Annotated in this window: 101 protein-coding genes and 2 tRNA genes (2 of these 103 cut by a window edge); 40 read left to right on the forward strand and 63 right to left on the reverse strand. The window is 49.2% G+C overall.

What is annotated here, in order from left to right; translation table 11 throughout:
* The 20 genes from nuoN to KU392_RS02015 form a co-directional block, all read right to left on the reverse strand.
* Positions 1–388, reverse strand: the beginning of a protein-coding gene (gene nuoN, locus KU392_RS01920) for an NADH-quinone oxidoreductase subunit NuoN (RefSeq protein ID WP_169294053.1). The gene continues 1097 nt to the left of window position 1, outside the view; the window shows 388 of its 1485 coding nt (coding positions 1–388); it begins with the start codon at positions 386–388; its stop codon lies beyond the left edge, outside the window.
* A gap of 9 nt (positions 389–397) precedes the next feature.
* Positions 398–1879, reverse strand: a complete 1482-nt coding sequence (locus tag KU392_RS01925; protein WP_169294052.1) for an NADH-quinone oxidoreductase subunit M — start codon at positions 1877–1879, stop codon at positions 398–400.
* A 10-nt stretch (positions 1880–1889) separates the two neighbouring features.
* Positions 1890–3899: an NADH-quinone oxidoreductase subunit L gene (gene nuoL, locus KU392_RS01930; RefSeq protein ID WP_169294051.1), complete on the reverse strand. Its 2010-nt coding sequence runs from the start codon at positions 3897–3899 to the stop codon at positions 1890–1892.
* 13 nt (positions 3900–3912) lie between these two features.
* Positions 3913–4239, reverse strand: a complete 327-nt coding sequence (gene nuoK / locus KU392_RS01935; RefSeq protein WP_169294050.1) for an NADH-quinone oxidoreductase subunit NuoK — start codon at positions 4237–4239, stop codon at positions 3913–3915.
* On the reverse strand, positions 4236–4862 hold the full coding sequence (locus KU392_RS01940) for an NADH-quinone oxidoreductase subunit J (RefSeq protein WP_169294049.1): 627 nt from the start codon (positions 4860–4862) through the stop codon (positions 4236–4238). The genes nuoK and KU392_RS01940 overlap by 4 nt, the downstream gene beginning before the upstream one ends.
* An 18-nt stretch (positions 4863–4880) precedes the next feature.
* Positions 4881–5369: an NADH-quinone oxidoreductase subunit NuoI gene (gene nuoI, locus KU392_RS01945; RefSeq protein WP_169294048.1), complete on the reverse strand. Its 489-nt coding sequence runs from the start codon at positions 5367–5369 to the stop codon at positions 4881–4883.
* Positions 5370–5383: 14 nt separating this feature from the next.
* Positions 5384–6478 carry an NADH-quinone oxidoreductase subunit NuoH gene (gene nuoH, locus KU392_RS01950; protein WP_169294047.1) on the reverse strand — a complete coding sequence of 365 codons (1095 nt, stop codon included), beginning with the start codon at positions 6476–6478 and terminating at the stop codon, positions 5384–5386.
* On the reverse strand, positions 6478–8787 hold the full coding sequence (gene nuoG, locus KU392_RS01955) for an NADH-quinone oxidoreductase subunit NuoG (protein ID WP_217734396.1): 2310 nt from the start codon (positions 8785–8787) through the stop codon (positions 6478–6480). The genes nuoH and nuoG overlap by 1 nt, the downstream gene beginning before the upstream one ends.
* A 9-nt stretch (positions 8788–8796) precedes the next feature.
* On the reverse strand, positions 8797–10155 hold the full coding sequence (nuoF, locus tag KU392_RS01960; RefSeq protein ID WP_169294045.1) for an NADH-quinone oxidoreductase subunit NuoF: 1359 nt from the start codon (positions 10153–10155) through the stop codon (positions 8797–8799).
* Positions 10152–10643: an NADH-quinone oxidoreductase subunit NuoE gene (nuoE, locus tag KU392_RS01965; RefSeq protein ID WP_169294044.1), complete on the reverse strand. Its 492-nt coding sequence runs from the start codon at positions 10641–10643 to the stop codon at positions 10152–10154. Before nuoE ends, nuoF begins: the two co-directional genes overlap by 4 nt.
* A gap of 26 nt (positions 10644–10669) precedes the next feature.
* Positions 10670–11926: an NADH-quinone oxidoreductase subunit D gene (locus KU392_RS01970; RefSeq protein WP_169294043.1), complete on the reverse strand. Its 1257-nt coding sequence runs from the start codon at positions 11924–11926 to the stop codon at positions 10670–10672.
* A 1-nt stretch (position 11927) separates the two neighbouring features.
* A complete protein-coding gene (locus KU392_RS01975; protein ID WP_217734397.1) occupies positions 11928–12536 on the reverse strand; it encodes an NADH-quinone oxidoreductase subunit C in 609 nt (202 codons plus the stop codon).
* 32 nt (positions 12537–12568) lie between these two features.
* The gene (locus KU392_RS01980; protein ID WP_169294041.1) at positions 12569–13054 is read right to left on the reverse strand and encodes a NuoB/complex I 20 kDa subunit family protein; all 486 of its coding nucleotides are present in this window, start codon (positions 13052–13054) and stop codon (positions 12569–12571) included.
* Between the two features lie 21 nt (positions 13055–13075).
* Positions 13076–13435 carry an NADH-quinone oxidoreductase subunit A gene (locus KU392_RS01985; RefSeq protein ID WP_169294040.1) on the reverse strand — a complete coding sequence of 120 codons (360 nt, stop codon included), beginning with the start codon at positions 13433–13435 and terminating at the stop codon, positions 13076–13078.
* 187 nt (positions 13436–13622) lie between these two features.
* Positions 13623–14003, reverse strand: coding sequence for a porin (locus tag KU392_RS01990; RefSeq protein ID WP_217734398.1), 381 nt, complete (start codon positions 14001–14003; stop codon positions 13623–13625).
* A 382-nt stretch (positions 14004–14385) separates the two neighbouring features.
* A complete protein-coding gene (locus KU392_RS01995; protein ID WP_217734399.1) occupies positions 14386–15591 on the reverse strand; it encodes a porin in 1206 nt (401 codons plus the stop codon).
* Positions 15592–16077: 486 nt separating this feature from the next.
* A complete protein-coding gene (locus KU392_RS02000; RefSeq protein ID WP_217734400.1) occupies positions 16078–16962 on the reverse strand; it encodes a formylglycine-generating enzyme family protein in 885 nt (294 codons plus the stop codon).
* Between the two features lie 186 nt (positions 16963–17148).
* On the reverse strand, positions 17149–18642 hold the full coding sequence (gene nirK, locus KU392_RS02005) for a copper-containing nitrite reductase (protein ID WP_217734401.1): 1494 nt from the start codon (positions 18640–18642) through the stop codon (positions 17149–17151).
* 583 nt (positions 18643–19225) lie between these two features.
* A complete protein-coding gene (locus KU392_RS02010; protein WP_343212392.1) occupies positions 19226–20581 on the reverse strand; it encodes an esterase-like activity of phytase family protein in 1356 nt (451 codons plus the stop codon).
* A gap of 317 nt (positions 20582–20898) precedes the next feature.
* A tRNA-Arg gene (locus KU392_RS02015) sits at positions 20899–20975 on the reverse strand.
* 102 nt (positions 20976–21077) lie between these two features.
* Between KU392_RS02015 and KU392_RS02020 the strand changes: the two genes are divergently transcribed.
* The 4 genes from KU392_RS02020 to KU392_RS02035 all read left to right on the forward strand — a co-directional run bounded on the left by KU392_RS02020 (position 21078) and on the right by KU392_RS02035 (position 24372).
* A complete protein-coding gene (locus tag KU392_RS02020) occupies positions 21078–21701 on the forward strand; it encodes an L-threonylcarbamoyladenylate synthase (protein WP_217734402.1) in 624 nt (207 codons plus the stop codon).
* A 153-nt stretch (positions 21702–21854) separates the two neighbouring features.
* The gene (gene dapA, locus KU392_RS02025; protein ID WP_169294035.1) at positions 21855–22757 is read left to right on the forward strand and encodes a 4-hydroxy-tetrahydrodipicolinate synthase; all 903 of its coding nucleotides are present in this window, start codon (positions 21855–21857) and stop codon (positions 22755–22757) included.
* Positions 22758–22776: 19 nt separating this feature from the next.
* Complete coding sequence (gene bamC, locus KU392_RS02030; protein ID WP_217734403.1) at positions 22777–23913, forward strand: outer membrane protein assembly factor BamC; 1137 nt, start codon at positions 22777–22779, stop codon at positions 23911–23913.
* Between the two features lie 84 nt (positions 23914–23997).
* Positions 23998–24372, forward strand: coding sequence for a tautomerase family protein (locus KU392_RS02035; protein WP_169294033.1), 375 nt, complete (start codon positions 23998–24000; stop codon positions 24370–24372).
* Between the two features lie 172 nt (positions 24373–24544).
* On the opposite strand, the gene KU392_RS02040 is transcribed toward KU392_RS02035, so the two are convergent.
* Positions 24545–24853, reverse strand: coding sequence for a hypothetical protein (locus KU392_RS02040; RefSeq protein WP_217734404.1), 309 nt, complete (start codon positions 24851–24853; stop codon positions 24545–24547).
* The gene (locus tag KU392_RS02045) at positions 24844–25746 is read right to left on the reverse strand and encodes a LysR family transcriptional regulator (protein WP_217734405.1); all 903 of its coding nucleotides are present in this window, start codon (positions 25744–25746) and stop codon (positions 24844–24846) included. The genes KU392_RS02040 and KU392_RS02045 overlap by 10 nt, the downstream gene beginning before the upstream one ends.
* A gap of 190 nt (positions 25747–25936) precedes the next feature.
* On the opposite strand from KU392_RS02045, the gene KU392_RS02050 reads away from it, so the two are divergent.
* From KU392_RS02050 to gdhA, 3 genes are all read left to right on the forward strand, one after another.
* Positions 25937–29494 carry an indolepyruvate ferredoxin oxidoreductase family protein gene (locus KU392_RS02050; protein ID WP_217734406.1) on the forward strand — a complete coding sequence of 1186 codons (3558 nt, stop codon included), beginning with the start codon at positions 25937–25939 and terminating at the stop codon, positions 29492–29494.
* Positions 29495–29648: 154 nt separating this feature from the next.
* The gene (locus tag KU392_RS02055) at positions 29649–30059 is read left to right on the forward strand and encodes a GlcG/HbpS family heme-binding protein (protein WP_217734407.1); all 411 of its coding nucleotides are present in this window, start codon (positions 29649–29651) and stop codon (positions 30057–30059) included.
* Between the two features lie 204 nt (positions 30060–30263).
* A complete protein-coding gene (gene gdhA / locus KU392_RS02060) occupies positions 30264–31616 on the forward strand; it encodes an NADP-specific glutamate dehydrogenase (protein ID WP_217734408.1) in 1353 nt (450 codons plus the stop codon).
* A 372-nt stretch (positions 31617–31988) separates the two neighbouring features.
* Here gdhA and pnp read toward each other — a convergent pair whose 3' ends face one another.
* A complete protein-coding gene (gene pnp / locus KU392_RS02065; RefSeq protein ID WP_169294029.1) occupies positions 31989–34142 on the reverse strand; it encodes a polyribonucleotide nucleotidyltransferase in 2154 nt (717 codons plus the stop codon).
* 155 nt (positions 34143–34297) lie between these two features.
* A complete protein-coding gene (gene rpsO, locus KU392_RS02070) occupies positions 34298–34567 on the reverse strand; it encodes a 30S ribosomal protein S15 (RefSeq protein WP_169294028.1) in 270 nt (89 codons plus the stop codon).
* A 202-nt stretch (positions 34568–34769) separates the two neighbouring features.
* On the opposite strand from rpsO, the gene KU392_RS02075 reads away from it, so the two are divergent.
* Positions 34770–35288 (forward strand): hypothetical protein, encoded by a 519-nt coding sequence (locus KU392_RS02075; RefSeq protein WP_169294027.1) that lies wholly within the window; start codon positions 34770–34772, stop codon positions 35286–35288.
* On the opposite strand, the gene pssA is transcribed toward KU392_RS02075, so the two are convergent.
* From pssA to KU392_RS02105, 6 genes are all read right to left on the reverse strand, one after another.
* The gene (gene pssA, locus KU392_RS02080; protein ID WP_169294026.1) at positions 35285–36049 is read right to left on the reverse strand and encodes a CDP-diacylglycerol--serine O-phosphatidyltransferase; all 765 of its coding nucleotides are present in this window, start codon (positions 36047–36049) and stop codon (positions 35285–35287) included. The two genes, KU392_RS02075 and pssA, sit on opposite strands and share 4 nt — an antisense overlap.
* A gap of 9 nt (positions 36050–36058) precedes the next feature.
* A complete protein-coding gene (locus KU392_RS02085; protein WP_217734409.1) occupies positions 36059–36712 on the reverse strand; it encodes a phosphatidylserine decarboxylase in 654 nt (217 codons plus the stop codon).
* 175 nt (positions 36713–36887) lie between these two features.
* Positions 36888–38090, reverse strand: a complete 1203-nt coding sequence (pcaF, locus tag KU392_RS02090) for a 3-oxoadipyl-CoA thiolase (RefSeq protein ID WP_169294024.1) — start codon at positions 38088–38090, stop codon at positions 36888–36890.
* Positions 38091–38130: 40 nt separating this feature from the next.
* On the reverse strand, positions 38131–38766 hold the full coding sequence (locus KU392_RS02095) for a 3-oxoacid CoA-transferase subunit B (RefSeq protein WP_169294023.1): 636 nt from the start codon (positions 38764–38766) through the stop codon (positions 38131–38133).
* Positions 38767–38779: 13 nt separating this feature from the next.
* Positions 38780–39460, reverse strand: coding sequence for a 3-oxoacid CoA-transferase subunit A (locus tag KU392_RS02100; RefSeq protein ID WP_169294022.1), 681 nt, complete (start codon positions 39458–39460; stop codon positions 38780–38782).
* A 168-nt stretch (positions 39461–39628) separates the two neighbouring features.
* Positions 39629–41719 (reverse strand): 3-hydroxyacyl-CoA dehydrogenase NAD-binding domain-containing protein, encoded by a 2091-nt coding sequence (locus KU392_RS02105; RefSeq protein ID WP_217734410.1) that lies wholly within the window; start codon positions 41717–41719, stop codon positions 39629–39631.
* Between the two features lie 245 nt (positions 41720–41964).
* Between KU392_RS02105 and KU392_RS02110 the strand changes: the two genes are divergently transcribed.
* The 3 genes from KU392_RS02110 (at position 41965) to KU392_RS02120 (ending at position 44822) form a co-directional block, all read left to right on the forward strand.
* Positions 41965–43158 carry an acyl-CoA dehydrogenase family protein gene (locus KU392_RS02110; RefSeq protein WP_169294020.1) on the forward strand — a complete coding sequence of 398 codons (1194 nt, stop codon included), beginning with the start codon at positions 41965–41967 and terminating at the stop codon, positions 43156–43158.
* A gap of 63 nt (positions 43159–43221) precedes the next feature.
* Positions 43222–44370 carry an acyl-CoA dehydrogenase family protein gene (locus KU392_RS02115; protein ID WP_217734411.1) on the forward strand — a complete coding sequence of 383 codons (1149 nt, stop codon included), beginning with the start codon at positions 43222–43224 and terminating at the stop codon, positions 44368–44370.
* Positions 44371–44393: 23 nt separating this feature from the next.
* Positions 44394–44822 (forward strand): PaaI family thioesterase, encoded by a 429-nt coding sequence (locus KU392_RS02120; RefSeq protein WP_217734412.1) that lies wholly within the window; start codon positions 44394–44396, stop codon positions 44820–44822.
* Between the two features lie 706 nt (positions 44823–45528).
* On the opposite strand, the gene KU392_RS02125 is transcribed toward KU392_RS02120, so the two are convergent.
* A complete protein-coding gene (locus KU392_RS02125) occupies positions 45529–46356 on the reverse strand; it encodes an IclR family transcriptional regulator (protein ID WP_169294017.1) in 828 nt (275 codons plus the stop codon).
* Between the two features lie 384 nt (positions 46357–46740).
* Between KU392_RS02125 and KU392_RS02130 the strand changes: the two genes are divergently transcribed.
* Genes KU392_RS02130 through KU392_RS02140 form a run of 3 tightly spaced genes read left to right on the forward strand, consistent with a single transcriptional unit; the run spans position 46741 to position 49668 of the window.
* On the forward strand, positions 46741–47706 hold the full coding sequence (locus KU392_RS02130; protein ID WP_169294016.1) for an NAD(P)H-dependent flavin oxidoreductase: 966 nt from the start codon (positions 46741–46743) through the stop codon (positions 47704–47706).
* Between the two features lie 55 nt (positions 47707–47761).
* A complete protein-coding gene (locus tag KU392_RS02135; protein ID WP_217734413.1) occupies positions 47762–48517 on the forward strand; it encodes an enoyl-CoA hydratase/isomerase family protein in 756 nt (251 codons plus the stop codon).
* The gene (locus tag KU392_RS02140; RefSeq protein WP_169294014.1) at positions 48514–49668 is read left to right on the forward strand and encodes an acyl-CoA dehydrogenase family protein; all 1155 of its coding nucleotides are present in this window, start codon (positions 48514–48516) and stop codon (positions 49666–49668) included. The genes KU392_RS02135 and KU392_RS02140 overlap by 4 nt, the downstream gene beginning before the upstream one ends.
* Before the next feature lie 420 nt (positions 49669–50088).
* On the opposite strand, the gene KU392_RS02145 is transcribed toward KU392_RS02140, so the two are convergent.
* Positions 50089–51045 carry a LysR substrate-binding domain-containing protein gene (locus tag KU392_RS02145; protein ID WP_217734414.1) on the reverse strand — a complete coding sequence of 319 codons (957 nt, stop codon included), beginning with the start codon at positions 51043–51045 and terminating at the stop codon, positions 50089–50091.
* Between the two features lie 266 nt (positions 51046–51311).
* Between KU392_RS02145 and KU392_RS02150 the strand changes: the two genes are divergently transcribed.
* Complete coding sequence (locus KU392_RS02150; RefSeq protein WP_169294012.1) at positions 51312–52016, forward strand: pirin family protein; 705 nt, start codon at positions 51312–51314, stop codon at positions 52014–52016.
* Positions 52017–52112: 96 nt separating this feature from the next.
* Positions 52113–52706 carry a nitroreductase family protein gene (locus tag KU392_RS02155; protein WP_217734415.1) on the forward strand — a complete coding sequence of 198 codons (594 nt, stop codon included), beginning with the start codon at positions 52113–52115 and terminating at the stop codon, positions 52704–52706.
* Between the two features lie 120 nt (positions 52707–52826).
* Here the strand turns inward: KU392_RS02155 and KU392_RS02160 are convergent, their stop codons facing one another.
* Together KU392_RS02160 and KU392_RS02165 are read right to left on the reverse strand one after the other, a co-directional pair.
* Positions 52827–53795 carry a tripartite tricarboxylate transporter substrate binding protein gene (locus KU392_RS02160; protein ID WP_246587184.1) on the reverse strand — a complete coding sequence of 323 codons (969 nt, stop codon included), beginning with the start codon at positions 53793–53795 and terminating at the stop codon, positions 52827–52829.
* Between the two features lie 451 nt (positions 53796–54246).
* Complete coding sequence (locus KU392_RS02165) at positions 54247–55221, reverse strand: tripartite tricarboxylate transporter substrate binding protein (protein ID WP_217734416.1); 975 nt, start codon at positions 55219–55221, stop codon at positions 54247–54249.
* Positions 55222–55443: 222 nt separating this feature from the next.
* Here KU392_RS02165 and KU392_RS02170 point away from each other — a divergent pair, with 222 nt between their 5' ends.
* Positions 55444–56403 carry a Bug family tripartite tricarboxylate transporter substrate binding protein gene (locus KU392_RS02170; RefSeq protein ID WP_217734417.1) on the forward strand — a complete coding sequence of 320 codons (960 nt, stop codon included), beginning with the start codon at positions 55444–55446 and terminating at the stop codon, positions 56401–56403.
* A gap of 149 nt (positions 56404–56552) precedes the next feature.
* On the opposite strand, the gene KU392_RS02175 is transcribed toward KU392_RS02170, so the two are convergent.
* The gene (locus KU392_RS02175; protein WP_217734418.1) at positions 56553–57695 is read right to left on the reverse strand and encodes a methionine aminotransferase; all 1143 of its coding nucleotides are present in this window, start codon (positions 57693–57695) and stop codon (positions 56553–56555) included.
* 29 nt (positions 57696–57724) lie between these two features.
* The gene (locus tag KU392_RS02180) at positions 57725–58504 is read right to left on the reverse strand and encodes an ABC transporter substrate-binding protein (protein WP_217734419.1); all 780 of its coding nucleotides are present in this window, start codon (positions 58502–58504) and stop codon (positions 57725–57727) included.
* A 362-nt stretch (positions 58505–58866) separates the two neighbouring features.
* Between KU392_RS02180 and KU392_RS02185 the strand changes: the two genes are divergently transcribed.
* Positions 58867–60285 carry a dihydrolipoyl dehydrogenase gene (locus KU392_RS02185; RefSeq protein WP_217734420.1) on the forward strand — a complete coding sequence of 473 codons (1419 nt, stop codon included), beginning with the start codon at positions 58867–58869 and terminating at the stop codon, positions 60283–60285.
* A 17-nt stretch (positions 60286–60302) separates the two neighbouring features.
* Positions 60303–61292, forward strand: coding sequence for an SLAC1 anion channel family protein (locus tag KU392_RS02190; protein WP_169294005.1), 990 nt, complete (start codon positions 60303–60305; stop codon positions 61290–61292).
* A 370-nt stretch (positions 61293–61662) separates the two neighbouring features.
* On the opposite strand, the gene ilvC is transcribed toward KU392_RS02190, so the two are convergent.
* The 3 genes from ilvC to KU392_RS02205 all read right to left on the reverse strand — a co-directional run bounded on the left by ilvC (position 61663) and on the right by KU392_RS02205 (position 64983).
* The gene (gene ilvC / locus KU392_RS02195) at positions 61663–62679 is read right to left on the reverse strand and encodes a ketol-acid reductoisomerase (RefSeq protein WP_217734421.1); all 1017 of its coding nucleotides are present in this window, start codon (positions 62677–62679) and stop codon (positions 61663–61665) included.
* Between the two features lie 81 nt (positions 62680–62760).
* Positions 62761–63252 (reverse strand): acetolactate synthase small subunit, encoded by a 492-nt coding sequence (ilvN, locus tag KU392_RS02200; protein WP_169294003.1) that lies wholly within the window; start codon positions 63250–63252, stop codon positions 62761–62763.
* Between the two features lie 9 nt (positions 63253–63261).
* The gene (locus KU392_RS02205) at positions 63262–64983 is read right to left on the reverse strand and encodes an acetolactate synthase 3 catalytic subunit (RefSeq protein WP_169294002.1); all 1722 of its coding nucleotides are present in this window, start codon (positions 64981–64983) and stop codon (positions 63262–63264) included.
* A gap of 504 nt (positions 64984–65487) precedes the next feature.
* Here KU392_RS02205 and KU392_RS02210 point away from each other — a divergent pair.
* Positions 65488–67812: an FUSC family protein gene (locus KU392_RS02210; RefSeq protein ID WP_217734422.1), complete on the forward strand. Its 2325-nt coding sequence runs from the start codon at positions 65488–65490 to the stop codon at positions 67810–67812.
* Between the two features lie 36 nt (positions 67813–67848).
* Here KU392_RS02210 and KU392_RS02215 read toward each other — a convergent pair whose 3' ends face one another.
* From KU392_RS02215 to KU392_RS02240, 6 genes are all read right to left on the reverse strand, one after another.
* Complete coding sequence (locus KU392_RS02215; RefSeq protein WP_169294000.1) at positions 67849–69084, reverse strand: MFS transporter; 1236 nt, start codon at positions 69082–69084, stop codon at positions 67849–67851.
* The gene (gene yaaA / locus KU392_RS02220; RefSeq protein ID WP_169293999.1) at positions 69081–69851 is read right to left on the reverse strand and encodes a peroxide stress protein YaaA; all 771 of its coding nucleotides are present in this window, start codon (positions 69849–69851) and stop codon (positions 69081–69083) included. The genes KU392_RS02215 and yaaA overlap by 4 nt, the downstream gene beginning before the upstream one ends.
* A 390-nt stretch (positions 69852–70241) precedes the next feature.
* The gene (serS, locus tag KU392_RS02225; protein WP_217734423.1) at positions 70242–71588 is read right to left on the reverse strand and encodes a serine--tRNA ligase; all 1347 of its coding nucleotides are present in this window, start codon (positions 71586–71588) and stop codon (positions 70242–70244) included.
* A 325-nt stretch (positions 71589–71913) separates the two neighbouring features.
* The gene (locus KU392_RS02230) at positions 71914–73245 is read right to left on the reverse strand and encodes a replication-associated recombination protein A (protein ID WP_169293997.1); all 1332 of its coding nucleotides are present in this window, start codon (positions 73243–73245) and stop codon (positions 71914–71916) included.
* A gap of 113 nt (positions 73246–73358) precedes the next feature.
* Complete coding sequence (gene lolA, locus KU392_RS02235; protein ID WP_169293996.1) at positions 73359–74078, reverse strand: outer membrane lipoprotein periplasmic chaperone LolA; 720 nt, start codon at positions 74076–74078, stop codon at positions 73359–73361.
* 256 nt (positions 74079–74334) lie between these two features.
* Complete coding sequence (locus tag KU392_RS02240; protein WP_217734424.1) at positions 74335–76713, reverse strand: DNA translocase FtsK; 2379 nt, start codon at positions 76711–76713, stop codon at positions 74335–74337.
* A gap of 44 nt (positions 76714–76757) precedes the next feature.
* Here KU392_RS02240 and trxB point away from each other — a divergent pair, with 44 nt between their 5' ends.
* Together trxB and KU392_RS02250 are read left to right on the forward strand one after the other, a co-directional pair.
* Positions 76758–77720: a thioredoxin-disulfide reductase gene (trxB, locus tag KU392_RS02245; RefSeq protein ID WP_217734425.1), complete on the forward strand. Its 963-nt coding sequence runs from the start codon at positions 76758–76760 to the stop codon at positions 77718–77720.
* Positions 77707–78411 carry a Smr/MutS family protein gene (locus KU392_RS02250; protein ID WP_217734426.1) on the forward strand — a complete coding sequence of 235 codons (705 nt, stop codon included), beginning with the start codon at positions 77707–77709 and terminating at the stop codon, positions 78409–78411. Before trxB ends, KU392_RS02250 begins: the two co-directional genes overlap by 14 nt.
* A gap of 489 nt (positions 78412–78900) precedes the next feature.
* Here KU392_RS02250 and trhO read toward each other — a convergent pair whose 3' ends face one another.
* Positions 78901–79926, reverse strand: a complete 1026-nt coding sequence (gene trhO, locus KU392_RS02255) for an oxygen-dependent tRNA uridine(34) hydroxylase TrhO (protein WP_217734427.1) — start codon at positions 79924–79926, stop codon at positions 78901–78903.
* Between the two features lie 490 nt (positions 79927–80416).
* Here trhO and KU392_RS02260 point away from each other — a divergent pair, with 490 nt between their 5' ends.
* Positions 80417–81694 (forward strand): bifunctional O-acetylhomoserine aminocarboxypropyltransferase/cysteine synthase, encoded by a 1278-nt coding sequence (locus tag KU392_RS02260; protein WP_217734428.1) that lies wholly within the window; start codon positions 80417–80419, stop codon positions 81692–81694.
* A gap of 285 nt (positions 81695–81979) precedes the next feature.
* Here KU392_RS02260 and KU392_RS02265 read toward each other — a convergent pair whose 3' ends face one another.
* On the reverse strand, positions 81980–82510 hold the full coding sequence (locus tag KU392_RS02265; RefSeq protein WP_217734429.1) for an REP-associated tyrosine transposase: 531 nt from the start codon (positions 82508–82510) through the stop codon (positions 81980–81982).
* Positions 82511–82781: 271 nt separating this feature from the next.
* On the reverse strand, positions 82782–83360 hold the full coding sequence (locus KU392_RS02270; protein ID WP_217734430.1) for a DJ-1/PfpI family protein: 579 nt from the start codon (positions 83358–83360) through the stop codon (positions 82782–82784).
* A 265-nt stretch (positions 83361–83625) separates the two neighbouring features.
* Between KU392_RS02270 and KU392_RS02275 the strand changes: the two genes are divergently transcribed.
* On the forward strand, positions 83626–84027 hold the full coding sequence (locus KU392_RS02275) for a lysozyme inhibitor LprI family protein (RefSeq protein ID WP_217734431.1): 402 nt from the start codon (positions 83626–83628) through the stop codon (positions 84025–84027).
* An 84-nt stretch (positions 84028–84111) separates the two neighbouring features.
* On the opposite strand, the gene KU392_RS02280 is transcribed toward KU392_RS02275, so the two are convergent.
* A complete protein-coding gene (locus tag KU392_RS02280) occupies positions 84112–84261 on the reverse strand; it encodes a hypothetical protein (protein WP_169293989.1) in 150 nt (49 codons plus the stop codon).
* A 295-nt stretch (positions 84262–84556) separates the two neighbouring features.
* On the opposite strand from KU392_RS02280, the gene KU392_RS02285 reads away from it, so the two are divergent.
* Positions 84557–84835, forward strand: a complete 279-nt coding sequence (locus KU392_RS02285; protein ID WP_217734432.1) for a type II toxin-antitoxin system RelE/ParE family toxin — start codon at positions 84557–84559, stop codon at positions 84833–84835.
* A 12-nt stretch (positions 84836–84847) separates the two neighbouring features.
* Positions 84848–85135, forward strand: a complete 288-nt coding sequence (locus KU392_RS02290; RefSeq protein WP_169293988.1) for a HigA family addiction module antitoxin — start codon at positions 84848–84850, stop codon at positions 85133–85135.
* A gap of 45 nt (positions 85136–85180) precedes the next feature.
* Here KU392_RS02290 and KU392_RS02295 read toward each other — a convergent pair whose 3' ends face one another.
* The 12 genes from KU392_RS02295 to KU392_RS02350 all read right to left on the reverse strand — a co-directional run bounded on the left by KU392_RS02295 (position 85181) and on the right by KU392_RS02350 (position 98299).
* Positions 85181–85390, reverse strand: coding sequence for a Fic family protein (locus KU392_RS02295; protein ID WP_343212393.1), 210 nt, complete (start codon positions 85388–85390; stop codon positions 85181–85183).
* 467 nt (positions 85391–85857) lie between these two features.
* On the reverse strand, positions 85858–87051 hold the full coding sequence (locus tag KU392_RS02300) for a CaiB/BaiF CoA transferase family protein (RefSeq protein ID WP_217734434.1): 1194 nt from the start codon (positions 87049–87051) through the stop codon (positions 85858–85860).
* Positions 87052–87077: 26 nt separating this feature from the next.
* A complete protein-coding gene (locus KU392_RS02305) occupies positions 87078–88004 on the reverse strand; it encodes a hydroxymethylglutaryl-CoA lyase (protein ID WP_217734435.1) in 927 nt (308 codons plus the stop codon).
* Positions 88005–88034: 30 nt separating this feature from the next.
* A complete protein-coding gene (locus tag KU392_RS02310; protein WP_217734436.1) occupies positions 88035–89234 on the reverse strand; it encodes an FAD-dependent monooxygenase in 1200 nt (399 codons plus the stop codon).
* A gap of 27 nt (positions 89235–89261) precedes the next feature.
* Entirely contained in the window at positions 89262–90233 is a 972-nt protein-coding gene (locus tag KU392_RS02315) for a Bug family tripartite tricarboxylate transporter substrate binding protein (protein WP_189385790.1), read from the reverse strand.
* 20 nt (positions 90234–90253) lie between these two features.
* Positions 90254–91198: a cupin domain-containing protein gene (locus tag KU392_RS02320; protein ID WP_246587187.1), complete on the reverse strand. Its 945-nt coding sequence runs from the start codon at positions 91196–91198 to the stop codon at positions 90254–90256.
* A gap of 2 nt (positions 91199–91200) precedes the next feature.
* A complete protein-coding gene (locus KU392_RS02325; protein ID WP_217734437.1) occupies positions 91201–92091 on the reverse strand; it encodes a fumarylacetoacetate hydrolase family protein in 891 nt (296 codons plus the stop codon).
* A gap of 282 nt (positions 92092–92373) precedes the next feature.
* Positions 92374–93096, reverse strand: coding sequence for an IclR family transcriptional regulator (locus KU392_RS02330; RefSeq protein ID WP_217734438.1), 723 nt, complete (start codon positions 93094–93096; stop codon positions 92374–92376).
* A 134-nt stretch (positions 93097–93230) separates the two neighbouring features.
* Complete coding sequence (locus tag KU392_RS02335; protein WP_200237296.1) at positions 93231–93644, reverse strand: MarR family winged helix-turn-helix transcriptional regulator; 414 nt, start codon at positions 93642–93644, stop codon at positions 93231–93233.
* The gene (locus KU392_RS02340) at positions 93634–95472 is read right to left on the reverse strand and encodes an acyl-CoA dehydrogenase family protein (protein ID WP_217734439.1); all 1839 of its coding nucleotides are present in this window, start codon (positions 95470–95472) and stop codon (positions 93634–93636) included. Before KU392_RS02340 ends, KU392_RS02335 begins: the two co-directional genes overlap by 11 nt.
* A gap of 15 nt (positions 95473–95487) precedes the next feature.
* Positions 95488–97119 carry a 3-hydroxyacyl-CoA dehydrogenase NAD-binding domain-containing protein gene (locus KU392_RS02345; protein WP_217734440.1) on the reverse strand — a complete coding sequence of 544 codons (1632 nt, stop codon included), beginning with the start codon at positions 97117–97119 and terminating at the stop codon, positions 95488–95490.
* Positions 97120–97129: 10 nt separating this feature from the next.
* On the reverse strand, positions 97130–98299 hold the full coding sequence (locus tag KU392_RS02350) for a thiolase domain-containing protein (RefSeq protein WP_217734441.1): 1170 nt from the start codon (positions 98297–98299) through the stop codon (positions 97130–97132).
* Between the two features lie 162 nt (positions 98300–98461).
* On the opposite strand from KU392_RS02350, the gene KU392_RS02355 reads away from it, so the two are divergent.
* From KU392_RS02355 to KU392_RS02365, 3 genes are read left to right on the forward strand one after another with little or no spacing between them, the layout of a single operon-like run.
* On the forward strand, positions 98462–100303 hold the full coding sequence (locus tag KU392_RS02355; protein WP_217734442.1) for an AMP-binding protein: 1842 nt from the start codon (positions 98462–98464) through the stop codon (positions 100301–100303).
* Between the two features lie 23 nt (positions 100304–100326).
* Positions 100327–101103, forward strand: a complete 777-nt coding sequence (locus KU392_RS02360) for a crotonase/enoyl-CoA hydratase family protein (RefSeq protein ID WP_217734443.1) — start codon at positions 100327–100329, stop codon at positions 101101–101103.
* Between the two features lie 38 nt (positions 101104–101141).
* Positions 101142–102113 carry a tripartite tricarboxylate transporter substrate-binding protein gene (locus KU392_RS02365; protein WP_217734444.1) on the forward strand — a complete coding sequence of 324 codons (972 nt, stop codon included), beginning with the start codon at positions 101142–101144 and terminating at the stop codon, positions 102111–102113.
* 186 nt (positions 102114–102299) lie between these two features.
* On the opposite strand, the gene KU392_RS02370 is transcribed toward KU392_RS02365, so the two are convergent.
* Positions 102300–102374: transfer RNA gene (locus KU392_RS02370), tRNA-Arg, on the reverse strand.
* A gap of 175 nt (positions 102375–102549) precedes the next feature.
* On the opposite strand from KU392_RS02370, the gene KU392_RS02375 reads away from it, so the two are divergent.
* Positions 102550–103137, forward strand: a complete 588-nt coding sequence (locus KU392_RS02375) for a transcription termination/antitermination NusG family protein (RefSeq protein WP_217734445.1) — start codon at positions 102550–102552, stop codon at positions 103135–103137.
* A 232-nt stretch (positions 103138–103369) separates the two neighbouring features.
* Here the strand turns inward: KU392_RS02375 and KU392_RS02380 are convergent, their stop codons facing one another.
* Positions 103370–103528 carry a hypothetical protein gene (locus KU392_RS02380; RefSeq protein WP_217734446.1) on the reverse strand — a complete coding sequence of 53 codons (159 nt, stop codon included), beginning with the start codon at positions 103526–103528 and terminating at the stop codon, positions 103370–103372.
* A 79-nt stretch (positions 103529–103607) separates the two neighbouring features.
* Here KU392_RS02380 and KU392_RS02385 point away from each other — a divergent pair, with 79 nt between their 5' ends.
* The 10 genes from KU392_RS02385 to KU392_RS02430 form a co-directional block, all read left to right on the forward strand.
* The gene (locus KU392_RS02385; protein WP_246587189.1) at positions 103608–104723 is read left to right on the forward strand and encodes a polysaccharide biosynthesis/export family protein; all 1116 of its coding nucleotides are present in this window, start codon (positions 103608–103610) and stop codon (positions 104721–104723) included.
* Positions 104724–104734: 11 nt separating this feature from the next.
* A complete protein-coding gene (locus KU392_RS02390) occupies positions 104735–105178 on the forward strand; it encodes a low molecular weight protein-tyrosine-phosphatase (protein WP_217734447.1) in 444 nt (147 codons plus the stop codon).
* A gap of 56 nt (positions 105179–105234) precedes the next feature.
* Positions 105235–107463: a polysaccharide biosynthesis tyrosine autokinase gene (locus KU392_RS02395; RefSeq protein ID WP_217734448.1), complete on the forward strand. Its 2229-nt coding sequence runs from the start codon at positions 105235–105237 to the stop codon at positions 107461–107463.
* A gap of 219 nt (positions 107464–107682) precedes the next feature.
* A complete protein-coding gene (locus KU392_RS02400) occupies positions 107683–109173 on the forward strand; it encodes a lipopolysaccharide biosynthesis protein (protein ID WP_217734449.1) in 1491 nt (496 codons plus the stop codon).
* A 73-nt stretch (positions 109174–109246) separates the two neighbouring features.
* Positions 109247–110341 carry a glycosyltransferase gene (locus KU392_RS02405; protein WP_217734450.1) on the forward strand — a complete coding sequence of 365 codons (1095 nt, stop codon included), beginning with the start codon at positions 109247–109249 and terminating at the stop codon, positions 110339–110341.
* Between the two features lie 15 nt (positions 110342–110356).
* On the forward strand, positions 110357–111478 hold the full coding sequence (locus tag KU392_RS02410; RefSeq protein WP_217734451.1) for a glycosyltransferase family 4 protein: 1122 nt from the start codon (positions 110357–110359) through the stop codon (positions 111476–111478).
* Positions 111478–112428, forward strand: coding sequence for a glycosyltransferase family 2 protein (locus KU392_RS02415; protein ID WP_217734452.1), 951 nt, complete (start codon positions 111478–111480; stop codon positions 112426–112428). The genes KU392_RS02410 and KU392_RS02415 overlap by 1 nt, the downstream gene beginning before the upstream one ends.
* Positions 112425–113537 carry an EpsG family protein gene (locus KU392_RS02420; protein ID WP_217734453.1) on the forward strand — a complete coding sequence of 371 codons (1113 nt, stop codon included), beginning with the start codon at positions 112425–112427 and terminating at the stop codon, positions 113535–113537. The genes KU392_RS02415 and KU392_RS02420 overlap by 4 nt, the downstream gene beginning before the upstream one ends.
* Positions 113534–114400 (forward strand): glycosyltransferase family A protein, encoded by an 867-nt coding sequence (locus KU392_RS02425; RefSeq protein WP_217734454.1) that lies wholly within the window; start codon positions 113534–113536, stop codon positions 114398–114400. Before KU392_RS02420 ends, KU392_RS02425 begins: the two co-directional genes overlap by 4 nt.
* Before the next feature lie 630 nt (positions 114401–115030).
* Positions 115031–115343, forward strand: the start of a protein-coding gene (locus KU392_RS02430) for a glycosyltransferase family 2 protein (protein ID WP_217734455.1). Its footprint extends 515 nt past the window's final position; only the first 313 of its 828 coding nucleotides appear in the window; it begins with the start codon at positions 115031–115033; the stop codon falls past the right edge of the window.

The following is a 115343-nucleotide window of genomic DNA, read 5'->3' on the forward strand; positions in this document are numbered from 1 at the left end:
TGCTGGATGCTGAAATCATGACCATCTGACCGACCAGGGCAAACAGGGTCAAGGAATAAAGCTCTCCTCCCTTGACCATGTCACGATCAATCACGTATTGACGGCTGTAAATCAGTGTCACCATGACTGCCAGGTATGACGCCACTTTCAGAAGGTGCGCAAGAGGATCGGTAACGTAGTGACCATAGAAAGTTTGGCCAGCGACACCGGCATTCCACTGGTACAGTGACACCAAAGTGACAATGACCAGTGCGCCTAGCGAGAGAACGTAGGTAAGTGACCTGTTTTTGGAAGGAATGAACACATCCACCAGCAGGATCAGCGTTGCCAGGACACTTAATGTAATCTCCGGCAAGGCGAGTGCAAAATTAAATTGATTTTCCATCATTGTCCAGACTTACAGTTTAGAAATTGCAACATGCTCCAACAATTGTTGGAGAGAAACGTGCATCACATCGGTGAAGGGTTTCGGATGAATACCCATGTACAGCACAAAAACAGCCAGCAAGCCCAGAATCAGGAATTCGCGGCAATTGATGTCTTTCAATTCACGGACATGGTCATGTTTGATTTCGCCATAAGCCACACGTTTGACCATCCAGAGGGAATACGATGCACCCCATAATAAAGCGGTTGCAGTCAGCAAACCAATCCAGAAGTTGAATTCGACGGCACCCAGGATAACCAGGAATTCGCCGATAAAACCGCTGGTGGCTGGCAGGCCGGCATTCGCCATGGAAAACAGCACAAAGAAGGTCACGAATTTGGGCATTACATTGACCACGCCACCGTAATCGGAAATCTGGCGACTGTGTACGCGGTCATACAGCACCCCGATACACATGAACATGGCACCAGAAACGAAACCGTGGGAAATCATCTGAACCACAGCACCTTCAAGACCGGTCACGTTGAACATGAAAAAGCCCAGTGTGACAAAACCCATGTGAGCAACCGATGAGTAAGCCACCAGTTTTTTCATGTCATCCTGAACAATCGCCACCAGACCAATATAGATAACCGCAATCAGGGACAGGGCTATCATGATGCCGGCCAGGCTTTGTGAGGCATCAGGGGCAATCGGCAAGGAAAAGCGCAGGAAGCCGTAGGCACCCAGCTTCAGCATGATGGCCGCCAGTACGATAGAACCACCGGTAGGTGCTTCAACGTGGGCATCGGGCAACCAGGTATGAACCGGCCACATGGGTACCTTCACGGCAAAAGCGGCAAACAAAGCGATAAAGATCAATACCTGTGGTGTATAACCCAGTTTGGCAGCCTGCCAGGCGGCGATATCAAAGGTACCGGTAACGGTATACAGATAGATAAACGCAACCAAAGTAAGCAGTGAACCCAGCAAGGTATACAGGAAAAACTTGAAGGCGGCATAAACGCGGTTGGGGCCACCCCAGACACCGATAATGATATACATCGGTATCAGGGTTGCCTCAAAGAACACGTAGAACAGCAAACCGTCAAGCGCCACAAACACGCCCACCATAAGACCTGACAAAATCAGGAAGGCAGCCATGTATTGGGCAACACGATTGGTAATGACTTCCCAGCCGGCCAGCACCACAATGATAGTGATGAAAGCGGTTAACAGCACAAACCAGATGGAAATGCCGTCAACCCCCAAATGGTAGGAAGCGTTGAATGCCGCAATCCAGGAAATATTCTCAACGAACTGCATATTGGCCGTTGATGAATCGAACCCGAAATAAATGGGCAGGGTAACCAGAAAACTGACGATAGCGCCAACCAGAGCCATCTTGCGAGTATAGTCGGCCCGGTCATCTCGACCGAAGATCAACACCAGTATACCCGCAATAATTGGCACGAATATCGACAAGGAAAGCCAAGGAATAGTAGTAGTCATTTCGCCCATCTTAGTTTACCAGCACAAAGAAAGTAATTAATGCAATCACGCCAGCAATCATCGCAAACGCGTAGTGATAGATATAGCCGGACTGCAAGTAGCGGCTGACGGCGGCAATCCAGCCTACCAGCCTTGTACTTCCACCAATAATTGCGCCATCAATAATACCTTTATCACCCACTTTCCAGAAAACGCCACCCAGGCCACGAACGGCACGGGCAATCACGTTTTCATTGAACCAGTCAGCATAATATTTGTTTTCCAGAATACGGTTGATACCGGAAAATGCCTGATACACCTTGGCTGGAAGCTTGGGATTAACGATATAGCAATACCAGGCAGTCACCAGACCGGCAATCATCAGCCAGAACGGAGCTGTTTGGAAAGCATGCAGGCCATAGGCAAGCCAACCGTGGAAATGACTGGCCAATTCCGCCATGGCGGGATGGTCAGGGGAAATCACGATGGCATCACCAAAGAAGCCTTTGAACAGCATTGGATCAATAGCCCAGGCACCGACAAAGATGGATGGGACCGCCAACAGGATCAGCGGCAAGGTAACCACCCATGGCGATTCGTGTGGAACGCCACCGTGATGACCATGATCATCATGTTTCTTGCCATGTGCAGGCTTGGTATTGAAACGCTCTTTTCCATGGAAAACCAGGAAATAAAGACGGAATGAATACAGTGAAGTGACAAACACACCGATGAGCGTAGACCAGTAAGCAAAATTGGCGCCCCAGACATTGGCCAGACCAGCCGCTTCAATCACGTTCTCTTTAGAGTAGAAACCGGAGAAAAACGGGGTACCGACCAGTGACAGCGTACCAATCAGGAAAGTAATCCAGGTGATGGGCATGTATTTACGCAGCCCACCCATGTTACGGATATCCTGGTCATGGTGCATGCCGATAATGACAGAACCAGCGCCAAGGAATAACAGGGCCTTGAAAAAGGCGTGTGTCATCAAGTGGAAAATAGCCACGGGATAGGCTGACGCACCCAATGCCACGGTCATGTAACCCAGCTGTGACAGGGTCGAGTAAGCCACCACACGCTTGATATCGGTTTGGATGATACCCAGGATACCCAGGAACAGCGCACCGATACTGCCGATCACGATAATGAATGACAAGGCGGTTGAAGACAGCTCGAACAAGGGAGAAAACCGGGCAACCATAAAGATACCGGCCGTCACCATGGTCGCCGCGTGAATCAGGGCGGAAATGGGGGTAGGACCTTCCATGGAGTCGGGCAGCCAGGAATGCAAAGGCACCTGGGCGGATTTACCCATTGCACCAATGAACAGGCAGATGCAGGCAACCGTGAGCAGTTTCCAGTCGGTACCCGGGAAAATCAGGGCATCCAGGGAGTCTGCCTGAGCGAAAATTTCCGAATAACGCATGGAACCGGTATAGGCAAACAACAGGCCGATACCCAATACAAAACCGAAGTCACCCACACGGTTCATGATGAACGCTTTCATGTTGGCGAAAATGGCGGTGTCACGGGTAAACCAGAAACCGATCAGCAGGTAAGAAACCAGGCCCACTGCTTCCCAGCCAAAGAACAGCTGCAGCATATTGTTGGACATGACCAGCATCAGCATTGAGAAAGTAAACAATGAGATGTAGGAAAAGAAGCGCTGGTAACCCGGATCATCAACCATATAGCCAATGGTATAAATATGCACCATAAGCGAAACGGAAGTGACCACCACCATCATCAGGGCGGTTAACGGGTCAATCAGGAAGCCGACTTCAAACACCTTGGTGCCAACCAGGGTCCAGGTATAAATGGCCTGGTCATAATAAGCACCGTTAACGGCTACTTCATACAAGGTATAAAGCGAGCCAAGGAAAGAAATGGCAACAAGCAGGATCGTCAGGCTGTGCGCACCCTTGCGACTGACCGAACGTCCGAAAAATCCTGTGCCAAAAAGACCGGTAATCACGGCACCTGCGAGCGGCGCCAGCGCGATCAGCAATAAAAAGGCACTAGAGAATGTTGGTGTCATGCTGTAATTCCCCTTACCCTTTCAAACGACCGACGTCGTCAACATTAATGGAATTGATTCTGCGGAACAACAGGACCAGGATAGCCAGGCCGATTGCGGCCTCGGCGGCGGCAACGGTCAGGATAAAGAACACGAAGATCTGTCCTGACGTTTCGGGCAAGCCATTGGCACCCGGATTCCACATGGAAAATGCCACGAAATTGATATTCACCGACAACAGCATAAGCTCGATGGACATCAAAAGACTAATAAGATTACGGCGATTCAGAAAAACACCAAATACGCCCAGGGCAAACATGATTGCCCCCAAAATCAGATAATGTGCCAAAGTTAGCGTCATTCTGAATCCCCTTCTTTTACTGGCGCAGCTTCTTCTTTTTCAGATTTCATGCTGACAAGTCTTACGCGGTCTGCGGCATTGACATGCAGCTGATCACTGGCAACAACGTATTTTCTATTGCGACGTTCACGCAGGGTAAGTGCAATGGCTGAAATCATGCCAACCAACAGCACCAGTCCACCCACCTGAATCGGGAATGAATACTCGCTGTACATCGCCACACCCAGCTCAAGCGTGTTGTTATAGGAATCGGGCAAGGCAACCGGATCACCCGAACCGTAGTACACCGTACCCAGCACAAAGGCAATTTCCAGAACCATAATGCCACCGACCACCAGACCCAAAGGCAGGTAAGTACGGAAACCGGCACGCAAGGCCTCGGGCACCACGTCAATCATCATGACCACAAACAGGAACATGACCATCACGGCACCCACGTAAATCACAATCAGCACCAGGCCCAGGAATTCTGCGCCGATCAGAATCCACAGCAAAGCTGCTGTCACAAAAGACAGAATCAGATGCAAAACAGCCGTAACGGGACTGCGCGAAGTAATCACCCGCGCACCGGCCACCACCAGGATCGCGGCCAATATATAGAACAAAACAGTAGTAAAAGTCATAGTTTGCTCACCTGCCGATTATCTGTAGGGCGCATCGGTTGCACGACGTGCAGCGATCTCGGATTCATATTTATCACCTACTGCAAGCAACATATCTTTGGTGAAATACAGATCGCCCCGTTTCTCACCGTGGTATTCGTGGATATGGGTTTCCACGATGGAATCCACCGGACAGCTTTCTTCACAAAAACCGCAGAAGATACATTTGGTTAAGTCAATATCGTAGCGCGTGGTGCGACGTGTTCCATCGTCACGCTCTTCGGATTCGATAGTAATGGCCATCGCAGGACACACGGCCTCGCACAGTTTACAGGCAATACAGCGCTCTTCACCGTTGGGATAACGGCGCAACGCATGCAAACCCCGAAAACGTGGAGACATGGGCGTTTTCTCGTGAGGATAACGCAGTGTAATCTTGCGCTTGAAGAAATACCTGCCGGTCAGGGCCATTCCCTTTAACATCTCGGTCAGCATGAAACTGCCGAAGAAATCTTTAATAGCACTCATAATTTTCTTCTAGCCTATTTCCAAATATTGAACGGTGTCTGCATCCAGATGGCAACAATCAGGAACCATACACCCGTTAATGGAAGGAAGATCTTCCAGCCCAGACGCATGATCTGGTCATAACGATAGCGGGGAAACGAAGCCCGGAACCAAATAAAGAAAGACACGACAAAGAATGTTTTAAGACCCAGCCACAACCAGCCTGGCACCCAGGTAAACGGAGCGAAATCCAGCGGAGATGACCAGCCGCCCAGGAACATGATGGAAGCCATGGCTGACAACAGAATCATGTTGGCATACTCAGCCAGGAAGAACATGGCAAAACCCATACCAGAGTATTCCACCATGTGACCGGCCACAATTTCAGACTCACCCTCGACCACGTCAAAGGGATGACGGCAGGTTTCGGCAACCGTTGAAATCACATACACCACAAACAGGGGCAACAGGGGCAACCAGTTCCATGACAGGAAAGTCAGGCCACGATCGGCAAACCAGCCACTTAATTGACCCTGCACGATACCATTCATGTTTAAAGTACCTGATACCAGCAGCACGGTAACCAGCACGACACCCATACCCAGTTCATAGGAAATCATTTGTGCCGAAGCACGCATGGCACCCAAAAACGGATATTTGGAGTTGGATGACCAGCCCGCGATAATAACGCCATAAACACCCAGTGAGGTAATGGCCATGACATACAGCAAGCCGGCATTGATGTTGGCCAGTACGGTTTCAGGGCCAAAAGGAATAACGGCCCATGCTGCCAGTGCCGGCAGCAAAGTCATGACAGGTGCCAGAATATAAAGCACCTTGTTGGATTTTTCAGGAACAATGACTTCTTTGGTAAGAAGCTTGAACACGTCCGCAAAAGGCTGCAACAATCCGCCGGGACCCACGCGGTTGGGACCACGACGAACGTGCATGTAACCAATCATGCGGCGTTCCCACAAAGTCAGGAAAGCCACACAGATAATGATTGGCAGGGCAATAATCAGGATTTTGATGATTGACCACAACACCAGCCACGGTGTTGCACCGATCAGACCGGCGCCCCAGGCATCAAATGCGGCAACGCCATCAGTGAACCAAGACCAGATATCCATTAGACGCGCTCCACAGTAAGTTGAGCAAAGGCACTACCCAATGCTGCTGTTTGTTCGAATGCGTGGGAAATACGCACAGTATTATTGACCAGCGTGTCGTCTTGCTGAACTTCAAGCGTCACTTCGCCACTGGCAGATTTCACTTTTACCTGATTGCCTGCCACCAGTGCCAAAGAGCCCATGGTTTGCGCATTCATGCGGGCCTTGGGAGCGGCACTTGCCGGAGACTGCTGCAAGGATTCGGCACGACGAACAATCGCATCGGTACGATAGATAGGCACATCAGCCACACGCTCAAGACCGACCGGCGCCACGGCAGACGCCTTGGGCGCTGCAATGACCTTGTTATCCAGGCGTGCTGTATAGCCATTTTGCAGTACTGCATCACGGATGGTTTCGGAGGTTTCGTCTTCGAAGTCGGACAACTTGAGAAGATTACCCAATACACGCAGCACTTTCCAGCCTGGGCGGCTTTGGCCTTTTCCGGCAACTACGCCCTTGAAGCTTTGCGCCCGGCCTTCAGCATTGACAAACGTACCGGAAGTTTCGGTGAACGGTGCCACCGGCAACATGATACGTGCCCAATCCTGGGCGGCCGATTTGTAAGGTGTTAATGCAATGGAGAAAGCATTGGCCAGCATTTCCTGGGCCTTGGGACCATTGTCACAGTCAAGCTTGGGTTCGGCATGCAACACAATAAATGCCTTCAGCTGGTTTTGCAGCATCTTGGGCAGATTCATACCGTTTTCTTTGGCGACGGCACCTGCCAGATAACCACCCACCGTATTGGCACCGGCAGTTAAAAAGCCCAGTTTTGCGTTAATACCGTTGGCAACCACTTGTGCATGAGCGGCAATATTGGAAGCGTCGGGTGCTGAAACCGCCGTATTACCCAGCAGTACCGCACTATTGCTGCCACTTGCCAGAATCGCGGCAATTTTCTGGACAGGATCATTTTCATCGGCCCGTGTACCCTCTTTTTGGGCGGCCAATGCATTACCCAGTTTTACCAGGGTAGCAGCAAGCTGACTGGGCGCCACGGTAAGACGGGCGGCCAGCGGGAACAGCGGATTATCGCCAAAGCTGTCGATAAACACGATCTGTGCACCCTTCTTGGCAGCCTGACGCAGACGCTGTGCAAACAAAGGATGATCTTTGCGCAGGGATGATCCCACCACCAGCACCCGATCAAGATTGTTGAGTTCGGCAATGGGCATGCCCAACCATGGCACACCGTTTAATGAGGTTTCAAAACTGGCGTCATTCTGGCGCAGGCGAAAATCAATGTGTTCGGAACCCAGACCACGCACCAGACGTCCCAGCAAAGCCAGTTCCTCAACGGTTGCATACTCGGTTGCCAAAGCACCAATCTGACCAATACCCTGGGTTTCGTTGATACGGCCCAGTGCTTGTGCAGCCGCTGTTAACGCGTCATTCCAGGAAGCTTCACGCCATACGTTATCATCACCCTTGATCATGGGGGTTTGCAGACGGTCTTCGCTGCCCAGGCCTTCATAAGACCAGCGGTCTTTGTCGGTAATCCAGCATTCGTTGACGTCTTCATTTTCGAAAGGAACCACGCGCTTGACGTTGTCACCCTTGACCTGAACCACCAGGTTGCTGCCCACGCTATCGTGTGGACTGACAGAACGGCGACGGGCCAGTTCCCAGGTACGGGCCGTATAACGGAAAGGCCTGGAGGTAAGTGCACCGACCGGACAAACGTCAATCATGTTGCCGGACAGCTCGGACTCAATGGATTTGCCTACAAAGGTGGTGATTTCAGAATGCTCACCACGGCCAACCATGCCGAGCTCCATAATGCCGCCCACTTCCTGGCCGAAACGGACACAACGCGTGCAATGAATGCAGCGGCTCATTTCCTCGGCGGAAATCAGGGGACCGACGTCTTTATGAAAAACCACACGTTTTTCTTCCTGATAGCGGGATTCGGACTGGCCATAACCCACGGACAAGTCCTGCAGCTGGCACTCTCCGCCCTGATCGCAGATGGGGCAATCAAGGGGGTGGTTGATCAGCAGGAATTCCATGACCGCCTTTTGTGCGGCAATCGCCTTGGCCGAACAGGTATGGACAACCATGCCCTGGGTAACCGGTGTGGCACATGCCGGCAACGCTTTGGGTGCTTTTTCCACTTCAACCAGGCACATGCGGCAGCTGGCTGCAATTGACAGTTTTTTGTGATAACAGAAATGCGGCACGTAGACCCCCAGTTCCTGGGCCGCATGCATAACCATGCTGCCTTCAGGTACTGATACGGGTTTGCCGTCTATGGTAAGTTCAACCATTGCTTTGACCTACAGATAGTGAGGAACCACACATTGCTTATGCTCGATGTGGTGCGCGAACTCATCGCGATAATGCTTTAAGAAACCGCGTACGGGCATTGCTGCCGCGTCGCCCAATGCACAAATTGTGCGTCCCATGATATTGCCGGCAACCGTATCAAGCATATCCAAATCTTCAGGACGACCCTGACCGTGTTCAATACGGTTGACAATACGATACAGCCAGCCGGTACCCTCACGGCATGGTGTGCACTGGCCACAGCTTTCTTCATAGTAGAAGTAAGACAGGCGCAGCAATGATTTGACCATGCAACGGGATTCATCCATGACGGTAACCGCACCCGAACCCAGCATTGAGCCGGCCTTGGCAATGGAGTCATAATCCATGGTGCAATCCATCATGATGTCGGCAGGCAGTACGGGAGCACTGGAACCGCCCGGAATAACCGCTTTCAGCTTGCGTCCGTTGCGCATGCCACCCGCCAGTTCAAGCAGGGTCGCAAACGGGGTACCCAAGGGAATTTCGTAAGTGCCGGGACGCTCTACGTCGCCAGTGATGGAAAACAGTTTGGTACCACCATTATTGGGCTTGCCCACTTCAAGGTATTGCTGCCCACCGTTACGGATAATCCAGGGCACGGCGGCAAACGTTTCAGTATTGTTAATGGTGGTGGGCTTGCCATACAGACCAAAGCTGGCGGGAAATGGCGGTTTAAAGCGCGGCTGCCCTTTCTTGCCTTCCAGGGATTCCAGCAAGGCGGTTTCTTCACCGCAGATATAGGCACCATAGCCATGATGGGCATGCAATTGGAAGCTGAAGCTGGAACCCAGGATGTTATCACCCAGGAAACCGGCCTTGCGGGCCTCTTCAAGCGCCTCTTCAAAGCGTTTGTAAATTTCAAAAATCTCGCCGTGGATGTAATTGTATCCAACGGAAATACCCATGGCATAAGCACCAATGGCCATGCCTTCAATCACCGCATGCGGATTGAAACGCAGAATGTCACGATCTTTAAAGGTGCCCGGCTCGCCTTCGTCCGAGTTGCAGACCAGATATTTCTGGCCCGGGAACGTACGGGGCATGAAGCTCCATTTCAGACCGGTCGGAAAGCCTGCACCACCACGACCACGCAAGCCGGATGCCTTGATCTCGGCAATCACGTCTTCCTGGGACATACCGGTCGTGAGGATTTTGCGCAAGGCTTCATAACCGCCCCGTTTCACATAATCTTCAAGATGCCAGTTCTCACCATTGATACCATCAAGGATTTGCGGTTTGATATGACGTCCGTGCAGAGCCATGCTGTTTGACAGGTCATTGCCCGGATTGGCAATCAAACCGTGGGAGTATTTATCCAGAAAACTCATGCCTTTGCCTCCTTGATCAGATCGGCCAGCATTTCATCAATTTTTTCCTGTGACATGCGCACACACATATGGTGGTTATTGACCAGCAGAACGGGTGAATCACCGCAGGCGCCCATACATTCACCCTCTTTCAGGGTAATGGCGCCATCGGGGGTGGTTTCATTAAAACCGATGCCCAGCTTTTCCTTGATGTATTCAGCGGTTTTAACGCCATCACGCAGGGCACAGGGCAAATTGGTACATACCGTTACCTTGAATTTGCCAACGGGTTTCATCTCGAACATATTGTAAAAGGTGGCAACCTCTTGGACTGCAATGGGTTCCACCCCGATATAGCGGGCTACTTCGGCGACCAGATCGCTAGACAGCCAACCATGCTCTTCCTGCGCAATGCGAAGGGAGGACATGATGGCAGACGAACGCTGATCGGCGGGATACTTTGCCAGCTCTTTATCAATCTTTGTATAAGCCTGTTCAGAAAGCAACATTTTTACTATCCAGTTATTCGCCAGTATTAGCGATCAATTTCACCGAACACGATATCTTGTGTACCGATAATGGTTACGGCATCAGCCAGCATGTGACCACGAGACATTTCATCAAGAGATTGCAGGTGGACAAAACCGGGAGCACGGATTTTAAGGCGATAAGGTTTGTTGGCGCCATCGGACACCATATAAATACCAAACTCGCCTTTAGGGTGCTCTACTGCAGAGTAAACCTCGCCAGCCGGCACCTGGAAGCCCTCAGAGAACAGCTTGAAATGGTGAATCAGCTCTTCCATGTTGGTCTTCATGCTTTCGCGCTTGGGCGGGGCAATTTTATGGTTTTCGGTAATGACCGGGCCCGGGTTGTTACGCAGCCAGTGCACGCACTGGGCAATAATGCGGTTACTTTCACGCATTTCAGCCACACGTACCAGATAACGGTCGTAACAGTCGCCATTGACACCAACCGGGATATCAAAATCCAGGCGGTCGTAAACTTCGTAGGGTTGTTTTTTACGCAAATCCCACTCGACCCCGGAACCACGCAGCATGGGACCTGTAAAGCCCAGGGCCTTGGCGCGTTCAGGCTCAACCACACCGATACCCACCAGACGCTGTTTCCAGATACGGTTATCGGTAAGCAGTGTTTCGTATTCGTCGACACAGCCCGGAAAGCGTTTGGTAAATGCCTCGATGAAGTCAAGCAGCGAACCTTCGCGGTCTTCGTTCATTTGATTGATTTCACGCTTGCTGCGGTATTTGGTGTCCATGGTGTTTTTGGGCATGGTATCGGGCAGGTCACGATACACGCCACCGGGACGGTAATAAGCCGCGTGCATGCGGGCACCGGACACGGCTTCGTAGCAGTCCATGAGGTCTTCACGCTCACGGAATGCATACAGCATGACCGCCATGGCACCCACGTCAAGCGCATGCGTACCCACACTCATGAGGTGGTTCAGGATACGGGTGATTTCGTCGAACATGACGCGGATATACTGTGCACGCAGAGGTACTTCAAGACCCAACAGTTTTTCGATGGCCATGACATAAGCGTGTTCGTTACACATCATGGAAACGTAATCAAGGCGATCCATGTATGGCAGGGCTTGCAAATAGGTTTTATGTTCGGCCAGTTTTTCGGTGGCGCGGTGCAGCAGGCCAATATGCGGATCAGCCCGCTGGATGACTTCGCCGTTCAGTTCAAGAATCAGGCGGAGCACACCGTGAGCGGCCGGGTGCTGGGGGCCGAAGTTAAGGGTATAGTTTTTAATTTCTGACATTTTAACGTCCTGCTCCGTAACCTTCTTCACGAATGACCCTTGGTGTTATCTCACGGGGATCTATGGTAACCGGTTGATAAATGACACGTTTGGCTTCTTCGTCATAGCGCATTTCAACATGGCCCGACAAAGGGAAGTCTTTACGGAACGGGTGACCGATGAAACCGTAGTCGGTAAGAATACGACGCAGATCGGGGTGGCCTTCAAAGACGATACCGAAGAGGTCGAAAGCTTCACGCTCGAACCAGCCCAGGCTGGGCCAGACGTTTACCAAAGAAGCCAGCACAGGGAATTCGTTATTGGGTACCCAGGCACGAATGCGCAGGCGCCAGTTATTGCTTAAGGACAGCAGCTGAACGGCTACCGCAAAACGAGCAGGGAATGCTTCAGCGGCGTTAACGGCCGGTGCACCCCAGGTTGAGTAGTCGACACCGGCAAGGTCTATGGCGGTTTCAAAACCCAGCTCAGGCGTATCACGCAGGCGCGCACAGGTTTCTTGCCACTTATTGGCCGGGATTTCCAGGGTAAGCTCACCATGGGCTTCGATCAGGTTGAGCTGATCGCCCAGATGGGCAAGCACATTTTGTTTTAAAGTTTGTAAACGAGACATAGGATTTTCGTGAACCTTAGCTTGCCAACATCTTACGCTTCACGCGCAATGGTGTTGGTATGGCGGATTTTATTCTGCAATTGCAACATACCGTAGATGAGGGCCTCGGCTGTTGGCGGACAGCCCGGCACGTAGATATCAACCGGCACAATACGATCGCAGCCCCGAACGACCGAGTAGGAATAGTGGTAATAACCACCACCATTGGCACAGGAGCCCATGGAAACAACCCAGCGGGGCTCGGCCATTTGATCATAAACTTTACGCAGAGGGGCCGCCATTTTATTGCAAAGGGTACCGGCCACGATCATGACGTCGGATTGACGGGGACTGGGGCGAAAAATGATACCGAACTGGTCAAGGTCATACCGTGCAGCACCAGCGTGCATCATTTCAACCGCACAGCAGGCCAGCCCGAAAGTGGCTGGCCACATGGAACCGGTTTTGGCCCAATTGATGACGGCATCTGCACTGGTAACCAGAAAGCCCTGTTTATTTAATACATTTTGATCAGACATAGTTTTTACACACCACTTGGATTAATCCCAGTCAAGTGCACCCTTTTTCCATTCATAAACAAAACCGGCAGTGAGGACTGCCAGGAACACAATGACGGTCCAGAAACCAACCAGGCCGACATGCCCGTTGGCAATAGCCCATGGGAAAAGATAGGCGATTTCAAGATCGAACAGAATAAACAGGATGGCGACAAGATAGTAACGCACGTCAAATTTCATGCGGGCATCTTCGAAGGCCTCAAATCCGCACTCGTAGGGTGAGTTTTTTTCAGGGTCTGGCCGGTTGGGGCCCAGAAAACGCCCCGCTAGCAACAGAAATGAACCCAAACCACCCGCAACGAGAATAAACAGCAACACTGGAAAATATTCAGCTAAATTCATGTTACGCAGCCACCTAAATTGAAAACTTGATTAAATTTCTTAAACCTTCTGATTGTAGCATTTCATGGGCAGGATGAAACCCAAAGTATTAGGGAAAACGACATATTTCCTGTTTTTTCGTGTTTATAAAGAATATTTGCAAAACTACTTGACAGGGCAAGTAGTTTTTATTACTTGTCATTTTTAGCTACCCACCAATACCAATAACGCGGGTACCCCTGTCACGGCCACGGCGGCCGGTAGCAATATCAACATCTTCTTCCAGCTCAAAAAAGATGCGGTTGCCACCACCTATTTCATGGGATCCGCGCAGACCTATTTTACTGTCATTTTTCAGACCACTGGCAATGCCGCTGTTTTGGGAACGGATAGAGAACGGGGTGGATTGGCCGGTGTCGGGATGAGTGAAGTGGCCTTGGGTTTTGCTGAAGTGATAGCGGTAACCGCCATCAAGGGTGCCGTAAAGCTGGAGACCTGTGGCGTGAGCTGAGACGGGAAAGATGAAGAGAGTGAGCAGGTAGCCAGCCTGGCGCAGGGTATGCTTTAGAGTGGGTATGGTAGAAGCCATGGTGAAAATTCCTGTTTCATGCAATGGGGAATACCTGCAGGCAGGTGAACATAAGCGTTTACATTGTTCTGCTTGTCTTGCTTTACTTTAATTTTAGCACGGTGCGGTCAGTGCAGCCTCCTTTGCTCCGATGCCCCTGCGGGCCGAAGTCGCCGCAGGAGACTACACTGGCCACACCTTTTGCCTGTTTTTAGAAGGTACGGATAGGCCTGTTTTTTGTAGCAAGCTCCATTTTTGAAACCAACACGACATACTAGAAAAATCAAAAGCCAATTTAGAACTTAAGCAAGAAGCCTTAAAAACCAAGCGCCCATAAAAAAACCACCTGCATAAACAGGTGGTTTTTTAGCTTTTCAATTACACGGCTAAGCCATGCGATTGATTAGAAGCGGTGTTGCAAGCCCAGAACAACTTCTGTTGATTTCAGTTTAGCTTGGCCATCGAAAAGTGTTTCGTTGACTTTCAGCTTAGACTGACCATAAGAAGCAACTGCGTAAACGCTGGTGCGCTTGGACAGGCTGTGCAGGTAACCCAAGTTGAAGATGTGGCTGGTGATTTTGCCATCAAACTCTTCTTTGTTTTTGATGTTGTTACCTGTGTAAGAGAAATATACTTTACCAGCTTCGGTTACAGGAGCTGATAAGCCCAGCAACCATGATTTTTGACGATAGCCATCACCAACCAAGTCACTACCAAAACTTGCGAATTGAGGATCTGCAGGCAGAGCAATATCGCCAGCCAAACCAATTCCACCGATCGCGCCATCATTTTGCTGACCATACATCAAGTGCAGCTTAACAATGTCGAAATCGTAGGCAAAGCCCAAGTTCCATACTTTAACTTTAGTATCTACGTTAGCAAGTGGTGTTCGTGAATCTGTTTCTTTGTTACGCAGGTAGTCGAAAGAAGCTCCTACTTGGATAGGGCCGTTATTGTAACCAAGACCAAAAGTGAAACCGTTAGATTTATCTTCTGTTTCATAGTCAGTACCGTAAGTATCGTTACGATATGTTTTTTTATTGTTATCACCAGTCCAACCCAGACCCAACTGGAAGCCTGAGAAGTTAGGAGTTACATATTTAACAACATTGTCATAACGGGCAGAAACACTACCACCAAAGGCCGAACCAACAGCAGCCTGACCCCAGCCGGTACCGAATGGATCGATAGGAGCAACGAAGTCGTCAGCCGCGTTGTACTGGCGACCTAAAGTCAATGTACCCCAGCTTTCACCTGTCAAACCAACAATAGCTTTACGACCGAACAGGCGATCCCTGTTACCATCTCTTTGAGCTTGTGTACCGTTACCCAGATCGAAACCGCTTTCCAGTTGGAAAATGGCGCTGGTGCCATTACCCAGATCTTCTGTACCTTTCAGACCCCAACGGTTACCGTTTTTAACACCGTTTTTGAATTCGAAACCACGGTTTTTGAATGAACCGCTACCGAAATCGCCACTCCATGTGGTTTTTTGAGTATTGTAACCAACACCACCGTCGACCAGGCCGTACAGTGTTACTGATGTTTCTGCGTGAGCTGCGCTAGCAAAGCCAGCAACTAGAGCTGCAGTTAGCAAAGTCTTTTTCATTTGTTAAATCTCCGTAGATTTTGAGTGATCAGAGCAGCGATCAAGACATTATGTTCTACCGCTCTATAAAACTCCGCGAAGGGAAGTTGTAGTTATTGCACCAAATTTTTGACTTTCTGGCTACCAACTTCTTCATAAAAACCCTTTTTTGTGGCTTTTATGTTGGTACCGAGCAACAAACCTGATACAACAGACCGATTATCAAGCAAGCCATTTTCCCTTCGAAACTGTTAAGCTCACCCAACCAAACACTTTAAGACATACGTCTAAAACCGCATGAATCTTTACTGTACTGCCGATTGGACAGCACCGCAATTGTTAATACACAATATCTCTTCTACAGCCCTGCCTCACTACGTAGTACGCATTTTTCATGTTGTTAAAATATAACATATATGTTGTTTTAATACAAAACCGCCCGACAATGCGAGCGGCGAATGCAACAGGCAGGCTTGTAAACGGCTGAATACCGTAGCGGATTCGGCCCTACGGGTTTGCGGCCCCGTCCATGGCACACCTGAAGCCTAATGTGTCCAGCGTGAATGGCGCTTTCAGGCTGGACCTGAAACCATAGCGCATGAAGGCGGCGTAGTCGCTGGGGTCTGCCACCCCTTCGGCGCCTGCGCCACAAAACGCCCCAAGGTCAAGGGTAACGGTACGGCCATCCACCTCTACATTTTCAACGTTTGAGGTTTGCAGTTTGCTGGATACGGTAGCGTTGAAGTCCTGGGTCCATTCCCAGATAAGTCCATGCATGTCATAAATGCCCCAGTAATTGGGTTTGTCCTGTTTAATGGCGGGCAAGCTGGCGGTGGCGGGTTTGGCGTACCAGTTCAGGATTTTCTGGGTGAAGTCTTTGTCTTTGGTGGCATCCACCCTGGTTTCAGAGGCGCGCGCGGCGTATTCCCATTCGGCAATGGTGGGCAGGCGCTTGCCCTGGGCCTTGCAGTAGGCCTGGGCTGCAAACCAGGAAACATTGCTAACCGGGCTTTGGGCATCAATGGTTTTAGGCATCCACTGGTCATTTTCCTTTAACCAATGCTTTAAATAACCTTCTTCAGCAAACATTTTCTGGATTTTATCGGGCGACCATTGCGGGTGCTGCCTGATGAATTCGGCAAATTCCAGGTTGGTCACGGGTGTCGTATCTATTCTGAATGCCCTGACCCATTCCAAAGGGCTGGCCTGGCTGGAATACAAAGGCCGATATTCACCCTGTGGCAAGCTGGCCATTTCAACCGCCTGCACTGGCATGGTAATGGCAGACAGAACGGCAGCGATACCGGCCAAAACCGGTTTACTGGCACGATTCTTTTTGCCACGTATGGCAGATGCATGTTGGGAAGCCTGCTGGCAATGGGAGGTTGTCATAGCTCGCTCTTTAGGTAGAAAAACAAAACACTGCCTTCAATGCACGGGCACCGAAGGCAGTGTGTACGGATTGGGGAATAGGACACTTATTCATTAGCCCATAAATACTGCTTTATAAGCTCGCACCTATATTTATATATAGACGCCTTCATGCCCTATTCCTGCCTTGCATGCACAATAGCATGCTTAGTGCGCGCCGGGTACTGCCTGTACAGGTGCCGCCTTACGTTGCGCTGCCACGTCTTCGGGCGAAATTTCACCACCTTTATTACCCCAGCTGTTCAATACATAGGTAACTACGTTAGCCACATCATTATCGCTAAGCAACATGGCGGGCATCACACTATTCCACTTGTTGCCATTAACGGTAATTTCACCAGACAAACCGTGCACAATGACGTTCGCAGCCCTTTTGTGATCAGCATTCAGGTAATCAGATGCCGCCAGCGGAGGGAAGGCACCGGAAATACCCACACCACCGGCCTGGTGACATGCCTGGCAGTTGGCTTCATAAACACGCTGACCAAACTTGATTTTTTCTTCCAGGTTCTGGGCAACGGCCGGGGTGGGTGCCGCACCGGTATCAACCGACTGAATGGCAGAGCCTTCAGGCAGATACACCGCATCCATTTGTTTGCCGGAATAGATTTCCTTGTTTTCAGCACCGCTTACTTTGATATTACCCAAAGCACCTTTATTGAAGGCACGGAAAATGGAGTGATCAACCATGACCAGGTCACCGGGCACGTCTACCTTGAATTCAACCATGGTGGCACCACCGGCCGGAACCAGGGTTGTCTGGATATGCTCATTCACCAGTTTGCCACCCTCAACATAAACTTTGTCGAAGATCTCACCAATCACGTGGAAAGAAGATACCAGGTTGGGACCACCGTTACCCACAAAAAGACGAACGTTTTCACCCACTTCCGCTTTCAGGGCATTTTCACCGGCCAAGGCACCCACTGAACCGTTAAAGACCACATAATCGGCATTTTCTTCAATGGCTTTTTTCATGTCGAAAGGTTGCAGGCCGGGTTCACCATAACCACCTTTGGTGTAGAAGTCACCTTGCATGACGTAGTATTCGCGATCCACTTTAGGCAAACCTTCTTTAGGCTCAACCAGAATCAAACCGTACATGCCGTTGGCAATATGCATACCTACGGGCGAAGTGGCACAGTGGTACACATACAGGCCGGGGTTCAGGGTTTTGAAACTGAATACAGAGGTATGTCCGGGCGCTGTCAAAGACGAAGCGGCACCACCACCTGGGCCAGTGACGGCGTGCAAGTCAATATTGTGTGGCATTTTTGAGCTGGGGTGGTTGGACAGATGAAACTCAACGGTATCACCCTCACGCACGCGCAGGAACGTTCCTGGTACGGTGCTGTCAAATGTCCAGTACATGTAATCTACGCCATCAGCCATTTTCATGACTTTTTCAACGGTTTCCATTTCAACCACCACACGCGCCGGATGCTTGCGGGTAATTGGAGGCGGCACCATTGGGGGCGCTACACGCACCGCCTTTTCAATGGGCAATTTTTTGATGGCCTCGGAGGCGGGCTGCTCTAAAGCAACGTTAGCAACATTGCCCTCTTTAGCCATCACGGCGCCAGACACCAAACCCATGCTCAAGGCCATAGAGACGGCGGCAACCAATTTATTCACTTTCATAGACTTCTCCTGGATAAAAAATAAAATTTCCGGGTATTGCCCTGGTGAATAATTTCCCGTTATTCATGTTCGGGCATCCGTTAATGGAAATTCTACGGGTTAAACCTGATCAACTTCTGATTTAAATCAAACAACCGCCCTAAAAGATATATTTTAGATATACCTTTTAAAAACTTCTTGATCTGTGTTGATTTTGAAAATGCTTTACTGATTAATGCTGTGTTGTTTTAGATACAAAATTTTCAAATGCAATAAAAAAACTTATGCAAAATCCGGGCTTAACCCTGTCTCTGATATTATTAAAATTTGTAAAAATTAAAAAAACGCCTAAGTCTTTGATTAAAAAGATAAATTATTGAATAACAAGAAATTCAGCTGTTTTTAAGATGTGTTAACAAGATGATATAGATTGTGGGCAAAAAAAGCCATGTTTTACCTATTAAAAACCCACAAACCACAAACTGAAACATAATGACCGAAAAAATCAAAAAACGATACATTAAAAAGGCCAGGTTTTCACCTGGCCCTTAACGGCAAACGCGGGGCTTGACTGCCTGATGCCTGCCTGTTACCAGGCCAGCACTTATTTGGCTTGCAACAGTTCTTTTACATTAAGCAAAATCAATTCGTTATCATCTTGCTGGTTAGGCTCGCGGCTTGAAGAATATGGGTAGTTATTATCATTACCCACCACGATACGCTCACCATCAATCACATCCACGTCTTCAATGGTAAAGAACGGAAACTGAAACACACCGTTGGTCAGGGGCTTGCGCGCAACCTTATTGGGGTCCTGAATGTTCAGCAAATCAATATAGGCAATTTTACGCACGTCCTTGCCGGCGGTTTCCGGGCTGAACTCAACTTTATAGACACGCTTGAACTTGGGCAAGTCTGCAAAGCATTTGCTGGTGTCTTCACCCTCTTTACAGGCCTTGTCGGGCGTACCCTCGCCATTGTCACGCTCAATAATAAGGGCGGTGGTGGCATCAATCATGTTGAAGTCGCCAATTGCGTGGTGGCTGGCTTCCAACGGGTAAAACCATGAACGGCCCGTCCATTTTTCTGCACCCACATCAAATTCAAGTACGCGCAATGCGGTTTTATCGCCGGACTTTTCCCAGTCTTTGGTGTTTTCATCCCAAATCGGACCTTCCATCAGCGGATACAGGAATTTGCCATCCACCGAGGCGGCCATGCCCTCATAGCCTTTGGATCGCTTCAGGTTAACGGTTTTGTAGGTTTCACCGGGTGCGCCGGGCGTTGCAACCAGATAGTTGTCCGGAGACTGGATTTTTTTGCCATCCACTTCAGTTTCATACACGGCCAGTACTTTACCGGTTTTATCGGCCTTGATCAGGAAGGGACCAAACTCTTCGCCAAACCAGATATTGTCACCAATGATTTGCATGCTTTCCAGATCAAAATCTGAACCGGTCAGGTAACGCTCTTTGGTATCTTCATGAACGATACGGAAAGGCACTTTCTTGTCGGGATCACTCAGGAACACCGTTTGCAAATGCTTGAACTCGCCGGTTTTCCAGTCGATCGTGTACTGGTTGGCGTACAGCATGGAGTCAAGCGAGTTGGCTTTGTTGCCAAAGCCGTTGTCAGTCACAATCCAGACACTGCCATCGTCCATGACCTGAATACCCGAATGGCCCTGCAAAGGCTGGCCCTTGAATGGCACTTTATGGCCCGTCTCGCGTCCATTGGATTTACCCATGAGACTGCCCAGCTCCTCAACACGGGCACGGGTGGTATATTTTCCGGCCACTTTCAGGTCCTGGGGTGCGTTATCGGGGGCCTGGATCACACTGTTGGCTGGCAAAATGGCATGGCCTTCCAGTACGGCGGGCATTTCCTGCTGCGCATGGGCAGAAAAAGAAATAGCGCTTAATACCAGGCTTAATATAGATAAACGAAATGGCTTCTTCACAATAATTCCTTTGAGTTATTTACAAGGTACGGGAAGGATAGCCAAGCTTTATGACTGGTGTATGAAATTAAAGAAATGTGAGATACGCTTGCTTCAGGCTACGTTTATGCCACACATTGGCGAAACCAGTAAGCATTCGCATGAACAGCTGGCGTGAAAATGGCCATGATTGCTGAAAAAAACCGGCATATACAAAGCAGGCCCGATTCGGCATAATGCAGATTATGAAATTATGATTGCGTGAAACTGAAGAACGGGCATGTTGGCAATATGCCCCATGACGTATTGGGTGTATTGAATAGCGCAGGCGTATTGAATGGCGCCTCCGGCGAGAATCGAACTCACAACCCCCCGCTTAGAAGGCGGGTGCTCTATCCAGTTGAGCTACGGAGACAACACAAGCCCGCTATTCTAACCCGAGTAAATAATATTTGCATTAATTAGCTACAATAACCCATAATTTTATCACTGATAATTCCAACCAAGAGGGTCTGACATGGCAATTTTATTTGATGTTCATCCACAAAACCCGCAAACCCGCCTGCTGAAACAGGCCGCACAAATGATTAACGATGGTGGGCTTATCGCGGTGCCCACCGATTCCAGCTACGCCATCCTGGCCCGCCTTGACGACAAGGATGCCGCCGCACATTTGCGACGCATTCGCGGCCTTGACGAGCGCCATCACCTTACCCTGCTCTGCCGTGACCTGGCCGAAATCGGGCATTTTGCAAAGGTCGACAACCAGCAATACCGCCTGTTAAAAGCAGCCACCCCAGGCCCCTGGACATTTATCCTGGAAGCCACCAAAGACGTGCCACGCCGGGTATCCCACCCCTCACGCAAAACCATTGGCATTCGCGTGCCCGACCACCCCATTACCCTGGCCCTGATCGAGGCGGTCGGCTCTCCCCTGCTTTCCACCACTTTTATTCCCAAGGACGAGACCGAACCACTGAATGATCCGGAAGAAATCATGGCCCATTACGGCCACGAACTGGCGGGCGTGATTGACAGCGGCAGCTGCCCTGGCACCCCCACTACCGTGATCGACCTGTCATCAGGCACACCAGAAGTGATCCGTCAAGGCTCCGGCAACCCCGCCAGCCTGGGCCTGTAAACACACACATGCCGGTAAAAACCCCGGCAAATGCTTTGTTTATGCTTTTTTTCAACAGTTTTCCCAATCATATCGTTTATTTCTATTAAACTATTCGCGAAAAAGCGTTATGCTTAGCGGTTTGTATTTATCCCTGTTCAGGACTTTTTAATTATGACGGTCGACAGTTCTTCATATCCCATTTTTACAGGCAGTATTCCTGCATTAGTTACACCCATGTTGCCCAACGGCAAGATTGACTATGAAGCCTACAAGAAGCTGATCGACTGGCATGTACAGGAAGGTTCCGACGGACTGGTTGTAGTGGGTACCTCGGGCGAATCACCCACGGTGGATTTTGATGAACATACCGAGCTTATCCGTGTTGCCGTTGAACACGCCGCCGGTCGTATCCCGATTATTGCCGGTGTCGGTGCCAATGCAACCGATGAAGCCATTTACCTGACCCAACAGGCCAAAAAAGTAGGTGCACAGGCCGGTCTTTCGGTTGTGCCCTACTATAACAAGCCTTCACAGGAAGGACTGTTCCTGCACTTTAGTGCCATTGCACAGGAAGGTGGGTTACCCATCATTCTGTACAACGTACCCGGTCGCACTGTTGCCGACCTGAGCAACGACACCATTCTGCGTTTGGCCAATGTACAAAACATTATCGGCATCAAAGATGCCACTGGCGACATTGCGCGTGGCGCCCTGCTGCTGGCCAACAAGCCCGATCACTTCCAGGTTTTCAGTGGTGATGATCCAACCGCCGCCGCCCTTATTTTGCTGGGCGCCAATGGTAATATTTCGGTCACTGCCAATGTCACCCCAAAACTCATGCACGAGCTGTGCGTTGCCGCCCGCCAGGGTGATGTACCCACAACACGGGCCCTCAATGCCAAACTGGCTCAATTGAGCAAAGTACTCTTCATTGAAGCCAACCCCATTCCCGTTAAATGGGCGGTTGCCCAGCTTGGTTTGTCACAATTGGGCTATCGTCTCCCCCTGTGCGGGCTCAGTGAACAAAACAAGATTCCGGTTACCCAAGCCCTTGAAAGCCTGGGCCTTATTTAAATATCAAGGATCAAGATTTATGCGCATCAATGCACGCCATCTTACAGCATCGGGTTTAATTGCAGCCGCAACCCTGCTTGCCGGATGTAACGCCGTTTCTGAAATCATGGGAGATGGAGAACAGGTTGACTACAAAAGCACCGTTCGCGGAGACCCGTTAAGTATTCCACCCGATCTGTCCAGTACCGATATCAAGCCACAATACACGGCACCCGGTGGAGTCGCTTCTGCCAGTGCCTATAACCAGTCCGTGGCTGCCGCCAACGCGGCCAATGCCAGGGGCGCCAACGTGCTGCCAACCATTGATGGCATCGAAGTACGTCGCAACGGAGACCTGCGCTGGCTGGAAATCAACCAGGACCCTAACATTGTCTATCCAAAACTGGTGGCTTTCTGGACCGATGAAGGCTTCACCATTAACCGTGACAACCCCAAGGCCGGTATCATTGAAACCGACTGGGCTGAAAACCGTGCCAAGATTCCCGGCAACTTCCTGCGTCGCGCCCTGGGCTCCATTGTAGACATGGTATCGGACAGCGGCGAGCGTGAGCGTTTTCATACCCGTCTTGAACGCGTAAATGGTAAAACAGAGGTATACATTAGCCATGAACGTATGGTGGAAACTCAAATGGACCGCGATGGCACCGAATTCAAATGGTTGCCCGCCAATGAAGACCCGGGTCTGAACGCCGCCATGATGTCCCGCCTGATGGTTTATCTGGGCGCAGACAAAGCCAGGGCCGAACAGCAAATCAGACAGTCCGCAGCCGCGGCACCTGCAGTCAGCCAACCCAGGATCGCCAGTTTAGTTGAAGGTTCCGCTGCCTTGTCGGTCAACGAACCGCAAGACCTGGCATGGCGTCGGGTAGGCAATGCGCTGTCGGCTTCGGGCTTCAAAATTGAAGACTCAAATGCCACAAATGGCACTTACGTTATCCGTTATCTGGACACCGACACCGGTGAAAAGCGTCAGGCAGCCAATTTCATTAGCCGTTTATGGGGTGATAAAGGCAACCTGACCCCGCTGCCTTACACCATTGAAGTCAACAGTCAGGGTGCCCAATCATTGGTGACCGTACGTGACCAAAACGGAAATCCCGACAACAGCAATACGGCACGCCGTATCCTGACAGTGATTGCCCAAAAAATAAATTAATCTGTTTGCAACAGGTTTTACTGCTTTCCCCTTGCCAGCCAAGGGGAATTTTTTGCCTAACACCAAAGGAACCAAAGGAAAATCATGCCATTTATTCACGCACAAATTCTTGCCGGTCACAGCACGGAACAAAAACAGGCACTCTTGAAAAACGCCAACAAGGCGGTACAGGAAAGCATTGGCGCCCCCGAGGCCAGCATCCGCATTACCCTTCAGGAGTTCCAACCCCATGAGGTCATGGTTGCCGGCCAGGAAGGCAAAGCCTTTGCCACCATTCAGGTACACCTGATTGAAGGCCGTACCGAAGCATTGAAAGCCGCCCTGATTGCCGCCTTAAGCCAGGCAGCCAGTGTAAGCCTGGGGATTTCCCAAGAAGATGTCCGGGTAATGGCCATTGATGTACCCAAAGAAAACATGGGTGTGGCCGGTGGCATTAGCGCCAAAGCGGCAGGCCGGTAATATTTGCTCCCACGCTGGAGCATGGGAGCAAGTAGCAGTTCAGAGCGTGGGAGCAAGTAAATGGCCATTGATGTACCCAAAGAAAACATTACTCGTTCCCACGCTCCCGCGTGGTAACGCCTGTATCCTGCTCACCCTCTTCCCGCTTAACGCCTGTACCCTGCTCACCCTCTTACTCGTTCCCACGCTCCCGCGTGGTAACGCCTGTCTCCTGATCCCTCTCTTCCCGCTTAACGCCTGTACCCTGCTCACCCTCTTCCTGCTTTTCCGCATTCAGCCGGTACAGGCTCACGCTCATGGCCAATAAAAATGAAACAAAAATGGCCACCATACCAGCGACCAGGAAATTATCCAGCACAAACCAAAGCGGCAGCCACAACAGCAATGCCACGCCCATAGGCGCACTGCCCATGGCAAACAACAGCTTTCCCAGCCTGCTTTTCAATGTTTTCAACTTACTTTTGAACTTGACTAATGACATGCGTACACCAAAAAATGTTTAAAAGCCTGTGCCGTTTCGCATAAAGGCACTGATTTGTGCCAGAACATGCCCACCTCCATCACAGGCACTCCATCTTCAATAGGCACGGCATTAATTCTTTTCCCCTCAAGGGACCAGGGCCTGTACACCATTTCCGACAGAATCGTGACCCCCAGCCCCTGTGCCACAAACCCACGCACGGCCTCCATGGAACGGGTTTTCAGCACCACATTGGGCTCAAGCTGGTGCCGGCGCCAGAACCTCAGGCCGGACTCTTGGGCATTATCCACCAGAATCAGGATATAAGGGTATGGGGCAATTTCCTGTAGTGTAACCGAAGCCCGCATACCCAGTGGGTGCGACGGGGAAACCCAGAGTTTACGCGCTGAACGTAACAAAACCTGATGTTCGAACCGGCCAATATCCTTAAGATTGGAGGTCAAACCCACCGCCATATCTATATCACCATTCAACACCGCCTGCTCCATCTGGGCCAATTCCATATCAATCAGATCAAACTGTATGCCAGGGTTGGCTTTTTTAAATCGCAGCACCAATTCAGGCAAAAAATAACCCAATACGGTATAGGAAGCGGCTACCCGCAACACCCCCGAAACTCCGTTGTTTTGCTGACCGGGCCGATGCAGGGCCTCATCAAATGCATCCAGCACAAACCGTACATGGCGATAAAAATCATGTCCTGCGGCCGTTAAGGCAACGCCATGCTGCAAGCGCTCAAACAGCGTTACTTTCAGGTGAGCTTCAAGGCTTAGCACCGCACTCGTAATGGCCGATTGTGAGACGTGCTCTTCGGCCGCCGCCATGGAAAACCGCCCCGTACGGGCCGCTGCCGCAAAATACCGGAATTGCCGGATAGTAACCTGTTTGGACATTTGTTTTTCAGATACCTGTTAATGATTTTTTTAATTTTACGATACCCGGTAAAAAAGATAAACTTTAGCTGAAACCTCAGCACAATTCGCTTTTTACCTCCACAAGGGGTATTGTATGTATAAGCATACAAGGCGTTTTTGGCTGATCACTATAGAAATAATTCACAGACAAAGATTCTGGAGACAAAAAATGAATGCCCCCCTATCCAAAGCGGCTCAAGCGGCACTTGATTCCATTACCCTGGATGACAAATATACCCTTGAAAAAGGCCGGGTTTACATGAGCGGAACCCAGGCACTGGTCAGACTCCCCATGCTTCAAAAAAGCCGGGACATGAAAGCCGGACTGAATACCGGCGGTTTTATCTCGGGCTACCGGGGCTCTCCGCTGGGCAATGTGGATTTATCCCTGTGGAAAGCCCAAAAGTACCTGGATAAAAACGATATTGTGTTTCAGCCCGGTGTCAATGAGGAACTGGCAGCCACCTCTATCTGGGGCTCGCAACAGCTGAACCTTTTCCCCGATGCAAAAAAACAGGGCGTCTTTGCCATGTGGTATGGCAAGGGGCCAGGCCTTGACCGTTCCATGGACGTTTTCAAGCATGCCAACAATGCGGGCACGTCGCAATACGGCGGGGTCTTGCTCATTGCCGGCGATGACCACGCTGCCAAGTCTTCGACCGTTGCCTACCAGTCAGAACACGATTTGCAGGCGGCCGGCATACCTGTCCTGTACCCGTCCAATGTGCAGGAATACCTTGATTTTGGTCTTCACGGCTGGGCCATGAGCCGCTATTCAGGCCTATGGGTCAGCCTGAAATGCGTCACCGATGTGATTGAATCCAGCTCCTCGGTAGAGATAGATCCGGACCGCATCCAGACTGTTATTCCCAATGATTTTGAAATGCCACCCGGGGGCCTGAATATCCGCTGGCCCGACACGCCCCTGGAGCAGGAAGCACGCCTGAACAATTACAAGTGGTATGCCGCCCTGGCCTATGTACGAGCCAACAAGCTGGACAAAATAGTGATTGATTCGCCCAATGCCCGCTTTGGCATCATGACGGCGGGCAAAGCCTACCTGGACGTGCGCCAGGCCCTGTTTGACCTGGGTCTGGATGAACAAACCTGTACCCGGATTGGCATTCGCCTGTACAAGGTAGGCTGTGTGTGGCCCCTTGAAGCACAGGGAGCACGAAATTTTGCCCAGGGGCTGGACGAAATCCTGGTGGTGGAAGAAAAGCGCCAGATTATGGAATACGCCCTGAAAGAAGAGTTGTATAACTGGCGCGATGACGTGCGCCCCGATGTATACGGCAAATTTGACGCGCGCGATGACGGGGGTGGAGAGTGGTCGGTGCCACGTGGCAACTGGCTGCTGCCCCCCAATCATGAGCTGTCTCCGTCGATTATTGCCAAGGCGATTGCCAAGCGCCTGGCCAAACACCCCTTGCCCGAAGAGGTTCAGGCTCGCATCAAGGCCCGTATTGCCGTGATCGAAGCCAAGGAAAAAGAAAACCAGCGCCTATCGGTGGTGGTGGAACGCAAGCCCTGGTTCTGCTCGGGCTGCCCGCACAACACCTCTACCCGGGTGCCCGAAGGTTCCCGTGCCGTGGCCGGCATTGGCTGCCATTACATGACCATCTGGATGGATCGCGACACGAACACCTTCTCGCAAATGGGAGGAGAAGGCGTGGCCTGGATCGGGCAAAAAGCCTTTACCGACACCAAACACATTTTTGCCAACCTGGGTGACGGCACGTATTTTCATTCGGGGATTCTGGCCATTCGCGCTGCTATTGCGGCCAAGGCCAACATTACCTATAAAATCCTGTATAACGATGCGGTGGCCATGACCGGCGGCCAGCCCATAGACGGCACCTTGACCGTGCCACAAATAAACGACCAGCTGGTGGCTGAAGGCATTACGCGGGTAGTGATCGTAACTGATGAGCCTGAAAAATACAAAGGCGCAGTCATGCAAAAAAACCCCGGCGTTTACCACCGGGACCAATTGGACGAAGTGCAAATTGAACTGCGTGACACCATTGGCACCACGGCGCTGATTTATGACCAGACCTGCGCGACCGAAAAACGCCGCCGCCGCAAACGCAACACCTACCCCGACCCGGCCCGACGTGTTTTCATTAATGAAGCGGTTTGCGAGGGCTGTGGCGATTGCAGCGTACAATCCAACTGCCTTTCCGTAGAGCCGCATGACACCCCCATGGGTACCAAGCGACGCATCAACCAGTCCAGCTGCAACAAGGACTTTTCCTGCCTGAAAGGCTTCTGCCCCAGCTTTGTAACGGCTGAGGGCGCCCAGGTACGCAAGCCGGCCGTCAACGTCAGCAATGTGGAAAAGAAAGAAGGCGGCATTCCCCTGCCTGCCGAATGCCGTCTTGAACGCCCCTGGAATATCCTGGTACCCGGCGTGGGTGGCACTGGCGTAGTCACCATTGGTGCACTGCTGGGCATGGCAGCCCATATTGAAGGCAAAGGCGTCAACGTGCTGGACGTAACCGGTCTGGCACAAAAAGGCGGTGCCGTGGTCAGCCATATCCAGATTGGCAACCACCCTTCCGACCTGCATGCCACCCGCATTGGCATGGGCGAGGCCGACCTGATCATTGCCTGTGATGCGATTGTGGCCGCATCCAAGGACATCACCTCCAAAACACGTAGTGGTGTAACTTTTGCTGCCGTCAACAGCGCCAAATCCCCCACGGCCGAAATGTTCAAGGATCCGAAATGGCGCTATCCCAGCGCAGCCACCGCCCATGAATTGACAGAGATTCTGGGCCCGGATCATTGTGAATTCCTGGATGCCAACGGATACGCCGTGATGCTGCTGGGTGATGCCATTTTTGCCAACCCCTTGTTAATGGGCTATGCCTGGCAAAAAGGTAAAATCCCGCTTAAGCTGGAAAGCATCCTGCGGGCCATAGAACTGAATGGCGTTGCCGTCCAGAAAAACCTGGATGCCTTCGAATGGGGTTGCTACCTGGCCCACCACGGCACCGCTTCACTGCCACTTAACGGGCAGCAACGCCAGGAAACCGGAGTTTTGGTGAACATGCCCGAAAGCCTGGACAAGCTGATTGCCCGCCTTGAAACCCATCTGACCCATTACCAGAACAAAAAATATGCCCGCCGTTTTACCGAAGCGGTAAGCCATATCCGCAAACTGGAACAGGGTCTGGGGGTGGGTTCGCAACAACTGACCGAAGCGGTGGCACGCAACCTGGCCAAACTCATGAGCTACAAGGATGAATATGAAGTGGCCCGGCTGTATGCCGACCCCGCTTTCCTGAACCAGTTACGCCATGAGTTTGAAGGCGAGCCCGGCAAGGACTACCAGCTGAACTTTCATCTGGCCCCGCCCTCATTCAGCAAGAAAGACAAGCATGGCCACCTGATCAAGAAAAAATACGGCCCATGGATGATGAAGGCCTTTGGCTTGCTGCAACACTTCAAGGGCTTGCGTGGCACAGGACTGGACCCGTTTGGAAAAACCGAAGAACGCAAAATGGAGCGGCAGTTAATTGAAGACTACCTGGACATGCTGCGCAACTTTGGTTCAAGCCTGAACGAAAACAACCTGGATATCGCCATTGCCCTGGCCCGCCTGCCCGATGATATTCGTGGTTATGGGCATATTAAAGAAAACAATATGCGCAAGGTGGCTGCCAAAAAAGAGCGATTGCTGAAAGATTATGAAGCGGCATCGCTAAGCAAGGTGGCATAAAAACGGCTTTACCGGAAAAATCCATATTTCCGGTAAAGCACTTATAATGCACTGAGATGTCTGGCTCTTGCCAAAGTCCAGTCGCCCTCAATCCGAAAGCCTGCCAGTCATCCACACACAGGCAGGTTTTCCCTGTTTAACACAAAGGACAACCATGAAAACAAAACCTGTACTTGAGCACGCTGACGTCAAAAAAATATTGGCTGCCGCCGTTGCCCATGCCCAAAAAAACAATTGGCCGGTCACCATTGCGATTGTGGATGATGGCGGACATTTGCTGGGTCTTGAACGCCTGGACGGTGCTGCGCCCATTTCAGCGCATATTGCCCCCGCCAAGGCAAAAACGGCGGCACTGGGTCGCCGTGAGTCCAAGGGTTACGAAGAAGTCATCAATCATGGCCGTTATGCCTTTTTATCGGTTCCCGTGCTGGAAGGCATGCTTGAGGGTGGCGTTCCAATCGTTATTAACGGTGCATTTATCGGTGCCGTCGGTGTTTCGGGCGTAAAATCCGATGAGGATGCGCAAATTGCCAGGGCTGGTATAAATGCCCTAGTACAACCCTGAATAATGTCCTGACGCATCCACCTTGATAAAAAGTCTTATTTTTACGTTCGATAAGGCTCTATTTTGCGTTAAAACAACCCGCATAAAAAAAATGTTTTTTTTTCATTATCGCGGTGCACAATTATTTACCATGTCCTGTCATTTTTTTTTATAATAAAAAAACAAAATTTAATTATTCATAAAAACCTACATAACACCGCAACCATGTCTTATTTTGAACAAACTTTAACAAAACTGCAAAAATCCAGTCCCGGCCAGCCCGAATTTTACCAGGCCGTCCAGGAAGTATTGGAATCCCTTGAACCCCTGTTTGCGAAAGAAAAAAAATATCTTGAGCACAACATTATTGAACGCATCATCGAACCCGAGCGTCAAATCATGTTCCGGGTCGCCTGGATCGACGACCAGGGCAAGGTCCAGGTCAACAAGGGTTATCGCATAGAATTCAATTCAGCCATTGGTCCTTACAAAGGTGGTTTGCGGTTTCACCCCAGCGTTTCCAGTGGCATCATCAAATTCCTGGGTTTCGAGCAAATTTTCAAGAACTCCTTAACCGGACTGGCGATTGGTGGCGGCAAGGGGGGTAGCGATTTTGACCCGAAAGGCAAGTCCAATAACGAAATCATGCGCTTCTGCCAGTCGTTCATTAACGAGCTGTATCGTCACATTGGCCCCACCACCGACGTTCCTGCCGGCGATATTGGCGTTGGCGGTCGTGAAATCGGTTATATGTTTGGCCAGTACAAACGGCTTACCGGTCGCTATGAAGGTGTTTTAACCGGCAAGAAAATTCCCTGGGGCGGTTCATTGGCCCGTACCGAAGCAACCGGCTACGGTACCGTATATTTTGCCCAAAACATGCTAACCAACAACGGTCAGGCCCTTGAAGGCAAAACCTGCGTAGTATCGGGCGCCGGTAACGTTGCCATCTACACGATCGAAAAACTGTACCAGAACGGTGCCCTGCCCGTTACCTGCAGCGATTCACGCGGCTTTATTTACCACAAGTCAGGCATAAATCTTGAAACACTCAAACAGCTTAAAGAGGTTGAAAGCGCCTGCCTGTCCAAATATGCCCAAATTCACAACGATGCGGTGTACACCCCGGTTTCCAGCTATCCTGCCGGCCGCAATGCGGTCTGGTCGGTTCCCTGCGATCTGGCCTTCCCTTGCGCAACCCAGAACGAATTGAACCAGGCCGATGCCCATGAGTTGCTTAAAAACGGTTGCATCCTGGTGGCTGAAGGCGCCAATATGCCCTCTACCCCCGAGGCCGTAGAGGCATTCCTGAATGCAAAAATCATGTATGCGCCCGGCAAGGCAGCAAACGCCGGCGGTGTGGCCACCAGCCAGCTTGAAATGGCCCAAAATGCCAGCATGATCCAATGGAGCTTTGAAGAGGTGGATGTTCGCCTGAAAACCATCATGAAAAACATCTACCTGACTGCTTCAGAAACCGCCCAGGAATTTGGCCAGCCCCACAACCTGGTGCTGGGTGCCAACATTGCCGGTTTCCGCAAAGTGGCAGATGCCATGATTGACCAAGGCGTTGTTTAAGAGCTGCACTGCCACAGTTCCCACGCTGGAGCATGGGAACCAGCAAAGAGCGGTACTGTCCCCCCGTTCCCACGCTGGAGCATGGGAACAAGCAATGCTCTGAACCACTCGTTCCCACGCTCCCGCGTGGTAACGAGTAGCACAGAACCTGGCTGTCATTAAGCCTTGGATAAAAAAAACGCTATCTTTCGGGATAGCGTTTTTTTATTGACTGCTGCCTGGACGTTCCCACGCGGGAGCGTGGGAACCAGAAATAACGCTATCTTTCAGGATAGCGTTTTTTTATTGACAATTTTTGCCTGGGTGTTTCCCACGCGGGAGCATGGGAACAAGCAACTCGCGTGGCAACGGGCAATAGCTCATTAAAGGTGATTACTCACCATCAGCCGGGGTTTCTGTAGGCTGAACAGAGCCTTCCAGGCCTTCCAGACCACCCAGGGCCTTGGCGGACAGACGCAGACGACCACGATCATCGGCTTCAATCACTTTAACTTTAACTTTCTGGCCAACGGCAAGCACATCGTTGATATTGGCAATGCGGTAATTGGCAATTTCAGAAATGTGCAGCAAGCCATCGCGACCCGGCAGAATCTGTACAATACCGCCAAAATCCAGCAAGCGCTGAACCGTACCGTCATACACCTGACCCACTTCGACCACAGCAGTCAATTCAGCGATACGACGCTCGGCCTCTTTGGCTTTTTCAAGATCAGCGCTGGAAATGACCACATCACCTTCATCACTGATATCAATATGGCAGCCCGTTTCTTCAGTCAGGGCACGAATGGTCGCACCACCCTTGCCAATCACGTCACGGATTTTATCGGGATTGATTTTCATGGTCAGCATGCGAGGCGCAAAGCTGGACAGTTCGGTACGTGAACCGGTAAGCGCTTCGTTCATTTTGCCCAGAATATGCAAGCGGCCTTCACGGGCCTGCGCCAAGGCAACCTGCATGATTTCCTTGGTAATGCCCTGGATTTTGATATCCATTTGCAAGGCGGTAATACCTTTTTCCGTACCGGCTACTTTGAAATCCATATCACCAAGGTGATCTTCATCACCCAGGATATCGGTAAGAACGGCAAACTTGCCACCGTCCTTGATCAGACCCATGGCAACACCGGCCACGTGATCTTGTACAGGCACACCTGCATCCATCATGGCCAATGAGCCACCACAAACGGAAGCCATGGATGAAGAACCGTTGGATTCGGTAATTTCAGAAACCACGCGAATGGTGTACTGGAAGTCTTCGTGTTTAGGCAAAGTGGCAACCAGTGCACGTTTGGCCAAGCGACCGTGACCGATTTCACGGCGTTTGGGAGAACCGAAACGGCCGGTTTCACCGGTGGCAAACGGAGGCATATTGTAATGCAACATGAAACGGTCGCGGTACTCGCCCATGACCGAGTCGATAATTTGCTCATCTTGTTTGGTACCCAATGTAGCCACCACCAGAGCCTGTGTTTCACCGCGGGTGAACAAGGCACTGCCGTGGGTACGGGGCAAGACACCCAGACGGATACTGATTGGGCGCACGGTGCGGGTATCACGACCATCGATACGAGGTTCGCCATTCAGGATTTGACCACGAACCAGGGCTGCTTCCAGGTCAAACATGATATTTTCAACCGCAACGGTATCAGGCGCTTCTTCATTGCGCTCGGCAGCCTGATCAATTAAGGTCTGCTTGACGCTGGCATACACTTCTTTCAGTTTTTCGGAACGCTCTTGTTTCTGACGAATTTGATAAGCGGCTTTCAGACCATTGGTAGCCAATGCGGTAACTGCGGCAATAAGCGGCTCGTTCTTGGGAGCAGGTTCCCAATCCCACTCAGGCTTGCCTGCTTCCTCAACCAATTCGTGAATGGCATTGATAGCCACCTGCATTTGCTCGTGACCAAACACCACGCCACCGAGCATGATTTCTTCACTTAATTGCCGGGCTTCTGACTCAACCATCAATACGGCCGATTCGGTACCGGCAACCACCAGATCCATCTTGGAGTCCTGGAGCTGGGAAACGGTTGGGCTTAACACGTACTGCTCATTGATATAGGCAACACGGGCCGCACCGATAGGACCATTGAACGGGATACCGGAAATAGACAAGGCAGCCGATGCACCAATCATGGCAACAATATCGGGATCAATTTCAGGATCTACGGACAGGACATGGATGATAACCTGAACGTCATTATAGAAACCTTCAGGGAACAAGGGACGCAGTGGGCGGTCGATCAGGCGGGATGTCAGGGTTTCTTTTTCTGAGGGTTTGCCTTCACGCTTGAAGAAACCACCGGGAATGCGACCGGCTGAATAGGTTTTTTCTACATAATCAACCGTTAGGGGGAAAAAGTCCTGGCCTGCTTTAGCCTGTTTGGCTGCCACAACGGTGGCCAGCACAACGGTATCGCCCATGGATGCAACAACGGCACCCGAGGATTGACGGGCGATCTCACCCGTTTCCAGAACAACAGTATGGGCACCATACTGAAATGACTTGGTCACTTTATTAAACATTTGTATTCCTTACAATAATTATTTGCCCGTTCACCACAAAAATGCACCATGATCCCATGCATTTAAATTTGGCAAATAAACAACAATAAAAAAACCGTGCACAGTACCAAAATAGTACTGTGCACGGTTTTATCCTTGGGCAAAAACCCCAAAAATCACTTACGCAGACCGAGTTTTTCGATAAGAGCGCGGTAAGAATCAGGGTTACGGCCTTTCAGGTAATCGAGCATTTTGCGGCGGCGGCTAACCATGCGCAGCAAACCGCGACGTGAGTGATGGTCTTTCATGTGTGTTTTGAAGTGACCGGTCAACTCATTGATGCGTGCAGTCAACAAAGCAACCTGAACTTCAGGAGACCCTGTGTCGCCTGCCTTACGGGCAAATTCTGAAACGATTTCTGATTTTTTGATATCTGATACTGACATAATAGTTCCTCTGGGACATGCGGTAACACTGAGGGGCATTACCGTGAATTACCATTAAAAATTAAATAAAATATAACAATGCCTGTGCGATAAAGGTATCATCAATACCAGTTTCATACACCTGCAAGAGCTAAGTAGAGCATTATAACTGATTCCACCAAATAATGCCCAATTTATCTTCGGCAACAAAAAGGAAATCAAAATGTTTACTCTGTCACAACAAAAGTGGATTAAACCAACCCTGCTGGCCTGCTCCCTGCTGGCACTTTCGGCCTGCACCACTTATCGGGACATCCCGCCCAACAGCCCCCTTGGCCTGGTCGAAAACCAGCTGGGTTTACCCAATTACCGCTGTACCCTGCCTGATGGCCGTCAAAGACTGGTCTGGAGCCAGCAGCCTATGGGACAATACGCCTATGGTGCCAATGTCAACCAGGATGGCCTGATAGACAAACTCCAGTCCTTGCTGACCGATGCGCATTTCAAGCGACTTAACGAAGGTCGCTGGACACCCGCTGATGTCGCCTGTGAATTTGGCCCACCCGCTGAAATAGACCGGACTGGCCTGGGTGAAAAAAATGAAGTCGTCTGGACTTACCGCTACAAACAAAGCAATGTCTGGAATTCAGTCATGTATGTTTATTTCGGACGCGATGGCGAGGCTGTGACCCATTACCATTCAGGCCCCGATCCCCGCTATGAGCGCTGGTTCTACGATTAAACGGGCGGATCATCGGGGTTATGACGGCTGTCGTAACGCTGGCGGATTTTACGCCAGCGCACATACCAAATGCCCCAACCTGACAAACCATAAATGACAAACAGCCCAAACAGTACAATCGGAGGATCAGCCGACACAACGGCAAAAACCAATACAACCGCCAGCATAATGGTGGCCGGTGACAGTTTTTTCTCGAGAGTCATTGACTTGCCACTGAAAAATGGCGCATTCGACACCATGGTAATACCGGTATAAGTGGTAATTGCAAAAGCAATCCAGGCCTGGAACTCGTAGTTGGGAATTTTATTATCCACGGAAAGCCAGACAAATCCGGCCACCAGGGCGGCTGCCGATGGGCTGGGCAAACCCTGGAAAAAACGACTGTCCACCACCGCGATATTGGTATTGAAACGGGCCAGTCGAATAGCTGCTCCAGCCACATAAATAAAAGCGGCAATCCAGCCCCAACGGCCAATATCCTGCAGCAGGTACTCATACATCACCAAGGCGGGCGCCACCCCAAAAGAAACAATATCTGACATGGAGTCATATTGCTCGCCAAAGGACGACTGCGTATTGGTCATCCTGGCCACCCGGCCATCCATGGCATCAAGCACCATGGCGGCAAAAATGGCAATGGCCGCCACCTCAAACTGGCCATTCATGGCCTGCACAATGGCATAAAACCCGGCAAACAAATTGGCGGTGGTAAAAGCATTAGGCAGGAGGTAAACACTGCGACGGCGTTGGAGATCATTCATGATGTTTTACTATTCAGCAGGTAAATCGGCCAGGGCCGTGCTGGTGGCACTGACTTTATCACCAATAACAACTCTTGGACGGGAGCCCAAAGGCAGATAAACGTCTACCCGGGAGCCAAAACGGATAAAACCGTAACGCTGGCCACGCTTGAGCTCATCACCCTGTTTTGCATAACATAAAATACGCTTGGCAACCAGACCGGCCACCTGCACAGCGGTAACGGTGCGTCCGTCGGGCGTTTCAAGCACCATGGCGTTACGTTCGTTTTCCAGCGAGGCCTTATCGAGGGCGGCATTAAAAAACCTGCCTGAAAAATACTGGACTTTTTTAACCGTACCATCAACAGGAGAGCGGTTGGAATGCACATTGAAGACATTCATGAAAACACTGATTTTGATGGCATCGCGCTGCGCATAAATATCATACACCTCTTCAACCGCCACAATGCGCCCATCGGCCGGTGACAACACCAAATTGTCCCCCTCCGGAGCGACCCGCTGTGGATCACGGAAAAACTGCAAGACAAACAGGGCAATAATCCAGAACGGAATGGAAACGGCAAAAGACCAGAGCGAAACGATCAGAGCGGCGACAATGGAAATTGCCAGAAAGGGCCAACCCTCTTTGGCAATTATGGGATGAGGGTAATGAGGTTTATTCATTCGATTTTTCAAGCAAGGCAAATAATAATAATTGCCCATTGTAATAAAAATAAATGCTTCGCGTACAAACAAAAAACCCAAGCCCGTATATAACAGGATTGGGTTTCTTGATTATTGAACCATTGTATTGACAGCCCCACTGCCCAGAAAGGAAAACAGGGCTGCCAGACAAGCATTAAACGCGTTCGATAATAACGGCAGCACCCTGGCCAACACCAATACACATGGTGCACAAGGCATAACGGCCACCAGTGCGTTGCAGCTGATACATGGCAGTGGTTACCAGGCGGGCACCTGATGCACCCAAGGGGTGACCCAGGGCAATGGCGCCACCATTGGGGTTCACGTGCTCGGCATCATCGGCCAGGCCCAGGTCACGGGTAACGGCCAATGCCTGTGCGGCAAATGCTTCGTTCAACTCGATCACATCCATTTGATCAAGCGTCAAACCTGCTTTGTCCAATACCTTGCGAATGGCAGGTGCAGGACCAAAACCCATGATGCGTGGCGCAACACCGGCGGTTGCCATGGCAACCACACGTGCCTTGGGGGTCAGGCCGTATTTCTTGACGGCTTCATCAGAAGCCAGCAACACGGCACATGAACCGTCGTTAACACCCGAGGCGTTACCGGCAGTCACTGACCCCCCCTGACGAACCACACCTTTCAGTTTGGCCAGTGTTTCGGCTGTGGTGGCACGTGGGTGCTCATCGGTGTCAAAAATTTTAGGATCGGCTTTTTTCTGGGGAATGGAAACCGGGATGATTTCTTCCTTGAAAACACCTTCTGCAATCGCACGCGCGGCACGTTGCTGGCTGCGAAGGGCGAAAGCGTCCTGGTCTTCGCGGGAAACCTTGAAATCATCAGCGACGTTTTCAGCGGTTTCAGGCATGGAGTCAATGCCGTACTGCTCTTTCATTTTAGGATTGACAAAACGCCAGCCAATAGTGGTGTCTTCAATTTTGGCAGTCCGTGAAAAAGCGGTTTCGGCCTTACCCATGACGAATGGAGCACGTGACATGCTTTCAACACCACCGGCAATCATCAGGTCAACTTCACCGGATTTGATCGCACGGGCAGCGGTACCAATCGCATCAAGACTGGATGCGCACAAACGGTTCAGGGTGGCACCGGGCACTTCAACCGGCAGACCGGCCAGCAAACCGGCCATACGGGCCACGTTACGGTTATCTTCACCCGCCTGGTTGGCACAACCGTAAATAATATCGTCCAGTTCGGCCCAGTTGATGGAAGGATTACGCTCTACCAGCGCCTTGATGGGCAAGGCAGCCAGGTCATCGGTACGAACGGTAGACAAACTGCCGGCGTAACGGCCGATAGGAGTACGAACGGCATCACAAATATATGCATTAGTCATTTTACTGCTTTCCAGAAAAAGATAAAAAAATTAAAAACGATTAGAAAATGAGTTTCGCACCTGTGCGAGCCTGCAAGTCCTCATCACTGATATCCACCAGCTTTTCAATAACCTTGACACCCTCGGGGGTAATCTCAAGCACGGCGATATCGGTATAAATACGGCTGACCACACCCAGGCCGGTAACAGGCAAGGTACATTTTTCAAGAATTTTGGGAGAACCGTCTTTGGAGTTGTGCTCCATCAGGATATACACTTTCTTGGCACCTACGGCCAGATCCATGGCACCACCGACTGCCGGAGGCTCACCGGGACGACCCAGCGACCAGTTGGCCAGGTCACCATTGGCGGCAACCTGCATGCCACCCATGATACATAAATCAAGGTGACCGCCACGCATGATGGCGAAAGAATCCACGTGATGGAAGAAAGAGCCGCCTGTTAGCAGGGTTACCGGCTGTTTACCGGCGTTGATCAACTCAAAATCCTCTTCCCCTTCAGGCGGGGTTGGGCCCATTCCCAGAATACCGTTTTCGCTATGCAGCAACACTTCATCTTCAGGGTTAAGGTAATTGGCCACCAGGACGGGAATACCAATTCCCAGGTTTACATAGCTGCCAGGAGGAATATCTTTTGCCAGGCGTTCAGCCATTTGCTCGCGTGTGAACTTTTCCATTTTATTGTTTTCCTTAGCTAGAGATATGAGGATTTTCAACCTGAACCACGCGGTTCACGAAAATGCCCGGTGTAATGATATGCTCGGGATCCAGTTCACCCAGTTCAACAATTTGCTTAACCTGAACAATGGTGGTTTTGGCCGCCTGACACATGACCGGACCAAAATTGCGTGCTGCCTTGCGGTACACCAGGTTACCCCAGCGGTCACCCTTTTCAGCCAGAACGAATGCAAAATCACCATGAATGGGATACTCAAACACATAGTGCTGACCATTGATTTCGCGGGTTTCCTTGCCTTTGGCCAAATCGGTACCGTAGCTGGTACGGGTATAGAAACCACCTAAACCGGCACCGGCTGCGTGCAGACGCTCGGCAATCGTACCTTGTGGCACACACTCGAGCTCGATCTTACCGGCCTTGTATTTCTCATTGAAAACATTCGAATTGGATGACTTCGGAAATGAACAGATGATTTTGCGAACGCGATCTGCCTTAATCAGGGCTGCCAGACCGGTCTCAAAGTTACCCGCATTGTTATTGACAACCGTCAGATCACGGGCACCCTGGTCAATAAGGGCGTGAATCAATTCGGTCGGATGACCGGCACCGCCGAAACCGCCAATCAGGACGGTAGCGCCGTCAAATACGTCCGCGACAGCTTCTTCAACGCTGCCACAAATTTTATTTATCATATCTAAAGCCTTAAGTTTACGACTAATGAAAATGTGATCAATCAGCACAAAGGCAGCCTGATTTTTACACCGTAGCAATTAATCCCGAATGGCCATTTGCGTGCCATTCGGGATATCAGTACTGTCTTTGAGATCGTTAATTTTAACGTATCCTGTCGTACTAATTGCTTATTTCAGGGGTTCGTTGGATTCTGCATGTTTTTCAAGCAACGGAGAAACCTGCCAGAACCTGGCTTCTGCTTCGGAAGCAGCGGCAAACCGCTTGATGGCCCGTACGACATTAAACAGGCCAACCTGCTGTGCATAGTGCATTGGGCCGCCACGATGAGCCGGGAAACCATAGCCGTTCAGGTAAACAACGTCAATGTCGGAAGCACGCAGGGCAATGCCCTCTTCCAGAATCTTGGCACCTTCATTAACCAGCGCGTAAACGCAGCGGTTAACAATTTCCTGGTCACTGACCTCACGCGGTGTGATACCACGGGCTTCGCGGAATTCCCTGACAATGTTCTCAACCACTGGATCAACAATAGGCGTACGGTTACCAGCCTCATATTTGTACCAGCCCGCACCGGTTTTCTGGCCAAAGCGGCCCGCTTCACAAATGCGGTCGGCCACCACCGGCACATAGGCTTCAGGATTGGCTTCTGCACGACGCTTGCGCACGGCCCAGCCAATATCCAGACCGGCCAGATCGGCAACACGGTATGGACCCATGGCAAAACCGAAGTTCTCAAGGGCTTTATCAATTTGTGAAGGTGATGCACCGGCCAGCATGGCGTTATCGGCCGCATCACGGTAGGCATACAGCATGCGGTTGCCAATAAAGCCATCACAAACACCAGAGACCACCGGTTTTTTACCGATTTTCTTGCCCAGTGCAATGGATGTGGCCAGCACATCTTTCGCGGTTTTTTCACCACGCACGATTTCCAGCAATTTCATGACGTTGGCAGGACTGAAAAAGTGCAGTCCAATAACATCTTCGGGGCGGCTGGTAAAACCGGCAATCACGTTAAGGTCAAGGGTAGAGGTGTTGGAAGCCAGGATGGCGCCTTTTTTCATGACACGGTCCAACTCTGAAAATACGGCTTTTTTGACATCCATGTTTTCAAATACCGCTTCAATCGCCAGGTCGACATCGGCAAAATCATCGTAGCTAAGGGTGGTTGACAGCAATGCCATTCTTTCTTCAACCTGTTCTGCCGTAATACGACCTTTTTTCATGGTGTTTTCGTAGTTGCGGCGAATGGTGGCCACACCACGGTCCAGGGCTTCCTGTTTCTGCTCGAGCAACACCACCGGAATACCGACGTTCAGGAAGTTCATGCTGATACCGCCACCCATGGTACCGGCACCAATCACACCCACTTTTTCAACCTTGCGCAACAAGGTATCGGCGGGCACGTCAGGAATCTTGGTGGCCGCACGTTCGGCACTGAAAATATGACGCATGGCCGCAGACTCGGGAGAGCTCATGAGCTGCAGGAACAATTCACGCTCGTATTTCAGACCTTCATCGAATGACATGAAAACACTGGCTTGTACCGCATCCAGGCATTTGAGCGGAGCGATTTGGCCTTTCTTGCCATTTTCAAGCTTCTCACGGGCGGCATCAAGGATTTCACGAGCACCCTCGGGGCTGATTTCAATATCACGCACACGCTTGAGCGGCAGATTTTGTGCAACCACTTCTTTGGCAAAAGCGATGGCAGCATCAACCACGTCAGTTTCAACCACTTTATCAAGCAAAGCGGTATCGGCCAGCGCCTTGGCCTTGATGATTTGCCCGGTGGTAATCATGTGCAAGGCTTTTTCCAGCCCGACCACACGTGGCAGGCGTTGTGTACCACCCGCGCCAGGCAACAGGCCCAGCTTCACTTCAGGAAGACCGATTTGCGCATGGGCTGCGGCCACACGGTAGTGGGCACCCAGGGCCAGCTCAAGGCCACCGCCCAGGCAAACGCCATCAATGGCGGCCACAACCGGCTTGGTGACATTTTCAAGTACTTCAATCACGACGCGCAGAATGGGTTGCTGCAAAACCTTGGGGGTGCCAAATTCGGTCACATCGGCACCACCTGAAAACGCGCGTGCGGAACCGGTAATGACAATGGCATCAACCCCACTGTCCGCTTCGGCCTGATCAACAAAAACAACCAGGCTTTTCCTGAGCGCGTAGCTCATTCCATTGACGGGAGGGTTCTGAAACGTAATTAAAGCTACACGATCTTTAATTTCATAAGTTGCGTGACTCATTCTTAATCTGGCTCCAAAGGGCTATTCAAACTACTTTGTTATTAACAATTCCGCAATGCGGAAATAACGGATTCCAATAATAATACACCATATTATTCACCAAATACCTTATTCTTAATGATATGCCGGTTAAAACACGACGCTTTTAATGAGGGCGAATTCAAGGTATGATAATTCCATTTTAAAGATTTTCATTTTGCAATGCAGAATTACCTATTCTTCTTAAACTCTACAGAGATATAACCATGGATATCAATTTCAATGCGGAACAGCTCGCGTTCCGGGAAGAAGTCAGGACTTTCCTGAAAAATAACGTCAGTGACAGTATCAGGGCAAAAATTTTCAACTGCGAACCGCTAGGCAAACAGGAGCGGGTGGAATGGCAAAAAACCTTATACCGTCAGGGCTGGGGCGCACCCGCCTGGCCGGTTGAATATGGTGGCACTGGCTGGGATGCCGTGCAACGTCATATTTTTGAAGAAGAATGTGCCACTTATGGTGCACCTGAGCAGCTGTCTTTCGGGCTGAAAATGGTGGCACCGGTTATCCAGAAATATGCCTCACAGGAAATCAAGGACCGTTTCCTGCCCCGTATTATTTCAGGCGAAGACTGGTGGTGCCAGGGATATTCCGAACCCGGCGCCGGCTCGGATCTGGCCTCTTTGAAAACCACTGCCGTGCGCGATGGCGATCACTACATCGTGAATGGCCAAAAAACCTGGACCACCCTGGCCCAGCACGCCGACTGGATTTTCTGTCTGGTGCGCACCGACCCTGAAGTACGCAAACAGGCGGGTATTTCCTTTTTGCTGATCGATATGAAAACCCCCGGCATTACCGTACGCCCCATCATTATGCTGGACGACGGACACGAAGTGAACGAAGTATGGTTTGAAAACGTAAGAGTGCCCGTTTCCAATTTGGTGGGCGAAGAAAACCAGGGCTGGACTTACGCCAAATTCCTGCTGGGCCATGAACGTACCAATATTGCCCGGGTTGGCCGCTCCAAGGCCGCACTGGCCCGCGTTAAGGAAATGGCCCGCAAGCAGCCTGGCAATAATGGCAAACCGCTCATTGAAGATCCGCGTTTCCGTGACCGTCTGGCCCAGATTGAACTGGATCTGATGGCGCTGGAAATCACCAACCTGAAAGTGGTGTCGGCCGATGGCAAGCAGCACACACCCGGCCCTGAGGCATCCATTCTTAAGGTAAAAGGCTCCGAAATTCAACAGGACATCGCTGAACTGGCCTCACTGGCCTTGGGCAATTACGCACCTGCCCATATTATGGATTCTTCCCATGAAGATATCAGCAGCGCATTCCCGGCCGATTTTTATCATTTAACGGGCAATTCGTTCAACGTACGCAAAACAACCATTTATGGCGGTTCAAGTGAAGTGCAAAAATCCATTATTTGCCGGATGATTCTTGGCCTGTAAGGCATAACGGCGATATTGAACCCACTTACCTGAACTTAGTAAACGAATATCTGGAGCTTTTCCATGGATTTTAATTTCACAGAAGAACAGCTGGCGCTGGAAGATACCATCAGCCGGTTTATTAACAAAGACTATGCTTTTGAAGCAAGAAGAAAACGGGTCGCCAGTGAAGAGGCCTATGACCGCAATGCCTGGAATACCTACGCCGAGCTGGGTATTTTGGCCCTGCCTTTTCATGAAGACCTGGGTGGCCTGAACGGTACACCACTGGATACATATCTGGTCATGAAAGCGCTGGCTCCCGGCTTGATTTTAGAGCCTTATGTCAGCACCGTAGTGCTTTCAGGCGGTCTGATTAACGCGTTGGGTACGGCAGAGCAAAAAGAAACACTCATTGCCGGAATTGCCGACGGCTCTGTCACCTATGCCTTTGGACATTACGAACCCGACTTCCGTTTCCTGGAAAAAATGGTGTCCACCAGCGCCACAAAATCGGCCAACGGTTGGGTACTTAGCGGACAAAAAGCCATGGCCATCGACGCCCCCAGTGCCAGCCAGCTTTTGGTATCAGCCCGCACCAGTGGTGCAACCGGCGATGAGGAAGGCATTAGCGTTTTCCTGCTGGACCCTGCCACTCCCGGCGTAACACTGAAAACCTACAAAACCCACGATGGCCATTATGCCGCTGATATCGTGCTGGACAATGCCGAAGTGCCTGCCAGCGCCCTGCTTGGTGAAGAAGGCAAGGCCCTGCCCGCGATTATGGATGCAATTGCCCAAACCAACGTGGCCTTGTGCGCCGAACTGGTTGGGTTAATTAAAGCTTTGAATGATGCCACCCTTGAGTATTTAAAAACCCGCAAGCAGTTTGGCGTGGCGATTGGCACGTTCCAGGCTTTGCAACACCGCATGGCTGATATGGCGATTGCCGCCGAGCAGGCAAACTCAATGGCACTGCTGGCAGCGATCGAGATGCAGAACAAAAGCCTGCAGCACCGGATTTTCAAGGCATCAGGCGCGAAAGCTTATATTGGCAAACTGGCTCGCAAGGTTAGCCAGGAAGCGGTGCAGATGCACGGTGGCATGGGGGTTACCGATGAGCTGAATGTGGCGCATTTTTTCAAGCGTGTGAATTTGATTAACACGATGTTTGGCGATCACGATTTCCATATGCAACGCTATAGTGATATGCTTGACGTCCCTTTGAATTAACTTTTTTACATACTAATAACACCATGAGCAATCACGATATTCCCAGCGGGTTCCGTTTGTTGAACAGGAACAGCCCTTTTTCAGATTTGACGGGCCCTTATTATGAGCAGGTTGATGAGAATGGCAAACATACTGTTTTAGGTATCCGCCTGACTCACGAGCATTTGAATAAGATCGGGGTGGCCCATGGTGGCACGATGATGACGATTGCCGATAATGCTTTCGGTGATGCGATCCTGGCCCATTACGACCATCCGGTGTCTTTTGTGACGGTGACGCTGAATAGTGAGTTTATGTCACCGGCCAAAGCCGGCGATTGGGTGGAGGCACGGGTCAAGATTCATCGTGCCGGCAAACGGATGATTTTTGCCAGCTGTGCACTCACGGTTGAAGGCAAGAATGTGTTCAACGCCAGCGGCGTGTTTTCGCTGATTGAAAAGCGCCCAGCTTAAACCGCTTACACCCTCGCTCCCACGCGGGAGCGAGATGTGCCCCCCTACACCTGCCCCATGGATTCTTTCCCCTCGTCCCCACGCTCCGCTCACCCCCTCGTTCCCACGCTCTGCGTGGGAATGCCTATCCCAAAACAGCATCAGCTCACTCTCCCACTCGTTCCCATGCTCCTGCGTGGGAATGCATACCCAAAAATAGCACCAACCCACTCCTGCCCGGAAATGCATAAAACCAAACTACTGGCAAACAACGTGCGCCAAGTACACCCCCCACTTTGCTCCGACGCCGCTTCGCGCCGAAGTCGCTGCAGTGGGGGGTGTACTTGTCACACTTGCGTTAATTCAGAATTCAGAAGGAAGTTCACCTCAAACTGCGCTGCACATTCTGCAATGCTGAAGGAGCTCCCACGCAGAGCATGGGAACTGGATCAGGCTTCTGCCACCGCTGAAAAAACCAACCTGTGAACCAGCCTTCTTGAAACTGACAAAGCGGGGATTCACCTTGCAGGTGCAGCGACTTCGGCGCGCAGCGGCGTCGGAGCAAACCTGCAAGGTGAATCACCGCGCTGTTTATTTAGAAACCTGGCGTTCCCACGCAGGAGCATGGGAACGAGAAACCGTCCAACATTTGGGGGTCACTTCACGGAGCATGGGAACGAGAGGAGTGCCGCACCTGCATGGGGACGAGGCCCTGGCTTTAAGCCTCCTACACCTGCCCCATGGATTCTTTCAGCCGCTGCACAATTCCCTGCAACCGCGGACGGACTTCTTCAAGTAAAAAATCGGCAGACAAGCTAAAGGAAGGCCCACCGCAGCTAAGTGCCATGATGGGGTAATTGGGGCCCAAATTCACACCCACCGCAATCGCATTCACGTCTTTTAACCAATCACCAAAAGAGCACGTGCACCCCAGGCGCTCATAATCCCGCATTGCCTGGTTAATCCCGTCAATAATCGCCTCACTTGACTGCTCATCCAGCTCTTGCACTCGCTCTATAATCTCGTTACGCTCGGCCAGGCTTGACTCAGCCAGATACGCTCTTCCCATGGAGGACGTGGCAATCGGAATGCGGGCCCCCACATCAAGACTTAGCGTAAGCGCCGAGCGGCTGCGACAATTTTCTATATACAGCATTGAAAGCCGGTCGCGCGCGCCCAGCGTTACCATCCCCTGGGAAAAATCAGCCACCTCTTGCATCAGCGGACGCGCCAACTGGCGAATATCCAGCTTGGCCAGCATCCCCACGCCCAATGACAGGGTAGCCATACCCAAACGGTATTTTCCACTGGTTTCATCCTGGGTTAAATAACCCAGTTTAATCAAGGTGGAGGTAAGCCGTGAAACCGTTGACTTGGGCAAACCGCAGCGCTGGGCAATTTCCTGGTTGCTCAGCACCTTGTTGCCTGAACGGAAACACGCCAGGACTTCAAGACCGCGGGCCAGAGCAGTCACAAAATGACGGTCATCTTTATATTTTTGTATAACCGAATCAGTCAGGCTTACTGAGCTGTTGGTACGCTTGGATAGTGTCATGTTCTTTTATTTATAGTCAGCATCTTTTATGAGTTTTCATTTGGTAATAATTGGCCTTGGCATATATGGCAGGAAAGCCTGAGCCTTCCCCTGTTACCAAGGCTGATCATTTGCCATGAATGCTACCATACCGGATCAATAATGAAAATATATTTTGCCATGCGGAATAAAGGGCCTTTACGCTAAAACATTTTACACCCGCCTTCAACTTCATCCCAACCGATTAAGGCATTCACCAAATCTGATTAGCACAGGGTAGCGTTACCCGTTAAAATCAACTATTGGAATAGCGTATTGAATCAGGCCAGGTGCCTGGTGAGATAACTTTCCGGCCCAATTCCATACCGCATAGCAAAACAACAACTTCATTCAGAGGCATATACAATGGCACACCCTATCGTTGAAAAACTTCACCAGCAAATGACATTACCCGTTATTTGTTCACCCATGTTCATCGTTTCAAGCCCCACACTGGTGATTGAGCAGTGTAAAAGCGGTGTTATTGGGTCTATGCCAGCCTTAAATGCCCGCCCTTCCGAGCTGCTTGATGACTGGCTGGCGCAAATCAGTGAAACCCTTGACGATGTGCGCAGCAAGGAACCCGGTCGCAAAGTGGCACCTTACGCCATCAACCAGATCATTCACGCTTCCAATGACCGGCTTGATAACGACATGCAAACCTGCGCCAAACATAAGGTTCCCATGATTATTACCAGCCTGCGCGCGCCCGATGACGTGGTCAAGCACGTACACGAGTGGGGCGGTTTGGTTTTTCATGACGTAACCACCATTCGCCATGCAGAAAAAGCCCTGGAGGCCGGTGTGGACGGCCTTATCCTGGTGGCCAGTGGCGCGGGTGGCCATGCCGGCAAACTCAGTCCCTTTGCCATTTTGCCCGAAGTGCGCAAGTTCTTTGATGGCCCCATCGCCCTTTCCGGCTCCATTACCAATGGCAGCAGCGTTCTGGCCGCCCGGGCCCTGGGTGCGGACTTTGCCTATATTGGCACACGCTTTATTGCCAGCCATGAAGCCAATGCCGATGAACGCTACAAAAAAATGATTGTGGAATCGTCAGCCAAGGATATTTTATACACCCCGTTTTTTACCGGCATTCCCGGCAACTATCTCATCCCCAGCATCGTTGCATCAGGCCTGAATCCCGAAAGTCTGACCGAAGAAGAAAAACTGGCCACCAACTTTGGTTCTACCCGGGTCAAGCCATGGAAAGATATTTGGGGTGCAGGCCAGGGGGTCGGCAGTATTGATGCGGTTGAAAGTGCGGCCGACATCGTTAAAAACATGAAGCGGGAATATGACGCTGCCCGTCAGCGCATTATGGCAGAACTGTAACTTTTATGCTCATGCCCCTCACACCACTGTCACTCCTACCCCTGGCAAAGAACCCATGACGCAAACTGTTTTACTTTCCGAGCACAATAAAGTGCTGACGATTACGATTAACCGCCCCGAGCGGCGCAATGCCCTGGATACGGCCACTTATGACGCGCTTACGCAGGCATTTGAATCGACCACCGGACGCAACGACTTGCATGCGATTATTCTGCAAGGTGCCCAGCAATACTTTACCGCCGGCAATGACCTGCGTGACTTCCAAAGCAAGCCCAAAGGCGAAAGTGCGGGCCTGCGTTTTTTAAGGTCCCTGGTTAACACCGATATTCCCGTGATTGCCGCGGTGGAAGGCGCCGCGATTGGCATTGGTGTTACCATGCTAATGCATTGCGATTTTATTATTGCCGCCAGCGACACGACTTTCCGGATTCCTTTTGTACCCTTGGGGTTATGCCCCGAAGGCGCTTCCAGTGTACTATTGGCACAGTATGTAGGCATCCGCAAAGCCAACGAGTGGCTATACCTTGGCCAGCCTTTCACTGCCCAGGAAGCCCTCGAGAGCAACTTCATCAATGAAGTTGTTGCGCCGGGCGAAACGCTGGATAAAGCAAGTAAAATTGCAAATACCATGGCCGCACAGTCTTTGTTATCATTAAAAACCACCAAGTCCCTGTTGAAAAGGACTTTAACCCCGTTAATTAACGAATCCCTTGACTGCGAACGTGAAGCCTTTGTCAAGTGCCTTATTTCTGACGAGGCACAGGCGGCATTCCAGCAGTTTTTTACTAAACCAGAGAAGTTGAAATCATGATTAGAGATCAAGAAACCCAGACATTATTAGAGGACAGCCTTCGTCGCTTCATTAACGAAGTACTCGTCCCGGCCGAGGAGCAAGTCGCGGAAACTGATCAAATCCCCGCAGAAATCATTGAGCAAATGAAAGAGCTGGGCCTTTTTGGCCTGACCTTGCCCGAAGAATACGGCGGTCTGGGTTTGACGATGGAAGAAGAAGTGCGCATTGGCTTTGAGCTGGGCCAGACTTCTCCCGCTTTCCGTTCTTATATCGGTACCAACAATGGTATCGGCGGTTCGGGCATTATTATTGATGGTACGCCCGAACAAAAAGAAAAATACCTGCCCCGCATGGCTGCCGGTGAATTGATCGGCTCTTTCGCCCTGACCGAGCCCGAAGCTGGTTCTGATGCCGGCTCACTGCGTACCACAGCGGTTCGCGATGGTGATTTTTATGTATTGAACGGTACCAAACGCTTTATTACCAACGCCCCCCATGCCGGTATTTTCACGGTCATGGCACGCACCTCCACCGAGATCAAAGGTGCCGGTGGCATTTCCGCTTTTATCGTGGAAGCCAACACCCCCGGCTTGTCATTAGGCAAAATCGACAAGAAAATGGGCCAGAAAGGCGCGCACACTTGTGACGTTATTTTTGAAAACTGCCGTATTCCTGCCAGCCAGCTGATTGGTGGCGTGGAAGGCGTTGGTTTCAAAACCGCGATGAAAGTACTGGATAAGGGTCGTCTGCATATTTCGTCTATCGCAACCGGTGCCGCCAAACGGATGTTGCGTGATGCGCTGAATTATGCCAAAGAGCGCAAACAGTTTGGTCAGCCTATTGCCAACTTCCAGTTGGTGCAGGGCATGCTGGCAGACAGCAAGGCTGAAATTTATGCAGCCGAGTGCATGATTCTTGATGCGGCCCGCCGTCGTGACGCCGGTGAAAACGTCTCTGCCCTGGCTTCTTGTGCAAAGTATTTCTCTACCGAGATGTGCTGCCGCGTGGCCGACCGTGCGGTACAGATTTTTGGTGGCGCGGGTTATGTGTCCGAGTACGGCATTGAGCGTTTCTATCGTGACGTTCGTTTATTCAGATTGTATGAAGGTACTTCACAAATCCAGCAAGTTATTATTGCCAAGGATTTGATCAGAAATGATTCCATCTGATTCTGATCGGATGTATTAACCAGTTTAGATGCACTAACAAGTTTAGATGCACCAATCTGATTGAATGCCCTAACCTGTTTTAGATACCCTAACCTGATTAGATGTTGATGCGCAGTCTGTGACTTCATGTCCAGACTGCGTTTTTCATTCCCCGCCCATAAAGGGGTGGCAAGTGCAGTCCCCTGCAGCGACTTCGGCGCGTAGCGGCGTCGGAGCAAAGGATGCTGCACTTGCCACACCTTTTGCCTAATTTAGAAAGAAATGCTTGTGCCCGTTTTCGGGTACCTAAAAACAAGGGAGCGCAACAAACCTGGATAATACCAGCCAGTCTTCAGTTTGCTGCCAATGGATTTTTAACATACAATTGAATAGCAGGAAGCCAAAATATTTTCAGATATCACGAAGAAAAATAAATCCCCATCAAACAATCTGCAACAACTGGGGCCGCTTATACAGCTGCATCCTGGTAAACGCCACCATCCGCTCAAACAAATCGGGTCTTGCCAGCCGCTTCTGCCACCAGGCCAGCGCCTTGCCCGGTGATTCATTGCGCCAGGCCACATACAGCGTCTCTATCGGCTTCGGAATACTGACCTCCTTTTCAACCAACAACCGCTGGCGCACCGCTTCTTCGACATAAGGCGCTGGCAAAAAACCAAACCCCAACCCTGCCATTTGATATTCAAACTTGCTTAACAAATTGGGCACCGTAATACTGGACTGCCCCGACAACACCCCGACCGTGCGGGCCGGCAACCTTCGGGCTGAATCCGACACCACAATGGCATGATGTGCCAGTAAATCGGCCTGCGTTAGCGGACGATCCATCTGCGCAAGTGGATGACTGGGTGACACCACAAAACTAAACGGCATCTGCCCGATCAAATGTGTGTGGTACTCGCCACTTAAAGAGATATTGTCAATCGTAACCCCAATAAAAATATCGGTTCTGCCATCCTGAAGCGACTCCCAGGTGCCAGACAGCACCTCTTCTGAAACCCGTATACCCGTTTGACTGGTTTCCTGGTGGAAAGCCTGCAAATCATCCTTCAGACAAAGTGAAGAAAACATAGTATTGACACCAATCCGCAACTCGGTTTCCCACCCACTGGCAACCCTTTTCACCCTGTTTTCAAGCTCGGCCGCAGCCTGCATCAGCACCCTTCCCTCTTTCAGCAACTCGGCACCCGCCCGGGTCAGGCTGATTTTGGGGCCGTTGCGCACAAACAATTTAACATCCAGGTTTTCTTCCAATTTCTGTACCGTATAAGAAACAGCAGAAGGGACGCGAAACAATTCCTTGGCAGCACCGGCAAATGAACCGTGCCGGTCAATTGCATCCAGCAAATTCAAAGCTTCCAGACTGATCTTGAACATGAAAAACCCTTAATCCATTTCGCAACACAGGCCACCAAACCGTTGACCGTTGACCGTTGACCGTTGACCGTTGACCGTTGACCGTTGACCGTTGACCGTTGACCGTTGACCAAGTCATTATATTCAAATAATTTGATGATACACCATAAAACTTTCCGTTTTTCAAACAAAAATAAATAAAGCATAATACCTACATATTGAATTTAAACAGTTTTTATAAAAAAATAATTTTTAAATAAACTGTTCTTAGATGAAAGGAATATGACATGTTATCAATTACCAGAAGTCATGAACGGGGACACGTCCAGCACGGCTGGCTGGACAGCCACCACTCATTTTCATTTGGCAGTTACTACAACCCCAAACAAATGGGTTTTGGCCCGCTTCGCGTGATTAATGAAGACAGGGTGGAACCCGGCCAGGGCTTTGGCACCCATGGACATGAAAACATGGAAATCATCAGCTATGTGCTGTCAGGTGCACTTGAACACAAAGACAGCATGGGCAATGGTTCTATCTTGCGTCGCGGCCAGGTTCAGCGCATGAGCGCTGGTACCGGTGTCTTGCATAGCGAGTTCAATCCTTCCGCCTCTGAAGAGTCCCATTTTCTGCAAATCTGGCTTTATCCCAACCAGAAAGATGTTGAACCCAGCTATGAGGAAGCCGTTTTTAACGACGAAGACAAACAGGATAAGTGGTGCCTGATCGCCTCTGGCAATGGTGAACAGGGTGCCGTGCGCATTCACCAGGATGCCAAACTCCATGCGGGTATTTTTAACGGCACCCAGGCCCCCGAATACACGCTGGCCAACGACCGCATTGCCTATATTCATGTCGTGAAAGGTGACATCACCATTAACGGCCAGCAACTGCATACCGGCGACGCGCTCAAGCTGACGGCCGAATCACGGGTTCAGATTCAGCAAGCCAATAATGCCGAAGTCCTATTATTTGATATGATAGCCCGCTAAACAGCTGTCATAAAACGTTTGATTGCCATATAAGGTTCCGGATGGCAACGTAAAAATCAGCAGGAACTGAATAATTATTTTTTCGTAAGGTTAGACATGAGTTTTTTAGATAAATTGAAATCCCGTCGCAGCATCTACGCATTGGGTCGTAACGTAAACACCGACAACAGCACGATTGAATCCGTTATCAAGGAAGCCATCCGCAACTCCCCTTCCTCTTTCAACTCACAAAGCTCACGTGCCGTTATCCTGTTCAACGGCGAACACGAGGCATTCTGGCAAATCGTTGAAGACACCCTGCGCGCGATTGTGCCCGCTGATGCTTTCGCTGCCACCGAAGCCAAAATCAACGGTTTCCGTGCCGGTCACGGTACTGTTCTGTTCTTTGAAGACCAGGACGTTGTCAAGGGCTTGCAAGAAAAGTTTGCCGCTTACGCCGACAACTTCCCGATCTGGTCAGAGCAGGCCTCTGGCATTGCCCAGCACGCAGTATGGCTGGCCCTGGCTGACCACAACATTGGCGCATCATTGCAACACTACAACCCTATCATTGACGAACAGACAATGAGCCGCTGGAACCTGCCTGCCAGCTGGAAACTGCGCGCCCAAATGCCTTTTGGCAGCATTGAAGCCCCCGCTGCTGAAAAAACATTTATGGATGATGCAGAGCGCTTCCGCGTCTTTGCCTGATTTTTGCAAGCTGTACAACCCATGCGAAGCGCTCCGCATGCGGTTGTGCAGACCGGCAAACAGCCATAACATAAAAAAGCCCGACCAGTGGTCGGGCTTTTTGCATGAAGCGACAATTAATTACTCATTGCCCATTCTTTGGATCACGTCTTTTTCGTTCTCAAAGTTCTCAATCGCAAACTGGGTATAAGCCTTGTTATCCATATAATAAGTTCTTACACCGTAATCCTTGATGACTTTAAGGAAATCCGGATCTTCCATGGCCGCTTTCACTGCCAGGTCAAGCTTTTCAACAATTTCCTGTGGCAAGCCTTTGGGGCCGGCAATACCCAGCGGAGAAGGAATCACCACTTCATAACCGGATTCGGTCAGGGTTGGAATATCAGCAAAGGCTTCGGGACGTTTTTCTGCTGCCACACCCAATACACGCACCTTGCCAGACTCCATGAATGGAATGATGACATTGGTGGACATGACGGCATCCAGATGGCCGCCCATCAATGCACCAATAGCCTCAGAGTCTGACTTATAAGGCACGTGAGTCACATCAACATCTGCCGCTTTGGCCAATTCCACAATCGCCACGTGGTTACCGGAATAACGACCGGGAGAGCTGATGGTCACTTCGCCGGGGTTTGCTTTAGCATGCTTGAGAAACTCGTCCAGTGTTTTATAAGGAGAATTGCCATCAACACCCAGTGCAAAGTCATAGCTGGCAAAAGCGGCAATATAACTTAAATCCTTGATGGGGTCGTAACGGGTTGCCTGCAAGTAAGGCTGACGGAAAATACCCACCGGTGTCAAAGCCAGTTTATAGCCATCGGGTTTGGTATTGACCATTTCATTGGCGCCCATGGAGCCGGCTGCACCGGGTTTGTTTTCAACCACAATGGTTTGACCCAGCTGTTTGGACAGACTTGCGCCCAATGCCCGTCCGATCAGGTCGGTGGTACCACCTGCCGCATAGGGAACAACCAGCGTAATGGGTTTGCTAGGGTAGTTTTCTGCGCCCTGCGCCATTGTTGTCGAGGTAAAAAAAGCAGCGCCTACAGCGGTACTTAATACAGCCAATTTAAAGAATTTTTTCATAAATAAATATCTCCTGCTTCCGTGATCGGAATAATATCAGGCACAGCGCCCGGTAACCACATTGGGTATATTCTATCACCAGACGGGTTGATTTCTCTTGCTTGACATCCTCGCCCTCCTAAAGGAGGGCGATTCCTGCGGCGCTAAACAAGGGCGCCCCCCTGTCCAGTCGCTTCGGCGGGTTCCTGCTTCGCTGGACGGTTTGACTGCCCCCTTCCTCCACAGGCCAACACGGCATGCCCTGCCGCTAAGATATTGATCGCGCCGACCAGATCGGCGTTTTCGCATTCCGATCAGGCCGACCAATTCGATCAATAATTATAAAATCATGTTTTGCATTGCGGAATGATTTAACTCAAGAATTTAACGCAAAAAAGGAATCCCAACAAAAACAAACCCCCTGCACTGACGTACAGGGGGTATTTCCAAGCCGGGAATTTCTTTAGAAGGATCAGGAATCCTGCCTCATTCTTTCCACAATACTGCGTTCTTCCTCAAACGTTTTCTTTGCAAACTCAGTGTATTGGGCTGAATCCATATAATCAGTGCGGATGCCGTAGTCTTTCAGCACTTTAAGAACGACGGGATCATCCATGGCAATCTTTACCGCCTTTTCCAGGATAGACACCACATTCTCAGGCAAACCTTTGGGTCCTGCCAAACCCAATGGAGAGCGAATCACCACCGGATAACCCAGTTCCTTTAAAGTGGGATACTCGGCAAAAGCTTCAGGACGTTCATTGGCAGCGGTGGCCAAAATCCTGACCTTGCCCGATTGCACAAAAGGAATCACGCTATTAGAGACAACGGACGATTTGATATGTCCGCCCATCAGGGCGCCCACGTTTTCCGCATCTCCTTTATAAGGAATATGCGTAAATTTAGCATTCACTGCCGTCCCCAATTCAGTCATGAGCACGTGATTACCGGTAAAGCGCCCCGGTGTACCGTAATCAATCTTACCCGGATTTTTTTGCGCATATTCGACCAGTTCTTTAACGCTTTTGATGGGAGAATCCGCTGCGACGGAAATGGTGAAATCGTATTCTGCAAACGCTGCGATATAGGTTAAGTCCTTGATAGGATCGTAACGGGTTTGCTGCAAATAAGGCTGACGGAAAATACCCACCGGTGACAGGGCAAGACGATATCCGTCGGGCTTGGTGGTCACCATTTCATTGGCACCCATAGAACCTGCCGCCCCCGATTTGTTTTCAATAACGATGGTTTGTTTAAGCTGACGGGAAAGGCTGTCCGCCATTGCCCTGGCAATGAGGTCTGTCGTCCCGCCAGGCGCATAGGGAACAATAATGGTAATGGGTTTGGATGGATAGTTTTCTTGCGCAAAAGCCGGTGCTCCCAGCAAAAGGCCGGCCATTATCGCGGGCAACGTTACTCTCTTAATGCTTTGAAAACTGAACGTCATGTCTCACTTCCTTATTTTGTCATTTATGCCAATTAAAATGATGACCTGTCATTTCCTTCATAAAAATGGCAAGCCATCCGCAGAAACATTCCATATTTAACTAAGGAGTTTCCACTATGCGGTTAATAATAATTGGATTTATTAGGACAATGCATCTATCATTAACCCTTAGAAATAAAATCAAGTTCTACTATGCAGAATTAACACAGGAGGCTTTTTACAATGAAAAAACTGGTATTGGCAACGTTGGCTGCGGTAAGTCCGCTCATGTTTTCACAAAGTGCCATGGCACAGGATAAATGGCCATCCAAGCCCATTACGGTGATTGTGCCCTATACCCCCGGTGGTTCCACCGATACTGTCTCACGGGTGGTTATGCAAAAACTGTCCGACCGTCTGGGACAAACCATTGTGATCGAAAACAAACCCGGCGCCAACAGCACGATTGGCACCGCACAGGTTGCCCGGGCCAAACCCGATGGCTATACATTCGTAACGGTCTTGGCCGCTTACTCCGCGAATCCGCATTTGTATAAGCTGAATTACTCCAATGAAGATTTCACACCGGTTTCACATATTGCCGATTTGCCGCTGTTCTTGTTTACCAGCAAGAAGCTGCCGGTTAATTCACTGCAAGAGCTGGTTGAGTATGGCAAGAAAAATCCATTGAATTACGCCTCTAGCGGAATTGGTTCAAGTGCGCATTTAACAGGTGCGCATTTTGCGAAAATTGCGGGTCTTGAGATGAATCATATCCCGTATAAAGGCAGCGCCCCTATTCTGGCTGATTTGTTAAGCGGTCAGGTTTCCATGGTATTTGACCCCATCCTGGTACCCATGCCTTATGTGAAAGAAGGCAAGCTGAATGTGCTGGGTGTAACCTCTGCAGAAAAGTATGAAGGTGAAGAATCGGTGCCCACGCTGGATGAGTCAGGGTTCAAGGACTTCAAGATGAACTCATGGGTAGCCCTGATGGCCCCGGCCGGTACATCACCAGAGATTGTGGAACGTGTTTCAAAAGAAATTGCCGAGGTGGTGAAAGACCCGGAGGTGATTGAGAAGTTCAAGAATGCGGGTTTCGTGCCGGTTGGCAGTACACCGGCTGAATTGGGCGAGTTGATCAAACGTGATTCCGAGTTGTATGGCAACATCGTGAAGGAATCAAATATTAAGGTGCAATAAAACTTAATATTTTATTACGTGCACCACCAGCTCCCACGCAGGAGCATGGGAGCGAGTTAAATGCTCTGCGTGGGAACGAGTTGCATCTGAAGTTACTCGTTTACTCATACTCGTTCCCATGCTCTGCGTGGGAACGCCCCCGCCCCCCGTCAAACCTCACACAACCTGCGGGCGCCCTCTTCCAGTGTTTCATCATCCTTGGAAAACGTTAACCGTATCACTGCCTGATCGGTCCCATCCGAATAAAAAGCAGATAATGGCAGTGTGGCCACGCCATGGTCAACAATAAGTTTCCTGACCATATCCACATCCGACAAATCACTGAAATGCCCAAAACCGGCCAGCATGAAATAGCCGCCCTTGCTGGGTAACAGCTCAAACCGGGATGACTTCAGGCCATGCGCCAGTAAATCCCTTTTTTCCTGGTAAATGGTTGATAATGTCATGTAATGATTGGGTTGCTCCATAATCGCAGCCAGCGCATACTGCATGGGTGTATCCGCCGGGAACATGACATATTGCTGGACCTGGCGGATTTCCCGGGTAAGAATGGCAGGTGCCACGCAATAGGCCACATGCCAGCCGCTTACCTTAAACACCTTGCTAAACGAAGTCACCACAATAGAACGGGCCGCCAGATCCGGATAAGCGGACATGGAACGATGCTCATCGCCATCAAAAACCAGGTGCTCATACACTTCATCGGACAGGATAATGACTGGGCTGTCTTTCACCAAATCCCGCAACGCCTGAACATCAGCCTCAGACAATACCGAGGCCGTAGGGTTATGGGGCGAGTTGATAATAATCATGCGGGTTCTGGCATTGATCCTGGCCCTTACCTGATTCCAGTCTGGCGTAAAATGCGGTGCTTCCAGCCTGATGGCCACCGGTGTTGCCCCCTGTAAACTAATCATGGCCGCATAGCTGTCAACGGAGGGTTCAAAATAAATCACCTCATCACCCGCATGCACCACTGCCGCGATACTGGCGAACACCGCCTCTTTGGCACTGGGCATCACCGTCACTTCCGTGTCGGGATGGTAGCTATGGGTATAAAGAAATGATATCTTGTCGGCAATTTTTTCACGCAAGACCATTAACCCCGCCCAGGGAGCCTGCTGGCTGCCTTCGGCCTGCATCGCTTCATGGGCATTCTCAATGAGCTCCTGGGAGAATGGGAAATCGGGCGTGCCATGCGCCAGGTTGATGGCATCATATTGCGTTAATAAATCATCAGTAACACTAAAAATACCGCTACCGCTAGAGGAAAACTTGGATTTTATCTGCATAATGACATCCTGGCGTTAAAGGTGGCTGATTACTTCGCCACCCAGTTGGCATTGAAATACTTTTCTGACAGTTTGCCTATAGTCCCGTCATTTTTCAACTCCTGAATGGCGGCATCCAGGCGTTTTTTCAGATCGGTATCTTTTTTACGCAAGCCAAAAGCAATACCTTCGCCAAAAATCCCGGCATCATGCAAAATGGGCTCAACCAGCTCATACCCTTCACCCTCAGGGCGATTCAGAAAACTGTCCAGGGCGCTGGGACTGTTTTGCACGGCACCTTGAATACGGCCATTGGCCAAATCCTGGTAAATTTGATCTTGCGAGGCATAAGAAACAATCTTCACCCCCTGTTTGCCCCAATGCTTGCGCACAAAGGCTTCCTGCGAAGAGCCCTGCAATACCCCAATCGACAAACCCTGAAGGCTCTCAACAGTGGGCTGCAGACCAGACCCTTTTTTAACCAGCAACTGGCTGGGCACGATATATACCGGCTGGGTAAAATCAATCACTTTCTGACGGGCCGCCGTGATATCCATGGCTGAATTGATAAAGTCAAACTTGCGTGCATTCAGGGCGGGAATCAGGCCATCAAAACTGGTTTCCACCCATTCGCATTTGACGTTCATTTTGGCACAAACGGCCTCACCCAATTCAATATCAAAGCCCACCAGGGTGCCATCGGGCGCTTTGCTTTCGAAAGGTGGGTACAAGGCTTCCACACCGATTTCAAGAGTTTCATTGGCTTGTGCCACGCCCGTTGCAGAAGCCAGGGCCAGCATGCCCGCCATAACCAGCGTTTTTATTTTCATTGGATTTTCCTGCAAAAAAACCTCTGTTTTCACAGAGGTTGATCGTTTTATAACCTGTGTTAATACAAGTCTGCGCCGCCTGCCAAGGCAAGCAAACACACACCTGAAACACTCGCGAATAACAACAAGGCTACACGCAATTATTGGATTGTTCAACCGGTTTGTGGAAGGCAAGTCCATCTTGCTGCGGTGAGCTATTTAATGCAGGTAACTGAATAATAACCGCATAAAAACTTGTTGCAGGCACTATTTTCTGCTTCATTGATCCGAAACAAAAAGTTATATATAAAAATATTATATTATTTTATATAATATTTAGCTGTAAAGCATTCTGCCTCTTTCAACAGAAAGGAATATCTGCCATGAACCAAAAAACCATTCAAACTGATGTCGCCATTATTGGCGCGGGCACGGCCGGCCTTTATGCGCTTAGGGAAGTGCGTCGCGCCAATAAACAATTTGTGCTTATCGACAAAGGCCCTTTGGGCACCACCTGCGCACGGGTGGGCTGCATGCCATCAAAACTGGCCTTGCATGAAGGTGCCATACAAAAACTGCAACAAAACACTGAAAACAAAACCAACACTTTTAACGCAGACAAACTGAAAAAAACCTGGGCACAACTGCAAGAACAAAGGGATTTTTTTGCCAACCGGGCCAGCAATATGGCCATTTCAGCCGCCCAAGAGCATCTTTTAACCGGCACTGCCCGCTTTCTTGACCCAACCTCCCTGGAAGTCAGCAACAATGGCCAAACCACCCTGGTGCATGCCAAAAAAGTCATTATTGCCAACGGCTCACGCCCCGCCGTGCCTGGCTGGCTTGATCCGGTTCTGGAATATACCGTCAGTACCGATGAACTGTTTGAGCTTAAAGAACTGCCTTCCAGCATTGGCATTTTAGGCCTGGGTGCCATCGGCATGGAAATGGGCCTGGCCCTGTCCCGTCTGGGCATCAAGGTGGTAGGGGCTGATTTGTCACCGGCCATTGCGGGCATTGCCGACCCGCACATCAATGAACAGGCCATTGCCCGTTTCAGCCAGGAAATGGAACTGTGGCTTGGCCAGCCAACCGCGGTCAGCCTGGCTGAAAAAGGGGTGCTATTGCAATCGGGCAACCACCAGGCCAGGGTAGACCTGTTATTGGCAGCCCTGGGCCGACGCCCCAACCTGGATTCGCTGAATCTGCAGGCAGCCGGGTTCCCGCTGAATGAAAAAGGCATCCCCGCGTTTAATCCGCATACCATGCAGGTCACAGGCCTGCCCGTATTTCTGGCCGGTGACTGCACCGGCAGCAAAACCTTAATGCATGAAGCCAGCGCCGAAGGCAGTATTGCCGGTTTCAATGCCGTGCAAGACAGTCCCGTCTGCTTCAAACGCATGGTGTCAGTGGGCATTGCCTTTTCAGACCCGGATGTTTTCAGTGTGGGTGAAACGATTGGCAACCTTACAGAACGCAACATTATTATCGGCAAGGCACAGGGCACCGGCAATGGCCGGGCCCGGGTTTTGCATGAAGAAAACAGCCTGTTGCATATTTATGCCGATGCCGAAAGCGGCACCTTACTGGGCGCTGCCGGCATGACTGCCCGTGGCGAACATTTGGCACACTTGCTGGCATGGGCCATTCAACGCAAAGAAACCGCAGCCTCATTGCTGCAAATGCCTTTTTATCATCCTGTCCTTGAGGAAATGGTCCAGTCTGCGCTGCAGGATATTGTCCGCCAAATGCCTGCGCAATCACCCTATCCCTTTGGCCTGTCTGTCTTGAATTGTCATTAACCCGAGATATTTTAAACATGAATCACTCCATTTCCGGCACCCTTCCCGCTCAACAAAACAGTCGCCTTGCCTATTTTCCGGTTGCCCTGTTCTCTTCCGTCATGGGTATGGCCGGCTTGGCCATTGCCTGGCTGAAAGCCGCACAGGCCTTTGGTCTGCCGCTTGACCCCGGTATTGGCATCCGCTGGCTGGTCACCCTGCTGTATGCATTTCTGCTTATTGTTTACACCAGCAAGCTGTTTCGCTTTCCCGAAGAAGTGAAAAAAGAATGGTGTCACCCCGTAAAAATCAATTTCATGGCTGCCATCACCATTGGCTTGCTGCTGGTTTCCATTTCATGGCTATCGGTACCCGGCGTTTCAAAATGGATGTGGGCAGTGGCCACCCTTGGGCACTTTCTGCTTACCATTGCCGTGATTAACAGCTGGCTGAACAAAAGCCATTACCAAATCACCCATGCCAACCCGGCCTGGTTCATTCCGGTAGTGGGCAACATCCTGATCCCCATTGCCGGCGTGCACCATGCCCCGATGGACATTAGCTGGTTCTTTTTCAGTATTGGCCTGGTGTTCTGGATAGTGTTAATGACAATTGTTTTTTATCGTATCTTTTTTCATGAACCACTACCGGCCAAATTAACGCCCACCCTGTTCATTCTGATTGCACCGCCATCAGTGGCCTTTATTTCCTACCTGGCCCTTAATAATCACCAGTTGGATGGCTTTGCCAGAGTATTGTATTTCTTTGCCCTATTCCTTACCTTGCTGTTGGCCAGCAATGCCCTGCGGTTTTTCAGGCTGCCGTTTGCCCTTTCAGCCTGGGCTTATTCTTTCCCACTGGCCGCCATTACCATTGCCACCTTTGAAATGGCCCACCTTAACCCAGGCATTTTCTACCCCATACTGGCGGGTATATTGCTGCTGGTATTGAACGTGATTATTTTGCTGCTGGCTTACCGTACCCTGCTTGCCGTTAAAAACAGGCAAATCTGCCAGCCCGAACCCTAAGCAATGTTTCAATTAGCGGGCATTCACTCCCACGTGGGAGCGAGCACACGATCTTGACGGACTAAACGGGGATCTTTTACTCGTTCCCACGCTCCCGCGTGGTAACGCACTTACCGCTTAAAACGCATAGCTGACCTTGACACTGGCGCCCACACCCTGGCGTTTGCCTGCGTAGCCATTGGCTTTCAAAGACAGTGACAGGTTATTCGTTCCTACGCTCCCGCGTGGTAACGGAAAAGTCTACAGGCAAAAAAAACAGGCTCCCACGCGGGAGCGTGGGAGCCTGTAGTCTATCTATTTATTCGGTCTCACGCGCTGCGTGGGAACGAGCTGGCGAGTGGCGCGAGAGTGCGCAACCCGCAAACTAAAATCAGTTTTTGGTTTGGTCAACCAGTTTGTTGGCAGCAATCCAGGGCATCATGGCGCGCAGTTGTGCACCAACCTGCTCGATAGGATGCTCGGCATTCAGGCGACGGCGTGAACGCAGTGTAGGTGCACCAGCCTGGTTTTCCAGGATGAAACTTTTCGCGTATTCACCGGTTTGAATGTCTTTCAGGGTTTCGCGCATGGCTTGTTTGGTTGCTTCAGTCACAACACGTGGGCCGGTGACATATTCACCGTATTCAGCGTTGTTGGAAATGGAGTAGTTCATGTTGGCAATACCACCTTCGTAGATCAGGTCCACGATCAGTTTCAATTCATGCAAACATTCGAAGTAAGCCATTTCAGGTGCATAACCGGCTTCAACCAGGGTTTCAAAACCCGCTTTGATCAGCTCGACAGCACCGCCGCACAGAACGGCCTGCTCACCGAACAGGTCGGTTTCGGTTTCTTCACGGAAGTTGGTTTCGATGATACCGGCACGGCCGCTACCAATGGCTGAAGCGTAAGACAGGGCGATGTCGCGAGCGGCACCGGAGTTGTCCTGATGAACGGCAACCAGCGCAGGAACACCACCACCTTGTGAGTAAGTACCACGTACAGTGTGACCAGGTGCTTTCGGTGCAATCATGATCACGTCTACGTCGGCACGAGGTACAACCTGGCCGTAGTGAACGTTGAAGCCATGAGCGAATGCCAGTGCTGCACCGGGTTTCAGGTTGTCAGCGATCTGGCTGTTATAGACTTCAGCAATGTTTTCATCGGGCAGAAGAATCATAACCAGGTCGGCAGACTTAACGGCTTCAGCCACTTCAGCCACTTTCAGGCCAGCATTAACCGCTTTGTTCCAGCTTGCGCCACTTTTACGCAGACCAACAGTCACGTTAACACCTGACTCGTGCAGGTTCAATGCGTGCGCATGGCCTTGAGAACCATAACCGATAATGGCCACGTTTTTGCCTTTGATTAAAGACAGGTCACAATCTTTGTCGTAAAAAACTTTCATTTAAAGCCCCAAAATATATTTTTATAAATCAAAAAAATGGTTTGAACTGCATCAGTGGAATCATACCTGATTTCACAACAATTACAGCTTCAAAATCCTTTCACCGCGCCCGATACCGGACACGCCTGTGCGAACGGTCTCAAGAATGGAACTGCGATCCATGGCATCAATGAATGCCTGGGTTTTTTCCTGAGTACCGGTGAGTTCTATCGTGTAGGACTTATCGGTTACATCAACGATATGTCCACGGAAGATATCCGCCATGCGTTTGACTTCTTCGCGTTCCTTGCCCACGGCACGAACCTTGATCAGCATGAGTTCACGCTCTATGTGGGCACCTTCGGTAAGGTCCACCACCTTGACCACATCCACCAGACGGTTCAAATGCTTGGTGATTTGTTCAATCACATCGTCAGAACCGGTCGTCATGATGGTCAGGCGAGACAAGGTGGCATCTTCGGTTGGTGCTACCGTTAAGGTCTCGATATTATAGCCCCGCGCGGAAAACAGCCCCACAACCCGGGACAGTGCACCGGGTTCGTTTTCTAGCAAGATGGAAATTACGTGTTTCATGTTGGCTCCTTACAGATCTTCTGAACCCAGCAGCATTTCGGTAAGACCCTTGCCCGCCTTGACCATAGGCCAGACGTTTTCAGCAGGATCGGTAATGAAATCAATAAAGACCAGACGATCTTTATATTTACCGTATGCTTCTTTCAGTGCAGGTTCCACATCTGCAGGTTTATCGATACGCATGCCAACATGACCGTAACTTTCCACCAGCTTGACAAAATCGGGCAGCGACTCCATATAGGATTCGGAATAACGGCCACCGTAATCAAGTTCCTGCCATTGACGCACCATGCCCAGATAACGGTTGTTAAGACATAATACTTTAGGCGTGAAATGATACTGCTTGCAGGTACCCAGTTCCTGGATGTTCATCTGAATGGAACCATCACCCGTGATAACCGCAATTTGCGCATCGGGATTGGCCATTTGCACACCCATGGCGTAAGGCAGACCCACGCCCATGGTACCCAAGCCGCCAGAATTCACCCAGCGGCGTGGCTCGTTGAAACGGTAATACTGGGCCGCCCACATTTGATGCTGGCCAACGTCTGAAGTAACAAACGCATTGCCACCGGTAACCTCCCAGAGTTTCTCAACCACAAACTGGGGCCGGATAAGCTCGTTGGAAGGCTCATACTTGAGGCACTGCCTATCTTGCCAGACCTTGATCTGTTCCCACCAAGCCTTCAGGCTTTTTTCATTCTTCTTGCGAACGTCACCCGCTTCACGCACCAGTTCGTTCAGGTCAAGCAGCACGTCTTTCACATTACCCACAATGGGGATATCTACCTTGACCCGTTTGGAAATGGAAGAAGGATCGACGTCGATATGAATGATTTTGCGGTTTACCTGGGCAAAATGCCTGGGATTGCCAATGACCCGGTCATCGAACCGCGCGCCAATGGCAATGAGCACATCACAGTTCTGCATGGCCATATTGGCTTCATACGTACCGTGCATGCCAGGCATGCCAAGATATTGGTCTGAGTCGGCATTAAGCGACCCCAGGCCCATTAAGGTATTGGTGCACGGCGCACCGGTTAACTGAACCAGTTCACGCAATTCAGGCGCTGCATTGGACAGCACCACGCCACCACCCGTATAAATCATGGGACGGCTTGCATTGAGCAGCAGCTGGGCCGCTTTCTTGATTTGCCCGTGATGCCCCTTGACGACCGGTGCGTAAGAACGCATTTTCACTTCGCCCTTGGGGGGTGAGTACTTGCAGGTATCCATGGAAACGTCTTTGGGGATATCCACCAGCACCGGACCGGGACGACCTGTTTTGGCAATGTAGAAAGCCTTGCGCATGGTATCGGCAAGATCCTTGACATCGCGAACCAGGAAGTTGTGTTTGACACAGGGGCGAGTAATACCCACCGTATCGCATTCCTGGAAGGCGTCTTCACCAATGGCTTTGGTACTGACCTGGCCACTGATGATCACCATGGGGATGGAGTCCATATACGCTGTCGCGATACCGGTAACCGCGTTGGTCAGGCCGGGACCGCTGGTAACCAGACAGACACCCACTTTTTGGGAGGTACGGGAATAGGCATCGGCCGCATGAACGGCAGCCTGTTCGTGACGAACCAGGATATGCTGAAAATCTTTTTGTTTATAGATTGCGTCGTAGATGTAGAGCACCGCGCCACCTGGATAACCGAAAATGTGTTGAACACCTTCTTCGGCAAGGCAACGCACGACGATATCGGCGCCATTGAGTTCCATGTTATTTCCTTTCATAACCGGCTGGGTTGCATTGACTGGCACTTAAACCGCATACATGAACCACTTTTTCGTCATCGACGGCGCTTCATTTCTCACGGAGAAAATCCACCCGGGGACGTCGAAAAACCAGCGCATGCATGATCAACCAACTTTCGCTCACGCGTTAAAAACGCAAAAAAGTTCGAAATGGATGCTTAGGCAACACACGCTTGTGGCGCGGCCAAGAGCTGTATTCTATTTACTTTGGGGCGCAAAAAAATCATGCGGATAGCATGATAACTATGCAAACCACTTATTTTGCTTAAGGTTTTGCAAAATAAACAAGCCCTAAATGTACCGCATTGCAGCACGGAAAGCAAACAACAATTGCAATTTTACCTAAACGGATGTGGCAAGCGGGTCACAAATTTGCAGCCCGGCCCGGGGCATTCAGGAACAATTCATATTAAGATGGTTAAATGATTAACATCCATCACTTCATCATAGACAACGAATTAGCCCCCAATGGATTTACGCGCTGAAAACATTACCAAATTTCTTTACAGTCCCAGTCTTTTCTATGCCGTGCGCAAGGCAATTGGCGTCCTGTTGCCAGTTATCATCTTCCTGGGGGTTTTCCAGAAATACAATGAGGGCATGGCGTTTGCGGCCGGTGCTCTTTGCATTGCGCTAATCGATCAGCCCGGTGGCACCAAAAAATCCCGCTTCAATGAAATGCTGGCCGGACTCATCATGGGCAACCTGGCCGCCTTGATTACCGGCCTGATCAACCCATACCCGCCACTGGTGCTTATTGTCATTTGCGCCCAGGTGTTTTTCTTTTCCATGTTGTCAGTGTATGGGGTCAGGGGTGGCTTCATCGGCTTTAGCTGCATGCTCATCATGATGCTGACACTCAGCACCCCGCTGACCTCCGAACAGGCCCTGAGTCATATCCAATACACCCTCCTGGGTAGTGTCAGCTATTTCCTGTTCAGCATTATCAGCAGCTATATTTTCCGTTTTCGTGAAGAGCGGCAAACCCTGGCAGATGCCCTGTATGCCACGGCCGACTACATGAAGGCCCGTGCCGACCTGTACGACACGGCCAAAGATCTGGATGACTGCTATCGGCAGCTCACGCCCAAAATGGTATCCATGACCAACCGTCACCAAACCGCCCGCGACGTCGTGCTCAGGAACCTGCCCGAGGGCAAGTATCGCCATGACCGGCAGCGCATTATTTTGTGGAATATTTTCATTGACATGATTGCCCTGCTGGACACCCTGGTGGCCACCCAAACCGACTATGTCCGGCTTCGCGAACGCTTCAGGGACCACGACATTCTGCTCTTCATGCGCGACACCCTGTTCAAACAAAGCCGCACCCTGAACCGCACGGCTCTTAGCCTGTCCCGTAACCGACCGGTTGATTACCGCAACAGTGTCAAGGCGGAATTGCGGGCCATTGAGTTTGAAATCGAACAGTTGCGCAACAACGGCCTGCAAAAAGAAGACCCGGAAACCTATGCACTGGCGGTGCAAATTTTGCGACGCATGCGTAATGCCAACCGTTTCATCAACCGTATTGCCGACAACCTGCGTGAAAACACCCAAATCGAGCCTTTGAATACGCTTCGTCGCGACCATTCGCTGATCCAGTTTCAAACCAGCCAGGAAATCCGCCTGGATAAACTCCGTCGCAACCTCAACATGGAATCAGCCATTTTCCGTTATGCCCTGCGCGTCACGCTGGCGGTTTTCCTGGTACTGCTGACCATTAACCTGGCCCCGCTACTGTATTCAGATTCAGCCACCATACGGGCCCTGACCAACCATAGTTACTGGATCGTGATCACGATTCTGATTATTATGCGCCCCGGTTTTGCCTTAACCCGCCAACGCACCGAAAAACGGTTAACCGGTACCATTCTGGGCTGTGCCATTACCCTGCTGCTGTTTTTGCTCACCGACAATGCCGCGATATTGTTTATTATCATGCTACTGGCCATGGTTTTAGGTAACGCTTTTGTCGCCACCAACTACCGCCTGGGCTCTACCTACATTACCATTTACGTGCTAATCGGTTTTTATTTCCTGACGCCCAGCGTGCTGTTTATTATTGGCGAACGGGCACTGGATACCGCCCTTGCCTGCCTGATCGCCTTTGGCTGCAGTTTTGTCTTCCCCTGGTGGGAAAAGCAGCAAATCCTGAAACTGGCCCGCAAAACCATTCAGGCCAATCACGATTACCTGCAAAACGCCATGCTGTATGCACAATCCAGCCAACAACAGGGGAACCGGGAAAAAGATCCGTCCCCGGCTGATAATATTTTCTTTTTCAGCACCCAGCTGGCCCGAAAAAACCTGCATAATGCCTACAGCGAATTTGCCGACAGTGTGTCACGCATGCTGAATGAGCCCAAATCCAAACAAATTCACATTCGGCCACTTAACAAGCTGCTGGTGCAAAACGATACTGTTGGCAGTGAAATCAATTCACTGATTCCTTACCTGGCCAGCCTGCCCGAAACACCCCCTAAAATGCAGCAATCGCTGGATTATATTGAAGCCATGCTGGATGAAAACCGTACCGAAGTACCCGATCCGCCCAGCCAGATTGAAACCGACGGTGAATATAGCAACCTGGCCTTCCCGCTAAAACAAATGCAAAAAGCGGTGGAAAACATCCGCAAACAGGCCGTGGAACTGGGTTTGATGCCGGCGATTGAAAAAAGCCAAAACAAGGAAGCAGATTCACCCGTCCCCACGCAAGAGCATGGGGACAAGCCGGGCATTTCCCTTACCACGCAGGAGCATGGGAACGAGGCCGTGAAGCAGACGCTCTAGCTCCCATGCTCCTGCGTGGGAGCGCACCGCGCCGACTCAGGCAAACTCAGCCGCCTCTACCTTCAGTGCCGACGGCCAGAAATACCACAAGGCCGCCAGCAACTGCAGGCCCAGCATAATTCCCCAGGCCGTGATATGTGCCTGGGCCGGATAAACCCCATCTTGCTGCGGCCAAACATCCAGAATATAGCCAATCCCCATTTGCATGGCAAAAATGCACACAAAATACACCATATTAAAAGCCGTAGTCACACGCCCCATCACCTGTTGCGGAAACACCTCCAGCATCACGGAATAAGCCAGAATATTACAGGAGGCAGAAATCCCGTAAGCACTCCATAACAGCGCATGCGGTATTGGCCACTGCATGATTATCCCCAGCTGAATAAACAGGAAAGTCAACAGTCCCAAGCCAGCAAAGCGGAACACATTCAAACCAAGACGCTCCAGTTTACGGGCCAGCAAACCGCTTACCAATGTGCCGGCTACCAGCGATATACCCAACAGGGAAACCAAGCGGTCCGCCTGTTCGGGCAACATCCCCTGTGCCTGAATCATATAGGGCCGTACCCATAATGACTGGGCAGCATAAAAAGCACCACCGCAAACCGAAGGTAAAGAAACCAATTGCCAGAATACCCGATGGGAAAGAATACGTTTGGTCCCTTCCAACTGCTTGCTAAAAGACATTTTGGGGCTGGCCTGCTGCGCCTTGGGTTCTATCACACCAAACCAGATTAGGGCAACAACCAGCACGGTACACCCTGCCATACCAATACTAATAGTTTGCCATGAATAAAGCTGAAGCAAGGAAGCCAGGGGCGTACCCACGACCACACCGCCCATACCACCCAGTGCGACCATCATGCCATTAAGCATGGGCAGGCGGGAGACGGGAAAACTTTTTGCCAGTGCCATAAACGCCGCACCCAAACACACCGCCACCCCAATCCCAATTAAAAACCGGCCCACAATCAGGCCCATCATGCCGCTGGACATACCGTAAATCACCGTCCCCAAAGCGGCCACCAACAACAGGCAGGCTTCGGTTTTACGGGCACCGTAAGTATCCAGCGCCAGGCCCGCCGGCAACTGGGCCAGGGCAAAACTGGCAAAATAAACACTGGTTAACAAACCCAGATCGCCGGCCGACAACCCCAACTCGGCCGTCAAAAAAGGGGCAAACCCAATGTTTAAGCCCCTATATATATACGACAGAAAATACCCTGTCGCAAAAATCAAAAAAATGCGCAATCCTGTTTTTGCATTCATGGTTTCCTTCTGAAAACAAGCTTGTCCGGGCTGGATACCTCGGGGTCAAACCTGTAATCCTCCTTGTCAAATAACGTCAGGTCTTCGGGGGTTTGTGCTTTTGTTTCTATGGCAAAACGCGCCATCAGCCCTCGTGCCCGCTTGGCATTGAAGCTGATGATTTTGTAAACGCCATTTTTATAATCCTGGAATACGCACTGTACCACACGTGCATCCAATACTTTAAGGTCAACCGATTTGAAATACTCTTCAGAAGCCAGGTTAATCACCACCCTGGAATCCCGCTTTTGCAAACGTGCATTGAGGTAGGCCGCAATCTGGCTGCCCCAGAACGCATACAGGTTTTTTCCCTTGGCATTTTCCAGCCGGGTGCCCATTTCAAGGCGGTAAGGCTGCATTAAATCCAGCGGACGCAACACCCCGTACAGCCCGCTTAAAATGGCAATATGTTCCTGGGCCCAATCCACCTGGCTTTCATTCAGGGTTTGCGCATCAAGCCCTTCGTATACATCGCCATTAAAGGCAAACAGGGCCTGGCGTGAATTATGCTGATCGAAGGTTGTTGTCCAGGCAGCATAACGGTTTACGTTCAGCTCGGACAAGGCCGGGCTTAAACTCATTAAGGCTGAAATTTCTTCGGCCGACTTGGTTTTAAGAATGTTAATAAGTTCGGCGGCCTGCGGAACAAAAAAGGGCTGGGTATGTTTTTGAATAGCCAGCGGTGTGTCGTAATCCAGTTTTTTGGCGGGAGATAAAACAAATAACATAAATTCAATCTACTTTTGTGAAAAATGCCACCCGGCAGGTTTTGCACCCGGGCCGGCCATTAAATTTGAACACGGAAAAATACCTGACAATGTCTTTATATTTAAACCAAACATAAGGCCTTGTCCAATTGAAAATAGACAAGGCCTTGATATGCAAAACTTATTCCGCTCTTACATGCCTTTTCAGCATCAACTTTAACCAAGGATATTACAGTCCCATTCCCACGCGGAGCATTTTACGTTCCCGTTCCCACGTGGAGTCTTCCCGTTCCCACGCAGGAGCATGGGAACGAGCAGGGGCAGGATTTTCCCGTTCCCACGCGGGAGCATGGGAACGAGGGCAGCAACATTACGTTTCTCGTCCCCACGCTCCTGCGTGGGGACGCACATTTAAGGCTGAAGTACCTTGATACCGCCCATATAAGGCTGCAATACTTCAGGCACCACAATGCTGCCATCGGCCTGCTGATAGTTTTCCAGCACAGCCACCAAGGCACGGCCCACGGCCAGGCCGGAACCATTCAGGGTGTGGGCATATTCTGTCTTGCCCTGCTCGTTACGGAAACGCGCCTGCATGCGGCGGGCCTGGAAGGCTTCGCAGTTGGACACTGAAGAAATCTCGCGCCAGGTATCCTGGGAAGGAATCCAGACTTCAAGGTCATAGGTTTTGCTTGCACCAAAACCCATATCGCCTGCACACAACAGCACAACACGGTATGGCAAGCCCAACCGCTGCAAGACCTTTTCAGCATGACCCACCATTTCTTCAAGGGCATCGTAAGACTTCTCGGGGTGCACCACCTGCACCATTTCAACCTTGTCAAACTGGTGCTGGCGAATCATGCCACGGGTATCACGGCCACCACTGCCTGCTTCGGAACGAAAACAGGGCGTATGTGCAGTCAGCTTGATAGGCAAGCTGGCACCGGGCACGATTTCGTCGGCCACCGTGCTGGTCAGCGTGATTTCCGAGGTTGAAATAAGATACAGCTCTTCTTTGGCCACCGGATTACCCTGCTCGTCCACCTGGGGTTCATCATCGCCCCCTTTGGTCACCCAGAACATGTCTTCCTTGAACTTGGGCAACTGTCCTGTGCCAAACAGGGTGGAACTGTTCACAATATAAGGGGTATAGCATTCGGTATAACCATGTTCAGCCGTATGCAGGTCTAGCATGAACTGCGACAGGGCACGGTGCAGGCGTGCCATTTGGCCACGCATGAACACAAAGCGTGAACCCGACAGCTTGGCCGCCGTATCAAACTCCATACCCAGTTTTTCACCCAGCGCCACGTGATCGGCCACTTCAAAGCCCAGCGCGGCCGGCATCTCGTCTTTCACATATTCCTTGCCGGGCAACCAGCGACGCACTTCGACGTTCTCATCGCTGTCTTTGCCATCGGGCACAGCATCATTGGGCAGGTTGGGAATGGACATTAACCATGCATCCAGCTCTTGCCTGATATCGTTCAACTGCCCTTCAAGCTCTTTAAGCTTGCCGGGAATGGCCTGCGATTCAGCCATCACGGCACTGGCATCCTGCCCTTGCGACTTGAGTTTGCCAATTTGCTTGGCCAGTGCATTACGCTGGGCCTGCAGGGTTTCGGTTTCTACCTGAACCGCCTTGCGACGGGCTTCAAGGGCATTGAAGCGCTCTTCGTCAAATTCGACGCCACGGCGTTTTAACGCCGCAACCACCCGGGGTAAATCTTTGCGCAGTAAAACAGGATCTAACATAATCTTCTTTTTAAACAGGGTTCAAGTATGTTGGGGTTCCCGGCAGAAAGCCGGAAAACTTTGCATCACGCCTGATTGCTGCGTGAGCAGTAAGGACTAACATTATAAACGGCATTCTGCCTGCCCGCAGGCGTTCCCGTGAAGAAGAAAAATTCCCCTCTGTAAAGGGGTGGAAGTGCAATACCAAACTGTTCGCATTACCGTGACTCAGAATTCCCCTCTGTGGAGGGGTGGCAGGCGAAGCCTGACGGGGTGGTTAACGAATACCTCTAAATGCAGACTACAGGCGTTACCACGCGGGAGCGTGGGAACGAGTGGTTGGTCGTCACTTCTTCCGCGCCTCGTCATCCAGCCCCTTCAAAAACGCCATTTTTTCAGCGATTTTACTTTCCAGTCCCCTGGGCACGGGCCGGTACCAGCCGGGTTTGCGCATACCTTCGGGGAAGTAGTTTTCGCCAGCGGCATAGCCATGCGGTTCGTCGTGAGCGTAGCGGTAAGCGTGGCCATGACCCAGTTCTTTCATTAATTTAGTCGGTGCATTGCGCAAATGAGGCGGCACTTCGCGGCTTTTGTCCTGCCTTACAAACGCACGGGCCTGGTTGTAGGCCATATAACCGGCGTTGCTTTTGGCTGCCACCGCCAGGTAAATAACCGCCTGCGCCAAAGCCAGTTCCCCTTCGGGCGAACCCAGCCGCTCGTAGGTACTGGCTGCGTCATTGGCAATCTGCATGGCACGCGGGTCGGCCAGGCCGATGTCTTCCCAGGCCATGCGCACAATGCGGCGCGACAAGTATTTGGCATCGGCACCGCCATCGAGCATGCGGGTAAACCAATACAGGGCGGCATCGGGATCGGAACCACGGACCGATTTATGCAAGGCGGAAATCTGATCGTAGAAGGCATCGCCCCCCTTGTCGAAACGGCGCAGGTTTTGTGACAGGGCCACTTCCAGCCAGGCACTGTCCACCCGATCGCGGCCCGAAGCAATGGCCGAATCCAGCACCACCTCTACCGCATTAATCAGGCGACGGGCATCACCATCGGCCCAGGCAGCCAGCTGCGTGCGAGCCTCTTCATCCATATTCACCGGATGCTCGGGACGGTCGCTGTTCACCAGTTCCACCGCCCGGTTCACCAGTTCCAGCAATTCTTCCTGCCCCAACGATTGAAGCACATACACCCGCGCCCGGGACAGCAGGGCCGAATTCATTTCAAAAGAAGGGTTCTCGGTGGTGGCGCCAATAAAGGTAAACAGGCCGCTTTCGACATACGGCAAAAAGGCGTCTTGCTGGGCCTTGTTAAAACGATGGACTTCGTCGACAAACAAAATGGTTTTGCGGCCCTGGCCCTGCGCCACCTGCGCAGCGGTAACAGCCTCACGAATATCTTTCACTCCACCCAACACGGCGGAAATGGCAATAAACCGGGCATCAAAGCCATCGGTCATGAGTCGCGCCAGCGTGGTTTTACCCACCCCCGGCGGCCCCCAGAAAATCATGGAATGCGGCCGGCCAGACTCAAAAGCCACCCGCAAAGGCTTGCCCGGTGCCAGCAAATGCGACTGCCCCACCACCTGATCCAGCGTTCGCGGACGCAAACGCTCGGCCAGCGGCGCTGAACTTAATGCCTGGGATTGAAATAAATCATTGTCATTCATTGAATTCACAATACTGTATTTACATACAGCCTATCATAAAGGAGATTCACACCTACTTAAACAAAAAAAAGGGTCCAAAGACCCTTTTTTATACCAGATTACCGTCCATGGAATTACATTCTAACCGTGTCCACCCCGGCCGGTGCCTTGAACTGGAACTGGCTGGCCGGAATTTTGGCATTGGCCTTGAAATTGCGCATCTTGATACTGGTGGTTTGTCCGAAAGAATCCAGAATCACCAACTCGGCGGGCAAGTTGTTGGCAAACGCAATATCCACATGCGACAAACCGGCATCAGGCACTTTGGGAATAGCACGCAACCACACCAGACCACTTTGCGCCGGCAACACGGTTACGTTAAAGCTTTCATCCAGCGAACCCGAGCCAAACAAAATAGCAGCCGGTGAAGCGCCCACTGCCTGGTTGACCGGACGCTGCGTCACCTGCATTAAATCGGGATCATACTGATATACGGTTTTGCCGTCAGAAATTACCTGTTGCTCGTAAGGCGTGGCGACATTCCAGTAGAACTTGCCTGGCCGCTCGAAACCGAATGAACCCGTTTGGGCAGCCGAACCCGTGGTTTGCTGGGCAAACTGGCCACTGGCCGATTTCACATTACGCACAAAATCTTTCAATTGCTGGCTGGCATCGGCCTTCACCGTATTGTTAACCGCTGGAATTTCCTCAAACTTCAAATTCCGCAAATCGGTATTCAGACTGGCATCGGGCAGCTGAAAAGAAGGTGATACCGTAATGGATTGCGCCTGAACACCCCAGCCGGTAACGGCCAAAGTCAGGGAAATGGTGGCAAGCAACGCTTTTTTCTTCATTCAATATTCTCCGGAAAACCCCGCCACTATTGGCAGTGCAACCTAGATGTGTTTTTGTCAATTCCCGCGGAGGCGGGATTTACTGGGTGGGGTTGAATGCTTTACACAACCACCCCGCCTGGCTTTGCCTGCCCCCCCACAGGAGGGGTGGCGCAAAGCGCCGGAGTGGTTTCACGCAACCTACGCCCTGTTTTTAACAGAATTATCCCCACCACACTGTTACATAAGCGTAAATACAATTACGGCCTTGAAATAATCACCCCTCGTCCTGCCCCGCCGGCACCAGAATTTCCCGGTTGCCGTTGGACTGCATGGCAGACACCACACCTGCCTGCTCCATTTGTTCCAGCAGACGGGCGGCGCGATTGTAGCCAATGCGCAGGTGACGCTGCACCGAAGAAATGGAAGCCCGACGGTTTTTCAGCACAATCGCCACGGCCTGGTCATATAGGGGATCTGATTCAGGGTCGGCAAAACCGGTCACGCTCCCCAGGCCATCACCGGTTTCACCGGGTGCACCACCCTCCAGAATACCGTCAATATAATCGGCTTCGCCCTGCTCTTTCAGGCACTCGACCACGCGATGCACCTCGTCATCGGCCACAAAAGCGCCATGCACCCGACGCGGCAGGCCGGTGCCCGGTGGCAGGAACAGCATATCGCCCTGACCCAGCAGGGTTTCCGCACCCATCTGGTCCAAAATGGTGCGTGAATCAATTTTGGAAGACACCTGAAAGGCAATACGGGTGGGAATATTAGCCTTGATCAAGCCGGTAATCACATCCACACTGGGCCGCTGGGTTGCCAGCACCAGATGAATGCCCGAGGCCCGGGCTTTTTGCGCCAGACGGGCAATCAGCTCTTCAATTTTCTTGCCCACCACCATCATCAAATCGGCCAGCTCGTCGATAACCACCACAATAAAGGGTAGCGTGGTTAACGGCTCGGGCGCTTCGGGCGTCAAGGAAAACGGGTTCGGAATGGTTTCACCTTTTTTGGCGGCTTCGCGAATTTTGGCGTTATAACCACCCAAATTACGCACACCCATTTTACTCATCAGCTTGTAGCGCTTCTCCATTTCACCCACACACCAATTCAAGGCGTTGGCGGCCTGGCGCATATCGGTCACCACCGGTGCCAGCAAATGCGGAATACCCTCGTAAATGCTCATTTCCAGCATTTTCGGGTCAATCAGAATAAGGCGAACCTGCGAGGCATCGGCCTTGTACAGCAAAGACAGAATCATGGCATTAATACCCACCGACTTGCCCGAACCGGTCGTACCGGCCACCAGCAAGTGGGGCATTTTGGCCAGGTCGGCCACCACCGGATTACCCGCAATATCCTTACCCAGCACCATGGTTAGGGCTGAAGGGTTGTCGTGATAGGTTTTGGAGCCAATAATCTCAGACAGGCGCACCATTTGACGGCGCGGATTGGGCAACTCAAGCCCCATCAAATTCTTGCCGGGAATGGTTTCCACCACCCGAATGCTAATTAAGCTAAGCGCCCGGGCCAGGTCTTTGGACAGGTTAACAATCTGACTGCCCTTAACCCCCGTTGCGGGTTCTATTTCATAGCGGGTAATCACCGGCCCGGCCTGGGCGGCCACCACCGTCACCTCCACCCCAAAATCACGCAATTTCTTTTCAATAAGGCGGGACGTATATTCAATGGTTTCCGGAGAAACGGTTTCTACGTTGTCCTGGGCCGGATCAAGCAAATCCAGGGCCGGCAACGTGCCTTCGGACTCCTGGCGCACGACCGGTGACAAGGCTGGCTGCTTTTCCTGTTTTTCCTGCCTGTCTTTAATCACCCGTTCCGCCTTCGGAATACTGGTAATGGCCGGCTCTATTCGCACCGGTTGCTCATGAGTCAGTTTGACTTTTTGTTCAACCAGATGTTCCTGGCGCACCGCTTTGGCGGCCTCACCAGCCTTGCGGTCTTTGCGGGCACTGAAAAATTCGCCAATACCGCCAAAAATACGCTGAATGGCAAAACCGATTTTTTCCGCCACCGCCAGCCATGAAAAACCAAAAAAGAAACTGAAGCCCAAGGCCAGCAACAGAAACAATGCAATGCCCGAACCACTGGGACCAATCAACATATACAGGTTATTGGCAAAAAGCTGCCCCAATACCCCGCCCGCGCCCCCCGGGAGCTGTTCACCCAGATTCTGTAGCTGACTGGCTTCAAAACCCATTGAACCCAGAAACAGCATGACAAAGCCAATGCCCTGCTCCCAATGCACGCGGGGTAAATCCATATCAGGATCGAGCACGATTCGGTTCATTAAGCGGCGATAGCCCACCCACATTCTTCGTATGAAACAAACCACCAGCCACCAGGCGGAAAGTCCCACCAGGTAATACAGAATATCCGAGACGTACGCCCCCACAATACCCAGCCTGTTGTGCACCTGGTGGGAAGAAGAAGTACTGACCCAGCCGGGATCGGTGGGATGCCAGGTAAACAGCGTGAACGCCAAAGCCGCGGCCAATGCCGCATACAGCACCCATTTGGCTTCACCAAACAGGGAAACCACGCGATCGGTTGCCGGGGAAGAGCCGCTTTTCTGGTTGCGTTTGTTACGACCAGCTGAGCGATTTGAAAGTGTATTAGAAGAACGTGCCATAAGTCATATTATAATTGTGGATTACCATTATAGGATGAATATAAATGAGCGATGTTAAACATTCCAAGGTTTTGATTCTGGGCTCGGGCCCGGCTGGCTATTCTGCGGCGGTTTATGCAGCCCGCGCCAACCTGAATCCGGTACTGGTTACCGGCATGGCGCAAGGCGGTCAGCTCATGACCACCACCGATGTCGACAACTGGCCGGCCGACCCTGAAGGCGTGCAAGGTCCCGACCTGATGCAACGCTTTTTGCAACATGCCGAACGTTTCAACACCGAAATCATTCTAGACCAGATAGAACGCGTGGACCTGTCCAAACGACCTTTCACCCTGTACTCCGAAATGGGTAATGTTTATACCTGCGACAGCCTGATTATTGCCACCGGTGCCAGCGCCAAATACCTGGGCCTGCCTTCCGAAGAAGCCTTCATGGGCAAAGGCGTGTCCGCCTGTGCCACCTGCGACGGCTTTTTCTATCGCAACCAGGACGTGGTCGTGGTGGGCGGTGGCAACACAGCCGTTGAAGAAGCCCTGTACCTGTCCAACATCTGCCGCAAAGTCACGGTTATTCACCGCCGCGACAAATTCCGTGCCGAACCCATCCTGATTGACAAAATGATGGAAAAGGTGAAAAACGGCAATATGGAACTGCAGCTGTTTCACACCCTGGAAGAGGTCCTGGGTGATGACAGTGGCGTAACCGGTGTACGTATTCGCAACACGCAAGATAATACCACACAGGAACTGGCCGTAACCGGCGCTTTCATTGCCATTGGACACCAGCCCAATACCGGCATTTTCGAAGGCCAGCTGGATATGGAGCACGGTGGTTACATTAAAACCCAGAGCGGCCAGCAAGGCTTTGCCACCATGACGTCCGTACCCGGTGTTTTTGCCGCCGGCGACGTACAAGACCACATTTACCGCCAGGCCATTACCAGTGCAGGTACCGGATGCATGGCAGCTCTTGATGCACAGCGTTGGTTGGAAAATGAAGGTAATTAAAGGCAGCCTTGAAGACCTGAAGCGCATGCAGAAAAAGTACAGCGCAGAACAGGCCAAGGCAGAAAAACAGGCCAAAGAACAGGCACGGCAAAAACAATTCACTTCAGGCAGTGCCGCTACGGCGGCTCTTTCCAGCGAAGACGCCGCCCTGTTCCGGCAGTCGGTAAGGGGGGTGACCCCTTTGCCCGGCAGCAATCGCATTCCACATGTGGCCACCCCGAAAGCACCCAGTGCCCTGGTACTGGCCAGACGGGCGCAGGCAGAAGGCAAAGCGGCAACCACGCTTGCCCCGGCTCCCGGTACCCGGCAAAACACCCGCCCCGTGCAAGTGGATAAAAACCTGCCGACCGATGATTCCTCTTACGTGCAGCATGCCCACAGTAAAGATCTGCTGAAAAAGCTGGCCCGCGGCACCTGGCCCGTTTCCGCCACCCTGGACCTTCACGGTACCACGGCCGAACAGGCCGCCGAACGGTTCGACCGGTTCATTCAGTCGTGCCTGCAGCATCAGGTGCGTTGCGTTTGCATTATTCACGGCAAAGGCTACGGCTCCAAAGATGGGCAGTCGGTACTGAAAGATATGGTGAAAGCATGGCTACGGCAACTGGAAGCCACCCAGGCATTTATCCAGGCCCCGGAAAGCCTGGGGGGCACCGGTGCTTTGCTGGTGTTGTTAAATACTAAAACTTAAGTGATGTGTTGTCATGCGGGAGTGAACACAAGAGGTTCCCACGCGGGAGCGTGGGAACCAGAAACCAGAAACTCGTTCCCATTTACTCGTTCCCATGCTCCGCGTGGGAATGCATAAACCGCGCTGAATTTGTACTCGTTCCCATGCTCCTGCGTGGGAATGCATAACAGGTTTTCGTCAACCACCCCGTCAGGCTTCGCCTGACACCCCTCCGCAGAGGGGAATTTGCGTACTCGTTCCCATGCTCCGCGTGGGAACGCATAAACCGTGCTGAAATTAATAAGGGCGATTAATGCTTTTGACATTAATCGCCCTTTCTTGTATTTATTTTGGAACCGCTTACTGCTTATGAGCCGTTACCAGCAAGTTGCCTGGTCTTTGCCTGGCATTTTGTCTCCTCACCTGCATGAAGAGAATTATGCACCACTATATAACAATTAGCACTTAGGGTATGCACTAATTTATTGCTTTTTCCAACCAAAAAAACAACTATTCGCTCTTTTGTTGATCAATCTCATTGGCCATTTGACGGGATTTTTCTTTTTGTGCCAGTTTTTCTTCCCGGCGCTTGCGAATTTGCTCATCCATTTTTGCACCAATATGGCCCTCGTGGCGCTGCTCAGCCAAGTCCACCTGACGCTGCCTTTCCCGAAAACGCGCGCGTTGCTCTTCAGTAATCTTATCCCAGCAATGCGGGCAGCTTTCACCTCTCACATAATGAACAGAAGCACGATCCTCCTCCGTTAAAGGATGTCGGCAGGCGCGGCACTGAACATACTGCCCCGGCACCAACCCATGACCCACCGACACCCGCTCATCAAACACAAAGCACTCGCCTTCCCACAGGCTCTGTGGCTGGGGAATGGTTTCCAGATACTTAAGAATACCGCCCTCTAAATGATAGACCTCATCGTAGCCCAGGGATTTCATATAAGCGGTTGATTTCTCACAGCGAATGCCACCGGTACAAAACATGGCCACTTTCTTTTTCCTGTTTTTATCCAGCAAACCACCCTCCCGGGCCTGCTCTTGCACCCATTGCGGAAACTCACGGAAAGTAACCGTTTCAGGATTAACCGCCCCCTTGAAGGTGCCAATATCCACTTCGTAATCATTACGGGTATCAATCAGAACCACATCAGGATCGGAAATAAGGTCATTCCAGTCTTCAGGTTTCACATACGTACCCGCATTTTGTCCATTCACATTCGGCTGCCCCATGGTAACGATTTCTTTTTTCAGGCGCACCCGCATACGGTGAAATGGCTCGCGGTCTTCCGACCAGGATTCTTTATGCTCCAGCGTAGCCAGGCGCGGGTCATTGCGCAAATAAGCCAACACCGCATCAATCCCCTCGCGTGGGCCGGCAATCGTGCCATTAATGCCTTCCAGCGCCAGCAACAAAGTGCCCTTTACATTATGCTGCTCGCAAAAAGCCTGCAAAGGTTCACGCATTGCCTCGTAATCGGGCAATTCTACAAATTTATATAAAGCGGCAATGGTAAAGTTGGACATAAAGTAATCGGTAACCGATGAAAAGTAAGATATTTGAAAATGCAGTAGACAATCGCGCTTTTGTTCCCAAGCAGGAGCATGGAAACAAGCAATATACGGTGTTGAAAACACAGTACGCAATTTTGTCACAAATACAAAGAAAGGAATTTGCGAAGAACATAGCATCTACTTCTACGAATTATAAAGCAAAGATTAACTTTTTCTTCTTCCCATGCTCCCGCACAGGAATGCATACCCTCATTTGCCATAACAAAATAATTTTAAGTTATGTAAAATCTGCTAGTCTACGGATTAACAATCCTTTGTTCCCACGCGGGAGCATGGAAACAAGAGACACGAGGGGTTCCCACGCAGGAGCGAGGGAACCAGAACGAACGAAACACAACGGGCTCCCACGCTAGAGCATGGGAACCAGAATTTGGAACCACTCTCGTTCCCACGCTCCTGCGTGGGAACGCATATTTTGCAATTTTTATCCCCCGGAGGAAGCATGAAGTTAGAGACACTGGCGATTCACGCCGGCTATAAACCCGAACCCACCACCAAAGCCGTGGCAGTGCCTATTTACCAAACCACTTCCTACGCGTTTGACAACACCCGGCACGGGGCTGATTTGTTTGACCTGAAAGTGGCTGGCAACATTTACACCCGCATCATGAACCCCACCAATGCGGTACTTGAAGAGCGTGTGGCAGCCCTGGAAGGCGGGATTGCCTCACTCGTGGTGGCCTCGGGCATGGCAGCCATTACCTACGCCATTCAAACCATCGCCGGTGCCGGTGACAACATTGTTTCAGTCAGCACCCTGTATGGTGGCACCTACAACCTGTTCGCCCATTCATTCCCGCGCCAGGGCATTGAAGTGCGCATGGCACCGCATAACGACATTGCCGCCCTTGAAGCGCTGATTGACGACAACACCAAGGCTGTCTTCTGCGAATCGATTGGCAACCCGGCCGGCAATATTATTGACATCCAGGCCCTGGCCGATGCCGCCCACCGCCATGGCGTACCGCTGATTGTTGACAACACCGTGGCCTCGCCCGCGCTGTGCCGCCCCTTTGAACACGGTGCCGATATTGTGGTGCATTCGCTCACCAAATACATTGGCGGCCATGGCACCACCATTGCCGGTGCGATTGTAGATTCAGGCAAATTCCCCTGGGCCGAACACAAAGAACGTTTTGCCATTCTGAATGAACCCGACCCGGCTTACCACGGCGTGGTCTACACCGACGCTTTTGGCCCCGCCGCATTTATTGGCCGCTGCCGTGTTGGCCCGCTGCGCAACACCGGCGCCGCCCTGGCCCCCCTAAGCGCTTTCCTGATTATCCAAGGCATTGAAACCCTGTCGCTGCGCATGGAGCGCCATTGTGAAAACACCCTGAAAGTGGCCCAGCACCTGCAAAACCACCCACAAGTGGCATGGGTGAAATACGCCGGGCTGTCCGACCACCCCGAACACGCGTTGGCACAAAAATACATGGGCGGAAAACCTTCAGGCATCCTGACATTTGGCATTAAAGGCGGCAGCGAAAGCGGCGCCCGCTTCATTGACGCCCTGCAACTGATTACCCGACTGGTTAATATTGGCGATGCCAAATCCCTGGCCTGCCACCCCGCCAGCACCACCCACCGCCAGCTGAACGAAGAAGAACTGGCCACCGCAGGGGTTAGTGCCGACATGATCAGGCTGTCTATTGGCATTGAACACATCGACGACATCATTGCCGACCTGGACCAGGCACTGGAAGCCAGCAAGGCGTAATGCCTGCGTTATCATATAGAACAGGAGTGGTTCCCACGCGGGAGCATGGGAACCAGAAACAACTCGTTCCCGCGCCAGAACATCCTCTGACTCGTTGCATACCAACTGAAGCGGTTCCCACGCTGGAGCATGGGAACCAGAATGCGGGACACGACCCGTGCTCATGCAAAGCAACAACTCGTTCCAGTGCGAAACAGCGACTCATCAACTCGTTCCCACGCTCTGAACTGCCCCCCCAAAATGTCAACTCGTTCCCACGCTCTGCGTGGGAATGCATACCACCCCCTACCATTCTGTACAAATATCCAACAACCCAGGCAAGCCGGCATACTGCCGGGCACTGGAATATCTCCAGTGCGTTACCTCATCTACATAACCCCTTTTAACCGGGTTTTGATGAATATAATCAATTTTCTGGCGCATGATTTTTTCGCCCTGAATCAACTCAGGATGCACCCCTTCCTGCCAAAACTGATAACTGCGATCATTTTTATGCGCTTTTTTATAAAACGCCAGCTGATCCAGAATTTGCCAGGCATTATGATCTGCAAGATACTTAATCAGGTTTTTGGCAGTCCATGATTTCAAACGTGCAATATCACGATCCAGTGCATTGCTTTGCAAAACAAAATGACAGTGATTTTCCAAAACAACCCACGCATAAATACTCAACCCCTCTTTGTGTAAAAAACGCAGGGAATCAAGCAGAATATTCACGGTGTCGGGGCGAGTAAAGACAGGGATCCAGTGCAATACCGTCAAGGTAACAAAATGCGGTTGTTGCGGTTCAGTTATTTTGTAGCGGCTTCTACCCATTATTGAAATCCATATGCCACCCCACGCAGGAGCCTGGGGATGAGACTTTTAATTTCTGATCATATTTTATTTGGGTATTTGAAAGGGTCTTGTCGTGACGCTTTTATCTTATGCAATCGTCAAAAGATTCAATATTAGAATGCATACAGGCATATGCAGAACAGATGCGGTTCCCACGCAGGAGCATGGGAACCAGAAGGTGTAAAGCCTGAGTTTCCATGCAGAACAGGGGCGGTTCCCACGCGGGAGCGTGGGAACCAGAGGCCCTCGGTTAAATCTTGATTTCCGCACCCAGCGCTTTCACGAACTGGCTTAGCCACGCGGGGTGGGCGGGCCAGGCGGGGGCGGTTATCAGGTTGCCGTCGGTCACGGCGGCATCAATGGCGATTTCGGCATATTTGCCACCGGCCAGTTCCACCTCTGGCGCGCAGGCCGGGTAGGCCGAGCAGGTGCGGTCTTTTAAAATACCTGCGGCCGCCAGAATTTGCGCTCCATGGCACACCGAGGCAATCGGCTTGCCGGCCGTATTGAACTCACGCACAATATCCAGTACACGCTGGTTCAAGCGCAAATATTCGGGTCCGCGACCACCGGGTATTAACAAACCCACATAATCATTAGTATTAACCGCCGCAAAATCATAATTCAAGGCAAAATTATGGCCCCGCTTCTCGCTGTAAGTCTGGTCACCCTCAAAATCATGAATGGCCGTTGCCACATGGTCACCGGCTTTTTTATTGGGGCACACCGCATGTACGGTATACCCCAGCGCCAGTAAAAACTGGTACGGCACCATGGTTTCGTAATCTTCGGTGAAATCACCCGCAATCATCAAAATCGCTTTACTCATGACACGTCTCCTAAGTTGAAAAATACCCTATTACCCTTTTGGCAATAAAGGTTTACTATTCACTATATTGTTGTTTTGTATCATTTTAATGGCAAACAGGCAGTTTGGGCTGCTGGCTGAAAAATATTGCCGTTCCTAACTTATTCAGCAACCTTTTGCGCCAAGACGCCGGTTTCTCATGCCCTACACCAAAAATACACGGGCCTTCACAGTGACACATCCAGCTATTTCTTTCACTGCAGCACCCACCTAAAAAGGAATCATCATGAAACCTCTTTACCTGCTACTAGCCATTCCCGCCCTTTTGGTATCTACCGGCAGCCAGGCCCAAATGTTCAACCAGGAATACGAAAAGTGCAACCAAAACACGACCGTTTCGATTGTGGATTGCGTTAACAAACAGGCAAAAAAATGGGATACCCGCCTGAACAAATCCTACAAAGCCTTAATGGAACGCAGTGACGCTGCCCAGCAAGCCCCGCTGAAATCAGCCCAACGCCAATGGATTCAATACCGCGATGCCAACTGCCAATTTTACGCCTTGGGTGATGGCAGCATTAGCCAGATTAACGCGGCTGAATGCCTACGCGCCATGACCCAGGCACGTACCTGCGAAATAGAAGCCGCCAACCGCTATGAAGGAGGCCCGCAGGCCGGGTGCAAATAAACCCAACGCCATAGGCAATGGCCCATAAAAAAGGATGGCCATTACCATCCTTTTTTAGGCATTCAACAATTACAAACAAAACGCTTAAATCTTGCAGGCATCGCCGCAGTCATTATCCGCTTCGGGCACGCTATCGTCCATTTCCTGAATGCGCTCGGCGTTTTTCTTTTCGATTTCATCAAAATCAATGTTTTCAAACGCGGTATCAAAATCAAGATCAGTATCGTTACTCATGGCATGTCTTCCAGAATGGTTGGGCAATGTTTGATTTTAACGCCAAAACCGGTTTTGTTCCCACGCTGGAGCATGGGAACAAGTAAGAAGACAGGCATGGGCGGGATATCTCGTTCCCACGCTCCTGCGTGGTAACGCCTATCTTTCTGCAGGAACCAGATACTAACAATAGACAAATTTACCGCTTACGACCACAGGGCGTTCGCAACTGGCATACAGTGAGTTCAAGACAACCATACAGTTAAAAACTGCATGCCACTTCAATTGAATCTAGCAACGATACACGATACAATATATGATATTAGGATTCCGGCATAAAGGACTTGAGGCGTTCTATAAAACCAGCTCGACAAAAGGCATACAAGCCGTCCATGCAGCAAAACTAAGACGCATTCTTGGTGCAATGGACGTAGCCGAAAAGCCAGAAGACCTCAAATTGCCTTCATTTAATCTACACCCACTAAAAGGCAATTTAAAGAATTACTGGTCAATATCGGTTAATGGCAATTGGCGCGTTATTTTTCGCTTTGCCGGTATACATATTGAGCTGATTGACTATCTGGACTATCACTAAAAGAGACACAAAATGATGAAAAACCCTCCGCATCCAGGCGAGTTGCTTCGTGAAGATGTCATTATTGAACTGGGGCTGTCTGTCACTGAAACGGCAGAACGGCTTGGCATGTCGCGTGTTGCCCTGTCACGCGTGCTAAATGGTAAAGCGGGCATCAGTGCGGATTTGGCGATCAGGCTTGAACAAGCCGGCGTCAGTACCGCCAAGGCATGGTTGGCAATGCAAACCAATTATGACCTGGCTCAGGCCCTTAAACGCCCCCAACCTACTGTCCGCGCTTTAGTGGTCGAACATACCTGAGATATGCGTTCCCATGCTCCCGCGTGGAAACGACTTTATTTAGTGTTACCGATGTGACGCTAATATTTGTTTGCCCAGCGTAGTCAGGCGGTATTTTTGTGTTGGGCTACGCGGCGAATCCGGTTGGGTCATTTCAATCAAACCAAGCTCTAAAGCTGGCTGCAAATAGGTATCCCTAAAATTAACTCTATCTTTTAACTCCAGCGCAAGCATTAACTCAGCTCGATTCATTTCAGCGTCACATATCAACAGCAGAGACTTTACTTGATGGGTTACTTGATGGGTTGATTGTTCGGTTACTTATTCGGTTACTTCTGAAATCGACCTTTTCTTTTCTAAAAAACCAGTATGTATCGGCAAACGAATTAAATTAAAACATAAGACTCACAGAACACCTGACATTTTATCCTCGTTATTGTTGTGACGTTTTTGTCTTATTCTATCATCTGAATATGGGAACTAAGGGGCTATTACTTGAATCCGTATGCGTTTCCCACGCGGAGCATGGGAACGAGACTGAAGTTTTATCGACTTTGTACTTCAGCTTTTTTATTGATTCCCACGCGGGAGCATGGGAACTAGCCATCATCCAGTTTCCATACTCACCTCGTTGCCACGCTCCGTGAAGTAACTCCAAAACGTTGAATGGGTGTTCAACTTTTTGGGGGTCAGTTCAGAGCGTGGGAATGAGGAAGGTATTGCCTCGCTACCCGACGGGGTACCTAATCAATAGCCTGAACCACGTTACGATCAAACAACTGTTTTGTCTCAGCCTCGGAATACCCCAGCTCTGTTAATAACTCCACGCTGTTTTGACCGATTTTTGGTGGTGCCATGCGTATGTGCAGACGCTCACCTTCCAATGTAATGGGTAAAAGAGGAACTGCTGTCTCTTTACCATTCGGAAGCGCCATGGTTTCAAGCCCACCCGTTATTTTTAAATGGATATCATCAAAAAGATCCTGTGGTTTGGAAATAGGAGCAAAAGGCAAACCATGCTTTTCAAAAACAGCCATGATCTCTTTAGCACTAAACTCGGCCAATCTCTCACGCAGTGCAGGCATCAACCAGGACCTTTGCTGAACTCGGGCATTATTGGATTTCAAGCGTTCATCAGCACGCAAATCCTTGAAACCAAAAGCATTACAAAAAAGATCCCATTGGGTATCACTGACCACACCAAGAAACACCTGTTCATCATCTTTCAAAGTAAAAACATCATAAATACCCCATGCGGAAATCCGCTCTGGCATTGGTTTTGCCGCATTTCCAGTAACCGCATATTGCATCATATGCTGAGCCACCAAAAACACGTTATTCTCAAACAGTGCGGATTGGACTTCCATCCCTTTACCGGTATGCGTGCGTTGCATAAGCGCGGCCATGGCACCTATTGCACCAAACAGGCCTCCCATAATGTCGTTAATACTGGAGCCGGCTCTTAAAGGATCTCCTGAACGACCGGTCATATAGGCAAGCCCCCCCATCATCTGTACCACCTCATCAAGAGCCGTACGATGGGCATAGGGACCGGGCAAAAACCCCTTATGACTCACATAAATCAAACTTTCGTTTTGACGACGTAAAGACTCATAATCCAGGCCAAGTTTTTGCATGGTTCCCGACTTGAAGTTCTCACTGACAATATCCGCCGTTGAGATCAATTTATACGCGATCTCAATACCCTCTGGACTTTGCAAATCAAGAGCAATACTTTTTTTATTTCGATTAAAAAGTGGGAAAAAACCCGCGCCTGACCCCATTAAATGTCGGGTGCTATCACCTTTAACCGGCTCTATCTTAATGACTTCAGCCCCCAAGTCAGCCAGCACCATTCCACATGTTGGCCCCATCACCATGTGGGTAAACTCAACAACCCTAACACCTTCCAAAGGCAGTTTTTTATCTTCAGACATTATTGCTCCTGTATTATTAATTATTGTTATTGAATGAACCCTTTAGGTAAACCAGCCTCAGGCGTCATTCCATAGATGGGCTCATTTGGCAAACCTTCCTGCAAAGCAACCCGTGCCTGCATTAATTTTTCATAATTGATATGGGTCTTTACATTCATCGCCTCAAACATAAACACCAGATCCTCGGTAACCACATTTCCTGAAGCCCCTGGCGCATACGGACACCCTCCCAACCCGCCCTGAGAAGAATCAAACGTCCTGACACCCTCTTCAAAAGCAGCCAGGCAATTTGCAATCCCGAGACCTCGGGTATTATGCATATGTGCCGCACCGGCCTTCTCACCAACTTCATCAAAAAGCCTTCTAAATAACCGGCGTACCTGTTTGGGATTTGCATAGCCAGTGGTATCGGACAGCCCGATATCATCAATACCGGCCTGAGCAGCCATGACTGAAAGACGAATAACATCGTCCTCATCCACTTTGCCCTGGAGCGTGCAACCAAAAGCGGTTGAAATACCCGCCTCTATGCTAATAGCCGGAAAATTGGCATCACGATAGGCAACAATTCGCTTTGCCTCTTCCATCATCTCCTCAGGTGTCTTGCGCACATTGGCCAGAGAATGGGCAACACTTGCAGAAATAGGCAAGGTGATTTTATGCACGCCCGCCTCAAAAGCCGTGACCGCGCCGCGTAAGTTCGGCACTAGGGCCATCACAGTCAGACCCGGATGCTGTAATGCATGCGCCACCACTTCGGCTGTATCAGCCAATTGTGGCAACAGCTTGCTGGGAACAAAAGAACCCACTTCAATTTCCCTGACTCCCGCATCATAAAGCGCCGAAATCCATTTAAGCTTGAATGCGGTTGGCATAATGGTCTTAATACTCTGCAATCCATCCCTTGGGCCTACTTCACTAATCAACACGGTATCGCCAGTATGATTTGACATGAATTTCTCTTTTATCTTGATTTATTTTGATTAAATTTCAGCTGTCAATACGTCGTAACGATACAGCCAGTCATACCTGTCAGCAATAGGGTTACTGCTCCACTCACGCTGCAGATAGGCCTCGGCACCCTCTTCAGTTTCCAGCTCAGCGCTGTGAAAACGTCCGGTATTGGCCGTTGCACCACGCACCATTTTGCTTGTCCGCTCAATCCTGGCGCTTTCATATTTTTCAAATGCCAATGGCAAATCATGGACATATTTATCCAGACACCTTGCCAGCACCACGCCATCTTCAATCGACTGAACGGCCCCCTGTGCGAGGAAAGGCAAGGTCGCATGTGCGGCATCTCCAACCAATGTCACCCTTCCTTGCGTCCATTGAGGTATCGGATCACGTTGCATCAGCGCCCATTTAAACAACTGGGGTGATAAACGAATCATGGTTTGGACATCTTCATGCCAGCCTTTGAAGTCATTCAGGCATTCTTCCACCGTGCCTTGCGTGCTCCAGGATTCAACTTGCCAATCCTTGCGTTCAATGGTGCCCACAAAGTTCATAATCTCACCCCTGTGCAAGGGATAATTAACGGCATGACCGCCTGGACCAATCCAGGTTGAACCCACCATTTTTTGCAAATGTTCTGGCAGGTTCTTCATTGGAATCACACCGCGCCACGCAACCATCCCCGAAAAATTAGGATTGGTTGGCCCCCACAATTGATTACGAATGGCCGAGCGCACCCCGTCTGCCCCAATCAGCAAGTCGCCGCTTATTTCCTGACCATTTTCAAGTTTAAGCTTGATGGAATCCTTGTCTTGGGAAAAAGAATGCACTTTACTGTCAAGATGAATGGCGTTTGGTTTTATGGCCTCGACGCCGTCAACCAGGGCTTTGAGCAAGTCGGGACGATAAACCGTTAAATAGGGATAACCGTACTTTTCAACGGCGTCATCGCCAAGATCAAAAAGCAACCATGATTTTCCGGTATTCCACAACCGAAACTCTTTTTTTTCTGGATTACAAGAGTCTGCTTTAACGTTTTCATAAATGCCCAGCGCATCCAGGGCACGACTGCCATTAGGACTTATCTGGATCCCTGCACCCACTTCCCTGAGTTCTTTGGCCTGTTCATAAACTTCCACATCAAAGCCTTGCCTCAATAACGCCAATGCTGCCGACAAACCACCAATGCCACCACCAGCAATAATTACTTTTATATCTTTTTTCATAATTTTGTCCTATGAACTGAAGTCGGTTTACTGCTCAAACTTTACGCCAGAGTCTTTAACGATTTTGGCCCAGGTTTTTACATCGTTATTAAAGAATTGCGTGAACTCCTCAACCGAATAGGGATTTAGCGTCGCGCCACGAGCTTCAACATACTCTTTGTAATCAGGATCATTAAACGTATCGCCAATCACTGCATTCAATTTATCCAAAATCTCTTGAGGCGTGCCTTTTTTGGCAAATAAGCCGAACCAGGTTGAAACATTAAAATTATCAAGTCCCACCTCTTTAGCGGTAGGCACATCGGGCAACATAGGCGATCTTTTTTCCCCTGTCGTCAACAACCCGATCATTTTTCCAGCCTGGATATACGTTGCAAGATTCGCCAGATCAATGGCGATCACCTGACACTCATTCTGAAGCACCGCCATGACAGCAGGCGCAGCACCTTTGTAGCTAATGGTTTGCATCTTTACGCCTGTTTCCATGCCAAACAGCAGACTGGTCAGTAATGTTGACGTACCCCCCTCGGCAATATTCATTTTGCCTTCATTTTTCTTCCCATATGCGATGAATTCTTCCAGGTTTTTCGCCGGAACAGCCGGATTCATACCAATCACAAAAGGCAAAGCCATCAACTGTGCAATCGGCTGAATATCCGTATAGGGATCATAGTCAACTTTGCGAACACTTGGATTAATCGCCATGGCAGGCGTATCCACCATTAATGTGTAGCCATCCGCAGGGGCATCCCTAAGGGCCTTCAAGGCAATCAGGCCGAAAGCACCCGTTTTGTTTTCAACCACAACCGGCTGGTTTAAACGTTTTGACAACTGATCAGCAATTTTTCGACTGGTGGTATCCACGGCACTACCCGGTTGATAAGGCACCACAATTTTGATTGGCCTTTGCGGATAAGTTTCTGCGGCATACGTTGCACTAGCGCCTAAAGCGAAAACACCTAACACAACATTTCTTAATAGGTTTTTATATATTTTCATGTATGTCTCCAGATCAGTATTTAATTAATTTCTTCACGTAACAGATTCAAGCCGGCATAAACCGGGGCATCGGTTGCGCATACCATATAAGAAGGCTCCAACACCTCATGTTTGTAAGGCCTCCAGCCGGGCACCGCAATGACATCGCCCTTTTTCCACTCGAAAACCTGGTCATCCACATACGTTTTTCCTGACCCTTCAAGAACGGTGAAAATCTGATTGGCGGTTGTCCGTTTCCGGGCAGAGGTAAAACCAGCTCCAAACTGCTGCACAAATAACGCAATCGACACCATCGCGGGGTTGCCCAGTTGCACTTCGCGCTCTGCCATAGGGTGACCACTTTCGCTGGCCGCCTCAAGATTTTTCAGGGTGTTTTCCCAGCGGAATGCAATCGGCGACTCTTCCGCATTCACAAACTCGCCCTCGACACGGTTGGGATGACGCTCAAAAAACATGGGCTCAAGTAAATGCACCAGCGGAACATCTAAAATATCCACCCAATAACAATCTTCATTCCCCACATTCTCATGCGAGTGCCACATCATGCTGGGTGTCAGTAAAACATCACCTGGGCGCATTTCAACCCGCGTACCCTCTACCGTTGTATAGCTGCCGTGACCCTCCAGGATAATCCTGAGCGCATTGGGGGTATGCCTGTGAGAAGCGGCGGTTTCGCCCGGTTTGATCATTTGATAAGCCGCAACCATGGTCCGGACGGTAGAATAAATATTGCCTTCCATGGGATTGGTCATGGTTAAGTTGCGACGCTCTGCAAACTCTGTACTCACCAAATGACCTGCCGCATCAAGAATGGGCTTCACTGAGTCGTAAGTCCACATAAAAGGATGCATGGTTTTTCTGGGCTCTGGCCATAATGATGGCGTGCGACGATGCCACCCCCCCTCTACGCTTAAGCCATCAAATGCCTCATAAAGCTTTTCTAATGTGTCTATTTGATTTTTCATGATTATTTCTGCTTGATAATATTTGGTGTGTAATCTTTTTCAAAAATAAAGGTGCGGCCACCCTCGCCTTGTATCACGGGGATATTCATCTCACCCAAGTCATCAATGGCAATACGTATTGTGTCCCCGTCTTTGACCTGACCTACACCTGCCGGGGTACCTGTTGCAATGATATCGCCCGGATACAGGGTCATGACAGCAGATGCCATTTCAATCATGCCCGGGATATCCAACACCAGATCCCGTGTATTGGCATGCTGGCGTAACTCACCATTGACCCACAGTTTCATTTCAAGATTACAGGGATCGCTCACCTCATCGGCGGTTGTAATCCATGGACCAACGGGACAAAAAGTATCATAGGCCTTTCGTGCTACACGCTCTTCGCGCCCCCGAACAACCATATCCAGCAGGCATGCATAACCAAAAATATGGTCTTTCCAGTTTTCAGCAGGAATATCCTTTCCGCCCTTGCCGATAACGATACCCAACTCGCACTCGTGATGCACTTCTCTATTATTCACATTGGGAAGTACAACAGGCTCTCCGGCTCCAGACAAGGAAGAGTTGGGTTTCAAGAAAAATCCTTGATGGGTCGCCCGATAATCAGCCTGCATTTCCTGACCGTGGTCATGGTAATTAACAGGGAAAGCAATCACTTTATTTGGCCAGGGAATTGGCGTAACCAGTTTGATGTCATCAAGACTGTATCGCGGGGCATTTTTAAGCGCCTCTTCGATAACCGGCCGGTAAGTTTCAATATTTGCGATTACTCGCAACAAGCCCATGGGCGGCCACTCTGTCGTATCCACCTCCAGGACATTGGTCAGGTCAGCCACTTCATTACCAAGAACAAGACCAACACGCCCCTCATTAAATCTAGCCAACTTCATTGCCCAACTCCTAAAAAATCAATATTTTTAATTAAATCAAAACTAGTTCTATCTAACAGAATCTTATTCTACCTAATAGAATTTTATATTTTTTTCACCTTAAAGTCAACAATTTAAGATTTATTTAGCCCAAAAAAAGCCAGACTTTTGTCTGGCAATATCTTGTTGCTTTTTCAACTTGCGGAAATCCCTGAACTTAAAAAATCCTAAAAAAGGCAAAGACCCCGCTTGCCCATAGGAACACCCCGGTTAACGGCTGAGTCACCTTTGGATGAAAATAATTTATTTATTTTTTACATAACCTAGTTTTCGACTTAAAGAAAGAGCCGCTTCCAAAACATCTTCTTTAAAAGATGGCACCAACCTGCTGGAGGGCATCGTTAATGTGATTGCCCCAACCAGCTCGTTGTTGGCATTGAATACTGCGGCTGATACACCTGCCAAATCCGGGATTCTGTCTCCATCCATTACAATCACACCTTCTTGACGGATTTGATCATAAATCTCGCCCACCGCACCATTAAAGGCCTGAAGAACACGTCCTCCAGACCCTTTGTCCAGGGGCAAAATATCACCAACGCTTGTTTGATAGCTGATGGGGAGTGGCGAATTAATACGGTGTAAACATAATCGTCCCTTGCCACTAATGACATGGTACGAAGCACTTTCTTTTGTTTTTTCCACTAATGCTTTAAGCACGGGGACAATAACTTCAGCCTGAGAAAATGAAGCATTATAAACACCATATAATTGAGCAACCGTCTCTCCAAGTCCATACCGCCCCTCTTCTGTTCGGCGAACCAGGCCATAATGCTCAAGAGAAGCCAGAAGCCTTAAAATGGTACTTTTGTACATGTTAGTACGATTGGCAAGCTCCATCAAAGACAAGTACTCATCATCTTTATTGAAAGAAACCAATAAGGACAATGCCCTGTCAACAGCGGCAACACCTCCTGCAGATGGATTTTTGTCAGCTATTGATAAAGTTGATGATTTTTTAGACATAAAACCCGTTCGTAACCCAGTAAAAACTCATTTAAACCCATTCTGGTTGGCCTATCACTGAATATTGCTATCCAAATGCAATATCACCATTTTCATTAATGACTAACAACAGTGATCCACTTGACAATTTAACGTTATCCAGCACTTAACCTCTTTAGAGTTTCCTCAAAAAGCACCAGTTCCTGCGCAGGAACTGATTTGAAAAACTCTTTTTCCAAATTGCCCACCTCCTGTTCACAACGACGTAACAAAACGCGGCCTTCAATCGTCGTCTCAATAAGCAACACACGCTTATTACAGGGATCTTCCCTTCGAAGAATCCAATCTTTACTCTCCAGATATTTGATGAATTCACCCATCGATTGGGCGGTAATTCTTACGAGTCGTGATAACTCAGCCGATGATATGGGCTCGTGGTGGCTAATCAGACTTAGTATCATATACTGGCCTGCCGTGATCCCCAAGGGATTTAAAGTGCTTTCCAACTGTAGCCTGACAAGTTGTTCCAGTTGATGAATGTAAAAAAATGGTCTGCGTTTACTCGACATCTAATGCTTCCGGTGGCAGTTTCAAAACCGAGGGAATTCCCTGCTGGATTCGCTGGCATAATGCGTGAACCAAGGGTAACTCGTACTCAACCCAAAAACAAGCCAGTATAACTTTCCTGTTCTCAAAGGGTGTCAATTCAACAGCACTCGCTTTCTCTTGAAGCAATTGATGGACTTCAAGCCAATTCCATGCGACAACAATAATACCAAAAGCATGCAAAAGGTCATAAGCAACGGCCAAGTGTGGCAAGACGCCCGCACCTTGCTGACTTTCCTGCCTGATTTCTTCCACCGTGTTCTGCAATAAAGTAACCGCAGCAACAAAACGCCCAAGCAGACCTTGGTCGGCCTGCCCAGATACACAATATTGGCCTATAAAGGTATGGATCGTTTGAAAAAAATAATCAAACGCCCGCCAATCGTTGTCTGGCAACTTCCTGCGCAACAAATCAATGGCCTGAATACCGTTGGCACCTTCATAAATCTTTCCTATACGCGCATTCCTTACTACCTGCTCAATACCATAATCCTTGGTATAGCCGTGCCCGCCAAACACCTGCAGACAATCACTCGCACAATCAAACCCCTTATCGGTAAAGTATGCCTTCATCACTGGGGTAAACAAATCCACCATATCCTTCAAACGCCGTCTTTCTTCGGCACTTATCTGATCTGACTCAGCCTGAGCCTGCCAGACCGCCACACGTAAAGCCGTGGCCCGACCACCTTCCGCAAAGGACTGGGCCGCCATAATATTACGGCGAATATCCGGGTGATTGATAATAGGATCTGCGATGCTCTGGTCACCCGACGAGAAAATGGGTGTCTTGCCTGACCTGCGCTCCTTGGCATAAAACAGGGCATTTTGCGCCGAGATCTCGGCATAACCCACCCCGGACAAGGCCGTACTCAAACGCGCATAATTCATCATGAGAAACATGGGCAACATGGAGTTACGCTTCACGCTCCCGGAAGTACTGCCAATATGCCATGCCTGTGCCCCATCAAAGTTCAGCACACAGGTGGCACTACCCTCAATCCCCATCTTATGTTCAATTGAACTGACATGACAGGCATTTTTCTCAAGAAGCTCCCCCGTTTGCAGATCTATCTTGTGCTTGGACACCATAAACACATTCACCTCATCCAGACGGGCTCCCACCTTGCCATCTGCATCCGGTATTTTTGCCAGGACGAGATGGATGATATTGTCAGTCAGATCATGATCCCCCCCTGAAATAAATATTTTGCTGCCATGGATAGCGTAACTGCCATCCGGCTGCGGTACCGCCGTGGTCCGGATTTGTTTAAGATCGGTGCCGCAATGACTTTCCGTCAGGCACATCGTCGCCGTCCACTGACCCGTGGCCAGATTGGGCACAACATGCGTCCTGATCCACTCGGGTGCCAGTGAGTTCAGCATCCGCGCGGCCGACAGGCAAAAGCTGCCGTACATGGCAAGGGAGTGTGCCGTCGTAATACGCATTTCACCAATAATCGAAGCCATAATGGACGGCAAGCCTGCACCACCCAGTTCCTCGGGCATGCTTAATTGCAACCAACCGGACGCACAGTACTGCTTCCAGGCCTCTTTATAACCGGGTGGCGTAAACACCTTGCCATCAACAAGATGCGCGCCATGGCGGTCTCCTGCGATACCTATCGGGAACAGCACCTCTTCATGAAACCGTGCTGCAGGATAAAGAACTTCTTGGCAGAACTCTGGCGTCAGGCTTTCAAACCCCTCTACCCCCTTAAGCTCCTGTACCTTCAGCAAGTCGTTCAAAATGAATAAAAAGTCTTTTGTAGGTGCTTTGTAAACCAGCATGGCGCATTCCTTGTATTATTGATTAAGAGCCAGTTCTTTAAGTAAACGGGCAGGCCTGAACGACTCGCCATAACGTTGCTCAAACTCAACAAGCTTATGGTAAATTTTTGCGTAACCCTGCTGCCTGGCAAAATACATCGGCCCCCCCTTCCATGACGGCCAGCCATATCCGTATTGCCATACCATATCAATGTCGCTCTCACGCTCAACAATACCTTCCTCCTGCAACTTGAAGCCCTCATTAACCATGGGAAAAACAAGACGCTGAATAAGCTCCTCGTCGCCAATGACGCGTCGAAGAATCTGCGCCTGTACCGAGGCGGCCTCAAGCATGTTTTTTACCTCTTGAGAGGGAACGGGCGCACGCTTGCCCGGCACATAATCGTAGTATCCTTTCCCCGCCTGCTTGCCTGTTCGCCCCGTTTCGTAAAGCCGGTCAATAATCGGATCCTTCTCGCCACTTTCCTGCCTGCGCATATAATTAACGGCAATCCCCCCTGCCATATCCTGCAGCTCGAAGGTCCCCATGGGCAAACCAAACGCACGCAACACCCTGTCAATTTGCTGCGGCAATGCGCCTTCCAGTAACAATTGGCCAGCCTGTCGCTCTCGCGCCATCATAAGACGGTTACCCACAAACCCCTTGCAAATACCCACCACCACCGGGATCTTGCCAAGACGGTTTGAAAGTACTTTGGCCAGATTGATGGCGTGCGTACTGGTACGCGGCCCTTTAATGACTTCAATTAAACGCATTACATGCGCCGGGTTAAAAAAGTGCAGGCCAAGCACACGCTCGGGGCAACGCGTTACCGATGCAATTTGGTCAATATCCAGCGTAGAAGTATTGCTGCACAATATCGCATGCGGTGGGGCATATTGATCTATTTGCGCAAAGATGGATTTTTTCAATTCCATCTGTTCCCATACCGCTTCAATCACGGCATCGGCCGCGCTAATGTCGGAAATATCAAGGGTAGCGCGTATGCGTGCTGAACGCTTCTGCGCTTCATCCTGGCTAATTCTGGCTTTATCAACCAATTTTTGCAGCTCGTCATTAATAGCTTTGTGTGCCGCATCAAGCGCTTCTTGCGTTTGATCATAAAGCATCACGGAAATGCCCGCATTGATCAATGCCATCGCAATACCCCGCCCCATACGACCACTACCAATAATGGCCACGCAGTTCAACGGAAATGCGCCATCATCAGCAGAAGGAATGGACGCCTGAATTTGCGCCAATGCTTTTTGAGAGTACTCTCGGGCACAATTTGCTGCCGGTGTCGTAAAACTCAGGATAGCTTCACCTGACGGCTCTTTGGAACAATGCACCACCACTTCATCTCCAATAGCCAGCGCATTAACATCAGCCTCTACAATGATTGACGTCAGCCTGAAACCTTCCTCCATTTCAATGATGGCCGGTGCAATTCGATCGGCAATCGTAAAAGAATAAATACGCCCCTTTCCACTTGAAACACGCCAAACCGTCTCGCGATTGCCGCAATGAGGACAATGGACACGAGGATAAAAATGGGGCTTCAGGCATTGCTCACACCATTTGAAGCCAAGTTGACCCGCATCGAGAAATTGCGAATAATGCGCTGAAATACCGGTAGATGTAGATGTATTTAATGAAGTTTGCACGTTATATCCTTTACTCTGCCTGCAGAATGATTGTTCCGGCGCTGTGGTAACTTGACATCATGGCGCCTGTTGCGTGGGCCAAGACGAATTCACGATTTTTTACTTGCAGCAAGGGATGCGCCTGCCCGCGACACTGACGAACCGCCTCCAGCAACTTCGTCATCCCCCCCTTGTTACCCGGATGGTTGCTGCACAACCCGCCACCATCCGTATTAAAAGCCAGCCGGCCCTGGCCGCTGATAAGATTGCCATCCTGTACGAATTTGCCCCCTTCTCCTTTCCTGCAGAAACCAAGGTCTTCCAGCTGCATAATGACCGTAATGGTGAAGCTGTCATACAGCGAGGCATAATGAATATCATCAACCGAAATACCGGCCTCAGCAAACGCCCGCTCTCCCGACCATTTTCCTGCGGAGTAGCTGATATCCATAAACCCGCCATCCCTGTGCTTGGTCGCTTCACCGGTACCAATAACCTTAACCTTGGGCTGCTTTAATCCGGCAGCCACTTCCGGGCTGACAACAACAATGGCTCCACCGCCATCGGTCATCACACAACAATCAAGCCGGTGCAAAGGATCCGCCACCATCGGTGACTGAAGCACATCCTCAACCGTGACCACTTCTTGTCGCAAGGCATGAGGGTTGTACTGCGCATGATGCGATGCCGCCACCTTCACCCAGGCCAATTGCTCTGACGTTGTGCCAAACTCATACATGTGACGCCTGGCCACCATCGCATATCCGTAAATCGGCATGCCAGGCACACCTGCCGCAAAAGGCAAATCGGGCATACTGCTGCGATCCACCCCCGATAAAGCGGTTCCCTGTTTTTTCGCCAGCGGACAATCGGCCATCGTAATCAGCGCTACCTGACAGTAACCGGCGGCAATAGCCTGTGCCGCATGACGCACGTGCAAAAGATAAGACGAGCCACCTGTTTCGGTTGTATCCATGTATTTAAGATTGCGCAGACCCAAATATTCAGCCATGGTTAACCCACCCAGGCCTGGCGCATCGGCACCACAAAAATAGGCATCAACATCATCAAGCGTCAACCCGGCATCTTCCAATGCTCCCAATGCAACATCAGCGTGAAGCTGTGCGATGGTAAGGCCCTGCGCTCTTCTGACAGGGTGTTCGTAAATACCCGCTATATATGCTTTCTCTTTTATTTTCATTATATGGTTACCTTATACATAAATAATATAAATACCAAAATTACCTATAAAAAAATATATAACCCATTAAATTAGAATGAAATATGGGGATTTCCCTAGGTTCATAAGGAAATTAATTAATATAAGATTACCTTACTTTAAGTTAAGGATCAAGGATTTTAAATGAAGGCAGAGTTCCTCAACATTCCTTTTTTACCACGTCAGATTTCAATCGAAACGCGTCCGGACGGGACGTTAATCGTACGATCAAAAATCGCCTTGAAAGCGTGCGAAAAAAATATTCCATCACTGCTGCACAGAAATGCACAACAGCGTCCCAATCACCCCTGGCTGGCGCAAAGAAGAGGTCAAGCCCAACAGTGGGCATCCATCTCCTACCTGGAAGGACAAAAACAGGTCAATGCAGTAACACAGCACTTACTCAACCTGAATCAGCCAGGTAAAACCGTCATGGTGTTAAGCGCCAACTCTATCGAGCACGGCATACTTGAAGTAGCTGCCATGCAAGCCAGAATGCCTTATGCCCCCATCACAACGGCTTACTCCTTATTGAGTCGTGATTTCTCAAAACTAAAGGCCATGCACGACCTGCTGGAGCCCGCCGTAATTTTTGTACAAGATGGCAAAATGTACGAAAACGCCCTGCAGGCCATCGGGCAAGATACGCATGTCATCTATGTGGATAACCCTATCGAGCTCCCATCAACAAGTTCCTGGCATGAAATCATTCAAACACCCGTCACCCCGGATGTAACCGACTCCATAGAGAAAATCACCGGCGACACCGTTGCGAAATACCAGTTCACGTCCGGTTCAACCGGCATACCGAAAGCAGCCATTGTGACGCAATCCATGCTGTGCACGGCCATGGCAATGACCTCACAAATGATTGAATGGGGCGATGACCGGCCCGAAACAATATTGCTGGACTGGCTACCCTGGAGTCATGTCGCGGGGGGACATGCGGTCTTCAACGGAGTACTGGAAGATGGCGGCACCCTGTATATCGATAACGGAAGACCAACACCGACCGAATTTCATCAAACCCTCAAAAATCTCAAGGAAATTTCCCCGATACGATTCAGTGGCGTACCCGTTTCCTATACCATGCTCGCCGAGGCGCTACAGAAAGATGAAGCGCTCGGCAAAAGTTTCTTCCGAAACCTCAAGCGAATGACCTACTCAGGCGCCAAGCTTCCCGAAACCGTCTACGACGCCATACAACAACAGGCAATCCGACACACCGGCTTTAAAATTCCTTTTGTATCCGCTTACGGCTCAACCGAAACGTCAGCCGCGGTCACCTATGTACACTGGCCCTCAAATAAAACGGGCCTTATCGGCCTACCACACCCGGGCGTGGAAATGAAGCTCATTCCACTGAATGATGAAAACCGCTATGAAATTCGGGTGCGAAGTGCTGCCGTCACCCCTGGCTACCTGAAACAGCCTGCACTGACAGCAGAAAGTTTCGATGAAGAAGGTTTCTTCAAAATGGGAGATGCCGCCACTTTTGTTGATCCTGCCAACCCACACGAGGGCCTGGCCTTTGCAGGCCGGGTTGCTGAAGAATTTAAACTACAGTCTGGGGGCTTTGTCAGAGTAAGCGCCCTGCGAGTGGACTGCCTGAATGCCTGCTCTCCGCTATTAAATGACATCGTCATAACGGGCGCCGACCGGGCTTATTTGGGTGCCCTGGTGTGGCTGAACCTGGCCGAATGCTGCCAACAATTCAATCTGGATACTAACGACATACAAGCCTGCATCCAGAACGAAAAACTGCGTGAGTCCCTGAAAAACCGCTTCCTTGAACATAACAAAAACCACCCCGGTTCAAGCATGTCAATCAAACGCATCTGGATACTGGAAACACCCCCCTCTATTGACAGCGGAGAGACCACTGACAAAGGATACATCAATCAAAGAAAGGTTCTAGAGAACAGAAAACAGGAAGTCGAAAAACTTTATGAAGGTGATGAATCACCTAACCTCATTTTAATTTAACTGCGATAGCAAACGAGATTGCCATGAATCAAAAAAAACTCCTTGTGGAAAGAATCAACAACCACATTGTATTAACCCTTAACAGAGCCGAAAAAAGAAATGCACTAGATGATGAGTTGATCAGTGATCTTGAGGTTTTTTTTTCCCAACCCGTTGAAGACTGTCAGTGCATTATCATTCAAGGTAGCGGCGAACACTTTTCTGCGGGTCTGGATCTGTTTGAACTCATGGAGAAAAGATCCACTGACCCAATCGTGAGCATGCGCCGCTCAAAACAATGGCACCGGGTTTTTGACCTGATCCAATACAGCGAGGTTCCCGTCATCAGCGTCCTTAAAGGAGGCGTTATTGGAGGTGGCTTTGAACTGGCCGCCGCAACGCATATTCGGGTTAGCGAAGCATCTACCTATTTTCAACTCCCGGAAGGCCAGCGCGGCATTTTTGTTGGCGGTGGCGGTTCAGTTCGTATTCCAAGAATTATTGGCGCCGGTCGCGTCATGGAATTAATGCTGACCGGAAGAAAAATTCCGGTTGAGGAATCAGCCAACCTTGGACTGTCCCACTATGTGGTTGAGAACGGACAAGGCCTGGATCAAGCGTTAGCCCTTGCCGGAATCGTCTCTCAAAATGCCCCCTCGTCCAATTACGCGATTATTCATGGCATTTCACGTATTGCTGAAATGTCAAGCGCCGATGGGCTCTTTGCCGAAACCATGGTGACCTCCATGACCAGAAACGCAGGCAAGAGCGACAAACGCATCAAGGATTTTTTCCAGCAACGTAAAACTCAACACAACTAAACCACACATCCAATCACAGATTTGAAAGAGGAGACAAAATGAAGTCGAGTATTTTTCTAAAATCAGCCCTGATTTTGGCCTGCGCAACCTTTGCCCAGTCATCTATCGCCCAGGATAAGTCACCTATTACGCTAGTCGTCGGATTTGCTGCCGGCGGAACGACCGATATCGTAACCAGAATTCTTTCTGAACCACTCAGCAAGGAACTGGGAGAAACCGTCATTGTATTGAATCGTGCCGGTGCCGGCGGACGAATTGCCGCAGAGTATGTCAAAAATGCAAAGCCAGATGGTAAAACCTATCTGGTCGGACCTGATGGCTGGGCAATATTCCCAACCGCCATGCATTCACCTGCCACACTTCGCTACGACTTGATGAAAGATCTGCGTACCGTTGCCCAGGTTGTCTCATACCCACTGGCACTGGTCGCCAGCAATCAAGTTCCTGCGACCAACCTGAAAGACTATGCCGCATGGTTACAACAAAACCCGCAAAAAGCACAATTTGGCACTCCGGCGCCAGGTGGCCAGGTGCAGTTTGTTGGCTGGGTTGCCGGAAAAACACTGGGCACACAAATTGAGCCAGTCACTTATAAAGGCACATCCCCCATGATCGTTGATTTACTTGGCGAACAACTACCTGCCGCCATTCTGCCAACGGGCACCATACTTGGCCAGCCACGAGACAAAATCAAAATTCTTGGCGTGATGGCCGAAAAACGCTGGGAACTGGCCCCAGATGCGCCCACTTTCATTGAGCAGGGTTACAACCTTGAAGTTGCTGAAGCCTGGCAAGGATTTTTTGCCCCCGCCGCCACTCCCACAGCAGAAATCAATAAGATGGAAGCCGCACTAAAAAAAGTATTGGACATGGAAGATGTCAAGGAAGCAATACGAACCAAGGCCATGCTATCACCCAAGTTCGTGCCGGCCAATGAGATGGAAAAAATGCTAAACCGTGACATTGCCTACTGGGGCAAAGTAATCAAGGACTCTGGTTACCAGCCTTAAGGTATGAATTCCCACGCGGGAGCGTGGGAACTAGCAAAACGTTGAATGGGCGTCCAACTTTGGGGGATCAGTTCAGAGCGTGAGAACGAGGAAACGATCTTCCTGTATTAAGAGCTACATCTGGTTCCCACGCTCCCGCGTGGGAACGCCTGTTTTTATAATTATTGAAACCAGCATAAAGCAAGATGGTGTCCCCACCAGGAATCGAACCTGGATCTGATTCTTAGGAGGAACCTGTTCTATCCATTGAACTACAGGGACACGCAACCAGCCCGTTAATATAGCATTAGAATAAATTTCAAACAAGCAACAAGCGCTTTATCACAGTTAATTTATCCTCGCTCCATCCTCCCCCTCATTCCCAACCAGACAAAACCACCCCACCCTCTTGCAGATATTGCTACACTACCCTCAGGCAAACAACGACAGCGACTGTATGAGACAACCCAAACACCCGACTCCGGAAAACCGCACCACAAACCCGGTGCAGCCAGAACACGAAACCACCCGTTTCCCCTGGTACGTTGCCTACACCAAACCCCGGCAAGAAGAATTTGCCTTAAGCCATCTTTTACAGCAAGACTTCAACGCCTACCTGCCGCGCTACAAAAAACTTAAAAAACCGGCTAAAAACGCCATTAACCAGGAAATACAGGTCGTGCACGAACCCATGTTCCCGCGCTATATCTTCCTGCAACAAACCCGCCAGGAACAATCCATTAGCAAAGCACAGAACACCCGCGGCATTGTTACGCTGGTGCGTTTTGGCGTAGAGCTGGCCACCATGCCTGCACACCTGATTGCCGCCATCCAGGAATTTGAACAACAGCGCAACCAGGCCAGCTTCAACGACATCAGCCCCTTAAAACCCGGCACCAAAGTTACACTTAATCACAACACCCCCCTGCAAGGGCTGGAAGGCCTGGTACAAACCGCCTCATCCAAACGGGTGGTTGTGCTGCTTGAAATACTGGGCAGACCCAAAACCATTAAGCTTGAACCAAATCAGCTTGACATTACTTAAAATAATATAGAAAAAATATAATTCCCTGTTTTCATTACATATTTCAACAATATTTCAACCGGCCACAATCTTCAAACGTTGCCCAAAAAGAACAAAAAAACCAAAGAAAGGATGAAAATAAGAACAATTTGACACTTTTATGAAAAAAAAACATGTAATAAAACAACGAAAACCAAAATAAAACATGAAACATGATATTTCTTAACATTTTTCCCCTAAACTAGCCATGGCCTTAGGCAACCAGCAGGGAATACCCTGCATTGCCCTGCAACATCAATCCAATATTCACCGCAATGTTTTCATGAAAACACATGAAAACATTGCGGTAGCCTGCCTGAATACTTTGCAATTGTGCAAACAGGCCCATAAAACGTCTATAATTTCGCTTCATAACCAATTTGGCCCCCAGTACAATAAAAGCAAAATGCCAACATTGCCCAAGACAACCTATTAACAAATAATTTGAACCCATGCGTATAAAAACAACTTTACTGTTAGCTGTCACCTCCGTTGCCCTTTCCGCCTGCGCCATGGCGCCCGGCATGTACATGGGGGGCCCAGGCTCAGTCCAGAACGAACTGGACAACAACGAACAGTTAAAAGACGGTGAAGCACCCGCCGGTGCCTTAATAACCATAGATGCAGCCCTTATTAAACAACAAACCCTTAACCAGCCTGTCATTACCAACGTCAACCACCTGTTTGGCAACCCCACCGCCTACACCGTAGGCCCGGGTGACGTCCTGAACATTATTGTATGGGATCACCCGGAACTGTCCCTGTCAGGTGCCACAGGCGCTGCCAGCACGGAAGGCAGCAACGTGGGTAATGGCTACAACGTTAGTTCAGATGGCCGCATCCAGTTCCCGTTTGCCGGTGCCGTTAAGGTTTCGGGCCTGACCGAACTGCAAATTCGAGAAAAACTAACCAAAACCCTGGCCAAGTACATTACAGACCCACAGCTAACCGTACGCGTACAATCTTACCGCAACAGCCGCGTTTACCTGGACGGTGAAGTCAACAACCCCGGTCTGCAAAACCTGAACGACATCCCCATGACCCTGCCCGAAGCCCTTAACCGTGCAGGCGGCCTTACCGAAAAGGCAGACCGTTCTTCCATTGTGTTAACCCGCAATGGCAAAGAAACCGTCATCAACCTGGCCAAAATGACAGCCCAGGGTATTAACCCCAACCGCATCATGCTTAAAAACGGCGACATGCTGCGCGTAAACAACCGTGACCGCGCCAAAGTGTTCATGATAGGCGAAGTATTAAAACCGCAAGCATTGGTCATGAACGATGGCCAGCTTACCCTGGCCCAGGCCCTGGGTGAAGTGGGTGGCACCTCTATTAGCAGCAACCCCGGCCAGGTTTACGTGATCCGCAAAGGCAAACAGGAACAGGCAGAAATTTTCCACCTGAACGCCAACTCGCCCACCGCCCTTATCCTTGCCAGCGGCTTCCAGCTGAAACCGCAAGACATGGTCTATGTAGACCCCGCCCGCGTGGTACGCTGGAACCGTGTCATCAGCAACATTCTGCCCAGCTATGGTGCCGTTGTTTCCACGGTAAACGCCACCAACTAAACCCGGCAGTAATGAACAATATACTAACCGTTTGTATTGGCAACATCTGCCGCAGCCCGGTGGCTGAAGCCCTGTTGAAGGCCGCCCTGCCCGAAAAAAACATCTGGTCGGCCGGCCTGGCCGCCCTAAGCGGGCATGCGGCAGACAAAACCGCCCAGGAAATTGCCCTGGCACACGGGCTGGACATTTCCGCCCACCGGGCACAGCAAATCAGCAGCTACATGTGCACCCAGGCCGACCTGATTCTGGTCATGGAAACCGCACACAAGCAAGAGCTGGAACAAAAATACCCCTTCACCCGTGGCAAAGTACACTGCCTGGGCCACACCGGCCCCGGCCAAAAAACCGAAATTGCCGACCCCTACCGAAAAGACCGAGCCGCCTTTGAAACCTCGCACCAGCTTATTGCCCAAGGCGTCAGCCACTGGGCAAACCTGATCAAAAAAATCAGCTAGGCAGGGTTTTCCACCACTCCTGTTTCACCCTTACACTTATCTAAACCAAGCATTTCATGACCGCACCACAGCAAAACCCTTCTTCGTCTTTAAACCCACAAAAAGATAACGACGAAATTGATTTACTGGCCATTCTGGACACCATTTTAGATGCCAAATGGCTGATTGTTGCCATTACCTGCGTTTGCACCCTGCTGGCCATTGCCTACGCCATGTTCAGCACCCCCATTTACCAATCCAACACCCTGATTCAGGTGGAACAAAACCAGGGCAATACCAACCCCGCCATGGGCGAACTGGCCCTGCTGTTTGATGCCGGCTCCCCCGTAGCGGCTGAAATTGAAATACTGCGTTCACGCATGGTAATTGGTGAAACCGTAGACCGACTGCAACTGAACAACAGCGCCACCCCCGATTACATTCCCATTATTGGCCAATGGCTGGCCAAACGGGCCACAGAACTTTCAAACCCCGGCATTTTTGGTTTTGGGGGGTATGTATCGGGTACCGAAAGCATTCGCTTAAGCCAACTGGACGTACCCAATGAACTGCTGGGTACAGAGCTGAAACTGGTGGCCACTGAAACCGGTTATGACTTATACACCGAAAACAATGATTTACTGGTCAGCGGCCCAACCGACCAAACCCACGAATTCCTATACAACGGCGAACCCGGCCGCGTTAACATTGCCAGCCTGCAAGCCAAACCCGGCGCACGTTTTACAGTTGTCAGCACCTCTCGTCAAGCAAAAATCAATCAGCTACAAAATCAACTCCAAGTAAGCGAAAAAGGCAAACAATCTGGCATGCTGGAAGTTTCCTTGGCAGGCCCTGACCGCCGTTTGATTACCGAAATCCTGAACACCCTAGGTAACGTATATGTAAAACAAAACATAGACCGCAAAGCCGCTGAAGCCGATAAATCCTTAAGCTTTCTGGATGCCTTCCTGCCCGAACTGCGCCAGCAAATGCAGGAATCGGAAAGCCAGTACACCGAATTCCGCGACAAAAAAGGCACTTTTGACCTGGGAGCCGAAGGCAAGGCCTCTTTAGACACCAGTGTTAACCTGCAACTGAAACTGCTGGAACTGCAACAAAAACGCCGCGAACTAACCCCCCAATTTACCGCCGCCCACCCCAGCATTAAAGCCATAGACCAGCAAATTGCTGCACTTAACAAGGAAATTGCCAAAGTAACCAGCAGCGTTAAAAAAATGCCTGAACTGGAACAGCAACTGCTTACCCTGACCCGCAACGTAAAGGTAAACAGTGAAATGTACGTAAACCTGCTTAACAGCGCCCAACAATTGCGTCTGGTTAAAGAGGGCAAGGTAGGCAATGTACGGGTGATTGATGAAGCCGTTGTGCCTGGCGGCCCCATTAAACCTAAAAAGACACTGGTACTGGCACTGGGTGTATTACTGGGCTTAATGTTAGGCACGGGTGTTGCTATTGCACGCAGCCTACTGCACCCCGGCATTAAAGAAGCCAATGAAATTGAACAAAGCCTGGGCATGCATGTATTTGCCACCGTACCGCGTTCCATACAGCAAACCACGCAGTACATTCAAGCCACCAGCAAAAAACCGGGCAACCATGTATTGGCTTACGTTGCCCCGCAAGACCCGGCTATTGAAAGCCTGCGAAGCCTGCGCACCGCCCTGCAATTTGCCATGCTGGAAACTACCAACAATATCGTGCTAATTACTGGCCCCACACCCACTATTGGGAAATCCTTCATTAGCGTGAACTTTGCGGCAGTGCTTGGTTCTGCCAATAAAAAGGTATTGCTGATAGATGCCGACTTGCGTAAAGGCTACCTTAACCAGTATTTTGGCAAACCCCGCCACAATGGGGCCAGTGAATTCATTAGCGGCACCATTACTGCAGAACAGGCCATTCATAAAAACGTGCTGCCCAATGTAGACTTCTTAAGTACCGGTGTATTACCGCCCAACCCTTCAGAACTGTTGCTGTCTGCACACGCGATTGAAAAACTGAACCAATTAGCAAAACAGTATGACCTGGTGCTACTTGACAGTGCACCCGTATTGGCCGTTTCTGACGCCATGGCACTAGCCCCGCATGCCGGAGCCACCTTCCTGCTAGCACGGGCTAACCAAACTACCTTAGGTGAAATAGATGAGTCTGCCAAGCGCATACGTCAAGCTGGCGGGCTGGTGAAAGGTGTGATCTTCAATGATATGGTAGCCAAAAACCGTAGATATGGATCGAAATATGGTTATTACCGTTATGCAAATTATGAATATGGCTCTACCAATTAAAGCGACAAACAGATCCTAAGAGCCAACAATCCAAATATTTATTTAATATAAATCTTTAATAACTTACCAAGTACATATTAATTATAAATACAGAGCAAGTACTTCCAAGCAACTATAATACGATTAACTCCTTATAGAGTTAATCATCTAAGTTTGTATGAAAAAATAAACTAGATAATGCAATACTTTAATATATACAGTTTAGAAAAAAACTAAGTCATGGCAACCAAAGAAAACACTTTTCCCTCAGAAAACATATCCAGTGTTGACAAGAGTGAGGTAGGAAATCATGCACGTAAAGGCGTAAAGTGGACAGCTCTGCAGATTGTTGCTCGTAATGTACTAAGTTTAGGTACAACAGCAGTATTAGCACGTTTATTAAATCCAGGTGATTTCGGACTTGTTGGGATGGTTGCAACCTTAACCGCTTTGCTGATGGTTTTTTCTGATATGGGGCTTAGCTGGGCAACAATTCAACGTCAGCAACTCAGTAAATCACAGGTTAGTAATTTATTTTGGATAAATACAGGGATTGGCATATTACTTTGGTTTCTATGTATAGCAGGTTCGCCACTTGTTGCCAACTTCTATGGTGAACCAAAATTAATGGCAATTACTGCTGCATTGGGCGCAGGTTTTGTACTAAGTGGAATCACAGCTCAGCCAATCGCTTTACTTAACCGAAGCATGAATTATAAAGCAACCGCTCAAATTGAAGTGCTTGCTCTTGTTGTGGGTGCGGGCTCAGCACTGGCAGCTGCATTTTATGGCTTAGGCTACTGGGCTCTAGTCATTCAGAGCTTAAGCACTGGTATGGTAAGAATGTTATTAGCTGTGCCTATGAGTCACATACAGATTTCAGCACCCCGTCGAGGAGTGGGCACTTTAAGCTTAGTAACTTTTGGGGGTATGCTGGCATTAAATGGTTTATTAATATATTTGGCTAGAAATCTAGATAGCGTACTGATTGGAAAATATTGGGGAGCAGAAGAATTAGGTTTTTATAATAGAGCTTATTTCTTGATGCTCTTACCTAGCATGCTTGCAACAGGGTTATTAACGAACTTAATGGTGCCTTCCCTGTCAGCCTTACAGGGAAATAAGGAGCGTTTTGGTAACGCTTATCGCAAAGCACTGTGTATGGTAGCTCTTATAGGCTGCCCAATGGCATTAGGCTTAGCACTGACGGCAAATGAAATGGTCTATCTTATCTATGGTGAAAAATGGAAACCAGTAGTTCCATTGTTAATATGGTTAAGTATTGCAAGTATTACTCAACCTCTTTATAACACGACTGGCTGGCTTTTTACCGCTGCTGGAAAAGCCAAAGAGTACTTGTGGTTGACCGTAATAAATGGATTTTTGTTAAGCATAAGCTTTTTTTTAGCACTGCCATATGGTGCATTAGGTATCGCAAAAGCATATGGAATAGTTATGGGGATTGTAATTTTTTTTCCTGCTTTATGGCTTGCACATAAAATTGCAGATTTATCATTTACTCAATCATTGAAAAAATTAATACCCGTCGCTATATGCCTTATTTGTATGTGCTCAGCTACATTAAGTATAGAACAAATTATGATATATTTTCAATTTTCATGGCAAGTAACTTTAGTTTCAAAGATTACAATAGGCATAACTATTTATGGTGGTTTAGCAAACATAATAATGCGTAATTTTATTCAAGAAAATATTTACAAAAGAAAATAATTTTTATATTTTATTTCGAAAAGAATCAAAAAAAAGAGGTTTAAATTTGAAATGCTTATATTTATCAAATACATTGATTGATGGTAAAAGTGCCGCATCCAATCATATAACTGAGATGATAACTGGACTAAAAAAAAATGAAATAGAGGTTGAATTAGTTAGTGCATGTTCAAACCTAAAAGATATATCATTTAAAAAAAACTCAATAAAATTGTGGTTCCCGAAATTCAGAGGTGGTTGGAAATTTTTTCAAATTCAATTTTTTATTCTTTGTTTTTTAAAAAAAAACATTAATTATGATTTTATTTATTTCAGATTAAGTCCTTCTAAAACAATAGCTTATTCTCTGAACCTAATAAAAACCAAAAAAATCATGGAACTAAATGGCCTTGAAATATTAAATAATAAAAATTCTTTATTTCTTTTTAAGATAGCCGACAAAATTTTCGTTAGTAATGAAGCAACAAAAAATTTATTTTTAAAAAACCACTCAAACAAATCAAAAAAAATATCAATAAATTCCAATGTTGGTATAGATTCAAATAAATTCATTAACAAAAACAAAGAAAAATGTAGAGAAGAACTAAATTTAGAAAGAAAAACGCTAATATTAACACTCGTTAGCGGTTTCCAAGAACATCATGATTTTGACACTGTACTTCAAGCTTTTTCATTATTTAACAAAGAAAATCCCTCATCTCTTTTAATTCTAATTGGAGATGGGCCAAGAAAAAATGAAATTGATAAAAAAGTAAAAAATTTATTCTGCACTAATAAAATCTTATTAACAGGCTCACTATACATAGAGGATGTAATTAATTACATAAATGCAACAGACATTTGCTTAAATATTATGCATGAGTGGAAGTTAAAGCAGCATGGCAATCTTAATGCTCAAAAAACTTATGAATATATGGCGCTTGGACGACCAGTCATAGAAACATGTATTACTGAAAATTTCATACCAGAATGGGGACATGAAATGATAACAATCATACCTCCAGAATCAATTAAAGACTTATCTGAAGCCATTAAGCTTATTCATAAAAATTATGACTTCTATGAAAAAAAATCTCTTCTTAACCAAAATTTTATTAAGGAAAACTACACTTGGGAAAAAATATCAGCTAATGTAGTTACACAAGTAAAAAACATCAAAAAAATTTAAAATATATTTACTCAAATGTATATTATTATAAGTTACGACTACCCCCCCAATGATGGAGGCATCAGCCGATTAACTGCAGCTTTTGCAACTGAATTGGCTGCTAGAGATATAAATATTGAGGTATGTACCCTTGAAAGCAACGCCATAAAACAAGGACTACAACGACCAACCTTACCAACAGTCGAGTTATCTCGAAACAAAGGTCAACGTGAATTTGGGCTGCTACGCTATTTACTATCCAGACCCAAGAAAAGCAAAATCATTACGACTGTATGGAACCCAGAGGCTTCCCTTACATGGCTATTAGGTCGAAAAAATCTTTATATATTAGCGCACGGCAATGAAGTAATGCCTTATCCCAAAGGCATTAAATATTTACTAAAATCGTGGTTGCGTAAAAAAGTATTGACTTCCGCTCGATGCGTTATATGCAATAGTCACTATACCGAGCAGTTAGTACTTAATATCTCACCTAATATTACAACTGTCGTTATTAATCCAGGAGTTGACTATGAACGCTTTAATATTCCTCTCACTCGAAATCAGGCACGTCAACAGTTAGAGTTATCCACAGAGAAGCGGGTATTGCTCAGCGTATCTCGTATTGATGACTATAAAGGGCACGATGTAGTACTGAAAGCCCTAGCTACTCTTCCTAAAGATCAATTACAGAATTTGCAATATGTAGTAGCCGGAAAAGGTAGTTATCTTGAAAATCTCAAGCGACAAGCTGCTAAATTAGGGTTGAATGATAATATCCGTTGGCTTGGGTTTGTAGCAGATGAGCAGCTACCACTATTATATAAAGCAGCGGATTTATTTGTTTTATGTACTCGCGAAGACAAACAGCAACGTGGAGTTGAGGGTTTTGGAATGGTTTTTCTTGAGGCTCAAGCCGCTGGGCTCGCAGTAGTCGGCACCAATGCTGGTGGCATACCCGATGCTATTCAAAATGGTGGAGGCGGCTGGTTAATCAATCAGGATGATAGCCAAGAATTGGTCAAATATCTTGTGAAACTAATTTCAAAACCAGAAACAATTCACGAACAAGGCAAACTTGGTCTTGAGCGTGTCCGAAATAAATGTACCTGGCAGCACTATACCGATAATTTACTAACCGTTTTGGATAAATACTAATGACCCAGATCAAAGTGCCTAATGGTGTTTCCGTTGTGATTCCCACTATTAATCGACCTGAGGTGTTGCTAGACACTATTCGTGATGTCCTTAAACAAGATTTCGTGAACTTTGAAGTGATCGTAGTTGATCAGTCTGATGAAATTAATCATAAGGCAATAGAGTTGCTTACAAAAACATCAATACACTGTCGGTATTTTAAAGGGCATTTTAAGGGGCTACCTCAAGCAAGGAATTTTGGACTACAACAAACTAGCAAAGATATTATTTTATATATCGATGATGATATACGTTGCGACAAAAATTTAGTAAAAAACCACTATCAAGCACATTTGAATAGTGGTGCAGCATTAATCGCCGGGGGAATTACTGAAAAAAAGGGGGAATCTCTTACTTCAGCACCACCTGGTTCATTCAACAAATGGACAGCAACAGCAATACGTAATTTCTCATCCAATCAAGCTGGTTGGTGCTGTCATGCACCTGGCGGCAATTTTTCAATAAAAAAACAAGCCTTTAAGGATATTGGAGGCATGGATGAAGCACTAAATATTGGTGCTGCACTTTATGAGGAATCTGAACTCGCTTTACGATTAGAAAAATTTGGTTATAAAGCATGGTTCGAGCCTACTGCCCACCTTACACATCTTGCAGCACCAATGGGTGGATGTAGAGTTTTAAAAGACTGGCCTAAATATATGTATGGACTAGGGCACAATAGAGCTATTCTTGTTTTTCGTCACTTGGCCCCAATTTACTGGCCGACAGCTTTAATCCGCACGCTATTACTGGGGGTATCTTACAGCCGAATTGATAAAAGCATAAAACCTTTTATTGCTGTAATTAAAGGCTTAAAAGACGGTAAGAAGACAGCCAAAAAACAGCCACTTAACACTCAACTCAGTGGTGAAGAAATATTATTTCAAAAAGCTGAGGCTATTTCTCTGTGATACTTTTTAATTTCTCTTTTTATACAATAGTTTGTGCTGTTTTTATAATTCTTTTTGGGAATAAAGAAAAAGCTTCTGCTAGAGCTGGAATTATTGTATATACAATATTGATAGTAATATGGTTATGGGCAGTTCTTTCGTTTAGAGAACCATCCGGTGACCCATGGCGTTATATGCTAAATTTACATTACATTGCAAACCTTAGCTTTGTAGAACTACTGCATTATGATAAAGATCCTTTTGGGTTTTCCCTATTGAATTGGTTCACTTCTAAAATAAATGTCGACTCAGCATTATTTTTCTCTATAGTTTATTTCTTCTGTGTCATACCGCTATATTTAGCTTTCAGAGAGAGATTCAATAAAATAGATGCAGCGATCCTTATAATGCTTTATTTACTTTATCCATTTTATATCAATTATTTGGCAAGTGGTTTTAAACAAGGGATAGCTTTTGGATTTATGCTTTGGGGCTTGAATTGTATACTGGATAGATCTGACCCAAAATGGAAAAAGGGAATAATATTACTTTTTACTGCAACATTATTTCATCAGTCATTTTGGTTAGCAAATATTGCATTTACTGCTTGGTATTTCATTTATCGAAAACGTCCATTAAATTGGGCTCTATCAACTTTAGGAGTATGCATTATTCTTGCTATGATAGGTGCGTCTGAACCTATCATATCGATAATATTACCTCAGGATATAATTAAAAACCTTGGGTTTTCCACTTATTTTGATCAAGATTTTTTAAATAGTGATGAATACTTAAGTGTTGGATACAATTCTGGATTTAGAATAGATTTTACCATTTTTACACTTATACCATTATTTATTATAATAATTTTAAATAAGAATAAAAAAAATAATAACAACTCCTTAGACCTTATTAAATATTATTGTATTTTAGCTTCAGCATATTTTTTGATGGTTTTTATTCCATATTCTGATCGTATAGCTGGTTTTTCTTGGTTCTTAATTCCATTTTTATTTTTCACGTATTTGAACACCCAAAAACTTGCAAAATATAGAAATTTTTTTGTTTCATTTCTTTTTATCTTATATCCTATCCTAATGATTAGCTATATAAAAACATTTTTTCTATGATTACGATTTTAACTCCAACCTACAATAGAAAACATACATTACCTGAACTTTATAAATCATTAATAAATCAAACAAGTTATGATTTTGAATGGTTAATAATTGATGATGGCAGTATTGACAACACCGAGAGTTTAATCAAGAACTACCAAAAATCAACTCCTTTTAACATTCAATATATAAAAAAACCAAATGGCGGAAAATGTTCAGCCTTAAATATAGGCATTAAATCCGCTTCATATGATTGGATTTTTATAATGGATAGCGATGATACCGTTATTTTTGACGCTATAGAAAAAATCAATAAATTAATATTAAATGATATAGATGAAAGCATCGGATCTATTTTTTGTTTAGCCAAAATAGAAAATAAAAAAAATAAATTTTTTGATATTGTTGGAAAAAGTAGATTTTGTGATTGGGTTAAAACAGGAAATTTATTCGATACAGCACCTTTAATCAGAAAAAGCATTGCAATCAATTACCCATTTCCACTTTATGAAAATGAAAAATATATGGCAGAAAGTTGGTTATCTCTTCAAATTGACAGAACTCATTTTTCATATTTTTTAAATCAATTCATAATGAATGCTGAATATCAACCAGATGGCTTATCAACACAATCTTTAAAATTAAGATGTGAAGCACCAATTAATGCAATGAAAGTATATGGTGATTTTTTATCAAGCAATATTGGTTTAAATATGAAATCAAGATACGCTATAAATTATTGGAGGTTTTATTTTCATGCAAAATTGAAATACAAAAAAATAAAAACAAACAATAAGTTTATAAAATATCTCTTATTTTACCCTTTCGGATATATTTTTTTCATCATTGATAATAAAAAAAACATCATTAACTAATGAATAAAATTACGATCTCTATTTTTATACCTGTATTTAACAAAAAATACACAATAGGCAGAGCTATTGAAAGCCTACTATATTAAAGTTTCGATGACTTTTTACTTATAATCATAAATTATGATTCTACAGATAAATCATTAGAAATTATCAATAACTATTAATTTTATTCAAGAGAAAACAGAAAGCTGATTGTGTATTAAGTTTGGATGGTGGAAAAGGTGTCCTCAGAAAACTAGCTGAGGAGATTTTAATAGTCTAAGGCAGACAAGCGAAGTACTAAATTCGATTGAAGGCTACGTGGAAGTGATAGATAAAATGGTGCAATAATTCTTCTGATGCAAGGTTTTTCGATTCAGATTCTCAACTAAAGAAATTACCTAATTTGAATATTAGAAAATGCTCTAGAGTCAACCTCGACATAAATATTTTTAAAGTTATCATTTAGTCGACCTTACCTATTACTATTTTCTCAAGGTGCTCTAATCGGTATGTTAATACAAAATATTTTAATTATTTGATCAATCTCTATTCTTAAAATACAGTAAAAATATGGAAGCAATGAAGTTATCAATAATTTTTTTATAAAAAAATTTAATATTTAAATTAAATACAAATGGTGATAATAATATGTATTTTTCCATAATTGTTCCTCTTTATAACAAAGAGTACAGCATTGAAAAATGTTTAAGGTCTGTCTTGGCACAAACCTACAAACATTATGAATTAATAATTGTTAATGATGGCGCGACAGATAATTCAGATATCATTGTAAAAAAAACAATTGAAGGTCTGGATAATGTTAAATATATTTACCAGAAAAACAAGGGAGTCTCAGCGGCTCGTAATAAGGGGGTTAAATCATCCAAGTATGATTTGATATGTTTTCTAGATGCTGACGATGAATGGAAAACAAGTTTTCTAGAAACCTTAGCTGCTTTAA

This window comes from Advenella alkanexedens (assembly GCF_019132845.1).
In the GTDB taxonomy this organism is placed as follows: Bacteria; Pseudomonadota; Gammaproteobacteria; order Burkholderiales; family Burkholderiaceae_B; genus Advenella; species Advenella alkanexedens.

Bases quoted from the DNA above. Each gene is read 5' to 3' on its own strand.
- KU392_RS01925 (WP_169294052.1), bottom strand. From the start codon at position 1,879: ATGACTACTACTATTCCTTGGCTTTCCTTGTCGATATTCGTGCCAATT.
- nuoL (WP_169294051.1), bottom strand. From the start codon at position 3,899: ATGACACCAACATTCTCTAGTGCCTTTTTATTGCTGATCGCGCTGGCG.
- nuoK (WP_169294050.1), bottom strand. From the start codon at position 4,239: ATGACGCTAACTTTGGCACATTATCTGATTTTGGGGGCAATCATGTTT.
- KU392_RS01940 (WP_169294049.1), bottom strand. From the start codon at position 4,862: ATGACTTTTACTACTGTTTTGTTCTATATATTGGCCGCGATCCTGGTG.
- nuoI (WP_169294048.1), bottom strand. From the start codon at position 5,369: ATGAGTGCTATTAAAGATTTCTTCGGCAGTTTCATGCTGACCGAGATG.
- nuoH (WP_169294047.1), bottom strand. From the start codon at position 6,478: ATGGATATCTGGTCTTGGTTCACTGATGGCGTTGCCGCATTTGATGCC.
- nuoG (WP_217734396.1), bottom strand. From the start codon at position 8,787: ATGGTTGAACTTACCATAGACGGCAAACCCGTATCAGTACCTGAAGGC.
- nuoF (WP_169294045.1), bottom strand. From the start codon at position 10,155: ATGAGTTTTCTGGATAAATACTCCCACGGTTTGATTGCCAATCCGGGC.
- nuoE (WP_169294044.1), bottom strand. From the start codon at position 10,643: ATGTTGCTTTCTGAACAGGCTTATACAAAGATTGATAAAGAGCTGGCA.
- KU392_RS01970 (WP_169294043.1), bottom strand. From the start codon at position 11,926: ATGTCAGAAATTAAAAACTATACCCTTAACTTCGGCCCCCAGCACCCG.
- KU392_RS01975 (WP_217734397.1), bottom strand. From the start codon at position 12,536: ATGTCTCGTTTACAAACTTTAAAACAAAATGTGCTTGCCCATCTGGGC.
- KU392_RS01980 (WP_169294041.1), bottom strand. From the start codon at position 13,054: ATGTCTGATCAAAATGTATTAAATAAACAGGGCTTTCTGGTTACCAGT.
- KU392_RS01985 (WP_169294040.1), bottom strand. From the start codon at position 13,435: ATGAATTTAGCTGAATATTTTCCAGTGTTGCTGTTTATTCTCGTTGCG.
- KU392_RS01990 (WP_217734398.1), bottom strand. From the start codon at position 14,003: ATGGCTTCTACCATACCCACTCTAAAGCATACCCTGCGCCAGGCTGGC.
- KU392_RS01995 (WP_217734399.1), bottom strand. From the start codon at position 15,591: ATGAAAAAGACTTTGCTAACTGCAGCTCTAGTTGCTGGCTTTGCTAGC.
- KU392_RS02000 (WP_217734400.1), bottom strand. From the start codon at position 16,962: ATGACAACCTCCCATTGCCAGCAGGCTTCCCAACATGCATCTGCCATA.
- nirK (WP_217734401.1), bottom strand. From the start codon at position 18,642: ATGAAAGTGAATAAATTGGTTGCCGCCGTCTCTATGGCCTTGAGCATG.
- KU392_RS02020 (WP_217734402.1), top strand. From the start codon at position 21,078: ATGGCAATTTTATTTGATGTTCATCCACAAAACCCGCAAACCCGCCTG.
- dapA (WP_169294035.1), top strand. From the start codon at position 21,855: ATGACGGTCGACAGTTCTTCATATCCCATTTTTACAGGCAGTATTCCT.
- bamC (WP_217734403.1), top strand. From the start codon at position 22,777: ATGCGCATCAATGCACGCCATCTTACAGCATCGGGTTTAATTGCAGCC.
- KU392_RS02035 (WP_169294033.1), top strand. From the start codon at position 23,998: ATGCCATTTATTCACGCACAAATTCTTGCCGGTCACAGCACGGAACAA.
- KU392_RS02040 (WP_217734404.1), bottom strand. From the start codon at position 24,853: ATGTCATTAGTCAAGTTCAAAAGTAAGTTGAAAACATTGAAAAGCAGG.
- KU392_RS02045 (WP_217734405.1), bottom strand. From the start codon at position 25,746: ATGTCCAAACAGGTTACTATCCGGCAATTCCGGTATTTTGCGGCAGCG.
- KU392_RS02050 (WP_217734406.1), top strand. From the start codon at position 25,937: ATGAATGCCCCCCTATCCAAAGCGGCTCAAGCGGCACTTGATTCCATT.
- KU392_RS02055 (WP_217734407.1), top strand. From the start codon at position 29,649: ATGAAAACAAAACCTGTACTTGAGCACGCTGACGTCAAAAAAATATTG.
- gdhA (WP_217734408.1), top strand. From the start codon at position 30,264: ATGTCTTATTTTGAACAAACTTTAACAAAACTGCAAAAATCCAGTCCC.
- pnp (WP_169294029.1), bottom strand. From the start codon at position 34,142: ATGTTTAATAAAGTGACCAAGTCATTTCAGTATGGTGCCCATACTGTT.
- rpsO (WP_169294028.1), bottom strand. From the start codon at position 34,567: ATGTCAGTATCAGATATCAAAAAATCAGAAATCGTTTCAGAATTTGCC.
- KU392_RS02075 (WP_169294027.1), top strand. From the start codon at position 34,770: ATGTTTACTCTGTCACAACAAAAGTGGATTAAACCAACCCTGCTGGCC.
- pssA (WP_169294026.1), bottom strand. From the start codon at position 36,049: ATGAATGATCTCCAACGCCGTCGCAGTGTTTACCTCCTGCCTAATGCT.
- KU392_RS02085 (WP_217734409.1), bottom strand. From the start codon at position 36,712: ATGAATAAACCTCATTACCCTCATCCCATAATTGCCAAAGAGGGTTGG.
- pcaF (WP_169294024.1), bottom strand. From the start codon at position 38,090: ATGACTAATGCATATATTTGTGATGCCGTTCGTACTCCTATCGGCCGT.
- KU392_RS02095 (WP_169294023.1), bottom strand. From the start codon at position 38,766: ATGGAAAAGTTCACACGCGAGCAAATGGCTGAACGCCTGGCAAAAGAT.
- KU392_RS02100 (WP_169294022.1), bottom strand. From the start codon at position 39,460: ATGATAAATAAAATTTGTGGCAGCGTTGAAGAAGCTGTCGCGGACGTA.
- KU392_RS02105 (WP_217734410.1), bottom strand. From the start codon at position 41,719: ATGAGTCACGCAACTTATGAAATTAAAGATCGTGTAGCTTTAATTACG.
- KU392_RS02110 (WP_169294020.1), top strand. From the start codon at position 41,965: ATGGATATCAATTTCAATGCGGAACAGCTCGCGTTCCGGGAAGAAGTC.
- KU392_RS02115 (WP_217734411.1), top strand. From the start codon at position 43,222: ATGGATTTTAATTTCACAGAAGAACAGCTGGCGCTGGAAGATACCATC.
- KU392_RS02120 (WP_217734412.1), top strand. From the start codon at position 44,394: ATGAGCAATCACGATATTCCCAGCGGGTTCCGTTTGTTGAACAGGAAC.
- KU392_RS02125 (WP_169294017.1), bottom strand. From the start codon at position 46,356: ATGACACTATCCAAGCGTACCAACAGCTCAGTAAGCCTGACTGATTCG.
- KU392_RS02130 (WP_169294016.1), top strand. From the start codon at position 46,741: ATGGCACACCCTATCGTTGAAAAACTTCACCAGCAAATGACATTACCC.
- KU392_RS02135 (WP_217734413.1), top strand. From the start codon at position 47,762: ATGACGCAAACTGTTTTACTTTCCGAGCACAATAAAGTGCTGACGATT.
- KU392_RS02140 (WP_169294014.1), top strand. From the start codon at position 48,514: ATGATTAGAGATCAAGAAACCCAGACATTATTAGAGGACAGCCTTCGT.
- KU392_RS02145 (WP_217734414.1), bottom strand. From the start codon at position 51,045: ATGTTCAAGATCAGTCTGGAAGCTTTGAATTTGCTGGATGCAATTGAC.
- KU392_RS02150 (WP_169294012.1), top strand. From the start codon at position 51,312: ATGTTATCAATTACCAGAAGTCATGAACGGGGACACGTCCAGCACGGC.
- KU392_RS02155 (WP_217734415.1), top strand. From the start codon at position 52,113: ATGAGTTTTTTAGATAAATTGAAATCCCGTCGCAGCATCTACGCATTG.
- KU392_RS02160 (WP_246587184.1), bottom strand. From the start codon at position 53,795: ATGAAAAAATTCTTTAAATTGGCTGTATTAAGTACCGCTGTAGGCGCT.
- KU392_RS02165 (WP_217734416.1), bottom strand. From the start codon at position 55,221: ATGACGTTCAGTTTTCAAAGCATTAAGAGAGTAACGTTGCCCGCGATA.
- KU392_RS02170 (WP_217734417.1), top strand. From the start codon at position 55,444: ATGAAAAAACTGGTATTGGCAACGTTGGCTGCGGTAAGTCCGCTCATG.
- KU392_RS02175 (WP_217734418.1), bottom strand. From the start codon at position 57,695: ATGCAGATAAAATCCAAGTTTTCCTCTAGCGGTAGCGGTATTTTTAGT.
- KU392_RS02180 (WP_217734419.1), bottom strand. From the start codon at position 58,504: ATGAAAATAAAAACGCTGGTTATGGCGGGCATGCTGGCCCTGGCTTCT.
- KU392_RS02185 (WP_217734420.1), top strand. From the start codon at position 58,867: ATGAACCAAAAAACCATTCAAACTGATGTCGCCATTATTGGCGCGGGC.
- KU392_RS02190 (WP_169294005.1), top strand. From the start codon at position 60,303: ATGAATCACTCCATTTCCGGCACCCTTCCCGCTCAACAAAACAGTCGC.
- ilvC (WP_217734421.1), bottom strand. From the start codon at position 62,679: ATGAAAGTTTTTTACGACAAAGATTGTGACCTGTCTTTAATCAAAGGC.
- ilvN (WP_169294003.1), bottom strand. From the start codon at position 63,252: ATGAAACACGTAATTTCCATCTTGCTAGAAAACGAACCCGGTGCACTG.
- KU392_RS02205 (WP_169294002.1), bottom strand. From the start codon at position 64,983: ATGGAACTCAATGGCGCCGATATCGTCGTGCGTTGCCTTGCCGAAGAA.
- KU392_RS02210 (WP_217734422.1), top strand. From the start codon at position 65,488: ATGGATTTACGCGCTGAAAACATTACCAAATTTCTTTACAGTCCCAGT.
- KU392_RS02215 (WP_169294000.1), bottom strand. From the start codon at position 69,084: ATGAATGCAAAAACAGGATTGCGCATTTTTTTGATTTTTGCGACAGGG.
- yaaA (WP_169293999.1), bottom strand. From the start codon at position 69,851: ATGTTATTTGTTTTATCTCCCGCCAAAAAACTGGATTACGACACACCG.
- serS (WP_217734423.1), bottom strand. From the start codon at position 71,588: ATGTTAGATCCTGTTTTACTGCGCAAAGATTTACCCCGGGTGGTTGCG.
- KU392_RS02230 (WP_169293997.1), bottom strand. From the start codon at position 73,245: ATGAATGACAATGATTTATTTCAATCCCAGGCATTAAGTTCAGCGCCG.
- lolA (WP_169293996.1), bottom strand. From the start codon at position 74,078: ATGAAGAAAAAAGCGTTGCTTGCCACCATTTCCCTGACTTTGGCCGTT.
- KU392_RS02240 (WP_217734424.1), bottom strand. From the start codon at position 76,713: ATGGCACGTTCTTCTAATACACTTTCAAATCGCTCAGCTGGTCGTAAC.
- trxB (WP_217734425.1), top strand. From the start codon at position 76,758: ATGAGCGATGTTAAACATTCCAAGGTTTTGATTCTGGGCTCGGGCCCG.
- KU392_RS02250 (WP_217734426.1), top strand. From the start codon at position 77,707: ATGAAGGTAATTAAAGGCAGCCTTGAAGACCTGAAGCGCATGCAGAAA.
- trhO (WP_217734427.1), bottom strand. From the start codon at position 79,926: ATGTCCAACTTTACCATTGCCGCTTTATATAAATTTGTAGAATTGCCC.
- KU392_RS02260 (WP_217734428.1), top strand. From the start codon at position 80,417: ATGAAGTTAGAGACACTGGCGATTCACGCCGGCTATAAACCCGAACCC.
- KU392_RS02265 (WP_217734429.1), bottom strand. From the start codon at position 82,510: ATGGGTAGAAGCCGCTACAAAATAACTGAACCGCAACAACCGCATTTT.
- KU392_RS02270 (WP_217734430.1), bottom strand. From the start codon at position 83,360: ATGAGTAAAGCGATTTTGATGATTGCGGGTGATTTCACCGAAGATTAC.
- KU392_RS02275 (WP_217734431.1), top strand. From the start codon at position 83,626: ATGAAACCTCTTTACCTGCTACTAGCCATTCCCGCCCTTTTGGTATCT.
- KU392_RS02280 (WP_169293989.1), bottom strand. From the start codon at position 84,261: ATGAGTAACGATACTGATCTTGATTTTGATACCGCGTTTGAAAACATT.
- KU392_RS02285 (WP_217734432.1), top strand. From the start codon at position 84,557: ATGATATTAGGATTCCGGCATAAAGGACTTGAGGCGTTCTATAAAACC.
- KU392_RS02290 (WP_169293988.1), top strand. From the start codon at position 84,848: ATGATGAAAAACCCTCCGCATCCAGGCGAGTTGCTTCGTGAAGATGTC.
- KU392_RS02300 (WP_217734434.1), bottom strand. From the start codon at position 87,051: ATGTCTGAAGATAAAAAACTGCCTTTGGAAGGTGTTAGGGTTGTTGAG.
- KU392_RS02305 (WP_217734435.1), bottom strand. From the start codon at position 88,004: ATGTCAAATCATACTGGCGATACCGTGTTGATTAGTGAAGTAGGCCCA.
- KU392_RS02310 (WP_217734436.1), bottom strand. From the start codon at position 89,234: ATGAAAAAAGATATAAAAGTAATTATTGCTGGTGGTGGCATTGGTGGT.
- KU392_RS02315 (WP_189385790.1), bottom strand. From the start codon at position 90,233: ATGAAAATATATAAAAACCTATTAAGAAATGTTGTGTTAGGTGTTTTC.
- KU392_RS02320 (WP_246587187.1), bottom strand. From the start codon at position 91,198: ATGAAAAATCAAATAGACACATTAGAAAAGCTTTATGAGGCATTTGAT.
- KU392_RS02325 (WP_217734437.1), bottom strand. From the start codon at position 92,091: ATGAAGTTGGCTAGATTTAATGAGGGGCGTGTTGGTCTTGTTCTTGGT.
- KU392_RS02330 (WP_217734438.1), bottom strand. From the start codon at position 93,096: ATGTCTAAAAAATCATCAACTTTATCAATAGCTGACAAAAATCCATCT.
- KU392_RS02335 (WP_200237296.1), bottom strand. From the start codon at position 93,644: ATGTCGAGTAAACGCAGACCATTTTTTTACATTCATCAACTGGAACAA.
- KU392_RS02340 (WP_217734439.1), bottom strand. From the start codon at position 95,472: ATGCTGGTTTACAAAGCACCTACAAAAGACTTTTTATTCATTTTGAAC.
- KU392_RS02350 (WP_217734441.1), bottom strand. From the start codon at position 98,299: ATGAAAATAAAAGAGAAAGCATATATAGCGGGTATTTACGAACACCCT.
- KU392_RS02355 (WP_217734442.1), top strand. From the start codon at position 98,462: ATGAAGGCAGAGTTCCTCAACATTCCTTTTTTACCACGTCAGATTTCA.
- KU392_RS02360 (WP_217734443.1), top strand. From the start codon at position 100,327: ATGAATCAAAAAAAACTCCTTGTGGAAAGAATCAACAACCACATTGTA.
- KU392_RS02365 (WP_217734444.1), top strand. From the start codon at position 101,142: ATGAAGTCGAGTATTTTTCTAAAATCAGCCCTGATTTTGGCCTGCGCA.
- KU392_RS02375 (WP_217734445.1), top strand. From the start codon at position 102,550: ATGAGACAACCCAAACACCCGACTCCGGAAAACCGCACCACAAACCCG.
- KU392_RS02380 (WP_217734446.1), bottom strand. From the start codon at position 103,528: ATGAAGCGAAATTATAGACGTTTTATGGGCCTGTTTGCACAATTGCAA.
- KU392_RS02385 (WP_246587189.1), top strand. From the start codon at position 103,608: ATGCGTATAAAAACAACTTTACTGTTAGCTGTCACCTCCGTTGCCCTT.
- KU392_RS02390 (WP_217734447.1), top strand. From the start codon at position 104,735: ATGAACAATATACTAACCGTTTGTATTGGCAACATCTGCCGCAGCCCG.
- KU392_RS02395 (WP_217734448.1), top strand. From the start codon at position 105,235: ATGACCGCACCACAGCAAAACCCTTCTTCGTCTTTAAACCCACAAAAA.
- KU392_RS02400 (WP_217734449.1), top strand. From the start codon at position 107,683: ATGGCAACCAAAGAAAACACTTTTCCCTCAGAAAACATATCCAGTGTT.
- KU392_RS02410 (WP_217734451.1), top strand. From the start codon at position 110,357: ATGTATATTATTATAAGTTACGACTACCCCCCCAATGATGGAGGCATC.
- KU392_RS02415 (WP_217734452.1), top strand. From the start codon at position 111,478: ATGACCCAGATCAAAGTGCCTAATGGTGTTTCCGTTGTGATTCCCACT.
- KU392_RS02425 (WP_217734454.1), top strand. From the start codon at position 113,534: ATGATTACGATTTTAACTCCAACCTACAATAGAAAACATACATTACCT.